The organism is Pseudomonas sp. MPFS (assembly GCF_022537035.1).
Taxonomy (GTDB): domain Bacteria; phylum Pseudomonadota; class Gammaproteobacteria; order Pseudomonadales; family Pseudomonadaceae; genus Aquipseudomonas; species Aquipseudomonas sessilinigenes.
Genome location: NZ_CP066123.1, coordinates 5,981,877 through 6,097,219 on the forward strand (window position 1 = coordinate 5,981,877; position 115,343 = coordinate 6,097,219).

General features: G+C 60.0%; 101 protein-coding genes, 6 tRNA genes, 3 rRNA genes and 1 pseudogene (2 of these 111 cut by a window edge). 48 read left to right on the forward strand and 63 right to left on the reverse strand.

Going from position 1 to position 115,343, the window contains the following annotated elements; all coding sequences use genetic code 11:
• From I9018_RS27425 to I9018_RS27435, 3 genes are all read left to right on the forward strand, one after another.
• Positions 1–182, forward strand: the 3' end of a protein-coding gene (locus I9018_RS27425; RefSeq protein WP_124347389.1) for a molecular chaperone HscC. It extends 1,516 nt beyond the left edge of the window; 182 of the gene's 1,698 nt are visible here — the last part of the coding sequence; its start codon lies off the left edge, out of view; the stop codon is at positions 180–182.
• Positions 183–194: 12 nt separating this feature from the next.
• Positions 195–1,799 carry a J domain-containing protein gene (locus I9018_RS27430; protein ID WP_241108016.1) on the forward strand — a complete coding sequence of 535 codons (1,605 nt, stop codon included), beginning with the start codon at positions 195–197 and terminating at the stop codon, positions 1,797–1,799.
• 90 nt (positions 1,800–1,889) lie between these two features.
• Complete coding sequence (locus tag I9018_RS27435) at positions 1,890–3,062, forward strand: hypothetical protein (protein ID WP_124347387.1); 1,173 nt, start codon at positions 1,890–1,892, stop codon at positions 3,060–3,062.
• Between the two features lie 53 nt (positions 3,063–3,115).
• Here the strand turns inward: I9018_RS27435 and can are convergent, their stop codons facing one another.
• A complete protein-coding gene (gene can, locus I9018_RS27440) occupies positions 3,116–3,760 on the reverse strand; it encodes a carbonate dehydratase (protein WP_068580308.1) in 645 nt (214 codons plus the stop codon).
• 154 nt (positions 3,761–3,914) lie between these two features.
• On the opposite strand from can, the gene I9018_RS27445 reads away from it, so the two are divergent.
• Positions 3,915–4,247 carry a serine kinase/phosphatase gene (locus I9018_RS27445; protein ID WP_241108017.1) on the forward strand — a complete coding sequence of 111 codons (333 nt, stop codon included), beginning with the start codon at positions 3,915–3,917 and terminating at the stop codon, positions 4,245–4,247.
• A 33-nt stretch (positions 4,248–4,280) separates the two neighbouring features.
• Here I9018_RS27445 and rimI read toward each other — a convergent pair whose 3' ends face one another.
• Together rimI and I9018_RS27455 are read right to left on the reverse strand one after the other, a co-directional pair.
• The gene (gene rimI, locus I9018_RS27450) at positions 4,281–4,733 is read right to left on the reverse strand and encodes a ribosomal protein S18-alanine N-acetyltransferase (protein ID WP_053132139.1); all 453 of its coding nucleotides are present in this window, start codon (positions 4,731–4,733) and stop codon (positions 4,281–4,283) included.
• An 8-nt stretch (positions 4,734–4,741) separates the two neighbouring features.
• Positions 4,742–5,527, reverse strand: a complete 786-nt coding sequence (locus tag I9018_RS27455; protein WP_241108018.1) for an energy transducer TonB — start codon at positions 5,525–5,527, stop codon at positions 4,742–4,744.
• A 179-nt stretch (positions 5,528–5,706) separates the two neighbouring features.
• Here I9018_RS27455 and mksB point away from each other — a divergent pair, with 179 nt between their 5' ends.
• The 3 genes from mksB to mksF are packed head-to-tail and all read left to right on the forward strand — an operon-like array spanning position 5,707 to position 10,527.
• On the forward strand, positions 5,707–6,984 hold the full coding sequence (mksB, locus tag I9018_RS27460) for an Mks condensin complex protein MksB (protein ID WP_053132175.1): 1,278 nt from the start codon (positions 5,707–5,709) through the stop codon (positions 6,982–6,984).
• Positions 6,974–7,681 (forward strand): Mks condensin complex protein MksE, encoded by a 708-nt coding sequence (gene mksE / locus I9018_RS27465; protein WP_068580302.1) that lies wholly within the window; start codon positions 6,974–6,976, stop codon positions 7,679–7,681. Before mksB ends, mksE begins: the two co-directional genes overlap by 11 nt.
• A complete protein-coding gene (mksF, locus tag I9018_RS27470) occupies positions 7,678–10,527 on the forward strand; it encodes an Mks condensin complex protein MksF (RefSeq protein ID WP_068580300.1) in 2,850 nt (949 codons plus the stop codon). Before mksE ends, mksF begins: the two co-directional genes overlap by 4 nt.
• 64 nt (positions 10,528–10,591) lie before the next feature.
• On the opposite strand, the gene I9018_RS27475 is transcribed toward mksF, so the two are convergent.
• From I9018_RS27475 to mrcB, 17 genes are all read right to left on the reverse strand, one after another.
• Positions 10,592–12,922 (reverse strand): MlaD family protein, encoded by a 2,331-nt coding sequence (locus I9018_RS27475; RefSeq protein ID WP_241108019.1) that lies wholly within the window; start codon positions 12,920–12,922, stop codon positions 10,592–10,594.
• Positions 12,915–13,538 (reverse strand): paraquat-inducible protein A, encoded by a 624-nt coding sequence (locus I9018_RS27480; protein WP_241108020.1) that lies wholly within the window; start codon positions 13,536–13,538, stop codon positions 12,915–12,917. Before I9018_RS27480 ends, I9018_RS27475 begins: the two co-directional genes overlap by 8 nt.
• Entirely contained in the window at positions 13,525–14,184 is a 660-nt protein-coding gene (locus tag I9018_RS27485) for a paraquat-inducible protein A (protein WP_241108021.1), read from the reverse strand. The genes I9018_RS27480 and I9018_RS27485 overlap by 14 nt, the downstream gene beginning before the upstream one ends.
• Positions 14,185–14,330: 146 nt before the next feature.
• Positions 14,331–14,446 (reverse strand): 5S ribosomal RNA (gene rrf / locus I9018_RS27490).
• A 135-nt stretch (positions 14,447–14,581) separates the two neighbouring features.
• Positions 14,582–17,473, reverse strand: a 23S ribosomal RNA gene (locus tag I9018_RS27495).
• Positions 17,474–17,691: 218 nt separating this feature from the next.
• Positions 17,692–17,767, reverse strand: a tRNA-Ala gene (locus tag I9018_RS27500).
• A 10-nt stretch (positions 17,768–17,777) separates the two neighbouring features.
• Positions 17,778–17,854: transfer RNA gene (locus I9018_RS27505), tRNA-Ile, on the reverse strand.
• A gap of 123 nt (positions 17,855–17,977) precedes the next feature.
• Positions 17,978–19,514: ribosomal RNA gene (locus I9018_RS27510) — 16S ribosomal RNA — on the reverse strand.
• Together the 16S, 23S and 5S rRNA genes with 2 tRNA genes alongside form the textbook arrangement of a ribosomal RNA operon.
• A 543-nt stretch (positions 19,515–20,057) precedes the next feature.
• Positions 20,058–20,678, reverse strand: coding sequence for a protein-methionine-sulfoxide reductase heme-binding subunit MsrQ (gene msrQ / locus I9018_RS27515; RefSeq protein ID WP_124347384.1), 621 nt, complete (start codon positions 20,676–20,678; stop codon positions 20,058–20,060).
• A complete protein-coding gene (gene msrP / locus I9018_RS27520; RefSeq protein ID WP_068575495.1) occupies positions 20,678–21,691 on the reverse strand; it encodes a protein-methionine-sulfoxide reductase catalytic subunit MsrP in 1,014 nt (337 codons plus the stop codon). The genes msrQ and msrP overlap by 1 nt, the downstream gene beginning before the upstream one ends.
• Before the next feature lie 63 nt (positions 21,692–21,754).
• Positions 21,755–22,612: a CDP-diacylglycerol--serine O-phosphatidyltransferase gene (gene pssA / locus I9018_RS27525; protein WP_068575496.1), complete on the reverse strand. Its 858-nt coding sequence runs from the start codon at positions 22,610–22,612 to the stop codon at positions 21,755–21,757.
• 146 nt (positions 22,613–22,758) lie between these two features.
• A complete protein-coding gene (gene ilvC / locus I9018_RS27530; protein WP_241108022.1) occupies positions 22,759–23,775 on the reverse strand; it encodes a ketol-acid reductoisomerase in 1,017 nt (338 codons plus the stop codon).
• A gap of 45 nt (positions 23,776–23,820) precedes the next feature.
• On the reverse strand, positions 23,821–24,312 hold the full coding sequence (gene ilvN / locus I9018_RS27535; RefSeq protein ID WP_011063488.1) for an acetolactate synthase small subunit: 492 nt from the start codon (positions 24,310–24,312) through the stop codon (positions 23,821–23,823).
• 1 nt (position 24,313) lies between these two features.
• Positions 24,314–26,038: an acetolactate synthase 3 large subunit gene (locus I9018_RS27540; protein WP_068575538.1), complete on the reverse strand. Its 1,725-nt coding sequence runs from the start codon at positions 26,036–26,038 to the stop codon at positions 24,314–24,316.
• 575 nt (positions 26,039–26,613) lie between these two features.
• On the reverse strand, positions 26,614–26,949 hold the full coding sequence (locus tag I9018_RS27545; RefSeq protein WP_241110203.1) for a YqcC family protein: 336 nt from the start codon (positions 26,947–26,949) through the stop codon (positions 26,614–26,616).
• Positions 26,949–27,695, reverse strand: coding sequence for a tetratricopeptide repeat protein (locus I9018_RS27550; RefSeq protein WP_241108023.1), 747 nt, complete (start codon positions 27,693–27,695; stop codon positions 26,949–26,951). Before I9018_RS27550 ends, I9018_RS27545 begins: the two co-directional genes overlap by 1 nt.
• A 16-nt stretch (positions 27,696–27,711) precedes the next feature.
• Positions 27,712–30,036, reverse strand: coding sequence for a penicillin-binding protein 1B (gene mrcB, locus I9018_RS27555; RefSeq protein ID WP_241108024.1), 2,325 nt, complete (start codon positions 30,034–30,036; stop codon positions 27,712–27,714).
• A gap of 117 nt (positions 30,037–30,153) precedes the next feature.
• On the opposite strand from mrcB, the gene I9018_RS27560 reads away from it, so the two are divergent.
• The 4 genes from I9018_RS27560 to I9018_RS27575 all read left to right on the forward strand — a co-directional run bounded on the left by I9018_RS27560 (position 30,154) and on the right by I9018_RS27575 (position 33,456).
• Positions 30,154–31,710, forward strand: coding sequence for a bifunctional aminoglycoside phosphotransferase/ATP-binding protein (locus I9018_RS27560; protein WP_241108025.1), 1,557 nt, complete (start codon positions 30,154–30,156; stop codon positions 31,708–31,710).
• A 93-nt stretch (positions 31,711–31,803) separates the two neighbouring features.
• Positions 31,804–32,148 carry a pentapeptide repeat-containing protein gene (locus I9018_RS27565; RefSeq protein ID WP_068575502.1) on the forward strand — a complete coding sequence of 115 codons (345 nt, stop codon included), beginning with the start codon at positions 31,804–31,806 and terminating at the stop codon, positions 32,146–32,148.
• 221 nt (positions 32,149–32,369) lie between these two features.
• On the forward strand, positions 32,370–32,642 hold the full coding sequence (locus I9018_RS27570) for a TfoX/Sxy family protein (protein ID WP_068575503.1): 273 nt from the start codon (positions 32,370–32,372) through the stop codon (positions 32,640–32,642).
• 13 nt (positions 32,643–32,655) lie between these two features.
• On the forward strand, positions 32,656–33,456 hold the full coding sequence (locus I9018_RS27575; protein ID WP_241108026.1) for a cyclic nucleotide-binding domain-containing protein: 801 nt from the start codon (positions 32,656–32,658) through the stop codon (positions 33,454–33,456).
• Between the two features lie 230 nt (positions 33,457–33,686).
• Here I9018_RS27575 and I9018_RS27580 read toward each other — a convergent pair whose 3' ends face one another.
• From I9018_RS27580 to I9018_RS27595, 4 genes are read right to left on the reverse strand one after another with little or no spacing between them, the layout of a single operon-like run.
• Entirely contained in the window at positions 33,687–34,547 is an 861-nt protein-coding gene (locus I9018_RS27580) for a ChaN family lipoprotein (protein WP_068575505.1), read from the reverse strand.
• Between the two features lie 20 nt (positions 34,548–34,567).
• Positions 34,568–35,335 carry a heme ABC transporter ATP-binding protein gene (locus I9018_RS27585; protein ID WP_241108027.1) on the reverse strand — a complete coding sequence of 256 codons (768 nt, stop codon included), beginning with the start codon at positions 35,333–35,335 and terminating at the stop codon, positions 34,568–34,570.
• Positions 35,335–36,372 carry an iron ABC transporter permease gene (locus I9018_RS27590; RefSeq protein ID WP_124347378.1) on the reverse strand — a complete coding sequence of 346 codons (1,038 nt, stop codon included), beginning with the start codon at positions 36,370–36,372 and terminating at the stop codon, positions 35,335–35,337. Before I9018_RS27590 ends, I9018_RS27585 begins: the two co-directional genes overlap by 1 nt.
• On the reverse strand, positions 36,369–37,244 hold the full coding sequence (locus tag I9018_RS27595; protein WP_068575508.1) for an ABC transporter substrate-binding protein: 876 nt from the start codon (positions 37,242–37,244) through the stop codon (positions 36,369–36,371). Before I9018_RS27595 ends, I9018_RS27590 begins: the two co-directional genes overlap by 4 nt.
• 217 nt (positions 37,245–37,461) lie before the next feature.
• On the opposite strand from I9018_RS27595, the gene I9018_RS27600 reads away from it, so the two are divergent.
• Positions 37,462–37,779: a Rieske (2Fe-2S) protein gene (locus I9018_RS27600; protein WP_241108028.1), complete on the forward strand. Its 318-nt coding sequence runs from the start codon at positions 37,462–37,464 to the stop codon at positions 37,777–37,779.
• Here I9018_RS27600 and sfsA read toward each other — a convergent pair.
• Together sfsA and I9018_RS27610 are read right to left on the reverse strand one after the other, a co-directional pair.
• Complete coding sequence (gene sfsA / locus I9018_RS27605) at positions 37,776–38,483, reverse strand: DNA/RNA nuclease SfsA (RefSeq protein ID WP_241108029.1); 708 nt, start codon at positions 38,481–38,483, stop codon at positions 37,776–37,778. The genes I9018_RS27600 and sfsA overlap by 4 nt on opposite strands.
• Positions 38,483–39,655: a pyridoxal phosphate-dependent aminotransferase gene (locus I9018_RS27610; RefSeq protein WP_068575511.1), complete on the reverse strand. Its 1,173-nt coding sequence runs from the start codon at positions 39,653–39,655 to the stop codon at positions 38,483–38,485. The genes sfsA and I9018_RS27610 overlap by 1 nt, the downstream gene beginning before the upstream one ends.
• Positions 39,656–39,992: 337 nt before the next feature.
• On the opposite strand from I9018_RS27610, the gene dksA reads away from it, so the two are divergent.
• From dksA to I9018_RS27680, 14 genes are all read left to right on the forward strand, one after another.
• Entirely contained in the window at positions 39,993–40,433 is a 441-nt protein-coding gene (gene dksA / locus I9018_RS27615) for an RNA polymerase-binding protein DksA (RefSeq protein ID WP_011063504.1), read from the forward strand.
• A 155-nt stretch (positions 40,434–40,588) separates the two neighbouring features.
• On the forward strand, positions 40,589–41,476 hold the full coding sequence (gluQRS, locus tag I9018_RS27620; RefSeq protein ID WP_241108030.1) for a tRNA glutamyl-Q(34) synthetase GluQRS: 888 nt from the start codon (positions 40,589–40,591) through the stop codon (positions 41,474–41,476).
• 77 nt (positions 41,477–41,553) lie between these two features.
• Positions 41,554–41,730 (forward strand): hypothetical protein, encoded by a 177-nt coding sequence (locus I9018_RS27625; protein ID WP_003176118.1) that lies wholly within the window; start codon positions 41,554–41,556, stop codon positions 41,728–41,730.
• Positions 41,714–44,668, forward strand: coding sequence for a sensor histidine kinase (locus I9018_RS27630; protein WP_164823729.1), 2,955 nt, complete (start codon positions 41,714–41,716; stop codon positions 44,666–44,668). Before I9018_RS27625 ends, I9018_RS27630 begins: the two co-directional genes overlap by 17 nt.
• Before the next feature lie 22 nt (positions 44,669–44,690).
• Positions 44,691–46,112, forward strand: coding sequence for a sigma-54 dependent transcriptional regulator (locus tag I9018_RS27635; RefSeq protein ID WP_124347375.1), 1,422 nt, complete (start codon positions 44,691–44,693; stop codon positions 46,110–46,112).
• Between the two features lie 724 nt (positions 46,113–46,836).
• Positions 46,837–48,225, forward strand: coding sequence for a polynucleotide adenylyltransferase PcnB (locus I9018_RS27640; protein WP_068575515.1), 1,389 nt, complete (start codon positions 46,837–46,839; stop codon positions 48,223–48,225).
• Positions 48,226–48,227: 2 nt separating this feature from the next.
• The gene (folK, locus tag I9018_RS27645) at positions 48,228–48,707 is read left to right on the forward strand and encodes a 2-amino-4-hydroxy-6-hydroxymethyldihydropteridine diphosphokinase (RefSeq protein ID WP_124347373.1); all 480 of its coding nucleotides are present in this window, start codon (positions 48,228–48,230) and stop codon (positions 48,705–48,707) included.
• 392 nt (positions 48,708–49,099) lie between these two features.
• Complete coding sequence (gene panB / locus I9018_RS27650) at positions 49,100–49,900, forward strand: 3-methyl-2-oxobutanoate hydroxymethyltransferase (RefSeq protein WP_241108031.1); 801 nt, start codon at positions 49,100–49,102, stop codon at positions 49,898–49,900.
• Positions 49,897–50,757 carry a pantoate--beta-alanine ligase gene (gene panC, locus I9018_RS27655; RefSeq protein ID WP_241108032.1) on the forward strand — a complete coding sequence of 287 codons (861 nt, stop codon included), beginning with the start codon at positions 49,897–49,899 and terminating at the stop codon, positions 50,755–50,757. Before panB ends, panC begins: the two co-directional genes overlap by 4 nt.
• A gap of 388 nt (positions 50,758–51,145) precedes the next feature.
• On the forward strand, positions 51,146–52,810 hold the full coding sequence (gene pgi, locus I9018_RS27660; protein ID WP_241108033.1) for a glucose-6-phosphate isomerase: 1,665 nt from the start codon (positions 51,146–51,148) through the stop codon (positions 52,808–52,810).
• 117 nt (positions 52,811–52,927) lie between these two features.
• Positions 52,928–54,865: an acetate--CoA ligase gene (gene acs / locus I9018_RS27665; protein WP_241108034.1), complete on the forward strand. Its 1,938-nt coding sequence runs from the start codon at positions 52,928–52,930 to the stop codon at positions 54,863–54,865.
• Between the two features lie 53 nt (positions 54,866–54,918).
• Positions 54,919–55,785, forward strand: a complete 867-nt coding sequence (locus I9018_RS27670; RefSeq protein WP_241108035.1) for an oxygenase MpaB family protein — start codon at positions 54,919–54,921, stop codon at positions 55,783–55,785.
• 338 nt (positions 55,786–56,123) lie between these two features.
• Positions 56,124–57,140: a class I SAM-dependent methyltransferase gene (locus I9018_RS27675; RefSeq protein ID WP_068575522.1), complete on the forward strand. Its 1,017-nt coding sequence runs from the start codon at positions 56,124–56,126 to the stop codon at positions 57,138–57,140.
• Positions 57,141–57,244: 104 nt separating this feature from the next.
• Entirely contained in the window at positions 57,245–60,163 is a 2,919-nt protein-coding gene (locus I9018_RS27680; protein WP_241108036.1) for a DUF748 domain-containing protein, read from the forward strand.
• A gap of 200 nt (positions 60,164–60,363) precedes the next feature.
• Here the strand turns inward: I9018_RS27680 and I9018_RS27685 are convergent, their stop codons facing one another.
• Together I9018_RS27685 and I9018_RS27690 are read right to left on the reverse strand one after the other, a co-directional pair.
• Complete coding sequence (locus I9018_RS27685; RefSeq protein WP_068575524.1) at positions 60,364–60,720, reverse strand: BON domain-containing protein; 357 nt, start codon at positions 60,718–60,720, stop codon at positions 60,364–60,366.
• A 215-nt stretch (positions 60,721–60,935) separates the two neighbouring features.
• A complete protein-coding gene (locus tag I9018_RS27690; RefSeq protein ID WP_124347366.1) occupies positions 60,936–61,352 on the reverse strand; it encodes a pilin in 417 nt (138 codons plus the stop codon).
• Between the two features lie 274 nt (positions 61,353–61,626).
• On the opposite strand from I9018_RS27690, the gene I9018_RS27695 reads away from it, so the two are divergent.
• Genes I9018_RS27695 through yacG form a run of 4 tightly spaced genes read left to right on the forward strand, consistent with a single transcriptional unit; the run spans position 61,627 to position 64,539 of the window.
• A complete protein-coding gene (locus tag I9018_RS27695; RefSeq protein ID WP_241108037.1) occupies positions 61,627–62,844 on the forward strand; it encodes a type II secretion system F family protein in 1,218 nt (405 codons plus the stop codon).
• 2 nt (positions 62,845–62,846) lie between these two features.
• Positions 62,847–63,719 (forward strand): A24 family peptidase, encoded by an 873-nt coding sequence (locus I9018_RS27700; protein ID WP_241108038.1) that lies wholly within the window; start codon positions 62,847–62,849, stop codon positions 63,717–63,719.
• Positions 63,716–64,339 carry a dephospho-CoA kinase gene (coaE, locus tag I9018_RS27705; RefSeq protein ID WP_241108039.1) on the forward strand — a complete coding sequence of 208 codons (624 nt, stop codon included), beginning with the start codon at positions 63,716–63,718 and terminating at the stop codon, positions 64,337–64,339. Before I9018_RS27700 ends, coaE begins: the two co-directional genes overlap by 4 nt.
• Complete coding sequence (gene yacG / locus I9018_RS27710; protein ID WP_068575529.1) at positions 64,336–64,539, forward strand: DNA gyrase inhibitor YacG; 204 nt, start codon at positions 64,336–64,338, stop codon at positions 64,537–64,539. Before coaE ends, yacG begins: the two co-directional genes overlap by 4 nt.
• 17 nt (positions 64,540–64,556) lie before the next feature.
• Here yacG and I9018_RS27715 read toward each other — a convergent pair whose 3' ends face one another.
• From I9018_RS27715 to I9018_RS27725, 3 genes are all read right to left on the reverse strand, one after another.
• Positions 64,557–64,772, reverse strand: a complete 216-nt coding sequence (locus tag I9018_RS27715) for a hypothetical protein (protein WP_022641062.1) — start codon at positions 64,770–64,772, stop codon at positions 64,557–64,559.
• Between the two features lie 63 nt (positions 64,773–64,835).
• A complete protein-coding gene (locus I9018_RS27720; protein ID WP_068575530.1) occupies positions 64,836–65,525 on the reverse strand; it encodes an energy-coupling factor ABC transporter permease in 690 nt (229 codons plus the stop codon).
• The gene (locus I9018_RS27725) at positions 65,522–65,989 is read right to left on the reverse strand and encodes a hypothetical protein (RefSeq protein WP_068575531.1); all 468 of its coding nucleotides are present in this window, start codon (positions 65,987–65,989) and stop codon (positions 65,522–65,524) included. The genes I9018_RS27720 and I9018_RS27725 overlap by 4 nt, the downstream gene beginning before the upstream one ends.
• A gap of 152 nt (positions 65,990–66,141) precedes the next feature.
• Here I9018_RS27725 and I9018_RS27730 point away from each other — a divergent pair, with 152 nt between their 5' ends.
• From I9018_RS27730 to I9018_RS27740, 3 genes are all read left to right on the forward strand, one after another.
• On the forward strand, positions 66,142–66,771 hold the full coding sequence (locus I9018_RS27730; protein ID WP_068575532.1) for a DUF1780 domain-containing protein: 630 nt from the start codon (positions 66,142–66,144) through the stop codon (positions 66,769–66,771).
• A gap of 188 nt (positions 66,772–66,959) precedes the next feature.
• The gene (locus I9018_RS27735) at positions 66,960–67,133 is read left to right on the forward strand and encodes a DUF3094 family protein (protein ID WP_068575533.1); all 174 of its coding nucleotides are present in this window, start codon (positions 66,960–66,962) and stop codon (positions 67,131–67,133) included.
• Positions 67,134–67,193: 60 nt separating this feature from the next.
• Positions 67,194–68,492 carry an NAD(P)/FAD-dependent oxidoreductase gene (locus I9018_RS27740; protein WP_068575534.1) on the forward strand — a complete coding sequence of 433 codons (1,299 nt, stop codon included), beginning with the start codon at positions 67,194–67,196 and terminating at the stop codon, positions 68,490–68,492.
• A 505-nt stretch (positions 68,493–68,997) separates the two neighbouring features.
• Here I9018_RS27740 and I9018_RS27745 read toward each other — a convergent pair.
• The gene (locus I9018_RS27745) at positions 68,998–69,627 is read right to left on the reverse strand and encodes a response regulator transcription factor (protein ID WP_068575535.1); all 630 of its coding nucleotides are present in this window, start codon (positions 69,625–69,627) and stop codon (positions 68,998–69,000) included.
• 378 nt (positions 69,628–70,005) lie between these two features.
• Here I9018_RS27745 and I9018_RS27750 point away from each other — a divergent pair, with 378 nt between their 5' ends.
• Both I9018_RS27750 and I9018_RS27755 read left to right on the forward strand, forming a co-directional pair.
• Positions 70,006–71,181 (forward strand): EAL domain-containing response regulator, encoded by a 1,176-nt coding sequence (locus I9018_RS27750; protein WP_068575536.1) that lies wholly within the window; start codon positions 70,006–70,008, stop codon positions 71,179–71,181.
• A 162-nt stretch (positions 71,182–71,343) separates the two neighbouring features.
• On the forward strand, positions 71,344–74,943 hold the full coding sequence (locus I9018_RS27755; protein ID WP_241108040.1) for a transporter substrate-binding domain-containing protein: 3,600 nt from the start codon (positions 71,344–71,346) through the stop codon (positions 74,941–74,943).
• 125 nt (positions 74,944–75,068) lie between these two features.
• On the opposite strand, the gene I9018_RS27760 is transcribed toward I9018_RS27755, so the two are convergent.
• The 7 genes from I9018_RS27760 to rluD form a co-directional block, all read right to left on the reverse strand.
• Positions 75,069–75,145, reverse strand: a tRNA-Pro gene (locus tag I9018_RS27760).
• Positions 75,146–75,238: 93 nt separating this feature from the next.
• A tRNA-Lys gene (locus tag I9018_RS27765) sits at positions 75,239–75,314 on the reverse strand.
• A 5-nt stretch (positions 75,315–75,319) separates the two neighbouring features.
• A tRNA-Pro gene (locus I9018_RS27770) sits at positions 75,320–75,396 on the reverse strand.
• Positions 75,397–75,405: 9 nt separating this feature from the next.
• Positions 75,406–75,481, reverse strand: a tRNA-Asn gene (locus I9018_RS27775).
• A gap of 294 nt (positions 75,482–75,775) precedes the next feature.
• Positions 75,776–78,340 (reverse strand): ATP-dependent chaperone ClpB, encoded by a 2,565-nt coding sequence (gene clpB, locus I9018_RS27780; protein WP_068580965.1) that lies wholly within the window; start codon positions 78,338–78,340, stop codon positions 75,776–75,778.
• A gap of 130 nt (positions 78,341–78,470) precedes the next feature.
• Positions 78,471–79,196 carry a peptidoglycan editing factor PgeF gene (gene pgeF / locus I9018_RS27785; RefSeq protein ID WP_241108041.1) on the reverse strand — a complete coding sequence of 242 codons (726 nt, stop codon included), beginning with the start codon at positions 79,194–79,196 and terminating at the stop codon, positions 78,471–78,473.
• On the reverse strand, positions 79,193–80,155 hold the full coding sequence (rluD, locus tag I9018_RS27790) for a 23S rRNA pseudouridine(1911/1915/1917) synthase RluD (RefSeq protein WP_068580971.1): 963 nt from the start codon (positions 80,153–80,155) through the stop codon (positions 79,193–79,195). Before rluD ends, pgeF begins: the two co-directional genes overlap by 4 nt.
• A gap of 150 nt (positions 80,156–80,305) precedes the next feature.
• Between rluD and I9018_RS27795 the strand changes: the two genes are divergently transcribed.
• From I9018_RS27795 to I9018_RS27805, 3 genes and pseudogenes are all read left to right on the forward strand, one after another.
• Complete coding sequence (locus I9018_RS27795; protein WP_068580973.1) at positions 80,306–81,328, forward strand: outer membrane protein assembly factor BamD; 1,023 nt, start codon at positions 80,306–80,308, stop codon at positions 81,326–81,328.
• Between the two features lie 133 nt (positions 81,329–81,461).
• Positions 81,462–81,695, forward strand: a complete 234-nt coding sequence (locus tag I9018_RS27800; protein WP_083235883.1) for a PP0621 family protein — start codon at positions 81,462–81,464, stop codon at positions 81,693–81,695.
• 319 nt (positions 81,696–82,014) lie between these two features.
• Positions 82,015–82,947 (forward strand): annotated as a pseudogene (locus tag I9018_RS27805) (sigma-54 dependent transcriptional regulator); the annotation flags it as partial.
• A 10-nt stretch (positions 82,948–82,957) separates the two neighbouring features.
• Here the strand turns inward: I9018_RS27805 and thiO are convergent.
• From thiO to pilV, 5 genes are read right to left on the reverse strand one after another with little or no spacing between them, the layout of a single operon-like run.
• Entirely contained in the window at positions 82,958–84,055 is a 1,098-nt protein-coding gene (thiO, locus tag I9018_RS27810; protein WP_241108042.1) for a glycine oxidase ThiO, read from the reverse strand.
• Positions 84,056–84,110: 55 nt separating this feature from the next.
• Entirely contained in the window at positions 84,111–84,512 is a 402-nt protein-coding gene (locus I9018_RS27815) for a type IV pilin protein (protein ID WP_068580979.1), read from the reverse strand.
• Between the two features lie 15 nt (positions 84,513–84,527).
• A complete protein-coding gene (locus I9018_RS32815; RefSeq protein WP_346780096.1) occupies positions 84,528–85,178 on the reverse strand; it encodes a PilX N-terminal domain-containing pilus assembly protein in 651 nt (216 codons plus the stop codon).
• Positions 85,179–85,216: 38 nt separating this feature from the next.
• Entirely contained in the window at positions 85,217–85,927 is a 711-nt protein-coding gene (locus I9018_RS27825; protein WP_241108043.1) for a pilus assembly protein PilW, read from the reverse strand.
• Entirely contained in the window at positions 85,924–86,367 is a 444-nt protein-coding gene (gene pilV, locus I9018_RS27830; protein ID WP_241108044.1) for a type IV pilus modification protein PilV, read from the reverse strand. Before pilV ends, I9018_RS27825 begins: the two co-directional genes overlap by 4 nt.
• A 293-nt stretch (positions 86,368–86,660) precedes the next feature.
• Here pilV and I9018_RS27835 point away from each other — a divergent pair, with 293 nt between their 5' ends.
• Positions 86,661–87,185, forward strand: coding sequence for a GspH/FimT family protein (locus I9018_RS27835; protein ID WP_068580991.1), 525 nt, complete (start codon positions 86,661–86,663; stop codon positions 87,183–87,185).
• On the opposite strand, the gene ispH is transcribed toward I9018_RS27835, so the two are convergent.
• The 6 genes from ispH to murJ form a co-directional block, all read right to left on the reverse strand.
• Positions 87,186–88,133 carry a 4-hydroxy-3-methylbut-2-enyl diphosphate reductase gene (gene ispH / locus I9018_RS27840; RefSeq protein ID WP_124347354.1) on the reverse strand — a complete coding sequence of 316 codons (948 nt, stop codon included), beginning with the start codon at positions 88,131–88,133 and terminating at the stop codon, positions 87,186–87,188. It lies immediately after the preceding gene.
• A 102-nt stretch (positions 88,134–88,235) separates the two neighbouring features.
• Positions 88,236–88,688: an FKBP-type peptidyl-prolyl cis-trans isomerase gene (fkpB, locus tag I9018_RS27845; RefSeq protein WP_068595631.1), complete on the reverse strand. Its 453-nt coding sequence runs from the start codon at positions 88,686–88,688 to the stop codon at positions 88,236–88,238.
• Positions 88,681–89,193: a signal peptidase II gene (gene lspA, locus I9018_RS27850; RefSeq protein ID WP_124347353.1), complete on the reverse strand. Its 513-nt coding sequence runs from the start codon at positions 89,191–89,193 to the stop codon at positions 88,681–88,683. The genes fkpB and lspA overlap by 8 nt, the downstream gene beginning before the upstream one ends.
• Positions 89,186–92,017: an isoleucine--tRNA ligase gene (gene ileS, locus I9018_RS27855; protein ID WP_241108045.1), complete on the reverse strand. Its 2,832-nt coding sequence runs from the start codon at positions 92,015–92,017 to the stop codon at positions 89,186–89,188. The genes lspA and ileS overlap by 8 nt, the downstream gene beginning before the upstream one ends.
• Before the next feature lie 13 nt (positions 92,018–92,030).
• Positions 92,031–92,975, reverse strand: a complete 945-nt coding sequence (gene ribF / locus I9018_RS27860; RefSeq protein ID WP_164487309.1) for a bifunctional riboflavin kinase/FAD synthetase — start codon at positions 92,973–92,975, stop codon at positions 92,031–92,033.
• 129 nt (positions 92,976–93,104) lie between these two features.
• On the reverse strand, positions 93,105–94,643 hold the full coding sequence (murJ, locus tag I9018_RS27865) for a murein biosynthesis integral membrane protein MurJ (RefSeq protein WP_241108046.1): 1,539 nt from the start codon (positions 94,641–94,643) through the stop codon (positions 93,105–93,107).
• Positions 94,644–94,895: 252 nt separating this feature from the next.
• Between murJ and rpsT the strand changes: the two genes are divergently transcribed.
• Positions 94,896–95,174: a 30S ribosomal protein S20 gene (rpsT, locus tag I9018_RS27870; protein WP_009050949.1), complete on the forward strand. Its 279-nt coding sequence runs from the start codon at positions 94,896–94,898 to the stop codon at positions 95,172–95,174.
• 111 nt (positions 95,175–95,285) lie between these two features.
• Here the strand turns inward: rpsT and I9018_RS27875 are convergent, their stop codons facing one another.
• From I9018_RS27875 to rplU, 5 genes are all read right to left on the reverse strand, one after another.
• Positions 95,286–95,747, reverse strand: coding sequence for a CreA family protein (locus I9018_RS27875; protein ID WP_068581040.1), 462 nt, complete (start codon positions 95,745–95,747; stop codon positions 95,286–95,288).
• Between the two features lie 20 nt (positions 95,748–95,767).
• Positions 95,768–96,886: a glutamate 5-kinase gene (proB, locus tag I9018_RS27880; RefSeq protein ID WP_241108047.1), complete on the reverse strand. Its 1,119-nt coding sequence runs from the start codon at positions 96,884–96,886 to the stop codon at positions 95,768–95,770.
• 185 nt (positions 96,887–97,071) lie between these two features.
• The gene (gene cgtA / locus I9018_RS27885; protein WP_241108048.1) at positions 97,072–98,295 is read right to left on the reverse strand and encodes an Obg family GTPase CgtA; all 1,224 of its coding nucleotides are present in this window, start codon (positions 98,293–98,295) and stop codon (positions 97,072–97,074) included.
• A gap of 194 nt (positions 98,296–98,489) precedes the next feature.
• Positions 98,490–98,747 carry a 50S ribosomal protein L27 gene (gene rpmA, locus I9018_RS27890; protein WP_003228360.1) on the reverse strand — a complete coding sequence of 86 codons (258 nt, stop codon included), beginning with the start codon at positions 98,745–98,747 and terminating at the stop codon, positions 98,490–98,492.
• Positions 98,748–98,782: 35 nt separating this feature from the next.
• Positions 98,783–99,094: a 50S ribosomal protein L21 gene (gene rplU / locus I9018_RS27895; RefSeq protein ID WP_068581034.1), complete on the reverse strand. Its 312-nt coding sequence runs from the start codon at positions 99,092–99,094 to the stop codon at positions 98,783–98,785.
• A gap of 379 nt (positions 99,095–99,473) precedes the next feature.
• Between rplU and I9018_RS27900 the strand changes: the two genes are divergently transcribed.
• The 3 genes from I9018_RS27900 to I9018_RS27910 all read left to right on the forward strand — a co-directional run bounded on the left by I9018_RS27900 (position 99,474) and on the right by I9018_RS27910 (position 101,362).
• Complete coding sequence (locus I9018_RS27900; RefSeq protein WP_068605706.1) at positions 99,474–100,442, forward strand: polyprenyl synthetase family protein; 969 nt, start codon at positions 99,474–99,476, stop codon at positions 100,440–100,442.
• A gap of 122 nt (positions 100,443–100,564) precedes the next feature.
• Entirely contained in the window at positions 100,565–100,906 is a 342-nt protein-coding gene (locus I9018_RS27905; RefSeq protein WP_016967028.1) for a zinc ribbon domain-containing protein YjdM, read from the forward strand.
• A 186-nt stretch (positions 100,907–101,092) separates the two neighbouring features.
• The gene (locus tag I9018_RS27910) at positions 101,093–101,362 is read left to right on the forward strand and encodes a hypothetical protein (protein WP_241108049.1); all 270 of its coding nucleotides are present in this window, start codon (positions 101,093–101,095) and stop codon (positions 101,360–101,362) included.
• Positions 101,363–101,438: 76 nt separating this feature from the next.
• Here the strand turns inward: I9018_RS27910 and I9018_RS27915 are convergent, their stop codons facing one another.
• The 3 genes from I9018_RS27915 to I9018_RS27925 all read right to left on the reverse strand — a co-directional run bounded on the left by I9018_RS27915 (position 101,439) and on the right by I9018_RS27925 (position 103,112).
• On the reverse strand, positions 101,439–102,056 hold the full coding sequence (locus I9018_RS27915; RefSeq protein ID WP_068580999.1) for an FKBP-type peptidyl-prolyl cis-trans isomerase: 618 nt from the start codon (positions 102,054–102,056) through the stop codon (positions 101,439–101,441).
• 127 nt (positions 102,057–102,183) lie between these two features.
• Positions 102,184–102,489 (reverse strand): DUF6482 family protein, encoded by a 306-nt coding sequence (locus I9018_RS27920; protein ID WP_068581002.1) that lies wholly within the window; start codon positions 102,487–102,489, stop codon positions 102,184–102,186.
• Between the two features lie 134 nt (positions 102,490–102,623).
• On the reverse strand, positions 102,624–103,112 hold the full coding sequence (locus I9018_RS27925; protein ID WP_068581005.1) for a TIGR00645 family protein: 489 nt from the start codon (positions 103,110–103,112) through the stop codon (positions 102,624–102,626).
• A gap of 152 nt (positions 103,113–103,264) precedes the next feature.
• On the opposite strand from I9018_RS27925, the gene I9018_RS27930 reads away from it, so the two are divergent.
• Positions 103,265–105,097 carry a hypothetical protein gene (locus I9018_RS27930; protein WP_241108050.1) on the forward strand — a complete coding sequence of 611 codons (1,833 nt, stop codon included), beginning with the start codon at positions 103,265–103,267 and terminating at the stop codon, positions 105,095–105,097.
• Positions 105,098–105,118: 21 nt separating this feature from the next.
• Here I9018_RS27930 and I9018_RS27935 read toward each other — a convergent pair whose 3' ends face one another.
• Positions 105,119–105,460: a hypothetical protein gene (locus I9018_RS27935; RefSeq protein WP_068581011.1), complete on the reverse strand. Its 342-nt coding sequence runs from the start codon at positions 105,458–105,460 to the stop codon at positions 105,119–105,121.
• Positions 105,461–105,673: 213 nt separating this feature from the next.
• Complete coding sequence (locus tag I9018_RS27940; RefSeq protein WP_124347348.1) at positions 105,674–108,112, reverse strand: ATP-binding protein; 2,439 nt, start codon at positions 108,110–108,112, stop codon at positions 105,674–105,676.
• A gap of 273 nt (positions 108,113–108,385) precedes the next feature.
• Here I9018_RS27940 and I9018_RS27945 point away from each other — a divergent pair, with 273 nt between their 5' ends.
• The 4 genes from I9018_RS27945 to I9018_RS27960 all read left to right on the forward strand — a co-directional run bounded on the left by I9018_RS27945 (position 108,386) and on the right by I9018_RS27960 (position 111,844).
• A complete protein-coding gene (locus I9018_RS27945; protein WP_068581017.1) occupies positions 108,386–108,874 on the forward strand; it encodes a DUF3015 domain-containing protein in 489 nt (162 codons plus the stop codon).
• A 91-nt stretch (positions 108,875–108,965) separates the two neighbouring features.
• Positions 108,966–110,819, forward strand: coding sequence for a DUF4105 domain-containing protein (locus I9018_RS27950; protein ID WP_241108051.1), 1,854 nt, complete (start codon positions 108,966–108,968; stop codon positions 110,817–110,819).
• Between the two features lie 99 nt (positions 110,820–110,918).
• A complete protein-coding gene (locus I9018_RS27955; protein ID WP_241108052.1) occupies positions 110,919–111,275 on the forward strand; it encodes a hypothetical protein in 357 nt (118 codons plus the stop codon).
• A gap of 71 nt (positions 111,276–111,346) precedes the next feature.
• The gene (locus I9018_RS27960; protein WP_241108053.1) at positions 111,347–111,844 is read left to right on the forward strand and encodes a GreA/GreB family elongation factor; all 498 of its coding nucleotides are present in this window, start codon (positions 111,347–111,349) and stop codon (positions 111,842–111,844) included.
• A gap of 6 nt (positions 111,845–111,850) precedes the next feature.
• Here the strand turns inward: I9018_RS27960 and gdhA are convergent, their stop codons facing one another.
• The 3 genes from gdhA to I9018_RS27975 form a co-directional block, all read right to left on the reverse strand.
• Positions 111,851–113,188 (reverse strand): NADP-specific glutamate dehydrogenase, encoded by a 1,338-nt coding sequence (gene gdhA / locus I9018_RS27965; RefSeq protein WP_241108054.1) that lies wholly within the window; start codon positions 113,186–113,188, stop codon positions 111,851–111,853.
• A gap of 288 nt (positions 113,189–113,476) precedes the next feature.
• Positions 113,477–115,141 carry an energy-dependent translational throttle protein EttA gene (ettA, locus tag I9018_RS27970; RefSeq protein WP_068581800.1) on the reverse strand — a complete coding sequence of 555 codons (1,665 nt, stop codon included), beginning with the start codon at positions 115,139–115,141 and terminating at the stop codon, positions 113,477–113,479.
• 120 nt (positions 115,142–115,261) lie between these two features.
• Positions 115,262–115,343 carry the 3' portion of a benzoate/H(+) symporter BenE family transporter gene (locus tag I9018_RS27975; RefSeq protein ID WP_068581803.1) on the reverse strand. It continues 1,115 nt past the right edge of the window, so 82 of the gene's 1,197 nt are visible here — the last part of the coding sequence; its start codon lies beyond the right edge, outside the window; it ends in the stop codon at positions 115,262–115,264.

Below are 115,343 nucleotides of genomic sequence, written 5' to 3' on the forward strand. Positions count from 1 at the left end.
TGCTCAGTGCCCGCCTGGAACGCCTCTACCAGGAAAGCCTGGGGGATCTGCGCGAGCAGATCGGTTACTGGGCCGGGCAGTTCCAGCAAGTGCTGGAGACCCAGGATGAACGCCGGATTCGTGAGGTGCGCAGCCAGCTCAACGAACAATTGCAACGCCTGGAACACGGCCACTGGCACTGAGGGAGCCGCGACATGGACTGTTGGTCGCTACTGCAACTGCCGGAAGACGCCGATGAGCGCACGATCAAGCGCAGCTATGCCCGGTGTCTCAAGACCCTGCGCCCGGAGGAGGATGCCGAGGGCTTCCAGCGCCTGCGTGAAGCCTACGAACAAGCCCGCTCCCACGCTCGCCAGCGCCAGGAGCCAGCCGCTGGCATACAGGCGCCTTCGCCATTGCTGGCCGTCCAGGCCGAACCGCAGAACCTGCGGGAATGGTCACGGCTGCTGGACATCGACTCCCCAGCTCCCGAAGCCAGGACAGTCGATCAGCCCCAGCGCCGGCTGCTGCAGGGCCTGACGCCGGAGAACCTCACGCAGCGCTGGCAGCAAGCCCGGCGTTCAGATTGTGCGCCAGGCTTCGAGGCCGACCTGTTGCAGCATTGCTTCGAGCGCCCCCAGGTCCGTGTCGCCATCGCCTCGTGGGCCGTGGAACACCTGCAATGGCTGACACCCTGGCAGCAGGTACCGATGAGCGCCGGGCAACAGCAAACCCTGGCGCAGACCCTGCTGCAGCACTACTGCAAGAGCCTGCAAGCCCACCTGGAGGTCGAGGACGACCGGGCCTTCCTCCAGCAACTGGCCGCCTATGACAAAGAACCCTGGCTGCAGGTGTTCGATCAGCGCCAGAGGTGGCAAAGCCAGGTACTGCAATTGCTCAACGACCACTCGTGGAGCCTGGCGCTACTGGAACAGGTATGCCAACTGTTGCACTGGGACGACAAGAACGGCGTGCATCCGGAACCCGCCGAAGCCTGGGAAAGCCTGATGCAGCGCCGCCAGCAGGAGAATTTCTATCGGCTCCAGCAGCTCAAGAGCGAAGATGAACGAATCTGGGAGCCCGATATCCTCGCGGCCCACCTGCTGCTCAAGCCCATGAGCGCCAGGCAGCAACAACAGCTCTTGCGCAACACCGACCAGCATCATTGGCAAGCCTTCCACCGCCTCGCGCAAATGCTCTCGCTGCGCTACCCGGCGCTGCTCGAACGGCTGCCGCAACCGGACGTGTACTACTGGCTGCGCTACCTGCAACGCCCCGTCGCCGAGCAGTCATGGACCAGGCTCTGGGCCGGCACCAGCTTGGCACTGGCCTTGTATTTCCTCGGGCAGAACCATTACTCGCCGGGCTTTAGCATCATGCTCGCGGCGGCGCTGGGCTGGGTTCCGGTCTGGATCGGCTTGCTGTTCATGAGCCGCTGGATACGCCTGGCTCCCCATGTGATCGTGCAGGACCTGTGGCTCAGCGAGCGCTGGATTCCAAAGGCCTTAGACCCCGAGGGCAAGTGGCTGGTGCTGCGTCACGGCCTTCCCCAACTGGCGCTCCTTGCCCTGTTCGGTGCGATCCAGGGCACGCTGGGCCTACTCACCTACCTGGGCATGATCCTGCTCAATCTGCTGCAGTCCCAGCGAGTGGGCCGTATCGACCCGCAACTGAGCGCCAGCCATCCATGGCTGACGGCCTTGCATTGGGCGCACTGGAGCCCGCTGCAGATGGTCTTCCTGCCGCTGATGGTCCTGCTCTGCGTGTTTTGCCATTTGTACTATCCTGGCTTTCCGCTGACCTCGCTGTATCCGCCCTGAGCGATCGGCTGCGCTTGAAGGCAGGGAACTTCGCGACCTCTGCAACCTGTTTTGCCCCTTTTGGGGGTTCACGCTGAAAAGGATCTGAGCATGTTCAAGACTGCAGGACTGGCCCTCGCCCTGGCCACTACCGCCCTCTGCGCCACGGCCCAGGCCGATGTCACAGTCGACCTGGGCAGCCCCCAGCGAGTCACTCGGCTGTTCGCCTACCCCAACAACTGCAACGTCATCTGCTATCGCAACTGGAGCCTGGAGCAGACGGTGGCCCACTACCTGACCCAAAGCGTGCAGCGCGACGGGTATGCCGGCGCCAAGGTCAGCGTCAAGACCGAGGGCGACAAGGTGCTGGCCTCCATCACCGGCGTTCCGGCCGGCTATGACAAACCCCTGAGCGCCCTGCTGGATGCCGGGGACCTGGCGTACAAGGGCGCCAGCCAGCTCAACAGCGATGGTCACTGGAACTACAGCTGGTATCTGTTCCTGCCCCTGGGCATGGCCCTGGAGAATCGCAAGAGCGTAGAGCTGCTGCATTTCCCACCGGACTATTCGCTGACCCGCTACCAGGACTACCTGGAGTCGGCCACGACCGATCGCTGGGCCACCCTGCTCACCGCCAATGGCATCGCCAGTACGCAGACCCCGGCCTACCAGACCATCGTCGACATCGCACCGATCGCCGCTCCATCCAACGCAGGCAAGGACCTGGAAGGCGTCTACAGCTACTTCAACAGCTACCAGACCACCATGGTCAAGCAGGTCAGCCAGGGTGCCAAAGGCGTGGCCTTGCCGATGGTGGCCTTCGGCGCGCCGGTACGCAGCTGGCTCAAGCAACAGTACGGGGTCACGGTCAATGTGCTGGGCCTGGCACAGATCAGCCCCAGCGAGGGCCTCAAGGTGCCGGTGCTGGGCTCCAACCACCCCAGCTACATCTGGTACGCGGCGGACCCGGCCAACTACGACAATGACCAGGCCAAGGCCGATGCCGCCGGCTTGAAGGTCATGGGGCAGGATTTGAGTGCGGCCTGCTGGCAGGCTGGCATGGGCAGCAAGCCCGGGAGCGACGCCAAGGTACTGCTCGACCGCTGCACCCAGACCTGGCAAGTCACGCAGAAGGTGCAGACTTGCGAGATGTTCTACACCTCGGTGCGCAAGCTGGACGAGCAGCAGGCCGCGGCCAAATGCAGCAGCGCGCCGGTCAAGCTCCAGCTCGACCAGCTCAAGGCCCCGGCGCCGGCGCCGAGCACCGAGGTGCCACACCTGTAAAGCCTCTGTAGCGCTGCAGCGGCTATCGCCTGCAGCGCTACACGGTGGAGGGCCTAGACTGCGCCCACCGGGCGCAGGCGGTACTGCGGCGGCAACTGCTCGGAGCCACTGATGGTGGTGTTCAGGCTCTTCCAGCGACCATCCTTGATGCCATAGATGCAGCCGTGGATCGACAGGCTCTGACCGCGGTGCCAGGCGTTCTGCACGATGCTGGTGTGGCCGACGTTGGCCACTTGCTGGATCACGTTCAATTCACACAGGCGATCGACCCGCTCCTCCTCCGTGGCCAGTTGTCCCAGCGCCTCGCGATGCTCGTAGTACAGGTCGCGGATCGACCGCAGCCAGCCATCGATCAGGCCCAGCTGGCGATCCTGCATCGAAGCCCGCACGCCACCGCAACCGTAGTGGCCGGTGACCAGGATGTGCTTGACCTTGAGAACGTCTACCGCGTACTGGATCACCGACAGGCAATTGAGGTCGGTGTGCAGTACCACGTTGGCCACATTGCGGTGTACGAACAGGTCGCCTGGCAACATGCCGACGATCTCGTTGGCAGGCACTCGCGCGTCCGAACAGCCGATCCACAGGTACTCCGGCGTCTGCTGGCGAGCGAGCTTGGAGAAGAAATCCGGATCCTGCTGCTTGATCGCTTCGGCCCAACGCTCGTTGTTATCAATCAGGTCTTGTAGTTCGTTCATGCTGTGAAGCCTCAGGAATGATGCGCAGGTTTGACAGACGACCATCGGTCGGGGTCACGCGGGAGACTCAGATACCGTTCATCCCAGGAGGGGGAATCTTCACCGATGGGGCCGGGTCTACCGCCTTGTCCGCCCCTGAGCATGAGTAGTCGCCATGACTGAATCACGACGCCCCTACAGGGCTGTACAGCCCGCTCCCATCGATGATGACCAGGACCGCATGGGCTCCATGGAGGAACTGCACTTCAATAACCTGGCTCCCGGCAGCGGCCGTGGCCACACCATTACCGAAGACGGCTCTACCGATGACGACCTCAGCCCGGAGATCCTGATCCCCGAGGATGGCGCCCGTTCCGCTTGGGAACAGGGAGCCAACAAACCGGCCGACTGGGACCTGAGTATCGTCGATGAAAGGGATATCGGGGGTGGCGTCGGTCTGGATGAAGCCGAACTGGCCAGGCGCACGCCACTGGACGGCAAGTCCTGAATCGAACATGGCCTGCCGCCAGCCGACCGGGACTCAGTCCACCAGGGTGCAGGCCATGACCAGGGCGTCTTCGCGCCCACCTACCGCGGGGTAGTAGTCGCGGCGACGCCCGACTTCATTGAAGCCATAACGTTCATAGAGCCGATAGGCGGTCTGGTTACTGGAGCGCACTTCCAGGAAGCATTCCCGGGCGTCCTTCTGGTAGGCGCGCTTCATCAGTGCCTCCAGCAGGTGCAGGCCCAGGCCACGGCCCTGGTTTTCCGGCTTGACGGTGATGTTCAGCAGGTGGGCCTCGTCGATGATCACCTGGATCACCCCGTGCCCCACTTGCTGGCTGCCTTCGAACATCAGCCAGACTTCATAGGATTTGAAGGCATCCATGAAGATGCCGCGGGTCCAGGGGTGGCTGAACGCGGCATATTCGATCTTCAGGATGGCATCCAGGTCCGCCTCGGTGGCCAGGCGGAAGGTCAACGCGTCACTCATCGCTACTCTTACTCATCATTGCTTTTCCAGCGCGCCATCAACCGGCGCATGGCTTGCCAGACATCGGCCTTGCGCTGTGGCTCTTCCATCAACAACTCCAGCCCGGGCAAGGCCCAGGCCGAACCCAGGCCTTCGACCTCCAGTTCGCGGTTGTAGGCCTGGGCATCGGCCTCGCCGGCAAAACGTATGGCCGGCAGGCCTACCAGCCACAGGCAGGCACAGGGTTGTTCTTCGATCCGCATGCCGACAAAGGCCTGGACGAAATCTCGTGCGGCCTCGGGGCCCTGGTCCAGGTTGCCCCGGGTCAGGCGCGGCCAGCTCACCGGCTCGGCGAGGATTTGCGGGCTGTCCGGCAGGCCGGCGGCGCGCAGCATGTCCTTGAGCAGCAGGTAGGCTGGGTCGCGGCTCTGGAACGCCTCGCCGGTGGGCAATTCCACCAGCAACAGGCAACGTCCGGCCCGCAGCAGTTGCAGGGCGAAGCGCGGCGGTGGCACCACCGGCGCCTTGACCACCGGGGCGGCTTCCTCGTCCTCGACCACGGGCTTGGCGGCCGGGCGGGCAGAGGCCGCAGCCGGGCGCGGCACTTCGATCTTCGGCCGCTCGACACTGCGCACCACCGGGGCCGCTGCGGCCCGGGCCTCGGCGACGGGCGCAGGCGGCGCCTCCACCACCGGCTCCGGCAAAACCAGCAGTTCGGGGCGCGAGGGGGCGGCAAAGGGCAATTCGCTGCGCGGCAACCAACTGACCACCTGCATGGCGGACAGATAAGCGCGACGACGGGACTCGATAAGCAAGGGTCGGCCACTTGTGGATAACTGAGGTGGGGGATTCTACCGTCCTTCGCCGAAGATCGCCCGCAGTTGATGAGGCCCAAAAGCGACAGTCCGTCTCTTAGCTGGGCCCGGGGGTGAATTGTCAGCCCCCTGATGCAGTACAATCGCCGCTTTTCATTGCCAACCAGCCGGCCATTCCGATGATCGAACCCAAGCGCGTGTTGCGCGCCCTCGCCGAACACTGGGCACTTCTGGAGCCACTGTGCGAGCACTTCGACCAAGGCACCCTGAGTCTTGCCGAACTGCGCTCACAACTGGCCACCCAGCAACTGGACAGTACGCCCCAGGACATCACCAACCTGCTGGACGTATGGATACGCCTGGACATCCTGGTCCCGGTGGCGAAAAGCCCGAACCGCTTCGAGCTCAACGCGCAGATCCACGACTTCCTCGCCTACCTGCGGCGTGAACACCGCCTGGGCCTGTGCCTGGAGATCGAAGCCTACCTGCGCCACCTGGAGCGCCTGGCAGGCTACATCCAGGACGCCTTCGAGATCCGCGACGGCCACGACCTGGCGCGCCAGCTGCGCCTGCTGGACATGCGGGTACGCGATGTCCTGAAGAAACTCGCCAACGACGAACAGGCCCTGGTGGCTGTGGCCGAACGGGCCAAGACCAGCGACCGGCAGATCCCCCTGCGCCAGCGCTACGCCGAGGTGCTGGCCACCTGGGACGAATACGTCGAGCCGATGATCCAGCTGGTGAACGCCGACGGCGCGTTCGAGCAGGGCGTGCGCAAGGTGGAGAACGTGCTGCTGCGCATGCTCACCGAACAGCAGCGCCTGGGCCACCTGGTGGACGACGACATGCTGCTGCGCACCCACGCGCGGATCCTGGAGATGCAGACCAGCGCCCAGCTGACCCTGCGCCATGCCCGGGAACTGCTGCTGCCGCTGCGCGAAGAGGCCCGCCGGCACAATGCCGTGACCCGTGGCGCCGCCCTGGCCCTGTCGGTCATCCGGCGCAAGGGCATCGACGCGGTGCCCCAGGCGGCGATGCCGATGTTCACCCGCCCGCAGAGTACCTTCCTCGGCAGCTCCGGCCAGGTGGAGGCCTATGTCTACGCCCTGGCCCGCTTCGAGCCCAAGCCGGCGCGCTTCCCCAAGGCCCACAAGACCCACAAGGGCCTGGCCCCCAAGGCGCCACGCACGGTCCGGGAAATGCTCGAGCGTTGCGAGAACGCGCTGCCGATGCCGGACCTGATGAGCTGGCTGCTGGACCAGGAACCGGACGGCGCCACCGACGAGCTGCTGTACTGGTTCTCCCGCTTGTCCCGGGAAAAACGCTTCAAGCGCGAGCGTCTCGAACGCCGCGAATACCACACCCAGGAGCACCAGGTCAGCCTGCGCTCCTTCGCCCTGCTCTCGGCTCGCGACGACCAGCCCGAGCAAACTGCGAGTAATGCCAATGCATCTTGATCTTTCCGAACTGTCCCAGCTGGCGCCGATCTTCCGCGAGCTGTTCAAGGGCTACCACGTCAGCCGCCGCGATCCGGAGCTGTACGCGCAACTGTCGAACTTCCAGGACCAGTACCGCACCCTGTTCAAGGCCCTGGGCTTCGAGCTGGTGTGCGATACCCGCGGCTTCTATTACTTCGTGCCGGACAACGCCGCCGCGCAGGTGAACAAGACCGCCCAACGCCTGGCGCTGTTCACCTTCATCCTGGTGGAGCACCTGGCCGACCAGGGCCGCGACCCGATCGCCGTGCTCGACGGCGGCAGCCTGGGCCGCGACGAGCTGCCCTCGCTGCTGGACAAGTACCGCGACCTGTTCATCCAGGCCGAGGTGCAGACCCAGGAAGAGCTGGAAGAAAAGATCATGCGCCGCATGACCCAGCTGGGCTTCGCCCTGGAGGAACCGGGGATCTACCGCTTCCTGCCGCCGATGCACCGCTTCCTCGACGTCTGCCTGTCGGTACAGCAAGACCGCGACCTGGCGGCCAGCCTGCACAGCGTGCTGCCATTGCCGACCCCAGTGCTGGTGGACGAGGACAGCGACGAGAAACTGCTGCAAACCGATGACCCGCTGGACCTGAGCGAATTCGACGAGTCCGAGGAAAGTGAAGAAGACGCGCTGGCCCGGGCCATCGCCGAAGAACAGGAGCTCGACGCATGAGCAAGGAACGCTACGGCATCCGCCGCTTTGCCCTTTTGAACACCGCTGGCTACAGCCTGGGCCTGTTCCCCCTGGAAGAGCCGCTGTCGGTCTACGGTGCGAACAACCTGGGCAAGTCGGCATCGATCAACGCCCTGCAATTCCCGATCCTGGCGCGCATGTCGGACATGAGCTTCGGCAAGTACAGCCTGGAGCAGTCGCGGCGCTTCTACTTCGCCTCCGACACCAGCTACATCCTGGTGGAAGTCTCGCTGCCCCACGGCCCCCACGTGATCGGCGTGTCGGGACGCGGCCCAGGCGGCGGCTTCGGCCACCAGTTCTTCGCCTACGCCGGGCAACTGGACCTGGCCCACTACCAGAAGGACGACACCTGCCTGCGGCAGAAAGAGCTGTTCACCAACCTGGAGCGCCATGGCCTGAAGGCCTACGAGCTCAAGCCCGATGAACTGCGGCGCCTGCTGGTCGGTGGCCACACCTCGATTCCCCTGGACCTGACCCTGATTCCGCTGCGTTCCACCAGCGAACAGAGCCTGAAGACCTTCCGCGCGCTGTTCATCAACCTGCTGCACATGCGCGAAATCACCGCGGCCAAGCTCAAGCAGCTGTTCCTCGATGCCTTCGAACACAGCCTGCGCTCGGGCAGCGTCGACTACATCGCCGCCTGCGACGAGGCGTTCCGCGATGTGCGACGCATGGAGCAGGACTACAACTCGCTGGTGGCCGCAGGCCCGCTGGTGGAGGCCCTGGCCAACGGCGTGAAGCAACGGGACATCCTGCGTGGCAAGCTGCATCGCCTGTCGCCGCTGCTGGACTCGCTGCTGGGCACTTGGTCGGACTACGCCAGTGCGCGCAAGGAAGAGCTGACCATCCAGGCCGAGCACTACCGCAACGAGCAGGACGCCCTGCAGAACGACCAGCGCAGCAGCACCCAGGAAATGATGCGCCTGGAACGGGAAATCACCGGCACCCAGCGCTGGCTGGGCGAGCTGTCGGTGCTCAAGCACCGCTTCGCCCTGGTGGATGACGTCAAGGTCCTGGAGCAGCAACTGCTGGCGGCCAAGGATGCCCACGACGAACTGGCCGGCGCCCTGGCCCAGTCCCGGCAGTTCTCCGCCGAAGACCTGGAAGAGCGCCTGCGCGACCTGGAAAAACGCCTGAAGTCGGTGAAACAGCAGCTCGACCACGCCGACAACAACAGCTACGCCCGCCTGCGCGAGGAGTTCTCCCAGCAGGATGTGGAACGCCTGATGCGCCTGTTCAACAGTGCGCTGTTCAGCCTGCCCCTGGGCGAGCACGGCATCGCCTTGGACGACAATGGCGAGTGGGTGAAATCCGTGGAGCTGATCCTCGACGGCTTCAAGGGCGAGCGCTTCGAAGTGCCCGGCCTGACCATCGACATCTCCCATATCGAACCACCGGCGTTGCAGGCGCTGGCCGACCGCGCGGCCCTGCGCGACCAGAAGGAGCGCCTGGAGAAGGAGCTCAAGCAGCTCAAGACCCAGGCCGCCGTGGCCGCCGACCGCGCCGCGAGCAAGACCCAGACCGAAGCCCTGTACCAGCAGGTACTGGATGCGCAGAAAGCCCTGGAAGACTTCCGCCGGACCCAGACCCTGAGCGCCGAGGAAGGCGAGAAGCTGGAGCAGCTGGCACAGATGGAAGCTGCCCAGGACGAACTCAAGCGCTCCAGCGACGCCTTCACCGAGCGCGTCCAGCAACTGTCGGCCAAGCTGCAATTGGTAGGCCGCCAGATCAGCGACATGGAAGCCAAGCAGCGCACCCTCGACGACGCCCTGCGCCGTCGCCAGTTGCTGCCGGCGGACCTGCCGTTTGGCACACCGTTCATGGAGCCGGTGGACGACTCCATGGACAACCTGCTGCCGCTGCTCAACGACTACCAGGACAGCTGGCAGGGCCTGCAGCGAGTCGATGGCCAGATCGAGGCGCTGTATGCCCAGGTGCGCCTCAAAGGCGTGGCCAAGTTCGACAGCGAGGATGATGTCGAGCGTCGTCTGCAGCTGTTGATCAACGCCTATTCGCACCGCACCGAGGAAGCCCTGACCCTGGGCAAGGCGCGCCGTGCGGCGGTCACCGACATCGCCCGGACCCTGCGCAACATCCGCAGCGACTACGACAGCCTGGAACACCAGCTGGCGCTGTTCAACCGCGAGATCAACAAGCGCCAGGTTTCCAACCTGCAGAGCTTCCGTATCGTCCTGGCGCCGAACAAAGAGGCGCTCAAGCACATCGACCAGATCATCCACAGCGCCGGCCAGTACGAGGAAGGCGAGACCCTGTCGGTGTTCGACCTGAGCCAGAGTGCCGAGCAGGACAACAAGAACGAAGAGGCCAAGGAGTACCTGGCGCGGCTGGTGGCGGCCAACCACAACCAGCTGGGCCTGAAGGACCTGTTCGAACTGGCGTTCGAGATCACCAAGGTCAACGGCCAGCCGGTGATCCATACCGACATCGATGGCGCGGCGTCCAACGGCACCACCATGACCATCAAGGCGCTGACCAACATGTACTTGTTGCTGCACTTGATGGACCGCGACCAGGCCGGGCGTATCCGCCTGCCCTACTACCTCGACGAGGCGGCGGACATCGACGAACGTAACCAGGCGGCGCTGCTTGAAACCAGCCTGCAACTGGGCTTCGTGCCGATCCTGGCCAGTGTGAAGCCGCAGGTCTCGGCCCAGGTGGCCATCGACCTGGAAGGCGGTAGCGGCCCGAACGGCATCTATATCGATGAAGCGGACTGGAAGTTCATCCGGCGCCACGACCAGGTCAAGGCGGTGATGAACGAACACGCCGAGGATGAAGCACAGACGGAGTTGGACGAAGCCTGATTTCCCTGCGCTGAAATACAAAGGCCGCCCTCTTGCAAGGGCGGCCTTTTTTATTGGGTTGGCGCTAGCGTGTTACCGGGGCGGCCGGTTGCTTGCCGAGGGGAATCTTCGGTGCCCAGGTCAGCCATTCATCCTCGAACTGGTCGAACAGCGGGAACGTCTGCTCGGGCCGCGCCGGGTTGCCCATGCGCTCGCCATCCGGGGTGGCGAAGGCGATGCCGCCCTGGATCAGGGTCTCCAGGGATTCAGTACGCACGGTCGCGCCCTTGAACAAGCCGAAATCCACGCCAAAGCCGCTGCTGTTCCAGAAGCGCGTGCCACCGCGTACCAATGGCGCGTACTTGGGCTCGATAAGGATATGGATCAGGACCCGATCGGCCGTTTGCCCCAACTCATAGCCGGTGACCTTGCCCACCGTTATCTCGCGGTAGGTCACAGGTACGCCGATCTTCAGCGAACCACGCCGGGCAGCGCTCAGCACCAGGCTCAGGCCGGGCTCCTGGACACTGGCCTGTGGTGGCTGTGGCAGGGCCACGAAGCTGGTTTGCCCGCCGAGGTTTTTCTCCGGTGGCTGGACCTCGATGTACTGGCCGGTGACCAGGGTCTCCAGGTTCGAGGTCTTCATCAAACCCAACTCGGGCTTGACCACCCAGAACTGGCTACCGACCCGCGCAATACGCTCGGGTACCTCGGTGATGCGCGCCTTGAGCATCACCGACTGCATATCGGGGCTGAGGGTGACTTGCTCGAGCTTGCCCACATCCAGGCCCTTGAAGCGCACCGGGGTGCCGGCACGCAGGCCATCGGCGCGATCGACCTTGATCTGCACCACAATGCCGCGCTGCGCTGCCTCTTCCTGGTTGGCGAACAGGCGGAACCTCGGGATGCGCTTTTTCAGCGGTACATCGGGTATTGGCGTATCGAAAGCGATGCCGCCGGCCATCAAGCTTTGCAACGACTCGCTCTTGATCTGGATGCCACCGGTCAAGCCACCCGTGAGGGTGATGCCGCTGACATTCCAGAAACGAGTCGAGCCGTTGACCAGCTTCTCGTACTCCTTCTCGATATGGACGCCGATCACCAACTGTTTGCGGGTGTGGGAAAACTGGTAGCTCTGTACGGCCCCGACCTTGACCTGTTTGTAGAGGATCGGGCTGCCGACCTCCAGGGAGCCGAGATTGTCGGTGAACAGCACCATGTGCAGGCCCGGTGTGCGCAGGTCCAGCGGTGGCGCCTTGGCCCGAGCCTCGAATTCACGCTGCGGCGCGGCGCCCTTGTCGCCCGGGCGAACGGCGATGTAGTTGCCCTTGAGTAGGGCCTCCAGGCCGGTGATGCCCGCCAGAGTGATGGATGGCTTGACGGTCCAGAACTGGGTGCCCTGCACCAGGTAATCTTCGGCCAGTGGGTCGAGGGTCAGTTCGGCGGTGGCGCTGGTCAGGTCGGAATCGACTTTCAGGGCTTTCAGGCTGCCGACCTGAATGCCTTTGTACATGACTGGGGTATGCCCGGCCTGCAAGCCTTCGAAATCGCTGAGCTTGACCTTGACCCGGATACCGGCCTGGGCGGCGTCGAAGTCTTCGTAGAGGCGAAACGGCAGGCTCGGATCGGTTGGCGGGCTGTCCTTGCGGTTTTCCGGAGTGGCGAAGGCAATACCGCCGGCCACGATACTGGCCAGGGATTCACTGCGAATCTTCAGCCCGCTCAGGTTGGCATCGACACTGATCCCGCTGGCGTTCCAGAAGCGCGTGTGCTTGCGCACCAGGCTGGCGTAGGTTGGCTCGATGTAGACCTTGAGCTCGACAGTGCTCTGGTCTTCGGAGAGTAGGTAGCTCTTGATCTGGCCGACCTGGATCTGTTTATAGAACACCGGGCTGCCGCGGGTCAGTGAGCCCAGGCGGTCGGCCTTGATGGTCAGGTGCAGACCGGGCTTGGCGTCGGACAGGGGTGGCTCTTCGACCAGCGCGGTGAATTTGCGTGTGGGGTCTCCGCCTTCTCCCGGACTGACGGCGATATAGTTGCCGGAGACCAGGGTTTCCAGGCCAGTGATGCCGGCCAGGCTGACGCTGGGCTTGACCAGCCAGAAGCGCGTGTTGGTCCTCAGGTACTGCTCGACGTCCTTGTTCATCTCGACGGTAGCGATCACGCCCCTCGAATTGCCTTCATCGTCCAGAGCGAGCGCCTTGACCTTGCCGACGGGCATGCCCTTGTAGAACACCTCGGTCTTGTTGGCCTGGACTCCTTCCCCGCTTTCAAAACGCAGTTGGATCTCGATTCCTGTCTCACTGTAGGCTCGCCATCCCAGCCAACCGCCAATAATCAAGGCAATGAGAGGTAACACCCAGATGGCCGACCAGTTGGAGGCCGGGCGGGTTTTGGCGGTAGGCAAATCACTCATGGTCGTCGTCCGACTCCGTGTTGTCCCAGATCAGTCGGGGATCGAAGGTTATTGCAGCCAGCATGGTGAGGATTACGACGCTGGCGAAGGCGACCGCTCCGAGATTGGCCTCGATGCTGGCCAGCCGCCCAAAGTTGACCACCGCCACCAGGATGGCGATGACGAAGATATCCAGCATCGACCAACGACCGATGAACTCGATGAAGCGGTACATGATGATTCGCTGCCGAGCAGACAACGGTTGGTGGCGCTGCACCGAAAACAATAGCAGGGCGATTCCCACCAGCTTGAAGGTAGGTACCAGGATACTGGCGACGAACACCACGATGGCAATAGGGATCATGCCGTGCTGCACCAACTGGATGACACCCGACATGATGGTGCTGGGGCTACCCTGCCCCAGGGCACTGACCGTCATGATTGGCAGGACATTGGCCGGGATATAGAGAATGGCGGCAGTCAGCAGCAATGCCCAGGTGCGCAGGATGCTGTTAGGGCGACGAGGGTGGATCATGGCTCCGCAACGGGTACAGGTTTGTCCCTCGCTGTTGGCTTGTTGCCGGTTCAACTCATGGCATTCGATACAAATCAGAATGCCTGCATCAATCGCCCGCATGTGCATCCTCTCCAGAAAGTGCCTGCCAAACCTGGTGAGGCGACATCACCACTTCCAACCAGACCTGTATCAGCAACAAAGAGATAAAACACACCAGGCCGAGGCCTAGGGTAATGGACGCCATATCGGCCAGTTTGACGATGGCGACCAGCACCCCCATGAGATAGACCTCGAGCATGCCCCAGTCCCGCAGGTGGTGATAGATACGGTAGAGCAGCAAGCCATAACTTCGGCCGATATTCCAACGGATGCTGAGTAACACTAGTAGTTGGCAGATCAACTTGAGCAAGGGGATCCCCATGCTGCACAGGAATACCACTACAGCCACGCCTTGCATGCCGGTGTCGAACAGTCCCAACACACCGCTCCAGACCGTGTCCTTAGAAGACTGGCCTAGCAGGTTGAGTTGCATGATGGGAAGGAAATTGGCCGGGACGTAGAGCAACAAGGCGGCGATCACCAAGGCCAGGCTACGCGATACAACCGCTTGGCGATGGGCGTACAGCTCGTAGCCACAGCGGGGGCATTGGGCCTTTTCTCCATGGGCCAGCACTGGCTTGCGCATCAGCAAGTCACACTCATGGCAAGCGACCAACTCGCTCAGCGGTAGTTCTGACACCCCGGGAGGGTCAACCGGATCCAGCATAGAGGGCTCAAGGATAAGGGGAACGGCCACTATTCTAGTGTTCTGACCTGAAAATAACTGCGCAATTTTTCATTCGAACAAGAGTGTTTTCGTTCGCGCAAAGACAAAACCCCAACTGCTTTCGCAATTGGGGTTTCGGAATTTAATCTTGACGATGACCTACTCTCACATGGGGAAACCCCACACTACCATCGGCGATGCATCGTTTCACTTCTGAGTTCGGGATGGGATCAGGTGGTTCCAATGCTCTATGGTCGTCAAGAAATTCTGTAGCTGAGCCGTTGTTTGGGCAACGTTCCAGCGAATGGGTATGCAATAGGTTTGTGTGCTGCAAACTTTCGGTTCGTGCGTCTTCACACACCGCAACTCGCTCTTAAGCAAATTGCTTGGGTGTTATATGGTCAAGCCTCACGGGCAATTAGTATTGGTTAGCTCAACGCCTCACAGCGCTTACACACCCAACCTATCAACGTCGTAGTCTTCGACGGCCCTTTAGGGGATTCAAGATCCCAGTGAGATCTCATCTTGAGGCAAGTTTCCCGCTTAGATGCTTTCAGCGGTTATCTTTTCCGAACATAGCTACCCGGCAATGCCACTGGCGTGACAACCGGAACACCAGAGGTTCGTCCACTCCGGTCCTCTCGTACTAGGAGCAGCCCCTCTCAAATCTCAAACGTCCACGGCAGATAGGGACCGAACTGTCTCACGACGTTCTAAACCCAGCTCGCGTACCACTTTAAATGGCGAACAGCCATACCCTTGGGACCGGCTTCAGCCCCAGGATGTGATGAGCCGACATCGAGGTGCCAAACACCGCCGTCGATATGAACTCTTGGGCGGTATCAGCCTGTTATCCCCGGAGTACCTTTTATCCGTTGAGCGATGGCCCTTCCATACAGAACCACCGGATCACTAAGACCTACTTTCGTACCTGCTCGACGTGTTTGTCTCGCAGTCAAGCGCGCTTTTGCCTTTATACTCTGCGACCGATTTCCGACCGGTCTGAGCGCACCTTCGTACTCCTCCGTTACTCTTTAGGAGGAGACCGCCCCAGTCAAACTACCCACCATACACTGTCCTCGATCCGGATAACGGACCTGAGTTAGAACCTCAAAGTTGCCAGGGTGGTATTTCAAGGATGGCTCCACGCAGACTGGCGTCCACGCTTCAAAGCCTCCCACCTATCCTACACAAGCAAATTCAAAGTCCAGTGCAAAGCTATAGTAAAGGTTCACGGGGTCTTTCCGTCTAGCCGCGGATACACTGCATCTTCACAGCGATTTCAATTTCACTGAGTCTCGGGTGGAGACAGCGCCGCCATCGTTACGCCATTCGTGCAGGTCGGAACTTACCCGACAAGGAATTTCGCTACCTTAGGACCGTTATAGTTACGGCCGCCGTTTACCGGGGCTTCGATCAAGAGCTTCGCTTGCGCTAACCCCATCAATTAACCTTCCGGCACCGGGCAGGCGTCACACCCTATACGTCCACTTTCGTGTTTGCAGAGTGCTGTGTTTTTAATAAACAGTCGCAGCGGCCTGGTATCTTCGACCGGCATGGGCTTACGGAGCAAGTCCTTCACCCTCACCGGCGCACCTTCTCCCGAAGTTACGGTGCCATTTTGCCTAGTTCCTTCACCCGAGTTCTCTCAAGCGCCTTGGTATTCTCTACCCAACCACCTGTGTCGGTTTGGGGTACGGTTCCTAGTTATCTGAAGCTTAGAAGCTTTTCTTGGAAGCATGGCATCAACCACTTCGTCACCTAAAAGGTAACTCGTCATCAGCTCTCGGCCTTAAGATCCCGGATTTACCTAAGATCTCAGCCTACCACCTTAAACTTGGACAACCAACGCCAAGCTGGCCTAGCCTTCTCCGTCCCTCCATCGCAATAACTAGAAGTACAGGAATATTAACCTGTTTTCCATCGACTACGCTTTTCAGCCTCGCCTTAGGGACCGACTAACCCTGCGTCGATTAACGTTGCGCAGGAAACCTTGGTCTTTCGGCGTGCGAGTTTTTCACTCGCATTGTCGTTACTCATGTCAGCATTCGCACTTCTGATACCTCCAGCAAGCTTCTCAACTCACCTTCACAGGCTTACAGAACGCTCCTCTACCGCATCACTTACGTGATACCCGTAGCTTCGGTGTATGGTTTGAGCCCCGTTACATCTTCCGCGCAGGCCGACTCGACTAGTGAGCTATTACGCTTTCTTTAAAGGGTGGCTGCTTCTAAGCCAACCTCCTAGCTGTCTAAGCCTTCCCACATCGTTTCCCACTTAACCATAACTTTGGGACCTTAGCTGACGGTCTGGGTTGTTTCCCTTTTCACGACGGACGTTAGCACCCGCCGTGTGTCTCCCATGCTCGGCACTTGTAGGTATTCGGAGTTTGCATCGGTTTGGTAAGTCGGGATGACCCCCTAGCCGAAACAGTGCTCTACCCCCTACAGTGATACATGAGGCGCTACCTAAATAGCTTTCGAGGAGAACCAGCTATCTCCGAGCTTGATTAGCCTTTCACTCCGATCCACAGGTCATCCGCTAACTTTTCAACGGTAGTCGGTTCGGTCCTCCAGTCAGTGTTACCTAACCTTCAACCTGCCCATGGATAGATCGCCCGGTTTCGGGTCTATACCCAGCGACTAAACGCCCTATTAAGACTCGCTTTCGCTACGCCTCCCCTATTCGGTTAAGCTTGCCACTGAATATAAGTCGCTGACCCATTATACAAAAGGTACGCAGTCACAGAACAAAGTCTGCTCCCACTGCTTGTACGCATACGGTTTCAGGATCTATTTCACTCCCCTCTCCGGGGTTCTTTTCGCCTTTCCCTCACGGTACTAGTTCACTATCGGTCAGTCAGTAGTATTTAGCCTTGGAGGATGGTCCCCCCATATTCAGACAAGGTTTCTCGTGCCCCGTCCTACTCGATTTCACTTCTAAGATCCTTTCGCGTACAGGGCTATCACCCACTATGGCCGCACTTTCCAGAGCGTTCCGCTAAAATCAAAGAAGCTTAAGGGCTAGTCCCCGTTCGCTCGCCACTACTAAGGGAATCTCGGTTGATTTCTTTTCCTCAGGGTACTTAGATGTTTCAGTTCCCCTGGTTCGCCTCTTACACCTATGTATTCAGTGTAAGATAACCATCTTATGATGGCTGGGTTCCCCCATTCAGAGATCTCCGGATCAAAGTCTGTTTGCCGACTCCCCGAAGCTTATCGCAGGCTACCACGTCTTTCATCGCCTCTGACTGCCAAGGCATCCACCGTATGCGCTTCTTCACTTGACCATATAACCCCAAGCAATCTGGTTATACTGTGAAGACGACATTCGCCGAAAGTTTGCAATATTTACAAACTTTACCTTAGCCTGATCCACTACCAGTGAAAGTAGTGTTCAGTCTATCTTTCTATCACATACCCAAATTTTTAAAGAACGATCTAATCAAAAGACTAGAAATCAACATTCGATTTGAATGCTCATTTCTAAGCTTTCAGAAGCAGTTTATGGTGGAGCCAAGCGGGATCGAACCGCTGACCTCCTGCGTGCAAGGCAGGCGCTCTCCCAGCTGAGCTATGGCCCCATAACAAAATTGGTGGGTCTGGGCAGATTCGAACTGCCGACCTCACCCTTATCAGGGGTGCGCTCTAACCAACTGAGCTACAGACCCAATTTCGAGCTTGTAACTGTTAGCTTGGAGCTATCAGCTTGGAGCTTAAAGCTGCTTCTATCGTCTTCTTCAATGAATCAAGCAATTCGTGTGGGAGCTTATGAAGCAGCTGATGTCGTCGATTAAGGAGGTGATCCAGCCGCAGGTTCCCCTACGGCTACCTTGTTACGACTTCACCCCAGTCATGAATCACACCGTGGTAACCGTCCTCCCGAAGGTTAGACTAGCTACTTCTGGTGCAACCCACTCCCATGGTGTGACGGGCGGTGTGTACAAGGCCCGGGAACGTATTCACCGCGACATTCTGATTCGCGATTACTAGCGATTCCGACTTCACGCAGTCGAGTTGCAGACTGCGATCCGGACTACGATCGGTTTTGTGGGATTAGCTCCACCTCGCGGCTTGGCAACCCTCTGTACCGACCATTGTAGCACGTGTGTAGCCCAGGCCGTAAGGGCCATGATGACTTGACGTCATCCCCACCTTCCTCCGGTTTGTCACCGGCAGTCTCCTTAGAGTGCCCACCATAACGTGCTGGTAACTAAGGACAAGGGTTGCGCTCGTTACGGGACTTAACCCAACATCTCACGACACGAGCTGACGACAGCCATGCAGCACCTGTGTCAGAGTTCCCGAAGGCACCAATCCATCTCTGGAAAGTTCTCTGCATGTCAAGGCCTGGTAAGGTTCTTCGCGTTGCTTCGAATTAAACCACATGCTCCACCGCTTGTGCGGGCCCCCGTCAATTCATTTGAGTTTTAACCTTGCGGCCGTACTCCCCAGGCGGTCAACTTAATGCGTTAGCTGCGCCACTAAAGTCTCAAGGACCCCAACGGCTAGTTGACATCGTTTACGGCGTGGACTACCAGGGTATCTAATCCTGTTTGCTCCCCACGCTTTCGCACCTCAGTGTCAGTATCAGTCCAGGTGGTCGCCTTCGCCACTGGTGTTCCTTCCTATATCTACGCATTTCACCGCTACACAGGAAATTCCACCACCCTCTACCATACTCTAGCTTGCCAGTTTTGGATGCAGTTCCCAGGTTGAGCCCGGGGCTTTCACATCCAACTTAACAAACCACCTACGCGCGCTTTACGCCCAGTAATTCCGATTAACGCTTGCACCCTCTGTATTACCGCGGCTGCTGGCACAGAGTTAGCCGGTGCTTATTCTGTCGGTAACGTCAAAACAGCAAGATATTAGCTTACTGCCCTTCCTCCCAACTTAAAGTGCTTTACAATCCGAAGACCTTCTTCACACACGCGGCATGGCTGGATCAGGCTTTCGCCCATTGTCCAATATTCCCCACTGCTGCCTCCCGTAGGAGTCTGGACCGTGTCTCAGTTCCAGTGTGACTGATCATCCTCTCAGACCAGTTACGGATCGTCGCCTTGGTGAGCCATTACCTCACCAACTAGCTAATCCGACCTAGGCTCATCTGATAGCGCAAGGCCCGAAGGTCCCCTGCTTTCTCCCGTAGGACGTATGCGGTATTAGCGCTCCTTTCGAAACGTTATCCCCCACTACCAGGCAGATTCCTAGGCATTACTCACCCGTCCGCCGCTGAATCCGTGAGCAAGCTCACTTCATCCGCTCGACTTGCATGTGTTAGGCCTGCCGCCAGCGTTCAATCTGAGCCATGATCAAACTCTTCAGTTCAATACTGCTTGGGTTTTTAAGAAACCCTAAACTTGGCTCAGCAATCTCAAATGACTATTTGATTTCTCGAATGGTCACTTGTGATGCTGACAATCTTTTTGACTATCAGTCTAACTACACAAGCACCCACACGAATTGCTTGATTCAGTTGTTAAAGAGCGGTTGGTTAAGATCTTTCGTCTCAACCGAGGCGCGCATTCTACAGCAGCCTCATTTGCTGTCAAGTGATTTTTCCAAGAAGCTTTCAAAGTTTCCTTTGTAACTTCAACCACTTGCGCTTTCGATCTCTCGTTAGCGGGAGGCGAATTCTACAGCGTTACACGCTGCTGTCAACACCTCTTTTTAACCGCTTTCGATCGAGAGGATCGAAACGCTAACAAGGCTACTTTCGCTGCCTTATCAGCTCCTTTCGGGCTTCGATGAACTGAAGCGTGACCGCTATCGAAATCTTCGTAACTCGTTGAATCTCAAGGAGTTTTCCGTTTCGACTGCGCCGGAAGTGGGGCGAATTATAGACCTGTAGAATCTGCCGTCAAGCACTAATTACGTTTTTCTTGCAGAAGACGCTTTTCCAATCATAAGCCGAGGAATACGCCGAGCTACGGAAGGCAGGCGCAACACCATCAATACTACGCCCAAAGACGCATAAACGGCCCACTCCTTCAGGTCGGCTCGGACGATCCACAACATATGCAGCAAGCCGAGCCCAAGAATGAGATAGACCAAGCGATGCAACTTCTTCCAGCGAGCCCCCAACCGTCGCTGGCTATAGCGATTGGATGTTACCGCCAACGACAACAGAAGGATGAACCCCAAACTACCGACAAGGATATAAGGCCGCTTACGCAACTCCACGCCAAGTTGCGACCAGTCCAATCCCAGGATGAAAACGCCGTAGGCACTCAGATGCAGTACCACATAAGCAAAGCACCATAACCCCAGCTGCCGTCGCACAGCGATCCAACCCGACCAGCCTGTCAACTTCTGCAATGGCGTCATACTGAGCGTGAGTAACACAAACACCAGAGCTCCCAAACCCAGCCGGTCGACCAGGACCTTGCCCGGGTCGGGCCCCAGCAACGAAGCCCAAGCCTCATACAACCAATACAAGGGCCATATCGCGCCAGCAATGAAGACACCGACGCGCCAGAACGAATAACGCATCAGTAGTCCTTCCTCAGATCCATCCCTCTATATAAAGAGGCGACCTCTTCCCCATAGCCATTGAACATCTGGGTCTCGCGGACATTCGGACTGAACAACCCACTGGGAAGGCGCCGCTCCCGTGCCTGGGTCCAACGGGGATGATCGACCGTAGGATTCACATTTGCATAAAAGCCGTATTCATTGGCAGCGATACTCTGCCAAGTCGTCTTGGGCTGCTCACTGACCAAACTGATGCGCACAATGGACTTCACGCTCTTGAAACCATACTTCCAGGGCACCACCAACCGTAGCGGCGCTCCGTTTTGGTTCGGCAACTCCCGTCCATACATGCCAACTGCCAGGATCGCCAGCGGGTTCATCGCCTCATCGAGTCGCAATCCTTCGACATAAGGCCAATCGATCAAGGCGAACCCGGAGCGCTGCCCCGGCATGTGCTCGGGGTCGCGCAAGGTTTCAAAGCGAATGAACTTGGCCTTGCTGGTGGGTTCGACCTGCTTGAGCAGCGCTGAAATGGGAAAGCCGATCCAGGGGATCACCATCGACCAGGCTTCGACGCAACGTAGTCGATAGATACGCTCCTCCAACTGATAAGGCTTGATGAAATCCTCGAGCGCATAACGGCCCGGCTTGGCCACCTCACCATCCACTACAACGCTCCACGGCTCGGTCTTCAGCCCTCCCGCGTTGGCGGCCGGGTCACCTTTATCAGTGCCGAACTCGTAGAAATTGTTGTAGTGGGTCGCGTCTTTGAAGGGGGTGATGGCCTCCCCGTTGGCAACTACCGCCTGCCAACGAGTATCCGGCAGCTTCTGCGTAAACCACGCCGGTGCCCGCCCAGGATCGACGTCGGCATAACGCCCCGCGTCCTCCGCCCTCCCCCAGCGGGGTAACGCGGCCGCAGCAATACCCGCAACAGCACCACCGAGTAATGCGCGTCGAGAAAGATAAAAGGACTCAGGGGTGATATCCGCTGCTTTGCAGTCAGAGGACTTGGGGAACTTGAGCAGCATGGCAACTCCGCAGTATTGGATGACAGATACACCAATAGACTGCGGAGTATGGGGGAAATTACATCACTCGACGTGATTGCGACGACGAAGGTGCAACAGGTACTGGATGGGGCCCGATGCGGCATAGGCCAGGAACACCAGCAGCAGGATACGTGGCGGATCACTGAATACCACGGCAAATACCAGCACCACGGCAAGGATCGCAACGAACGGCACGCGCCCCTTCAGATCCAGGTCCTTGAAGCTGTTGTACTTGATATTGCTGACCATCAGCATACCGGCGGCGGCCACCAGCAAAGCCACCAGGAACGACATCTTCGAACCCTGGATGCCGTAATCACTGAAGGCCCAGACGATACCCGCCACCACACCCGCCGCTGCCGGGCTGGCCAGGCCAATGAAGTAACGCTTGTCGGCCGTTCCCACTTGGGTATTGAAACGTGCCAAGCGTAACGCGGCACCGGCTACATAGATGAAGGCGACCATCCAGCCGACCTTGCCCATGTCACCCAAGGCCCAGCCAAAGGCCAGCAATGCCGGCGCAACGCCAAACGCCACCATGTCCGACAAGGAGTCGTACTCAGCGCCGAATGCACTCTGGGTGTTGGTCATGCGGGCCACACGGCCGTCCAGGCCGTCGAGCACCATGGCGACAAAAATCGCGATAGCCGCAAAAGCAAAATACTTGCTTGCGCCCGCAGCATCACCGGCACTCAAGGCACTCTGGGCACTCATGGAACTGATGATGGAATAGAACCCCGCGAACAGGTTCGCAGTGGTGAACAGATTAGGCAGAAGATAGATACCACGATGCCGGACTTTACGGCCTTCAGCGTCATGCCCTTCTTCGACATGCTCATCGATCGGTAGCAGGCTTTCGGCGTCAGAGGCCTGGTTTGGCTCTTCGGGACGTTCGCTCATGGACATTACCTTGCAACGGTGTGAAAAGTTTCGACAGATACCCTGGGCCGGGGTTCGGCCGCAAAGGAGCCTGCTTTATACCAGAACCTATCCCCGCAAACGAAAAAACGCGGCCTAGGCCGCGTTTTCCCTGACAAGACTCGAACTTAGTTCTTGGTTTTGTCGACGATCTTGTTCGCAGAGATCCACGGCATCATCGAACGCAGTTGCTCGCCGATGATCTCGATACCGTGAGCGGCGTTGTTACGACGCTTGGCAGTCATCGATGGGTAGCCGGTGGCGCCCTCGCAGATGAACATCTTCGCGTACTCGCCGTCCTGGATGCGCTTCAGGGCGTTGCGCATGGCCTGGCGGGATTCGGCGTTGATAACCTCTGGACCCGTCACGTATTCGCCATACTCGGCGTTGTTGGAGATCGAGTAGTTCATGTTGGCGATACCGCCTTCGTACATGAGGTCAACGATCAACTTCAGCTCGTGCAGGCATTCGAAGTAGGCCATCTCCGGCGCGTAGCCAGCTTCGACCAGGGTTTCGAAACCGGCCTTGACCAGCTCGACGGTACCACCGCACAGAACAGCCTGCTCACCGAACAGGTCGGTTTCAGTCTCGTCCTTGAAGGTGGTTTCGATGATGCCGGTACGACCGCCACCCACGCCTGCCGCGTAGGACAAGGCAACGTTCTTGGCATTGCCGGAAGCGTCCTGGTAGATCGCGATCAGGTCAGGAATACCACCGCCCTTGACGAATTCGGAACGCACGGTGTGGCCTGGGGCCTTCGGCGCGATCATGATCACGTCGAGGTCAGCACGCGGTACTACCTGGTTGTAGTGGATCGAGAAACCATGGGAGAAGGCCAGGGTGGCGCCTTTCTTGATGTTCGGTTCGATTTCGTTCTTGTACAGGGCGCCCTGGAACTCGTCGGGAGTCAGGATCATGACCAGGTCGGCAGCGGCAACAGCGCTAGCCACATCAGCCACTTTCAAGCCATGGGCTTCAGCCTTGGCAACAGTGGCCGAGCCTTTGCGCAGGCCAACAGTCACATCGACACCGGAGTCTTTCAGGTTGCAGGCTTGAGCGTGACCCTGGGAACCGTAGCCGATGATGGCAACTTTCTTGCCCTGGATGATCGACAGGTCACAGTCTTTATCGTAGAAAACTTTCATGAACTTCCCCTATGTCAGGCCGTTCCGGCCATTCGCTAATTTGAATTAGATGCTCAGTACTTTGTCGCCACGGGCAATCCCGGTGACGCCACTGCGTACGGTTTCCAGAATCGATGCGGTGCCGATCGATTGAATGAAGCTGTCGAGCTTGTCGCTGGTACCAGTCAATTGAACGGTATACACGCTAGCGCTGACATCAACGATCTGCCCACGATAAATATCGGTAGTACGCTTGACCTCGGCGCGCTGGGCGCCAGTTGCCTTGATCTTGACCAGCATCAGCTCGCGCTCGATATGCGCGCTCTCCGACAGATCCACCAGCTTGACCACCTCGACCAGCTTGTTCAGGTTCTTGGTGATCTGCTCGATGATCTCATCATGGCCGACAGTGGTGAGGGTCAGACGCGACAGGGTCGGGTCTTCAGTCGGTGCCACGGTCAGGCTTTCGATGTTGTAGTTGCGCTGCGAGAACAGGCCAACAACGCGAGACAAGGCGCCCGGTTCGTTTTCCAGAAGCAAGGAGATGATGTGCCGCATATTAAGTACGCTCCGTCTTGCTCAGCCACATATCGCGCATGGAGCCGTCTTTGATCTGCATCGGATAGACGTGCTCGCTGGTGTCGACCTGGATATCGAGGAACACCAGGCGATCCTTCATGGCAAACGCCTCTTCCATCTTCGGCTTCAGGTCCTTCAGGTCGGTGATGCGAATGCCCACATGACCATAGGCCTCCACCAACCGGACGAAATCAGGCAGCGATTCCATGTAGGAATGCGAATGACGGCTGCCATAGCTCATGTCCTGCCATTGGCGAACCATACCCAGCACGCCGTTGTTCAGGTTGATGATCTTGACTGGCAGGTCGTACTGCAGGCAGGTGGACAGCTCCTGGATGTTCATCTGGATACTGCCTTCACCCGTGACGCAGGCGACATCATTATCAGGGAAGTTCAACTTGACCCCCATGGCCGCCGGGAAACCGAAGCCCATGGTGCCCAGGCCACCGGAGTTGATCCAGCGATTGGGTTTGTTGAACTTGTAGTACTGCGCCGCAAACATCTGGTGCTGCCCTACATCGGAAGTCACGAAGGCATCACCCTTGGTCACTTCGCACAGGGTCTCGATCACAGTTTGTGGCTTGATGATGCTGCCGTCGCCCTTGTCATAAGGGAACAGGCCGCGATCACCGCGCCACTCGTCGATCTGCTTCCACCAACTGGCGACCGTATCCTTGTTCGGGGTCTCGCCGATCTCCTTGAGAGCCGCGACCATTTCGGTCAGGACGCTCTCCACCGGACCCACGATCGGCACATCGGCCTTGATGGTCTTGGAGATGGACGCCGGGTCGATATCCACATGAATGATCTTGGCGTTCGGGCAGAACTTCGGCGCACCATTGATGACACGGTCGTCGAAGCGTGCGCCAACAGCCAGGATCACATCGGCATGGTGCATGGTCAGGTTTGCGGTATAGCTACCGTGCATGCCGAGCATACCGACGAACTGCCGATCGGTTCCCGGATAGGCACCCAGGCCCATCAAGGTATTGGTCACAGGCAGGTTGAGCATCTTGGCCAACTCGGTCAGCGCCGCAGAGCCGCCACCGAGGATCACGCCGCCGCCGGAATACAGCACCGGACGCTTGGCCGACAGCAGCATCTCCGCCGCCTTGCGGATTTGCCCGGAGTGACCGCGGACAGCCGGGCTATAGGAGCGCAGCTTGGCTTTCTTGGGAAAAACGTATTCGAACTTTTCAGCCGGGTTGGTCATGTCCTTGGGGATATCGACCACTACCGGGCCAGGACGACCCGATTGCGCCAGGTAGAACGCCTTCTTCATGACCTCCGGGATTTCCGAAGCGTGCTTGATCATGAAGCTGTGCTTCACGATCGGCCGGGAAATACCGATCATGTCGGTTTCCTGGAACGCATCGGTACCGACCATGGTGCTAGGCACCTGGCCAGAAATGATCACCATCGGGATCGAGTCCATATAGGCAGTAGCAATGCCGGTGATGGCATTGGTCGCGCCCGGGCCGGAAGTCACCAGCACCACGCCGGCCTTGCCGGTGGCACGGGCATAACCGTCAGCCATATGGGTAGCCGCTTGCTCATGACGAACCAGGATGTGGGTCACTTCCGGTTCTTTGAACAGGGCATCGTAAACATGAAGGAGAGCACCGCCCGGGTACCCGTAGATATATTTGACGCCTTCGTCACGCAAGAAGCGGACGAGCATCTCACCGCCAGATAAAAGCTCCACGTTGTTCACCTCTAAAACGCCAGAATACCGCCCTCAAAAGGGAGCGGGTCTTAATAGGTTTACTTCTCAGCAGAGCATGAGCGACGGTGGTCGCCGACTACGTCAGCACTGACTGAGCAAGCATTGGGAACGCCCCAAAGTGTTGCGGGGTTTTCCCACCCAGCGCGAGGTAACGCGTTGCGGGTGTAGCACTTCGGTGCGGATGTGCACCTCATGATCTGCTGAGTGGGTCTGCTTCTGGCAGTCCCTCTACAGCGGACTTTGGATTCTTCTGTTTCGTCCTCACCAAGTCAAGCTGTCTATATGACTAATTCGAACTAATCGCATGAGAACGCAAGAAAAACCTCAAAACCAAACTAAATTTGCGTTTCGATTGCTCAATTCATCACAACCAAATCATAAACACGAACCTTGACTTTGGCCAAAAACCTGCGAACGAGCCTCGCCCCCACAAAAGCTCTGCGGCATCAGAAGATAAAACAGGCACGCAGGAGCGATGCAGGCTGCAAACCCACAGAAGAGCATGAGAAAGGAGAGGCAAAGAAACACTGCCAGGCAAGCCTGGCAGTGCCGATTCAACGGGTAGCGACGATGAGTTGGTCGAACTCTTTGAGCAGTACTTGCAACTGCTGGTCCCGCCCCTGCATGGCACGGTTAGCGAATACCATCTCGGCCATTTCCTGGATGCCGGAGGCATTGGGCAAGGGCAGATCCTGCTCCAGGATCTGCTTCATGCGCGGGAGGAAGATCCACTGCAACCATTGCTCGAATTCCAGCGTATCCACGGCAAAGGGCTGGGTGCTGGCCAGAGCCTCGCTGCTGGGAACCGTATCGTCCCACAGCCCCTGGAGCCGCAACTCGCGCTCGATCAGCAACAACTGCTCGGCAATTCTCGGGAAGCGCGAATCCATCATAGCGAGACCCGGGCTTTCTGCCGCGCCTGGGCGGCGCCTGCGGCATCCCCCTGCTTCTCCCGCGCCTGGGCGATCAGCTCCCAGAGACTGGCCTGCAAGTCGGGCCGGCCGTTGGCAAAGCTCAGGCCGCGGCGGGCAAACTGTTCTGCCTGCGGAGCATCGCCCTGGGCCATGCGCACCTGGGCCAGGCGATACAACACCTGAGGCTCCCGCGGTGCCACACGCTGGGCGCGCTCCAGGCTGGAAGACGCTCCATTCAGGTCACCACTGGACTGCTGCTGCTGAGCGGTGGTCAAGAGGGCCAGTACCGGACCGTCCAGTTGCTCGTCTGCCGACAAGCCACCAGCACGTGCCGAAGGGATGCTGCCTGATGCCGGCGGCATGGTGTAGGTCCCCGAAGTGCTCGGAACCGGCTGATAACCCGAACCCTCTACCGGGCCGGGAGTAATGGGACCGGAGCTCGACGGCCCGGGAACGATCGGCGAACTGCTGATCGGCGCCGAAGTGGCCGCACCGCCACCTGGCACCATGACCACCACGCCCGAATCCTCGGGAATGGCTCGTGCCTGGGTTTGCGCCGGACGCTTGATGGTCGTCTGGCGAAAACCTCCGGTAGCGGAAATCCGCTCGTTGTTCGACACCGTAGTACCGGAGTCCACGACGGGAATGGAGCCACGTTGCACGCTGGCGCAACCGTTGAGCAACGCCAGAGCTGTAATAGCTGGAACCCACCACTTGTTCACGTCAAATCCTCATCGCTTAGTTCATCCAGCCCTTGACCCAATCCATCACCGACTCGCCGCCTGCCGGGGCTTCACCACCGCAAGAGGCGCCGGGAGGCGGTTCGCTGCCGCGAATATACGGCATCTGCACAGCGCCCGGACAGTTGGCATCGGAGCCCTGCCCGGTACGCGAATCCACCCAGGCCTGAACCACGTTATCCGGCTGCGGCATGTCCAACGGCATCGGATCGGCCTTGCGCATGAAACTGGTCCAAACCTGCAAGGCACCGGTAGCCCCGGTGAACGGCGTCTTGCCGTTGTCGTCGCGCCCCAGCCAGACCACTGCCAGCAAGTCCTGGCTGAAACCTGCGAACCAGCTATCCCTGGAATCGTTACTGGTGCCCGTCTTGCCAGCGAGTGTCAGGCTACCGGGCAGCACGTTATAGACCGAGCGCCCCGTACCTTCGCGCATCACTCGCTGCATAGCGCTCTGGATCAGGTAGATCGAACCAGCATCGAAACGCTGCTGTATCTGGAACGGATAGCGCTTGAGTGGCTCGCCCTCAGCGGTCAGCACGCTACGGATGCCACGCATGGGCGTATTGAAGCCACCGTTGGCCAGGGTCTGGTACATGGTGGCCACTTCAATGGGGCTCATTCCCCCGGCGCCCAGCAACATGGAAGGAAACGCCGGGAACTCGCGGGTGACGCCCAGGCGCCCAAGGGTCTTCAAGACATTGGGCACGCCCACTTCCAGGCCAAGCCTGGCCGTGGAAAGGTTGTAGGAGTGGGCCAACCCCTGGTACAGGAACACTGTCCCGTGGGAGCGCCGGTCATAGTTCTGCGGCTTCCATACCTGGCCATCGGCCCCCTTGACCGAGAAGGCCTCGTCCGAGAGCCAACTGGTCAGCGTGTACTGGCTGGGCTTTTCCAGGGCAGTCAGGTAGACCGCCGGCTTGATCAGCGAGCCGATCGGACGCACGGCATCCAGGGCGCGGTTGAACCCGGCAAAGCTGGCTTGGCGACTACCGATCATCGCCTGCACTTCGCCGGTTTCGGGGTTGGTCACCACCATTGCGGCCTCGACATCCTCGGCCCCTTTGCGTCCTGCCAGGCGCTTGAAGGTATCGTTGACCGATGCCTCGGCCTTCATCTGCAAGATCGGGTCGAAGCTGGTGAAAATACGCAGCCCTTCCTCGGTCAAGTCTTCGTCACGATAATCCTCGCGCAGTTGGCGCTTCACCAGGTCGAGGAAGCCAGGGAACGAGCTATCCGCCAGGCTGCCGCGCTTGGTCACGCCCAGCGGCATCTTCTTCGCGGCTTCGACTTGCTCGGGGGTGGCAACACCCTGCTGCGCCAGCAGATCGAGCACCAGGTTCCGACGTTCCAGTGCACGCTCCGGATACCGTCGTGGGTTGTAGTAGGACGGCCCCTTGACCATGCCCACCAACAACGCCACCTGATGCAGCTTGAGTTCCGACAATGGCTGGCTGAAGAAGAACTGGCTGGCCAGGCCAAAACCGTGCACCGCACGCTGACCGTCCTGGCCGATGAACACTTCGTTGAGATACGCCTCGAGGATCTCGCGCTTGTCGTAGTGCAACTCCAGCAACAGGGCCATCATCGCTTCGGTGAGCTTGCGCGACAGGCTGCGTTCGTTGGTCAGGAAGAAGTTCTTCACCAACTGCTGGGTCAGGGTACTGCCGCCCTGGCGCATCTGGCCCGAGGATGTATTGACCCAAACGGCCCGGGCGATCGACTTCGGCGAAACCCCGAAGTGCGAATAGAAATCCCGGTCTTCCACCGCCACCAGGGTTTCCAACAGGTACGGCGGGACCTGGTCGATCTTGATCAGGATCCGGTCTTCGAGGTTCTTGGGATACAGGCCGCCAATCAACAGTGGCTCCAGGCGCACCACCGCCAGTTTCGCGCCCTTGCTGCCGGAAAGCTCGGCAACAAAGTCGCCGGAGAAGCGCACCCGCACTGGTTGCGCCTGCTCCAGGCCTTCGTAGAACTGGAATCCACGCGTGTTCAACTCAACGGTATTGCCGTTGACCGACGCCGCGCCAGGGCCATTGGCGATGCTTTCGCGGCGATAGCCCAGGGCATCGAGTTCCGTCAGGAAGTCATCCTTGCTGAGCTTTTGTCCGACGAACAGCTCCAGCGGACGCGCATAAACCTTGGCCGGAATGGTCCAGCGCTTGCCGGAGAACTTCTCCTGGACCACGGCATCGAGATAAACCGCAAAGCCGGCGAGTACCACCAAACCGACCAGGCCAAGCTTGAGCGCCCAGCCCAGCCAGGGGCGCAGGCCGCCGGATGGAGTTTTTTTTGCAGAACGAGGGGATCGGGTACGAGTCATGGCGGCGGATTATACGCACTTTGATTCATCACCAACATGCACCACCCGAGGTTTGCCTTAGTGCCTCCAGCAGCCATAATAACGCCCTCGTTTTTTACCGACTCTGAAGGACCGCCTGTGAGCCAGTCACTGATTGCCGCCCTGCAAAACCCAGCGCTGTACCCACATCCCGTAGATGGGTTCCAGGTCATAGAAACCCACATTTCCTGGGTAATCCTCACCGGTCCCTTTGCCTATAAAGTGAAGAAACCCGTCAATTTCGGTTTCCTGGACTTCACCAGCCTGGAGGCGCGCGAGCACTTCTGTGGTGAAGAACTGCGCCTGAACCAGCGCCTGACCCAAGACCTGTACCTGGAAGTCCTGCCCATTACCGGCAGCGCCGAGACCCCGGAACTGGCCGGTAGCGGCCCAGTGATCGACTATGTGCTGAAAATGCGCCAGTTCCCGCAAAGCCAGTTGCTCAGCACCTTGCAGGCCAACAGCGAGCTGACCGCCGCGCACATCGACGAGATGGCCAAGCAGATCGCCCAGTTCCACCTCAGTGCCCCTCAAGTCCCTGCCAGCCACGAGGCCGGAACGCCACAAAGCGTGATGGCGCCGGTACGCCAGAACTTCGAGCAGATTCGTCCGTTCCTCAGCGACAAGGCCGACCTGCAACAACTCGAGGCCCTGGAGGCCTGGGCCGAGGCCAGCTTCGAACGCCTCAAGCCATTGCTGGGCCAGCGCAAGAACGACGGCTTCATCCGCGAGTGCCATGGCGACATCCACCTGGGCAATGCCACCCTCATCGAGGGCAAGGTGGTGATCTTCGACTGCATCGAGTTCAACGAACCCTTCCGCTTCACCGACGTGTATGCCGATATCGGCTTCCTGGCCATGGACCTGGAAGACCGTGGCCTGAAGAGCCTGGCACGCCGCTTCATCAGCCAGTACCTGGAGCTGACCGGCGACTACCAGGGGTTGGAACTGCTCAACTTCTACAAAGCCTACCGCGCCCTGGTACGCGCCAAAGTCAGCCTGTTCAGCATGCCGGCCGACGCCACCCCGGTACAGCGCGCAACCACCCTGCGCCAGTACCGTAACTATGCCAACCTGGCCGAGAGCTACAGCACCATTCCTTCACGCTTCCTGGCCATCACCTCCGGTATCTCCGCCGTCGGCAAGAGCCATGTAGCGATGCGCCTGGTAGAAGCCCTGGGCGCCATTCGCTTGCGCTCCGACGTCGAACGCAAGCGTTTGTTCGGCGAGCAGCAGGGATCCAACGATCTCAATGCCGGCATCTATAGCAGCGAAGCCAGCGACACGACCTATGCACGACTGCATGAAATCGCCGAGATCATCCTGCGCGCCGGCTTCCCGGCGGTCATCGATGCCACGTATCTCAAGCGAGCCCAGCGCGATGCCGCCGCGAAGGTGGCCGAAGCGACCGGCACTCCCTGCCTGATCATCGACTGCAACGCGCCTGAGGCCGTTGTTGCCAGTTGGCTGGCCCAGCGCCAGGCCGATCAGGAAGACCCGTCCGACGCCACCCTCGAGGTGATCGCCATCCAACGAGCCACTCGCGAAGCCCTGACTGAAGAAGAACTGCTGCGCAGCAAGCGGGTGGAAACCAACGAAAGTGGCAGCCTGGATACCCTGGTGGCCAACATTCGCCAACGCCTGCCGGGCCTCTAAGCGAGTATTTCAGCCGTGAAGTAGCAAAGACTTCACGGCTGAAAAATAGTGGCACTATACTGGCGTCATAAATCCAGCACTGGTGATGTCGCCATGAGCCACCCCAAACTACTCGATACCCCGCTCTACGCACTACTGCACAAGGACGACATCACGGGATTCAACCGTGAGCGCCCGAAAGATCAGCCCATCGATATGCGCGGCGGAGACTTTCGAGGCCTGGACCTGCGAGAACTGAACGCGGAAGGTATCGACTTCACCGACGCTTATTTCCGCTCCGCCGACCTGCGTGGACTCGACCTCAGGAATGCCAGCATGGAGGGCGCTAGCCTTGCCCATGCCCAGATATCCGGCGCTTATTTCCCGGTAGAACTCACTGCCGACGAGATTCTCATGTCAGTCAACTTCGGTACTCGCCTGCGCTACCGTACCCGCTGACTCTCCCTGCACTCAGTCCGGCGCCAGTCCTTGCGCCGGACTGCGCTTGCCCAGCGCCTCGCTCCCCAAGAGGCCATTTGCACATCTATCCCTCCTGGCTGTGAATCCCCTGCCTTAGAAGCATTTGCGCCAAACCCGACCAAAGAACAGCGCGATTTCTACTGAGCGCTACACTCTTTTGGAGCTGCCCACTCACCATTCGGCCATCGCCAGGAGGCTTGATGAATGATGAATTGCAACACCTGAAGAACCTTGGCAAGACATCCGCACAATGGCTGCATGCAGTGGGCATCCATAGCGCTTCGGACCTGCGCCGCCTGGGAGCGGTGGACGCATACCGGGCCGTGCGTACCCGTGGTTTTCGCGCCTCCAAGGTCCTGCTCTATGCCATTGAGGGTGCGTTGATGGACATGCACTGGAACGACCTCCCCGCCGAACGCAAAGAAGCCTTGAACAAACAGCTGGACGCCATTTCCGCTCGCCACAAAAATTGACTGGCAGGTCCTTATGTATCTCCTGGGAGAGCAACCGGCCTACGCCGACGCCCTGATCAATCGCCTGCAGGGCATTCCACCGCAGCTGCTGGATGGTTTACCCCCCGATGGCCCGGCATTAGAGCTGCCCGCTACGACAGACCTGGCCAATGTACTGCCCGGCCAGCAACTGTTCTTGCTGGAAAGTGGCGTGATCCAGGCCAGCGTGGAGGAGCGGCCGCTGTTCTACCTGCATGAGGGAGACCTGGTCGGGTTACGTCGCGGTATCGAACACCCCCAATGGCACTTGAGTTGCGACGCGCCGTTGACCCTGATCCCCTACCAGAGGGCCGAGGTGTTCCGGCACATATATGCCGATGAACAACGATCCGAGTTACTGGTGCAGTACCTGATCGGCCAGACCGCCCTGCTTTCGGATGCCGTCGCCCGCCTCAAGCCTCCGGAGCTGCGAAGCAGCAATGGCTTCAAGCGAGTACAAGCCGGTGAAGTGCTGATTGCCCAGGGGGATGAGGCCGATCATGTCTTCGTGATCGTCGAAGGTCATGCCGAAGCCTTTGTCGACGCTCACAAGGTTGGCGATGTGCCCAAGGACGAGATCTTCGGTGCCATGTCGGTATTCACCGGAGAAAAACGCAGCGCCAGTGTCATCGCCAGCGAGCCGAGCACCATCATGCTGATTCCCAAGGAACAATTTCTGAGCCTGACCCAGAGCAATCCCCGCGTGGCCCATAGCCTGATCGAAAGCATGGCGCGGCGCATCAACCAACTGAACAGGGAAGTCATCCGGCTCAGGACCCAAGGCAGCAAGGAATAAAACCAGTGGCCGGTAACTATTCAAACAAGCGTTTAGCGAAATATGCAAAAACCTGGAATCACTTCGTTGACATCTAAATGAGAATCGTTATGATTATCACAACTGGTCGCGAGATCAGCCGATAACCTGGAAGACCAGTGGTTCGGACTCTCAGATTATCTCCTCATCAGGCTAATCACGGTTATTTGACCCGGCTCTTGCCGGGTCTTTTTTTGCCTGCAAAAACATGATCACTGTTTCAGCCGTGCGCAATAGTCCTGCTCAGGTTGCGCTGGCGTATACCAGACAAAATCGGCGCTCGATGCTCCTACCTGGCTTCCCTGTTCGGCCAGCAATAACACCACGGCCTCGCGCCCGGGGGCCAGGTCAGCCATATGCAATGGCACGCCAAGATCCTTGCGAGCATGAAAGGCACCAGCAAGAAGAACCGCTGGAGCCGGAGCCGCCAACAACCGCTCGGCCATGCGCCGATCCCGTTGCTGCTGTACCGCCAGCATGGCTGGCACCTGACTATCAGGCAGCAGGCCACAATGAGACTCGCGGATCTGCCGGGACAAGGCATCAACCACCGCTCGGGCATTGGCACTCACTCCTGGCACGGAAGGGACCTTGGCATAGATTCCACGCACCTCTTGGCGGTCCAGGTTGGCTGCCAGCAGCGGATAGGGTTGTTTGAGCGCATAACCGACCAAAGGCCCATAGAGACTCCAATCCCATCCCGATTGCCAAGCCAACAATCCTGGCAAGTCATCAGGAAGGCGTCCCGTACCAGCCGAACGCTTGACGCCATCGACCCTGGCCTGTTGGTCCGGATTGAGCATCTCCAACAACAGGCTGCCTTGAGAACGCTTGGCAGCCATCGAACGCAAGAGCCATAGCTGCAAGGCATGGTGGTCAGGATTGTCATGGCGCTCACCAACGATCACTCGTGGTGCTGGCACCAAATGCGCCACCAGCTCATCAGGACTGAGTACCTGGCCACTATGCAAGTCGACAATATCCCCCGGCCGTACCACCACCGGCGGCAAGATCGAAGGTGCGCTCTGGCACCCCGCCAGCAATACCACCAGCACACACCACAAGGAACGCATCACGCCCTCCAACTTTCGAGTCAACGAGCAATGATCAGCGGATGCCCGCGCTCAGGATGCTCCTGCACCAACACCTCAAGGCCGAACACTGCCTTCAAGGGTTCGGCCCGCAGCACGCACGCCGGTGTCCCCAGAGAATGAGCGCGGCCGCCCTCAAGCAGTAGCACCCGATCACAGTAGCGCGCCGCCAGGTTAAGGTCATGGAGGATCACCAACACCGCCACGCCCTGCTCGGCAAAAGCCCGGATGGCTTGCAAAGTGACATGCTGGTGCAACGGGTCGAGGGCCGAAGTGGGCTCGTCGAGCAACAGGCTCTGCCCCTCTTGCCCCGGCCATAGTTGAGCCAGGACCCTGGCCAGGTGCACCCGCTGGCGCTCGCCTCCCGACAGGGCCAGATAGCTGCGCTCCCGAAGGTGCCCGACATCGGCCGCCGCAAGGGCGGCACTGACTATCTGCGCGTCACGGATACGACCGGTCTGGTGGGGTAAGCGCCCCAGCCCCACCACTTCCTCGACCCGAAAGGCAAAATCCAGGCTCGACGCCTGGGGCAGCACGGCCAGGCGCTGGGCCCGTTGCATCCCTTCCCACTGCGCCAGCTCCCGCTGATCCAGCAGCACCCGCCCCTGATGTGCGGACAATTCGCCGCTCAAGGCTCCCAGCAGGCTGCTCTTACCTGCTCCATTGGGGCCCAGCACCCCCAGCACTTCACCGGGCTTGAGTTGCAGGTCGATCCCTGCCAGCACCTGCTTTGCCCCACGGCGGATGTGCAGGTCCTCTGCTTGCAACATCAGGCACGCCCTCGCAACAGCAGGTACAAAAAGAAAGGAGCCCCGAGAAAGGCCGTGACGATGCCGATGGGCAATTCGGCCGGCGCCAGCGCCAGACGCGCCACCAGGTCGGCCAACAGCAGCAGGCTGGCCCCGGCCAGGATCGATGCTGGCAGCAAAGTGCGATGATCAGGCCCAGCCAAAAGGCGGACCAGATGAGGCACCACCAGACCGACGAAACCGATCATCCCAGCGGCGGCGACCGCCGCCCCGACGCCAAGGGCAGTGCAGAACACCAGTTCGCGCTTGAGCCTCTCGACATCGACGCCCAAATGCTTGGCCTCCGACTCGCCCAATAACAACGCATTCAGGGCCTTGGCCCGACGTGGCAGCCACAGCGCCACCGCGAGCGTCACCAGCAGCAGAGGCCACAGGCGCTGATAGCTGGCACCGTTCAGGCTCCCCAGATTCCAGAAGGTCAGGGTACGCAAGGTGGCATCGTCGGCCAGGTAGGTGAACAGGCCCACGGCAGAACCGGCCAGGGCCGTCAGGGCAATACCCGCCAACAGCATTGTCGCCACATGGGTCTGGCCATTGCGTCGTCCCAGTCGATAGACCAGCGCCGTCACACCCAGCCCACCCAGAAATGCGCAAAGCGAAAGCAGATAAGGACCGATGGCTTCCGGCAAGCCACCGAACATCGCCCCCCCTACGATGGCGATCGCCGCTCCCAGCGCAGCACCACTGGATACCCCCACCAAACCGGGATCGGCGAGCGGGTTGCGAAACAGCCCCTGCATGGCCACGCCAGACAGGGCCAACACACCACCCACGGCCAGGCCGAGCAGGGTTCGGGGCAGGCGAATCTGACCGAGGATCAATTCGGCCTGCTCCAACCCTTGTCCATCAATCGGCATGCCCAGCATCCGCAAGGCGGCGCGCAAGGTATCCAGCAATGGCAAGCTGACCGGCCCCAGAGCCAAGGACAGCCAGGTCGCCAGGAGACATAAGGCTCCGAGCCCCAGAAACAGCGTACGGGGTTTGACCAGACGACTCATTGGCCTGGCTTGGCCTGTGGATAAAAGACCGTCGATAGTTGTTTCAGGCTTTCAGGCAGGCGCGGCCCTAGGCCCCCGACCAACAAGGTCGGATCCAGCTCGACCACCCGCCCGTTCTTGACCGCCCGGGTCGCCGCCAATGCCGGATTTTCCTTGAACAAGGCGGCGCGGGCCGCATCCCCAGTCAAGCTGCGGTCGGAGAACACCAGGACATCAGGACTAAGACCTGCCAAAGACTCCACCGAGAACGGCTTGTACCCGGTATGAGTCGCCAGGTTACGCCCACCGGCCCGTTGCAGTAGCCAGTCAGCGGCGGTGTCCTTGCCGGCGATCAGTGGCTTGCCCCCGGCATGCCCCAGGACCAGTAGCACTCCCGGCGCCGACTGATGTTCTTGTGCCTTGGCGATCCAGGCTTGTTGCTGCTCCAGTTGCTGCCGATAGCCTTGGAACAGCTGCCCGGCCTGCTCCTCGCGTCCCAGGAGTTGCCCCAGATGCTGCAAGGTTTGCTGCAAAGTGGCCAGGTCAGCCTCGGCAGAAAACAATTCGACCTTCACCCCGGCACTGCGAATCTGCGAGATCACCGGCGGCGGCCCCATCTCCTCGGTTCCAATCAACAATTGTGGACGCAGGCTCAGTACACCTTCAGATGACAACTGGCGCTGATAGCCAATGCTGGGCAACGCCTTGAGCGACGCCGGGTGTTGACTGGTGGTGTCGACCCCCACCAGATTCGACTCCGCCCCCAGGGCACTCACCCACTCGGACAAGGCTCCGCCGGCACTGACCCAACGCTGTGGCAACTCCTCGGCAGTGGCCCAGTGGCTCACCAGCAATCCGGCACAGAACGCAAACGCGCTGGCGGTCAGGCGCATATGAACATTTCCTTTATAGAAGTGAGGCCCTCGAAGCTGCTGTCCATGTGACATGCCAGGCTGGCCAGGCATCGAAATGATCGAGCGCTCCTCAACGAGCGAAGCGGCCATTTGATAATTGTTTGCATTTGACCGTCAAGCATCGACATGTTTCACCCTGCGGCCAGGAGAAATCCGTGGCAGGCTCAACCAAGGCTTACGGACCAAAAGGATAGTCATGAAATTTCTTTGCGCTGGCAGCGACCTGCCCGAAGCCGGCAGCCGGGGTTTTCTGCTCGATGGCGTAAAGCTCTTCGCCGTGCGCCGTGAGCAGCGGGCTTATGTCTACAGCAACCGTTGCCCACACCGGGGCGTCGCGCTGGAGTGGCAATCCGATCAGTTCCTCGACCCCAGCGCCAGCCTGATCCAGTGCGCCACCCATGGCGCACTGTTCCTGATCGAAAGCGGCGAGTGCGTGGCCGGCCCTTGCGCCGGCCAGTCCCTGCAAAGCATCGACTGCCACGAGGACAGCCAGGGGATCTGGGTCGAGCTCTAGAGCCGTACCTCAAGACGTCGGTCGATACAGACCTCTTGGGCCGTCAGGCGCACGCCATAGGCCAGTACCTCGACGCCAGCCGCCACCGCCTCGCGCAGCGCCGCAGCGTAACCCGGGTCGATTTCCTCCGCCGGGCGTACCGCATCGATGCCCGATAGATTGACGCAATACAGCTGCACTGCCCTGATCCCCTCGCGGGCCAGGCTCGCCAATTCGCGCATGTGTTTGGCCCCACGCTGGGTCACCGCATCGGGAAATGCAGCGACCGTCGAACCATCGAAGCCCAGGGTGACACTTTTGACCTCAACGAATGCCGGCCCCTCTGGAAAGTCGAGACGAAAATCCACACGGCTGTTTTCCTGCCCATACGCCACCTCGCGCTTGAGTCCGGTAAAACCACGCAACTCGCTGATCACCCCGGCGTGCAATGCTTCTTCCACCAAACGGTTGGCCCGCCCGGTATTCACGCAAGCCAGCCGGCCCTGCGGGGTTTCGCTGATTTCCCAGGTCCCTGGCAATTTGCGCTTGGGATCGTTCGAGCGACTGAACCACACCTGCCCCCCCTCCACCATGCAGTTGAACATGGAGCCGGTATTGGGGCAGTGGATGGTCAGTTGCTCACCATGGAGGGTTTCGATATCGGCCAGAAAACGCTTGTAGCGACGTAACAGGCGCCCCTCTTCCAGGGGAGGATCGAAACGCATCAGCCTTGCCAGCTCTGCAGGCCGCGGGCAACTCGCTCCACCGCTTCCTGCAAGCGCTCCAGGCTCTGGGTATAAGCGAACCGCACATGATGTCCCGCCTGGTGGCGACCGAAATCCAGACCTGGCGTGAAAGCCAGGTGCTCGGTTTCCAGGAAATGCCGGCAGAAGGCAAAGGCATCGCCACCAAAGGCGCTGATATCGGCATACAGGTAGAAGGCCCCTTCAGGCTCCACGGCGATACCGAAGCCCAACTCGCGCAGGGCCGGCAGCAGGAAGTCACGACGACGTCCGAACTCGGCGCGCCGTTCTTCCAGGATGTCGATGGTCGCGGGTTCGAAACAGGCCAGGGCGGCATGCTGGGCTATGCTCGGGGCGCTGATGTAGAGGTTTTGCGCGAGCTTCTCCAGTTCGCCGATCGCGGCTTCGGGCGCCACCAGCCAACCCAGGCGCCAGCCGGTCATGCCGAAATACTTGGAAAAACTATTCAGGACGAAGGCACTGTCATCCACTTCCAGGACGCTGGCCGCATCGGTGCCGTAGGTCAGGCCATGGTAGATCTCGTCCACCACCAGGTGGCCGTTGTGCGCCTTGACCGCCGAAGACAAGCCAGCCAGCTCGTCACGACTGAGGAGCGTGCCGGTGGGGTTTGCCGGAGAGGCCACCAGGGCACCGACGCTGTCCTGGTCCCAGTAGCGCTCTACCAGGTCCGGGGTCAGTTGGTAGCGCACATCCGGACCGACCGGAACCAGTTGCGCCGCCCCTTCCACCAAGCGCAGGAAATGCCGGTTGCAAGGATAGCCCGGGTCGGCCAGCAACCAGTGCTTGCCGGGGTCCACCAGCAAGCTGCTGGCCAGCAACAGGGCACCGGAACCGCCAGGGGTGATCATGATCCGCTCGGGATCGATATCCAGGCCGTAGCGCTGCTGGTAGAAGCCAGAGATCGCCTTGCGCAGCTCGGGGATGCCACGGGCCGCTGTATAGCGAGTCTTGCCGGCGCTCAACGCGGCCTGGCCAGCCTTGATGATGGGTTCGGCGGTGGTGAAGTCCGGTTCGCCGATCTCCAGGTGAATCACATCATGCCCAGCGGCCTGCAGCTCGTTGGCCCGGGCCAGCAAAGCCATGACATGGAAAGGTTCGATAGCGCGACTGCGCGCACTGTAGGGCAGAGCCATTAGCCTTCCTTCATCCAAGGGGAGCAAAAATTCGATTCTACCCGTGCTCGCAGGATTAGGGAGAACCCGGGAGTATTCCGGTGCTCTTTGGCCCAGGTCCAATCGAATTAAACGGAACCTGCAGCGTTGGCTAAAATCAATGATTGAATGAAGCGGTCATAAAGCCATGTCAGACTTTTCTCCGCCCATAAGCCAGGCAGGACAAAGGCTCGACAACCGGGAGTAGCGCGCTCAGGTTTGATCTGGTAAGTTCGCCCGCTTGCAGTCGCAGGGCCGGCAACTGTCGGAGATGGAGCAATCCTGCGCAATGGATTACAAGAGTAGAGGCGGTCCATTCATGCCCACCCAAGCAAAGCAACAGATTCAATCGATCAGCGGTTTTGAACCTTATGTTGAGACTGCGGGCGAAGAGTACATGGGCAAGCCCATGCGCGAGCACTTCACCAAGATCCTGAACAAGTGGAAACAGGACTTGATGCAGGAAGTCGACCGCACTGTTGATCACATGAAGGACGAGGCTGCCAACTTCCCCGATCCGGCCGACCGTGCCAGCCAGGAAGAAGAATTCAGCCTCGAACTGCGCGCCCGTGACCGTGAGCGCAAGCTGATCAAGAAAATCGACAAGACCCTGCAACTGATCGAAGACGAAGAGTACGGCTGGTGCGAGTCCTGCGGTGTCGAGATCGGTATCCGGCGCCTCGAAGCCCGCCCTACCGCCGACATGTGCGTAGACTGCAAGACCTTGGCAGAAATCAAGGAAAAACAGGTCGGCAAGTAAGCGCCGGCCTGGACCAGAAACGGAGCGTAAAAACGCTCCGTTTTTGTTTCTGCCTCCTCCTTTTCGCCTCCCCCGCATGAACGATCCTGCTCGCCAATGGCAGTAGCTACCAACGCCATCGCCACCAGGGGACCAGAGCAAGTAACATCCGCGCCATGACTGCCTCTTCCTATATCGGGCGCTTCGCCCCCACTCCCAGTGGCTACCTGCACTTCGGCTCATTGGTCGCCGCCCTGGCCTCCTACCTGGATGCCCGCGCCGTCGATGGCCGCTGGCTGCTGCGCATGGAAGACCTGGACCCACCCCGCGAAGAACCCGGGGCCCAGTCGGCGATCCTCAAGGCCCTGGAAAGCTATGGCTTCGAATGGGATGGCGAAATGATCCGCCAGAGCGAACGCCACGATGCCTATGCCCAGGTCCTGGATCGCCTGTTCAACCAAGGGCTGGCCTACGCTTGCACCTGTTCGCGCAAGCAACTGGAGCCCTACCAGGGCATCTACCCAGGGCTGTGCCGCAACCTCGGACATGCCCAGGATGACGCGGCAATACGCTTGCGGGTACCTGAGCTCGAGTATCACTTCATCGACCGGGTCCAGGGCCAGTTCCGCCAGCACCTGGGGCGGGAGGTGGGAGACTTCGTGATTCGCCGTCGCGACGGGCTCTATGCCTACCAACTGGCCGTGGTGCTCGACGATGCCTGGCAGGGGATCACCGATATCGTGCGCGGCGCCGACCTGCTGGACTCCACCCCGCGCCAGCTCTATCTGCAGGAACTACTGGGCCTGCCCCAGCCACGCTACCTGCATGTGCCGCTGATCACCCAGCCAGATGGCCACAAGCTCGGCAAATCCTATCGTTCGCCGCCGCTGACGGAAGACCAGGCCCCGCCGCTGTTACTGCGCGCCCTAAGGGCCCTGGGCCAGAAACCACCAGCCGACCTGGCCGACGCCAGCGTGGCGGAAATCATGAAGTGGGGAATCCATCACTGGGACGCGTCGCTGATTCCGCGCACACTGAACGTGCCGGAAGCGCAATTGAACTGACGCCACTTGCAGGTTGGCGCCCATCCGTTACCATCGCCGCACGTTTTCGGGCACGCACACAATAAAGAGAGGCCGAGATGTACATCTATCGCTTGGTCCTGCTCCTGGTAGTGGGGATCTATCTGTTCTCCCCCGCCATCATGGATTGGTGGATCGATGCTACTGGCGCCTGGTATCGCCCGTATCTGCTCTGGCTGATTCTGATCGTCGTGACCTTCATCCTGCAGAGTCAAAAAGATGCCGATGAGCTTTAGCCTGACCCAGATGATCCTGGCCAGCGCCGCCTATCTACTGGTGCTGTTCGGGGTGGCCTGGATCAGCGAGCGCGGCATGATCCCGCGCTCGATCATTCGCCACCCGCTGACCTACACCCTGTCGCTGGGAGTCTATGCCAGCGCCTGGGCCTTCTACGGCACCGTGGGCCTGGCCTACCAGTACGGCTACGGCTTCCTTTCCAGCTACCTGGGAGTATCGGGGGCCTTCCTGCTGGCGCCCGTACTGTTGTATCCGATCCTCAAGATCACCCGCACCTACCAACTGTCATCCCTGGCGGACCTGTTCGCCTTCCGTTTCCGCAGCACCTGGGCCGGCGCGCTGACCACTATCTTCATGCTGGTGGGGGTATTGCCGCTACTGGCCCTGCAGATCCAGGCGGTGGCCGACTCCATCGGCATCCTGACCCATGAACCGGTGCAACATCGGGTGGCCCTGAGCTTCTGCGCACTCATCACACTGTTCACTATCTTCTTCGGCTCACGGCACATCGCCACCCGGGAAAAACACGAAGGCCTGGTGTTCGCCATCGCCTTCGAGTCGGTGATCAAGCTGATCGCCATCGGCAGTGTCGGCCTGTACGCGTTGTACGGGGTGTTCGACGGGCCGCAACAGCTGGAGCTCTGGCTGCTGCAAAACCAGACCGCCCTCGCGGCGTTGCATACCCCCCTGCAAGAAGGCCCATGGCGCACACTGCTGCTGGTGTTCTTCGCCTCGGCGATCGTCATGCCGCACATGTACCACATGACCTTCACCGAAAACCTCAACCCCCGCGCCCTAGTCAGCGCCAGTTGGGGCCTGCCGCTGTTCCTGTTGCTGATGAGCCTGGCAGTACCGCTGATCCTCTGGGCCGGACTCAAGCTTGGCGCCACCACCAACCCGGAATACTTCACCCTGGGTATCGGCATTGCCGCCAATAGCCCGGCCCTGGCACTGATGGCCTATATCGGTGGGCTCTCGGCGGCCAGTGGCCTGATCATCGTCACCACGCTGGCCCTCTCGGGGATGGCCCTGAACCACCTGGTACTGCCGCTGTACCAACCACCAGCGGAAGGCAATATCTACCGCTGGCTGAAGTGGACCCGCCGGGCCCTGATCGTCGCCATCATCATGGCCGGCTATGCCTTCTACCTGCTGCTGGGGGCCGAGCAGGACCTGGCCAACCTGGGGATCGTGGCGTTCGTCGCGACCCTGCAATTCCTGCCTGGAGTGCTCTCGGTCCTGTACTGGCCGACCGCCAATCGCCGGGGCTTCATCGCCGGTTTGCTGGCCGGGATCCTGGTGTGGATGGTGACCATGCTGCTGCCGCTGATCGGCAACCTGCAAGGGTTCTACATCCCGCTGCTGAACATGATCTACGTCCTCGACGACACCAGTTGGCACATGGCAGCCATTGCCTCGTTGGCAGCCAACGTCCTGATGTTCACCCTGGTCTCGTTGTTCACCAATGCCAGTTCCGAGGAGGCCAGCGCCGCGGAAGCCTGCGCAGTGGATAACGTACGCCGCCCTCAGCGTCGGGAACTGCACGCGGCATCGCCCCAGGAGTTCGCCACCCAGCTGGCCAAGCCCCTGGGTGCCAAGGCTGCACAGAAGGAAGTGGAACAAGCCTTGCGCGATCTCTACCTGCCTTTCGATGAGCGCCGACCCTATGCCCTGCGGCGCCTGCGCGACCGGATCGAAGCCAACCTCTCAGGCCTGATGGGCCCCAGCGTTGCACAGGACATGGTGGAAACCTTCCTGCCCTACAAGGCTGGCGGCGAGAATTACGTGACCGAGGACATTCACTTCATTGAAAGCCGGCTCGAGGACTACCACTCGCGCCTGACCGGCCTGGCTGCCGAGCTCGACGCCCTGCGGCGCTATCACCGGCAAACCTTGCAAGAACTGCCGATGGGTGTTTGCTCCCTGGCCAAGGACCAGGAAATCCTGATGTGGAACAAGGCCATGGAGGAACTCACCGGGATCCCTGCCCAGCACGTGGTGGGATCGCGCCTGGGCACCATCGCCAACCCCTGGAAAGACCTGCTGCAAGGCTTCATCGACCTGCCGGACGAGCACTTGCACAAGCAGCACCTGGCCCTGGACGGCCAGACGCGTTGGTTGAACCTGCACAAGGCCGCGATCGACGAGCCCTTGGCTCCAGGCAATAGTGGGCTGGTGCTGCTGGTGGAAGACCTGACCGAGACCCAGACCCTGGAAGACAAGCTGGTGCATTCAGAACGACTGGCCAGCATCGGGCGCCTGGCCGCCGGGGTGGCCCATGAGATCGGCAACCCGGTCACCGGCATCGCCTGCCTGGCGCAGAACCTGCGTGAAGAGCGTGAAGAAGACGGCGAGCTGACGGAAATCAGTGGGCAGATCCTCGAACAGACCAAGCGCATCTCGCGCATCGTCCAATCCTTGATGAGCTTTGCCCACGCCGGTAGCCACCAGCACAACGACGAAGCGGTGTGCCTGGCGGAAGTGGCCCAGGACGCCATTGGCCTGCTGGCATTGAACCGACGCAATTTCGAGGTGCAGTTCTTCAATTTATGCGATCCCGACCACTGGGTCGATGGCGATCCCCAGCGCCTGGCCCAGGTCCTGATCAACCTGCTGTCGAACGCCCGTGACGCCTCTCCTCCCGGTAGCGCCGTACGCGTCAAGAGCGAGGCTTTCGAGCACACGGTCGACCTGATCGTGGAGGACGAAGGCAGTGGCATTCCGAAGAACATCATGGACCGATTGTTCGAACCGTTTTTCACCACCAAGGACCCAGGGGAAGGCACCGGACTGGGCCTTGCACTGGTCTATTCCATCGTTGAAGAGCATTATGGACAAATCACCATCGACAGCCCGGCCGATCCACAGAGCCAGCGCGGCACCCGTATCCGAGTGACCTTACCGCGCCATGTCGAAGCGACGTCCGCTGTGAACTGAGACCGTCGAGAGAATTGAATCAATGCCGCATATTCTGATCGTCGAAGACGAAACCATCATCCGCTCCGCCCTGCGACGCCTGCTGGAACGCAACCAGTATCAGGTCAGCGAAGCCGGCTCAGTGCAGGAAGCACAGGAACGCTTCAGTATCCCCACGTTCGATCTGATCGTCAGTGACCTGCGCTTGCCTGGTGCCCCGGGTACCGAGCTGATCAAGCTCGGCCAGGGCAAACCGGTACTGATCATGACCAGCTACGCCAGCCTGCGCTCGGCCGTGGACTCGATGAAAATGGGCGCGGTGGACTATATCGCCAAGCCTTTCGACCACGATGAAATGCTCCAGGCCGTGGCGCGGATCCTGCGAGATCGGCAAAACGTCGAGCAGATGCCGGCCGAACGCCCGGCAGGCAAGACCGGCACTGGGACCGAAAAGGCCGGGAACGCGAACGGCGAGATCGGCATCATCGGCTCCTGCGCACCGATGCAGGATCTGTACGGCAAGATCCGCAAGGTCGCGCCCACCGACTCCAACGTCTTGATCCAGGGCGAGTCCGGGACCGGCAAGGAGCTGGTAGCGCGGGCACTGCACAACCTGTCCAAGCGGGCCAAGGCCCCCATGATCTCGGTGAACTGTGCCGCCATTCCGGAGACCCTGATCGAATCCGAGCTGTTCGGCCACGAGAAAGGCGCATTCACCGGCGCCAGCGCTGGTCGGGCCGGCCTGGTGGAAGCAGCCGATGGCGGCACCTTGTTCCTCGACGAAATTGGCGAACTGCCTCTAGAAGCCCAGGCGCGCCTGCTGCGCGTACTGCAGGAAGGTGAAATTCGCCGCGTCGGCTCGGTACAGTCGCAGAAGGTTGACGTACGCCTCATCGCCGCGACCCACAGGGATCTGAAGAGCCTGTCGAAGATCGGCCAGTTCCGAGAGGACTTGTACTATCGCCTGCACGTAATCGCCTTGAAGCTACCGGCCTTGCGCGAGCGCGGCGCGGATGTGAATGAAATCGCCAACGCTTTCCTGGCCCGCCAGAGTGCACGTATCGGCCGCACGGACCTGAAATTCTCCGCCGATGCCGAACAGGCGATTCGACATTACTCATGGCCGGGTAACGTGCGTGAACTGGAAAACGCGGTGGAGCGCGCAGTGATCCTGTGCGAAAGCCCAGAGATTTCCGCGGACCTACTGGGTATCGATATCGAATTGAGTGATCTGGAGGACGACGACTTCGTCAGCCTGGCACCCCAGCCAGGGGCTACCAGCCACGAGCCGACCGAAGATCTGTCACTGGAAGATTACTTCCAGCACTTTGTCCTGGAACACCAGGACCACATGACCGAGACCGAATTGGCCCGCAAGCTGGGCGTCAGCCGCAAATGCCTGTGGGAGCGACGTCAGCGCCTGGGCATTCCACGACGCAAGAGTGGCGCGACCAGCGAAAGCTGATACCTGCACAACCTGGATGAGGTAACGCCGGGTTTGTGAAAAAAACTGTTACCCCTGTAAGGGGACGTAACAAAAGCCGGGGCTAAAGGTAACGAAGCCCCGGTTTTTTTTGCCTTGAAAAAACCTGCTCGACCCGTCTAACCCCTTGTTTTATTGGGGTTTGTAAAAGTTGGCACGGCACCTGCTATATGTTTGGTACAAGAACAATAACAAGCAATGCACAAGACAATAAAAATAAGACGAATCGACTCACGCATAACAAAAACAACACGGCGGAGGCGCAGCTAACTGATTCTTTTGAAGAGGCGTTGTATTTGGGGCGTGCCCCACAACCAGGCTGAGAACAACAAAAACTGCCCTAAAGCAGAGCCTGAACTGGTTGGATCGAAAGATCATTGCAACTCAGCGATCAAAGCAATCCGTTTGCTCTTGGCTCCCGATTGGGAGGGTCACTCTGGACAAACCAGGTGACGAGGGCGTTAAACAAAAACAAGAAGCCCGAAATCGAATAATAAAAACAGAGCACGCAACTATTCTGGGGGAGCTTCGGCTCCCCTTGTGGTTTCTGGAATTCGCTCTGGCTCTCCTGGTGGCACAAACCAATAGTCTTGTGCACAAGTCGCGGCAGCTTCCTACACCATCCTTCGACTAAATGCTAGAATCACCGCCCATCATGCGGTCATTCTTCGTTTTTGGCCGAACATTCCTTCAAACAGTGCATCCCATGCTGAAGAAGCTGTTCCAGTCATTCCGTTCTCCCGTACGTCGTACGCAACACAAACGCAGCACCCCTGAAGTGCTCAATAGCAGCCAGCACTCGCTACAACGTGCTCAATTCAGCCGGTATGCGGTGAGTATCGTCGAGCGCTTGCAGAACGCCGGTTACCAGGCCTACCTGGTGGGTGGCTGCGTGCGCGACATGCTGCTCAATATCACTCCCAAGGACTTCGACGTCGCCACCAGTGCCACACCGGAGCAAGTCAGGGCCGAGTTTCGCAATGCGCGGATCATCGGTCGTCGCTTCAAGCTGGTGCATATCCACTTCGGACGCGAGATCATCGAGGTCGCGACCTTTCGCGCAAACCATCCGCAAAACGAAGACGAAGAGGACAACAACCAGTCCTCGCGTAACGAAAGCGGGCGGATCCTGCGGGACAATGTCTATGGCACCCTGGAAGAAGACGCGCAACGCCGCGACTTCACCATCAATGCCCTGTACTACGATCCGGTCAGCGAGCGGATCCTCGATTACGCCAATGGCGTCCACGACATCCGCAACAACCTCGTGCGCCTGATCGGCGACCCACGCAAGCGCTACCAGGAAGACCCGGTACGCATGTTGCGTGCCGTGCGCTTCGCGGCAAAGCTGAACTTCGGTATCGAGAAACACACTGCCGCGCCGATCCGCGAACTGGCCCCCATGCTGCGGGAAATTCCTTCGGCACGCCTGTTCGAAGAAGTGCTCAAGCTGTTCCTTTCCGGCCACGCTGCCGACACCTTCGAAATGCTGGTGGACCTGCAGCTGTTCGATCCTTTGTTCCCGGCTAGCGCCGAGGCCCTGGAATACAACCCGACCTATACCCATACGCTGATCAGCGAAGCCCTGATCAACACCGACCTGCGGATCAAGCAGAACAAGCCGGTGACCCCTGCCTTCCTGTTCGCCGCCTTGCTCTGGCCCGCCCTGCCCGCTCGAGTGCTGCACCTGCAAGAGCGCGGCATGCCGCCAATCCCGGCCATGCAGGAAGCCGCCCACGAACTGATCGCCGAACAGTGCCAGCGCATAGCCATTCCCAAGCGCTTCACCATGCCGATCCGCGAAATCTGGGACATGCAGGAGCGCCTGCCACGGCGCAGCGGCAAGCGGGCCGACCAGTTACTGGATAACCCACGCTTTCGCGCCGGCTACGACTTCCTGCTGCTGCGAGAAAGCGCAGGCGAACAGACAGAAGGCCTGGGCGAATGGTGGACCGACTACCAGGACGCCAACGACTCCGAACGCCGTGACATGATCCGCGACTTGAGCGGCAAGGACGATACAGCCGGCGCCCCACGCAAGCGTCGGCGCAGTGGCGGCGCCAAGCGCAAGCGCACTGGTTCTTCGGACGCCTAGTGATGGAGCGGATCTACATCGGCATGGGCAGCAATCTGGCTGCCCCTGAAGAACAACTGCGCAGCGCCGTCGAAGCGCTGGCGCAGTTACCGCAAAGCCGGCTATACGGTGTATCGGCGTTCTACCAGAGCGACTCCCTATTGCCTGGGCAACCTCGCTACACCAATGCCGTGGCAGCGCTGGACAGCACTCTGCCCCCTCTGACCCTGCTCGATGCCTTGCAAGCCATCGAAAACCAGCAAGGTCGCGAGCGCAATGAGCGCTGGGGCCCCCGGACCCTGGACCTGGACATCCTGCTGTTCGGTGATCGACTGATCGATGAGCCGCGCCTGAAAGTCCCCCACTACCATATGCAGGCACGCCCCTTTGTCCTTTATCCCTTGGCCGAGTTGGCTCCTGCCGACCTGCAATTGGCCGATGGCCGAACCTTGCAGGAACTGCTCGCGGCCTGCCCATTTGTCGGCCTGGAGCGTCTGGCCTGACCGCTGAAACGCATCAGTAACGCGGGTAACACCAGCGGCGTAACAATGCGGTAACACATCTAATTGACTTCCAGGGTTCTCCTCACGACTATAGGCGTCCCGTTGCCGCCATCAAGGCGCTAAAGGGCGCAATTCAAGTGAGGCTTGTTCGCGGCACCCTCAGGAAACGCCAGGCAGAGGCAGTTATGCAACGGCGGATCAACCGCTGCCAGCCGCCCTCTTCCACGCACAGCATGCTGTGCTCATGCTCCACAGGTGAATCCCGGGACCGCTTTCACATCGCTTGGAACCAGGCTGTATAAGCACGACAAAAGACCGTGCGCCTGAACAACGAAGAATCACGCGCGTTACTCGCAGTAGTTTCCAAAGCGCCTGAATGAGGACCCCTTTTCATGCCAGATATCACGTTGACCACCCTGCAAAGCCTCAAGCAGAAAGGTGAAAAGATCACCATGTTGACCTGCTACGACGCGACCTTCGCCCATACCTGCTGCGAAGCCGGCGTCGAAGTCCTGCTGGTCGGCGACTCCCTGGGTATGGTCCTGCAAGGGCACGACAGCACGCTACCGGTCACCAATGCCGACATGGCCTATCACGTCGCAGCGGTGAAGCGCGGCAACAGCGGGGCACTGATCCTCGCCGACCTGCCTTTCATGTCCTACGCCACCACCGAACAGGCACTGCACAGCTCGGCCCAGTTGATGCAGGCCGGTGCGCACATGGTCAAGATCGAAGGTGCAGCCTGGCTGGCCGACTCGGTCCGCCTGCTGAACGAACGCGGTGTTCCGGTTTGCGTTCACATGGGGTTGACCCCACAAACAGTGAACGTACTAGGTGGTTACAAAGTCCAGGGACGCAACGAGAACCAGGCCCGACAAATGCGCGCCGATGCCATCGCCCTGGAACAAGCCGGCGCGGCGATGCTGCTGCTGGAGTGCGTACCCAGCGAGCTGGCAGCGGAAATCACCCAGGCCGTGAAGATCCCGGTCATCGGTATCGGTGCCGGTAGCGCCACCGACGGCCAGGTGCTGGTACTCCACGATATGCTGGGCCTGTCCCTCACCGGCCGCTCGCCCAAATTCGTCAAGAACTTCATGGCAGGCAAGGACAGTATCCAGGCTGCACTGAGCGCCTATGTGCAAGAAGTCAAAGCCGTCACCTTCCCTGGCGCCGAACACGGATTCTCCGCATGAACACTGTCAAGACAGTCCGTGAACTACGCGCAGCCGTGGCGCGCGCGCGTAGCGAAGGCAAGCGCATCGGCTTCGTGCCGACCATGGGCAACCTGCATAGCGGCCATGCCGCCCTGGTGGCCAAAGCGGCCCAGCGTGTCGATTTCGTGGTCGCCAGTATCTTCGTCAACCCGTTGCAGTTCGGCGCCGGCGAAGACCTGGACAAGTACCCGCGCACCCTGGCAGCCGACCAGGAGAAACTGCTCCAGGCCGGCTGCCACCTGCTGTTCGCCCCAAGCGTCGAGGAAATGTACCCCGACGGCATGGCCGGGCAGACCCGGGTCAGCGTTCCCCAGCTCTCGGACGGCCTGTGCGGTGCCAGTCGCCCAGGACATTTCGAAGGCGTGGCCACAGTGGTCAGCAAGCTGTTCAACATGGTGCAGCCCGACCTTGCCGTGTTCGGCCAGAAGGACTACCAGCAACTGGCGGTCATCCGCGCCCTGGTGCATGACCTGAACATGCCGATCCAGATCATCGGTGAGCCGACGGTACGTGCCGCCGACGGCCTGGCACTGTCCTCGCGCAACGGCTACCTGAGCGAAGAACATCGGGCTATCGCTCCGGTGCTGTATCGCAGCCTGAGCCAGATTGCCCAGGCGATCAGGGAGGGTGAGCGCGACTACCCAAAGCTGCTGGCCGAACAGCAACGCCAACTGGAGGCGGCAGGACTGCGCCAGGACTACCTGGAGATCCGCCAGGCCCAGAACCTGCGCCCCGCCACATTCGGAGACCGTGACCTGGTGATCCTGGTCGCGGCCTACCTGGGCTCGACCCGACTGATCGACAACCTGCACCTGAATCTCGACGCGCCAGCCTGAGCGTTCGATTGCTCGAACCCCAAGCTTCGGGCAAACTGCCGCCGGCCGGGGCCTGTAGACAATTTACAGGCCCCGATCGAGATTCTGGCCCAGCCAATATCCAGGTCATGCCAACCGTATAGCCCTGATCCAGATCGACCAGCCCCAATCCCGTTTCTTAACACTCAAAGCCTGCATGCTGCCTGCTCGACCCGGCCTGTACGAAAATTGTGCCGACCGCAAGTCGGACAAAACCAAGACAGAACAGCACGCCGGAGTTACTGTTGCCCTCCCGGATGATTAATCGAATCAGCACCGGACGGAGCAAATGAAAGTCCTTGGGCCATATCGGACTTCTGGGGCTTTTCAGTGTCCAAAAGGCAGTTCAAGCAAAAGGAAAACCGCAGCGATGGCGTACTACCGCACTCCTCACGACGTTACCGCTCTGCCCGCCTGGCAGGCGTTGAAAGACCACCGCCAAGCCATGCAGGACTTCAGCATGCGCGAGGCGTTCAATGCCGACCCGCAGCGCTTCAGCCAATTCACTCTGAGCAGCTGCGGCCTGTTTCTCGACTACTCCAAGAACCTGATCAACAGCCAGACCCGCGACCTGCTGGTTAGCCTGGCGCAAGAAGTCGGCCTGGCCGATGCGATCAAGTCCATGATGACTGGCGAGCTGGTCAATGCTTCCGAAGCTCGCCCGGCACTGCATACGGCCCTGCGCCGCCCAGTTGGCGACAAGCTGTCGGTGAACGGTGTCAACGTGATGCCGGAAGTACACAAGGTGCTGAACCAGATCACCGAACTGGTGGGCCGTATCCACGACGGCCTGTGGCGCGGCTATACCGAGAAGCCCATCACCGATGTGGTGAACATCGGCATCGGCGGCTCCTTCCTCGGCCCGGAACTGGTCTCCGAAGCCCTGCTGTCGTATACCCACAAGGGCGTGCGCTGCCACTACCTGGCCAATATCGATGGCAGTGAGTTCCACGAGCTTTCAGCGAAGATTCGTGCTGAAACCACGCTGTTCATCGTTTCCTCCAAATCGTTCAACACCCTCGAAACCCTGAAGAACGCCCAGGCTGCACGGGCCTGGTACCTGGCCCAGGGTGGCTCCGAGGCGGAGTTGCATCGCCATTTCATCGCAGTGTCGAGCAACAATGCGGCCGCGGTAGCCTTCGGTATCCGTGAAGAGAACATCTTCCCGATGTGGGACTGGGTTGGTGGGCGCTATTCGCTGTGGTCAGCCATCGGCCTGCCGATCGCCCTGGCCATCGGCATGTCCAACTTCAAGGAACTGCTGTCCGGTGCCTACACCATGGACCAGCACTTCCAGAACGCCCCGTTCGAACAGAACATGCCGGTGCTGCTGGCCCTGCTGGGTGTGTGGTACGGCAACTTCTGGGGCGCGCAAAGCCACGCGATCCTGCCGTACGACCACTACCTGCGCAACATCACCAAGCACCTTCAACAACTGGACATGGAGTCCAACGGCAAGAGCGTGCGCCAGGACGGAAGCCCGGTGAATACCGATACCGGCCCGGTAATCTGGGGTGGCGTCGGCTGCAACGGGCAACATGCCTACCATCAGCTGCTGCACCAGGGTACCCAGTTGATCCCTGCCGACTTCATCGTGCCGATCGTCAGCTTCAACCCAGTGGCCGACCATCATCAATGGCTGTACGCCAACTGCCTGTCCCAGAGCCAGGCCCTGATGCTGGGCAAGACCCGCGCCGAAGCCGAGAGCGAGCTGCGGGACAAAGGCCTGAGCGAGGCCGAAGTGCAACGGCTGGCACCGCACAAAGTGATCCCAGGCAATCGCCCGAGCAACACCTTGGTAGTGGAGCGCATCAGCCCACGGCGCCTTGGCGCACTGGTAGCGTTGTACGAACACAAGGTATTCGTGCAGAGCGTGATCTGGGGCATCAACGCCTTCGACCAATGGGGCGTGGAGCTGGGCAAGGAACTGGGCAAGGGCGTCTACAGCCGCCTGGTGGGCAGCGACGAAACCCTGGCCGAGGATGCCTCGACCCAAGGCCTGATCAACTACTTCCGTGGTCGCCACCGCGGCTGATCGCCTGCATCCATGGGGGCCGGCTTGCCGGCTCCCATTCGGGCCCTGGCCCTTGAACCTTGCCCCCACATGCGCGCACCCTTGGACCTTGTCGCCAAACAAGCACAAGGAGCCGTCATGTTCGATATCAGCATTTTTCCGAAAGCCGATGCCGTCCGCCAGGCAGCCCAACTGAGCCAGGACGACTACCTCCACCTCTATAGCCAGTCCATTGAGCAGCCAGAACTGTTCTGGGCCGGGCAAGCCAAACGTTTCCTGCACTGGAGCCAGCCCTGGGCCGAGGTGCATCGCTATGACAGCCACACTGGCCAGGCCAGCTGGTTCCGCGGCGGCCAGCTCAATGTCAGCTACAACTGCATTGATCGCCACCTGGAGACACGCGGCGACCAGGCCGCGATCATCTGGGAAGGCGACGACCCTGCCGAATCCCTGCGCATCACCTACCGCACCTTGCACCAACAGGTCTGCCGCCTGGCCAACCTGCTCAAGAGCCGCGGCGTGAAGAAAGGCGACCGGGTGTGCATCTACATGCCGATGATCCCCGAGGCCGCCTACGCCATGCTCGCCTGCACCCGCATCGGTGCCGTGCATTCGGTGGTGTTCGGCGGTTTCTCCCCGGAGGCCCTGCGCGACCGGATCCTCAACGCCGATTGCCACACCCTGATCACCGCCGACGAAGGCCTGCGCGGCGGCAAGCTGGTGCCGCTTAAAAGCAATGTCGACAAGGCCCTGCTCAGCTGTCCGGACGTCAGCAGCGTGATCATGGTGCAGCGCACCGGCGCTGCAGTGAGTTGGGTCGACGGCCGCGACATCCATTATGAGCAGGCCATGGCCGCCAGCAGCGACCAGTGCGCGCCCGAGCCGATGGACGCCGAGGACCCGCTGTTCATCCTCTACACCTCCGGCAGCACCGGCAAACCCAAGGGGGTGCTGCACACCACCGGCGGCTACCTGCTGCAGGTGGCCATGACCTTCAAGTACGTCATGGACTACCGCGACGGCGAGGTCTTCTGGTGCACCGCCGATGTCGGCTGGGTCACCGGCCACAGCTACATTCTCTACGGCCCACTGGCCAACGGCGCCACCACGCTGATTTTCGAAGGGGTACCCAACCACCCCAGCACTTCGCGCTTCTGGGAGGTGGTGGACAAGCATCGGGTGAACATCTTCTACACCGCGCCCACCGCCTTGCGCGCGTTGATGCGCGAAGGCAGCGGCCCGTTGCGCAACAGCTCGCGCGCCAGCCTGCGCCTGCTCGGCAGCGTCGGTGAACCGATCAATCCTGAAGCCTGGGAATGGTATTTCAACGCCGTGGGCGAACAACGCTGCCCGATCGTCGATACCTGGTGGCAGACCGAGACCGGCGGCATCATGCTCAGCCCGCTGGCCAGCACCCGGCTGATAAAGCCTGGCTGTGCCATGGCACCGATGTTCGGCGTGCAGCCGGTGTTACTGGACGACCAAGGCCAGGAGATCCAGGGCGCCGGCAGCGGCATTATGGTGCTCAAGGGCAGTTGGCCGGGGCAGATCCGTACCGTCTATGGCGACCCGCAACGCATGATCGAGACTTACTTCGCGCCCTATCCGGGCTACTACTTCACCGGCGATGGCGCCCGTCGCGACGAAGACGGCAGCTACTGGATCACCGGGCGCATCGATGACGTAATCAACGTCTCCGGACACCGTATCGGTACCGCGGAAGTGGAAAGCGCCCTGGTACTCCACGACGACATTGCCGAAGCCGCGGTGGTAGGTTACCCCCACGACCTCAAGGGCCAGGGGATCTATGCCTTTGTCACCCCGATGCAAGGCGTCGAGCCTGGCGAGCAGTTGAAGCAGGAATTGCTCGCCCTGGTCAGTCGAGAAATCGGCAGTTTTGCCAAGCCCGATCTGATCCAGTGGGCACCGGCATTGCCCAAGACCCGCTCGGGCAAGATCATGCGACGTATCTTGCGCAAGATCGCCTGCAACGAACTGGACAGCCTGGGCGATACCTCAACCCTGGCAGACCCTGGCGTGGTGAATGGGCTGATCGACAAACGCCTGAACAACTGAAACCGGAGCGGCCCCGGCCGCGCCGCCTTTTTCATTATCCGCAGCGAGTCGCCATGGAATTCATTCGCAGCCGTATCGAAAGCCAGGTCATGAGCCTCTCCGGCCTATCCCTGGGCCAGCTCGACCTGGAAAACCCCAAGGGCGACCCTGGCCTGTTCGGCCCGGGCGCGGTCTGCTGGCAAGTACACGCCGACTTCAGCAGCATGTTGATTGGCGGTATCAGCGCCTTGCTGATGCAGGCGTTGCATCCCTTGGCCCTGGCCGGGGTCTGGGACCATTCGAACTTCCGCCAGGACCTGATCGGTCGCCTGCGGCGTACCGGGCAGTTCATTTCCGGAACCACCTTCGGCTCACGCCAGGACGCCGAATGGTTGATCGATAAAGTCCGCGGTATCCACTTGCACATCACCGGCACCGCACCCGATGGGCGAGCTTATGCCGCCAGCGATCCGGACCTGCTGACCTGGGTGCACGTTGCCGAAGTCAGCAGCTTTCTCGCCGCCCACCTGCGCTATCTCAACCCGCATCTGTCAGGAACGGACCAGGATCGCTACTACGATGAAGTCGCCCTGATTGCCGAACGTCTTGGCGCCCGGAATGTGCCTCGCTCGCGCAGGGCCGTGGCCGACTACCTGCAAGCCATGCGTGCGCAACTATCGTGCGACGAGCGCAGTCGCGAAGTATTGCGCTTGCTGCTGGCCGCTCCAGCCCCCAGCCGGCTGGCCAAGCCCTTTGGCTCATTGATGATGCAGGCCGGAATCGACCTGTTGCCCGACTGGGCCAGTGCCCTGCTCGGCGTCAACCAGAACCCCCTGCAGCGCCAGCTGATCCGCGCCAGTATCAAACGCAGTGCACCGATGCTGCGCTGGGCAGTACGCGACAGCTCGGCGCACCGGGCTAGACGGCGCATGGGCCTGTAGAAACCGACCGGCCAAGGTCAATGACGGCGCCATCGCCTACCCGATCGGCGCCTCGGGCTGCCGATATTAGTGACCCCGCTGCATGAAATGCTCTAGCGCGATGCCAGGAAAGGCCTGGCCATCGAGCGCTAACCCCGTACATCCGTAGGAGCGAGGCTTGCCCGCGAGGCAAACGTCATGACACCGCCGTGCATCAGGCACAGCGCGTGTTCGTTGAAGATTTATCGCAGGCAAGCCTCGCTCCTACAGACAACAGAAGCCCACCACCGCGCGCACCGCCTACAAGCACTAAACGAAGCTGGTAAACTGCCCCGCCCAATCATTCGCAAGGCGCCCGCATGTCTTCCTTGAACCAGGCGCTGCGCGCCGCCCTCGATCATCGCCAAGACCTGCTCGCCGAGCTGCACCAGCAAGGCACCGATTGCTATCGCCTGTTCCATGGTAGCCAGGAAGGCGCCGGCGGCCTGACCATCGACCGATATGGCCCGCAACTGCTGGTCCAGAGCTTTCACCAGCCACTGGAACGCGATGCCCTGCTACAACTGCATGAGATCGTCGACCAGCGCCTGGAACTGTCTAGCCTGCTGGTCTACAACGACCGCTCCCGGAGCAATTCGCGTATCGCCCGTGAAGACTCGGTGTACCGCGCCGAAGACGCCGCGCTGGAAGATCTCGTCGGCCATGAGTGGGGCCTGAACTATCGGGTTCGCGGGCGTCATACCGGACAGGACCCCTTGCTATTCCTCGACCTGCGCAATGCCCGGGGCTGGGTCAAGCGCCACAGTGCCGGCAAGAGCGTGCTCAACCTCTTTGCCTATACCTGCGGTGTCGGGCTCTGCGCTGCCGCAGGTGGCGCTCGCGAGGTCTGCAACCTGGACTTCGCCGAAGGCAATCTGGCGGTCGGTCGGGAGAACGCCCAGCTCAATCCACAGTTGCCATCGATGGAGTTCGTGCAGTCAGATTACTTCCCGGCGATCCGCCAGTTGGCAGGCCTGCCCATCAGCCAGCGACGTGGGCAGAAACTGCCCAGCTACCCACGCCTGGAACAACGCCAGTACGACCTGGTGCTGCTGGACCCCCCAGCCTGGGCCAAGAGCGCCTTTGGCACCGTCGACCTGCTGCGCGATTATCAAAGCCTGCTCAAACCCGCGCTATTGGCCACCGCCGAGGATGGCGTACTGATCTGCTGTAACAACCTGGCCAAGGTCTCGATGCAGGACTGGCGCGAACAGGTTCTGCGCTGCGCCGAGAAAGCCGGGCGCCCGGTGCGGGATTGCCAGGTCCTGCCACCCGCCTCGGACTTCCCCTCCCTGGATGGCCATCCACCGTTGAAAACCCTGGTCCTGCAACTCTGAAGCGATGTCATAAATCTGAACAATCCTGAAAAATGGACTGGTTTCGGAACCGTAAACGCGTGCCATACTCCAAGGCACATTTGATTCAAAAGATGAAGCCTCGCATGACCAAAGGATTGATTCGCGCTACCTGCGCCTTGTTGACCGCTCTCGCCCTTTACAGTCTGCTGGGCTTTTTCATTTTGCCGGGTATCGCCCTGCGCGTGGCCAACCAACAATTGGCCAACTACGCCACGACCCCTGCGCATATCCAACGCATCGAACTCAACCCTTTCAGCCTTGAACTGACGGTCTGGGGCCTGGGCATTGGCGAGCCGGGCAAAGAGCAAGTGGCCTTCGAGCGCCTCTACGCCAACCTGCAACTGGACAGCCTGTGGACTCGCGCCCTGCACCTGGCGGATGTGGAGCTGGACCAGCCCAAGACCGAGATCCTTTTCGACAAGGAGGGCAAGCTCAACCTCCTGGGCCTGTTCAAGCTCCCGGCCAGCGAACCCACGCCCAGCGATCCTGAGGCCAAGCCCTTTCCCGTCCGTATCGAGCGCATCAAGCTGGCCGGTGGCTACGTGCATTTTCAGGATTTGCGCCCCAGCGAGCCCATCGAGTTCCTCTACAACAAGCTCGACTTCGAGCTGAAGAACCTCAGCACCCTGCCTGACGACAGCGCCGACATGACCCTGGTGGCGACCGGTCCTGATGGCGGGCAGATCGACTGGAGCGGTAACTTCAGCGTGACCCCATTGGCGTCCGAAGGCACCTTGAAAGTCACTGACGGCAAGATGAAAGCCTGGTGGCCTTACGTTCGCGATGCCGTACCGCTGGTGCTGGAAGAAGGCCAGGTGAGCCTCGACACCCATTACAAATTCAGCCTGGACAAAGGCACCGAGCTGTTGCTGGACAAGGTATCGGTCAGCATCGCGCCCTTTGCCATCAAGGCGCCGGATGGCCGTCCCCTGGCGCGACTGGAACGCCTGGACGTCAGCGAGACCACGGTGGACCTGGCCAAGCAGCAAGTCATCGTCGGCAAGATCAGCAGCCAGAAACTGGAAACCTGGGCCGCCCGCGAAGCCGACGGCCAACTGGATTGGCAAAAGCTGTTCGCCAGCCAGCCCGCCAAACCGGCCCCCAAGCATGAGCCCGCCACCGCCGAAGCGCCCAAGGAGCCAACGGCGCCGAGCAAGCCCTGGCAGGTCCTGCTCAAGGACGTGCAATTGCGCAACTACCAGGTGCACCTGGCCGACCGCCAGGTCAAGCCGGCAGTCGCCCTGGAAGTGGGACCGCTGAACCTGGACCTGAAGAACTTTGACAGCCTCAACCAGTCGCCCTTCACCCTCAAGCTCGATACCGGCCTGGGCAAACAGGGTCGGATCGATGCCAACGGCGAGGTCAACCTCAACCCCATCAGCGCCAAACTCAAGGTACAGACCAAGGACATCGACCTGCGCGTCGCCCAGTCCTACATCAGCCCATTCATTCGCCTGGAGCTGCGTAGCGGGATGCTCGGCAGTGATCTGGCGGTCGACCTGAAGAAGGTCGAACCGCTGGCCTTCAGCATCACCGGCCGGGCCAACGTGGATCAACTGCACACTCTGGACACTCTCAAGACCCGCGACTTCGTGAAGTGGAAGCAGGTGGTGGTGGAAGGCCTGAACTACCAGCATGACGACAGCCTGAGCATCAGCCGCATCAACCTGATGCAGCCCTATGCGCGCTTCATCATCAACGATGACCGCACCACCAACGTCGACGACCTGCTGATCCCTCAACCGGCGGGCAGCGCCAGCAAATCCTCGGCCAAACCAGCGGCCAGCTCGAGCAAGCCCCTGGGCATCCACATCGGTGAAATCGCCATCAACGACGGCTCGGCCAACTTCGCCGACCTGACCCTGACGCCCAACTTCGCCACAGCCATCCAGCAGCTCAACGGCCGGATCGGTACCATCGACAGTCGCCAGGCCAAGCCTGCGGATGTGGACGTCAAGGGCAAGGTCGATCGCTATGCGCCAGTGACCATCAAAGGCAGCGTCAACCCTTTCGATCCGATGTCGGCCCTGGATATCGCCACCAGCTTCAAGCGGGTGGAACTGACGACCCTGACGCCCTATTCCGGCAAGTTTGCAGGCTTTCGCATTCGCAAGGGACGGCTCAACCTCGACCTGCACTACATGATCACCAAGGGCCAGCTCAAGGCCGAGAACAAACTGGTGGTCGAACAACTGCAGTTGGGGGAAAAGGTCGACAGTCCGGACGCCGTGGACCTGCCAATTCGCCTGGCGGTGGCCCTGCTCAAGGACACCGACGGCAAGATCTCCATCGAGCTGCCGATCTCGGGCGACCTGAACAACCCGCAGTTCAGCGTCATGCCGATTGTCTGGCAAACCTTGCGCAACCTGGTGCTGCGCGCGGCCCAGGCACCGTTCAAGTTCATTGGAGGCCTGATCAGTGGTGGAGGGTCGGAAGACCTGGGTAGCGTGAGTTTCACCCCAGGCTCCAGCGAACTGAGCAAGGAATCCGAATCGTCACTGACCAATCTGGCCAAGGCGCTCCAGGAGCGCCCGACCCTGCGCCTGGAGATCGAAGGTACCAGCGCCCAGAGCAGCGACGGCCCGTTGATTGCCGAACAACGCCTGGAGCGCGAATACCAGTACAACTACTACAAGATCCTCCAGCGTCGCGGTGACAAGGTCCCTGCCCAAGCCTCGCTGCTGCAGGTGCCCGAAGGCGAGAAAGCCCCATTGCTCGAGGGCATCTATCGCACCCGCCTGAAACAACAGCCACCTGCGGAATGGAATCAGCTCAGTCGTGACGAGCGTAGCGCCAAGCTGCGTGAAGGCTTGATCAAGTACTGGGGCGCCAGCGAGGTGCTGTTGCGTCAGCTGGGCCAGGAACGAGCCAGCAGCATCAAGGACTTCCTGGTGGAAAAGGGCCAGTTGGCTGACGACCGGGTCTACTTCATCGACGCCAACCTGGGCCAGGCAGAAAGCAACGGCAATGTGATTACCCCTATGCATCTGGACAGCGAATGATCCTGGGGCGGAGCTGTCCCCTCTGACCGGCACCCTTGCTCATCAAGCGTTGATATCCACCACTCAATAGAACAGGCCCCGACACCAAGTGCCGGGGCCTGTAATGATCACATCCCTGTGATCTTCGCATGAACCCTTGAAAGTAGTGGCAGGCACCAGCCTGCCGCTACCTCTCCCTGTCCAGGCGAGAACCTGTCGGCTTATTCAGCCTTCAAGCCATCGGCGGAGACCGCCTTCACGCCTTTGATCTTCTTGGTGATCGCCACCGCTGTGGCCTTTTGCGACTCGGTGATGGCCACGGTGGACGACAGGGACACGACGCCCTTGTTGGTTTCGACCTTGATATCAGTGCCAGGAATGCCTTTCTCGGTGACCAGATCGCTTTTCACCTTGGTGGTGATCCAGGTGTCGGAGGTGGCCTCTTTGGCCTTGGTCACTTCACCGGCAGCCACGACCATGGGCGACTGGGTGCTTTGGGTGGGCTGTGCAAAAGCTGCGTTGGCCATAGTCAGGGTCAGAGCGGTAGCGGTTGCAGCAGCGATAGCGAACTTCTTCATACGAGTAACTCCTGTTCTTCTGGGAAGCCTGCGCCGTGTCCTGGCAACAGGGTATCAGGGATATTGCAGGCGCTGTGCCAACTCCCAACCAAGCAAAATATCCATATAAATCAATATCTTATAAAAAACACAAAAAATCGGACTCATGCAAAATGCATGATGACGCGCACCTCTGCATGCAAGTTGCGAGTTCCTGGCGGCCAGCAGCCAGCCATTCAGGCCTCATCCGCACTACAGCCTTTGGGAGCATAGTCCGCCTCCACCGTGGTGACGCAGCTCCAACCGGTTGCCGCCGAACGCCTCAGGGTCAGGCTCTTGTCCAGCACTGGCCCCGGGGCATTGAGGATCGTGCAGCCGATGCTCCCTTCTCCAGTGGCTGCCGTGCCCGCAGCGCTCATCCGGCAATTGGATGTCTGTGCAATACCACCGGCCAGCGCCAAGGTCGGATCGGTGCCCTGCGCAAGCAGGTCCTCGACGCCCGCTTTCAGCGCCGAGGCCTCTGCCAACGCAGCGACTACCTTGGCCCTGGCCTGGTACTTGGCGTAAAGCGGCATCGCCACCATCGCAAGGATGCCGATAATGGCGACCACCACTAGCAATTCGATCAGGGTAAAGCCGGACTGTCGTTTCATGGATTGCCTCCTGGCATGAACAGAAATTGCAAGAAAAGCCGCAAGGGCCACCAGACCCAAAGCACGCCCTGTGCCAGGTGCCTCACCCCGCAATCCAGGCTCTACAGGGCAGAGGTCCATGGCCTTCGCTGCAAGAAGTCGCACTAACTGACAAAATTCGTCAGCCTCTGCCGTTATCCGTCAGGGCTCCGGGAGCTAGGCTTGAAAGGGCAGGAAGGCATCTGCCTGTGCGGTAGTTCGCAACGAAATCCACCGTCTTATCAGGGATCGAACCATGGCGGTAAAAGCTTCCAGGACCAGCGTGTACCTCTGGCAAGGTACCGATAGCCGGGGTCATGTCATGAGCGGCGAACTGAGTGCCGCGAACCCGGCCCTGGTTGGGGCTCGCCTACGCAAGCAGGGCATCATCCCAACCAGGGTCCGCCGCAAACCTCGGTACGGGCTGCGTTTGGGACCGCGGGTAAAATCACGGGACATCGCTTTGCTCACCCGCCAATTGGCAACGCTGTTCCAGGCTGGCGTACCACTGCTGCAGTCCCTGGAAATCATTGCCGATAGCTTCGGCCAACCGTTGATCCGCCAGCTCCTGGGACAACTCAAGCACGATATCGAGGCCGGCTCCAACCTGGCCAACGCGCTGCGCAAACACCCACAACACTTCGACCCGTTGTACTGCAACCTGGTGGAGGCCGGCGAGCAGGCAGGGGCCCTGGATACACTGCTGGAGCGGATCGCCACCTACCAGGAAAAAAGCGAGCGTCTCAAGGCCCGCCTGAAGAAGGCCATGGTCTACCCCCTGGCAGTGATCGGCGTCGCGCTCATAGTCAGCAGCATCCTGCTGCTCAAAGTGGTTCCGCAATTCCAGAGTCTGTTCGCCGGCTTCAATGCCGAACTGCCCTGGCTGACCCAGAAGGTCATCGGTCTTTCATATTTCCTGCAGCAACACGGTGGAACCTCGCTGGCAGCCTGCCTGGGGCTCGGGCTAGGTGGACGCCTGCTCTATCGTCGTTCTGCACGTCTACGCGATCATCTGGATGCAGGGTTGTTGCGCTTGCCACTGGGCGGCGCCTTGCTGCACAAGTCTGCCGTGGCGCGCATGGCCCGTACCCTGGCCACCACCTTCGCTGCGGGAGTCCCCCTGGTTCAAGCCCTGGAGTCCGTCGCTGGTGCCAGCGGCAACCATATTCATCGACGCGCGATGGAGCGTATCCGCCTCCAGGTCGAAGGTGGCATGCAACTGAATTTCGCCATGCGTGCCAGCGGTGTTTTCCCTGACATGGCGATCCAGATGACCGCCATCGGTGAAGAATCCGGAACCCTGGATCATTTATTGGAAAAGGTAGCGGCGCATTATGAAGCTGAGGTGGATAACCTGGTGGACAGCCTGACCAGCCTCATGGAGCCTTTGATCATGGTGATCCTGGGCAGTATCGTCGCAGCCTTGGTACTGGCGATGTACTTGCCCATTTTTCAACTCGGTACAGCGATCTGAACATGTCCTTGCCTGAAGTCCTTAGCCTTTATCCCCTGGTATTCGTAATGACCGGCCTACTGCTGGGGCTGATCGTCGGCAGTTTTCTCAATGTACTGGTCTGGCGTCTGCCACAGATGCTCGAGCGTGACTGGCGGGCCCAAGCCCATGAAATCCTGGGGCTACCTGCGGAGCCTGAAACCGCTCCCTATAACCTGCTGTTGCCCCATTCCCATTGCCCCAGCTGCGGAACACCTATCCGCCCCTGGCAGAATGTTCCGCTGATCAGCTATCTGTGGCTGCGTGGCCGCTGCGCCCATTGCCAAGCCAGCATCAGCCTGCGCTATCCCCTGACCGAACTGGCTTGCGGCCTGCTCTCGGCGTTCGTAGCCTGGCATTTCGGTTTTGGCTGGCAAGCCGGCTTGATGCTGCTTCTGAGCTGGGGCCTGCTGGCCATGAGCCTGATCGACGCCGACCATCAGTTGCTACCGGATGTACTGGTACTGCCGTTGCTGTGGCTGGGACTGATCGTCAACAGCTTCGGTATCTTCACAGACCTTGAGAATGCCCTGTGGGGCGCGGCGATCGGCTACTTGTTCCTGTGGTCGGTGTTCTGGCTGTTCAAGCTGCTGACCGGCAAGGATGGCCTGGGCCATGGGGATTTCAAGCTGCTGGCGCTGCTGGGTGCCTGGGGCGGTTGGCAGATCCTGCCGCTGACCCTGCTTCTGGCCTCCCTGACCGGGGCGCTGCTGGGCACCCTCATATTGCGCTTGCGCCAGGCCAAAGGCTCGACGCCTATCCCCTTTGGCCCATTTCTGGCGATTGCCGGCTGGATTGCCTTGCTCTGGGGTGGTCAAATAACCGACTTCTATTTGCAGTTTGTCGGTTTCCAATGACTCGCTCCGTGAACACCCCCTGGACCCTTGGCCTTACCGGCGGTATCGGTAGCGGCAAGAGCGCCGCCGCCCAGCACTTCATCGACCTGGGCACCCATGTGATCGACGCCGATCACGCCGCCCGCTGGGTGGTGGAGCCTGGACGCCCTGCCCTGGGCCAGATCGCCCAGCACTTTGGTGACGGCGTATTGCAAGCCGACGGCCAGTTGGACCGCGCGGCCCTGCGCAAGCTGATCTTCGAAGAGCCGGAACAGCGCCGCTGGCTAGAGGCCCTGCTGCACCCGCTGATCGCCGAGGAGATCGCCAGCCACCTGGCCCGTGCCGAATCACCCTACGCGATCCTGGTATCGCCTTTACTGGTGGAGTCCGGTCAGGCCCGGATGACCCAGCGCATCCTGGTGATCGATGCACCACAGCAATTACAGGTCGAACGTACCCTGCTGCGTGACCAGGTCAGCGAACAGCAGGTCCAGGCGATCCTGAAGGCCCAGGCCAGCCGTGAAGAACGGCTACGGCATGCCGATGATGTACTGGTCAACGACCGCGACCGGGCCTGGTTGAACAGCGAGGTCGAACGCCTGCATCACTTTTACTTAACTTTGCGTGGAGGCCAGCCATGAGCCAACCCCTGACCGTCGAATGCCCAACCTGTGGCGCCCCCGTGGAATGGACCGCGGCCAACGTCAACCGGCCGTTCTGCTCCGACCGTTGCAAATTGATCGACCTGGGCGCGTGGGCGGCCGAGGAACACAAGATCCCGGTGAGCCCGGACGCCGAGGACGAGCTGTTCTCCGAGGAACTGCCGCCCCGGGCCCACTGAGTCCGCCGATAGATCGATCAGGGCCGCATGAAGCTGTAGTCCTGATCGTCGTCGAGGTTTTCCGCGAGGAACTGCAACTCATCCGCCAGGTCCTCGATACTGCGCACATTCTTGCTCTGCTGCACCACCGCGCTAAGCAGGGCCCGCAGGCTCAAACCCGGCTCGAACCCTTCCTGCAAGGCATTTTGCAGACTGTCGCGCACTTCCTGCCGGGCCCACTGATAGACACTCATGACCGCACTCCTGGAATTTTTGTCGAGCATGCAGCGCGGCCCGAAGCCCGGAATTGATATGGATCAAGGGCGCGGGTCCTCGTCCTTCCAGGGTGCCGAGAGGTAGCGAGTACGGTTGAACGTCTCCAGCCATTCGGGGCAGAACACCACCAGGGCGCTGACCACCATGCCGTTGATGAATGCCTCCGGAAAGATGATCAACCACAGGTAACCAATGAAATCCTCAAGCCATTCGGGCATGGCGAAGCGTTCGTCGAACCAGAGGATGCCCAATGCGCAAAGCAGGCATAGCAGCGCTGACAGCGCCGCAGCAAAAAAACCGGAACAGAAGATATAGACGAAAAGATTACGTGGCTGCGCCCTCTCCACCAGCCAGGCGCAGGTTTCAGTCACCGCCACCGGCAGCAAGATCAACAGCGCACCATTGACTCCCAGGGCTGGCAGGTCCTGGCGTCCCAAGACCAGCAATCCCAGTTGCGCGATCAAGCCACCGACTACCGCCAACGGCCAGTCCAGCAGCAGGGTCACCGCTGTCATGCCAATGAAGTGATAGGACACCCCGGTATCGAAATCCCGCCGAACCAGCCATAGCAGGAACAAGGCGAACACAGTGCCGAATAACAAGTGCTGGCGGCGACTGTCGCTAAACAATTCGACCCAGGGCGCACGCCATACCGCCCAGGCCAGCAGCGGCACATACAGCAGCCAACCCAGCATCAGCGTCTGCGGCGCCAACAGTGCCGAACTGATCATGGCCTGGCTTGTTCCAGCGCCGCAGCCAGTTGCTCGGCAGTGGCGTACTCCTGGCGTGCCACCAAGCGTCCGTCCTGCAATTGCAGCCACAACACCTTGTCTTCGGCTGCGACATAGCGCGGGGCTACTCGCCCGTCGCGATCGAGCATCACCCGGTAGGGATAGTCACGCATGGCCGGAACCGCGAACATCTTGGCAATCAATGCCGGCATGCGCTGGATATCCGCGACGAAAACACCTTGGCGCTCCTGCAGATAATCCTTGGGTTTATCCTTGAGTGCGGCATTCACCAGCTTGGCCGCCTCCATGCTGCGCGCCACCAGCAACACACGAGCCTGGGAGTCTAGGCTATAGGCCTCATCGAACTGATCCAACAGGGTCCAGGGCGCCAACCGCTCTCCCACTTCCAGGGCGTTGGCCCATAACGGCAACAGGCTCAGCAACAGAATTGACCAGCGTTTCACTGCACACTCCTTATTGATCGATTAGACGCAAAACAGTCTACACCGCCCCTGGGCAGGCTCCAGCCAAAGCCTGCGAACAGCTGGCAATGTCAGGCTGAGCTTTTTCCTGTGCCCTGGTTCTTAAGGTCACAATTGGGCGCTAAGCTTGGGTGATGGATGACTCAGATTTCTTGCGCCTGCTTACCATCCAGGCCGAGCAAGCCAATGCGTTCCTGTCCAATGCCCGCAAATGGGAGCGTGAGCGTTGGGTCTGCCAGCGCCTGTTGCAAGGCCTGAACATTCCCTATCGCAATGACGAGTTCAGCGCTGCCGGACAGGAACCACCGGATGTGCTGTTTCGCGAGGCCAGCTTCGAAGTGTTCTTCGTCCTTGATGAGGGGCGCCGGCTCAATGATGAATGGCGTGACGAACTGCAACGCCGACGCAGCGCTTTTTCCCTGAGCCAGTTGGTAAGGCGCGAGGCCAAGCCCAAGCGCATCCCTGCCAACGAGTTGTTGCTACGCCTGGCGCCAACGCTGCGCAAGAAGGCCCACAACTACCAGGAACGCGGAATGAACCTGGGAGAGCTGGATATCATTGCCTTTGCCGCCCTCAAGCGTGAGGTGCTGGATCTCAACAGCCATTTTCCACCACCCACCGAGTACCTGCGCCAGGGCTGGCGCTCCCTGTCCCTGGTGGGACCGACCTTTGCCCGAGTTCTGTTCGCTCATCCGGATGCTCCTGAGTTCCTGCGCAGCAACCTGGGACGCAGCATCGTTTTCGACGTTGGTATCAGTTTATGAGACTCGTCAATCCGCCTTCGGTGGGCATGGCGTAATCCTCACGGCGATGGTAAAAAAGCGCTCATGCCTGCCCGCGCCGGGTTTTCCCTTAAAACCCGACGCAACAGCGGTAATGCTCCTGTTTATGTCGGATTACACTGAGCTGTAACGTTCCCGCATGTTGCGACGTCTACCTGACGAGGCCTTTTATGAGCAGCCGCCTGAACCCCGACGACCAACGCCATGTCGAAGATTATCTGCAACTACCCCAGCACCGAGTCGAGCGCCGGCCCTTCCGGCCGTGGATGCTCCTTGTGGTGGTAGTCGTGGTGACCGTGGCCCTCGGTCTGTTGAGCCGTCTTATCAGTTACCTGACGCTATGAGCTGCATCGCGCTCGCTCGGTCGACTGTCCCGATTTCTTTTAGCCTTGCGAGATATCCCCATGACTCATCGTATTGTCATCGTTGGCGGCGGCGCCGGCGGCCTGGAGTTGGCGACCCGCCTGGGTAAGACCCTGGGCAAGCGCGGCACCGCCAGTGTGACCCTGGTGGACGCCAATCTGACCCACATCTGGAAACCACTGCTTCACGAAGTGGCAGCCGGTTCGCTGAACTCCTCCGTAGACGAGCTCAACTATGTTGCCCAAGCAAAATGGAACCACTTCGAGTTCCAGCTGGGGCGCATGAGCGGACTTGATCGTCAACAGAAAAAGATCCAGTTGGCCGCCACCTACGACGAAGAAGGTGCGGAGCTGTTGCCTGCTCGCGAACTCGACTATGACACCCTGGTCCTGGCCGTTGGCAGTACCACCAACGACTTTGGAACCCAAGGTGCTGCCCAGCACTGCCTGTTTCTCGACACCCGTAAACAGGCCGAGCGTTTTCACCAGCAACTGCTCAACCACTATCTGCGAGCCCATGCTGGGCAGACCCAGGAGTTGGAGCAGATCAGCGTGGCGATCGTCGGTGCCGGAGCTACCGGTGTCGAACTGGCGGCGGAGCTGCACAATGCAGCCCACGAACTGGCAGCCTATGGGCTGGACCGTATCCGCCCGGAAAACATGCACATCACTGTGATCGAAGCCGGGCCGCGGGTACTACCAGCATTGCCAGAACGCATCAGCGGCCCCGTGCACAAGACCCTGGAAAAACTCGGGGTACGCGTCATGACCAACGCCTCAGTCAGTGAGGTGACGGCCGAAAACCTGATCACCGCGGACAACCAGGTCATTCCCGCCAGCCTCAAGGTTTGGGCTGCGGGTATCCGTGCGCCTGGCTTCCTCAAGGATATTGATGGCCTGGAAACCAATCGTATCAATCAGCTTCAAGTACTGCCGACCTTGCAGACCACACGCGACACGAACATCTTTGCCTTCGGCGATTGCGCCGCCTGCCCACAGCCAGGTAGCGACCGCAACGTACCGCCAAGGGCGCAAGCCGCGCATCAGCAGGCATCGTTACTGGCCAAGTCATTGAAGCTGCATATCGAAGGCAAGGAACTGCCAACCTACAAGTACACCGACTACGGCTCACTGATCTCCCTGTCGCGATTCTCCGCAGTAGGCAACCTGATGGGTAACCTCACCGGTAGTGTGATGCTTGAAGGCTGGTTGGCGCGGATGTTCTACATCTCGCTCTATCGCATGCACCAGGCGGCGCTCTACGGAGTATTTCGTACAGCGATGATGATGCTCGGTAGTCGAATCGGGCGTAGTACGGACCCACGTTTGAAGTTGCACTAAACACGCGACCCGCCAAACACCCACTACCTCAGGTAGTAGGGTGTTTGGTTACGCAACAACATCTGCCCTACGGTTGCCAGACACCCATTTTCGATCAGGCAGTGGCAGCAAGCGATAACCAACCACAAAAATCGCGGGAAATCTCAAGACAACTTCAGGGGAAACGTTAGCGCAGACGCTGCCGTGCCGAATCTGGCAACACCGCCTATTCCCCTCCAACTGAGTTGGCAGTTGAAAATCAAACTAATCACACTTGCAGCTGTATTACACGCAAGCCACCTCGAATAACGACGTGCCTCCAACTGCCAGAATGCTGCAAAGTTTCAATATCGCTCCCATACCCCTCACCATCGTAAATACGGGAGAAAATTTCGATCCAACGGTTCAATGACCGATAGTCCTTCAGGGTTCGGCTCAAATGAATCCAGAAGTTTCAAAAATAGAAACTGGCAACTCGAACAAACAGCGGCCAGCCATTGGAAATGACTAACCGCGAACAATCAATTCAGGGAATCAGTGCGTTACGCTTGGCGAATTCCGCCAAGCTTACTTGTGAGCCCAAACCCAGCTTCTGCAAAAGGCGAGTCTTGTAGGTACTGACAGTCTTGTTGCTCAAAAACAGCTTCTCACCAATGGCCTTGTTCGAATACCCCTTGGCCAGGTGCTGCAACACAATCATCTCCCTGTCAGTCAGCGAGCCGATCTGTTCGGACTCAGTACGCTGCTCTGTCGTAGAGGCTGAAACATCCTGGGCCAGGGATGGATAAAAGGTGTATCCAGCCAGGACTGCGTTCAGGGCCACGACTAGATTGCCCAGGTCTTCTTCCTTGTTGACAAACCCCCTAGCGCCCAGTTGGATACAGCGCCTGCAGAAGCTCTCAACGGATTGCGAAGTGAGTACCAGCACCTCGGTAGGCAAACCGAGAGCCTTGATACGTGAAAGCACCTTGAGACCATCCAGCTTGGGAATGCCGATATCGAGAATCACCACATCCGGTACATGCTCGCGAACCAACTCCAAAGCATCCAAGCCATTATCTGTTTCGGCGACCACCTGCATGTTGTTCTTTTCCAACAACACCTTGACAGCAAGCCGAACAACAGGGTGGTCATCAACTATCAATACGCTATGCATATTTTCACTTCACCTTAAGAACTCGACTTTCGGCCAGCCATGACCGCTCGGAAAATATACTTTATCGCACCCAGACAAGATGCAACTTTTACCGCCACATGCGGTATCGACTTCATGAGTGCAGCGCACATGAAAACGCGATAATCATCTCGCCAACCAAACTGGATGAAATTCACAAACCACACAGCCACGCTACTGCGCAAACTCAGGTTCCGGGTAAACCATCGCTGACACAAGTGGCAAATGCGGCCCGCAGGAGGAATCTGGGAGGTCCGATTGCTCTCCAGGAAAATTCATACAACACCTAGGAATATGCCCAATAGCTTCAACTCCATGACCTTAAGCAAGATAGGCATCAATTAATAACTCGAGCCGGTCATGCAAAATCTGAACATTCTGGTTCTGGAGGACGACCCCTTGCAGCGCCTGGTCATCACCCTGGCATTGAGGAAAGTCATGCCTGGACACGTCCATGAAGCGGGCAACGGCAATGAGGCCCTGGACCTGTTGAACGCCAGCGAGAAAATGGACATTGCCATATGCGACCTGAAGATGTCAGAGATGGACGGTCTGGCGTTCCTGCGCCAGGCCAGCCAAAACGGCAAGCTGCACTCCGTTATCCTGTGCAGCCAGCTTGAACCAATCCTGCGACAAGCCGCCATTACAATGATCAAGCGCCTGGGCTTGAATTTCCTCGGCGATCTGGGAAAGCCTTTCAGCCTCGAGCGCCTTATCACGCTGCTGGCGCGTCATCAGAGGTGGCGCCAAAACCCATTCACGCTCTTGACCAGATTCGAGTTGCCAACGCTGTCCGACATCGTTCGCGGGTTGGACAATGGCGAATTCGAACCCTACTACCAGCCCACGGTGGCGCTCGCCGATACCTCGCTGCTGGGCGTGGAAGCCCTGGTCCGTTGGAATCACCCGCAACTGGGTGTGCTCCCGCCCTCGTACTTCCTGCATGTCATGGAACAGAACAGCCTGCTGGACCGGCTGTTCTGGCCATCCTTCGAGCTCGGCCTGGCTCTACGCCACACCCTGGCTCAACAAGGCAAGCCCCTGAACTTTTCATTCAACCTGCATCCATTGCAGCTCGCATCCCTGAACCTGACCGACTCCATCGCGTCGATGGCTGCGCTATTCAAGGTGCCCTCCAGCAGCCTCACCTTTGAAATCAACGAAACCGGCATGGCAAGCGTCCCTGCCATCAGCCTGGAGAATCTGGTGCGCCTGCGCGTGATGGGGTGCGGCCTGGCCATGGATGATTTCGGAGCCGGCTACGCATCCTTGGAGCGCCTTTGCGAGATACCCTTCAGCCAGATCAAGCTGAATGGCAGCTTCGTACGCAAAATGAAGCACCACCCCAGAAGCAGCGCAATCATTAGTTACACAGTGACCCTTGCCCGCTCCCTGGGTATGTCCCTGATCATCGAGGGCGTCGAAACTCCCGAGCAACGCAGGCGCCTGCAAGAACTGGGTTGTCACGCCGCCCAGGGATTTCTCTTCGCTCGCCCGATGCCTGAAAAGCACTTCACAGCCTATTGCACACGCTAGTCCATCACCTCGATGGCTCACTGACAGATGACAATCCATATCCTGCCGCCACCAGCCAATGCTCATCACCGCATTGTCTGCTGACCATTCCCTCCTGACCTCCTGATTCCAGAAGCGATCATGCATTTACCACTTAACTGGCTTCTTAGCTGCTTGACGATAATGGGAGCCCAACTGGCAATGGCCCAGGTGCTACCTACGACCCTGTACAGCACTGCACGCCTGGACCCTCACGAACTCATGCTGGAGGAAGAAGACTGGCGCTGGCTACGGAGCAAGCAGGAACTGAAGATCGGCGCCATTGCCGCGGAATCGCCACCGTTTAGCGTCAGCTACAACGATAATCGCTATGAGGGGCTCAATGCAGATATCAGCGCACTGATCGGCCAGATGCTCGGAGTCAGCATAAAAATCGTTCCCTTTGCCACCCGGGAGGAAGCCATAGAGGCCCTGAAAACAGCCAACATCGATTTGCTGAGCAGTCACAGCTCCGAACGAAGCGAGCACAGCCTCAGCTTCACCCAGTCGTTCGCCGAAGGCCGCCTGGCCCTGTTCAAACGCAACAATGACCCGCGCAACGCCTCAACCGATCTCGCCGGGCGGCGGATTGCCGTGACCAAGGAACACAGCCCAGAACTGCGGTCACGCTTTCCATTGGCCCATCTGCTGATCTATCCATCCCACGAAGAAGCGATAGCTGCCGCAGCATTCGGTGATGCAGAGATCTACGTCGACGACCTACTCAGCGCCTACTTCCATATCAATCGTGCCTACTATGGCTTTCTCAAGTTCGAGCGCTTCATAGGCCCATCCAGCGCCGGCTATGGTTTTGCTGTACGCAGTAACAACCAGCGCCTGCAGAAGATCCTCGACCAGAGCATCAGCAGCATCGGCCAGGAAAAACTCACCAGCCTGACCCAACGCTGGGTGGGAAGCGGTTTCTTGCCATCAGATGAACGAGTCCCCTTGACCGCAGAGGAATCACGCTGGATCGCACGTAACCCAGTCGTGCGCCTAGTGATCAACGATGACCTGGCACCTGTGGCCTTTTACGATGCCAAAGGCGTTTTTTCCGGTGTTGCGGCTGAACTGCTGGAAGTGATTAGCCAGCGCACAGGCCTGCGATTCGAAGTAACCGCCCGCAACGGTGGCTACCCGCAACAGATTGAAGCCCTGCAACGCTCCGAGGCGGACCTGGCCATCATGACCGCCAGTGCGCAGCGAGAGGAGAGCCTGCGCTTTACTCGCCCGTTCCTGAACAGCCCCTTTGTACTCATCACCCAGACGGACAGGACAGCCTGGGCACAAGTACCAGACAACCTGATTGGCAAGCGCCTGGCCATACCCGCCGGGCATGTGGCATTGCAACAGGTACGCGAGCTGTATCCCAAGACCCAGGTGATAGAGACACAAACCTCGCTGGATAGCATGAGCCAGGTCTACTCAGGCAGTGCTGACGCAGCGGTGGTCGCCCTGCCCACATCGCGCTACTACATCGTCCGCCTGTTCCAGAATCGCCTGGCCGTTGCCGGCCTGATCCACAGCAGCCAGAAAACCGCCAGCTTTGCCGTACGTCGGGGCGATGCGGAGCTGCAATCGATCCTCGACAAGGTTTTGCTCAGCCTCCCCGCCGACGATCTCAATGCCATGGCCAATCACTGGCGCTCACCGCCAGGCATGAGCAGCGAAACCTGGCGCGACTACAGCATCGTAATCGCGGAAATCATTACCGGAGCGGCATTACTGCTCCTGCTGTCCTTGATCTGGGGCTTCTATCTGCAGCGCCGCATAAAGGCCGAGAAGACACTCAATGATCAACTGCGCTTCATCGAAACGCTGACCGAAAACATGCCCCCGGTGCTCTACATACGAGACCTGGAGGGCAATATGCTGTCCTGTAATCGCAGCTATTTGCGTAGTGTCGGGCTGAGCGCCGAGCAGGTCCTGAACAAGACCGTGCAGCAACTGCCCAGCGAGCACTTCTCTGCGGAACCCGATCTGCACCAGAGCTATCTGCAAGCGATCAATGATGGGCAGACGGTCACGTCCATCTATGCCATACAACTGCAGGGCAAGGAGGTCTGGATAGAACACTGGATCCAGCCCTTCCAGGACGCCAATGGCGTTACCAAAGGCGTGATCTGTGGCTGGCTGGACATTACCAAGCACCGATACCTGGTCCAGGAGCTCAAGGAAGCGAAAAACCTTGCAGATGAGGCCAGCCGGGCCAAGACGACGTTCCTGGCGACCATGAGCCATGAAATACGCACCCCAATGAATGCAGTCATCAGCATCCTGGAGCTGGAACTCAAGCGTGCCAACAACGACAGGATCGAACGCTCCAGTATCGATATCGCCTATAACTCGGCCAAAAGCCTGCTGGAACTGATCGGCGATATCCTCGATATTGCCCGCATCGAATCCGGACGCCTGAGCCTCTCGCCCAAGCGTTCCAATTTGCGCGAGCTGGTGGAGTCGGTCGCCAGGGTATTCGAGGGGTTGGCACGGCAGAAAGGCCTGAGCCTGATCCTCGAGATCGACTCCAGCATCAACGGCGATGTCCTGGTAGATGGGATGCGCTTCAAACAGATCCTTTCCAACCTGGTGAGCAACGCTATCAAGTTCACCGAGGCTGGCTTCATCAAGGTGACCATAACGGCGGACTTGCTGGAAAACGCCTTGCTGCGGATCAACCTCTGCGTCGAAGACTCAGGGATCGGAATATCCCCGGCCAGCCAACAACGCCTGTTCCGGCCGTTCTCGCAGGTGGAGCGCAACGTACCGAACGCAGCAGGTACGGGCCTGGGCCTGGTGATTTGTCGCTCCCTGTGCGAAATGATGGGGGGCCAGATTTCCCTGAACAGTTCGTTGGGCCATGGCACTCGGGTGAATGTGGAGTTGCGCCTGCAGGCCCTGGAACGGGTCGCCACCAGCGAACGCCCCGCCTTGCCCAAGGCTCGCCAGATGCGCCGCCTGCAAGTTCTCGTGGTGGACGATCACTCAGTGAACCGCCAGGTTCTGCAACAACAGCTGTGCTTCCTCGGACATGATGTAGTCGAGGCAGAGAACGGCCTGGATGCCTTGAATATCTGGCGCGAGCACGCTTTCGACATCATCATCACCGACTATCACATGCCCATCATGAATGGCGCTGAATTGGCCCGGGCTATCCGTCAGGATGAACGTGACAATGCTTGCGAGCCCGTGACCATCGTTGGCTTGACTGCAGACGCGCAACCTGAAGAGACAGACCGTTGTGTCCAGGCCGGAATGAATGATTGCCTGGTCAAGCCCATCAGCCTCGACGAACTGGAGGAGCGCCTGCTGACGTTGGGCGAGGTCGATGAGAGTGAACAGGGGCCGACCTCCGCGCCTCCACAAGACCTTACTCAACCACCCCGGGTATTCGACCTCGAGTCCCTGCATACCCTGGTGGGAGGCGAAGCGGCAATGCTGCATCAACTCTTGAACGAGCTGCTGAGCAGCAATCGTAAAGACCTACAGGCACTGACAACGTGCTTGCGGGACCAGGCGATCACTGAACTGGCGGAACTGGCGCATCGTATTAAAGGCGCAGCGCGAGTGGTAAAAGGTGCACAGCTGGTAGAAAGCTGTCGTCAACTGGAGGATGCCTGCCTCAGCCCCGACCTATCCTTGGCGGTAATCACCGAACGTGTCGAACAGGTGAAGCAGGCGATCATGACTCTAGAACTGGGCTTGCTTGGAGAATACAAGAGCCGGGAAGAATCACTAGAGCGCTGAAAGGGCAGCGGCTACTGGTCTTTAAGCGTTGTTCGCTTCAGCCGAGCAACGCTCAATATATCCTTGGAACCTTACGAGCAGACAAACGAAAAAGGGCACCTCTAGAGGTGCCCTTTTCGTGAATATGGTCGGGGTAAGGGGATTCGAACTCCTGACATCCTGCTCCCAAAGCAGGCGCGCTACCGGACTGCGCTATACCCCGGTAAAAAAAAGGCACCTTCAAGAGGCGCCTTCTTCGAACAGTGCTTTTGGCTCCTGCTCTTAAGATTCGATTCCAGCGAACTGGTTTCAAAAATGGTGGGTCGTGCAGGATTCGAACCTGCGACCAATTGGTTAAAAGCCAACTGCTCTACCAACTGAGCTAACGACCCAAATATGGTCGGGGTAAGGGGATTCGAACTCCTGACATCCTGCTCCCAAAGCAGGCGCGCTACCGGACTGCGCTATACCCCGGTTTGAAGTTGGCTCCGTGACCAGGACTCGAACCTGGGACCCAATGATTAACAGTCATTTGCTCTACCGACTGAGCTATCACGGAACTAAGCACTTCAAGCTACAACGTGTTGCTTCATCCTCTTCGACTTTCTTCGTATCGCTACGTTCATGTCTCTGAGGCGCGCCATTTTACAATCTTTAAAACCCCTGTCAACCCCCTAAATTGCTTTTAAGACAATGATTTGCGAGTTCATTGCCGGTTTCTTCTTCAGCAGAAAAAACCTGAGGGGTGACTGACTGCGGGGCGCACTTTACAAGCCTTTTCCTTATAGTTCAACGCCCTAGTGAAAAAAAAGCCTCGCAATGCGAGGCTTTTTATCTACAGGCGATCTGATGATCAGTTGAAGACGATTTCGTCCTCCTGCACCGAGGCCGTAATCGTTCCCCCAGGCAAGAAGCCCCCGGAGAGGATCAACTGCGCCAACGGGTTCTCGATCCAACGCTGGATCGCCCGTTTCAGCGGCCGGGCACCATACACGGGGTCGTAACCAACCGCGATCAGCTTGTCCAAGGCCTCGTCGCTCAGCACCAGACTCAACTCACGCTCCGCCAGACGGCTACGCAGGCGGCCCAGTTGGATCTGGGTGATACCGGCGATCTGGTCCCGTGCCAAAGGTTCGAAAATCACCACTTCGTCCACCCGATTGATGAACTCCGGACGGAAGTGCGTAGAGACCGCGTCCATCACGGCTGCGCGTTGTGCCTCACGATCCCCCACCAGTTCCTGGATCTGGGCAGAGCCCAGGTTGGAGGTCATGACGATCACCGTATTACGGAAATCGACCGTGCGTCCGTGGCTATCCGTCAGCCGGCCATCTTCCAGAACCTGCAGCAGGATGTTGAACACATCCGGATGCGCCTTCTCCACCTCATCCAGCAGGATCACCGAATACGGCTTACGACGCACAGCTTCGGTCAGATAGCCACCCTCCTCGTAACCGACATAGCCCGGAGGTGCACCAATCAAGCGCGCAACGGAGTGTTTCTCCATGAACTCGGACATATCGATCCGCACCATGGCCTCTTCAGTATCGAAAAGAAACTCCGCCAGAGCCTTGCACAACTCCGTCTTACCGACCCCGGTCGGGCCAAGGAACATGAACGAGCCGCTTGGCCGGTTCGGGTCGGACAATCCTGCACGAGAGCGCCGTACTGCGTTGGCTACCGCCACGACAGCCTCGTTCTGGCCGATGACCCGCTGGTGCAACAGGCTTTCCATCTTGAGCAGCTTGTCACGCTCGCCTTCGAGCATTTTCGATACCGGAATGCCTGTCCACTTGGACACCACTTCGGCGATTTCTTCCTCGGTGACCTTGCTGCGCAGTAGTTGGTTTTCGCTGTGGCCATGCTGGTCGACCATCTGCAGGCTGCGCTCCAGATCCGGGATCACCCCGTACTGCAACTCGGCCATGCGGTTCAGATCGCCCTTGCGACGAGCGGCTTCCAGCTCCTGACGCGATTGCTCGATCTTCTGCTGAATCTGGGCAGAGCCTTGTACTTCAGCTTTCTCTGAAGTCCAGACCTCTTCAAGATCGGCATATTCACGCTCCAGGCGAATGATTTCTTCCTGCAGCTTCTCCAACCGCTTGATCGCGGCCTCATCGTCTTCCTTCTTGAGGGCCTGGGATTCGACCTTCAGTTGAATCAAGCGTCGCTCCAAGCGGTCCAGCACCTCCGGCTTGGAATCGATCTCCATGCGAATACGGCTGGCCGCCTCATCGATCAGGTCGATGGCCTTGTCCGGCAACTGCCGATCGGTAATGTAACGATGGCTGAGCTTGGCAGCCGCGATGATCGCACCGTCGGTGATGGCCACCTTGTGATGCACTTCATAACGCTCTTTCAAGCCACGGAGGATCGCGATGGTGTCTTCCTCGCTAGGCTCGTCCACCAGCACTTTCTGGAAGCGCCGCTCAAGAGCCGCATCCTTCTCTATATATTGACGGTACTCGTTGAGAGTAGTGGCACCGACGCAGTGCAACTCCCCCCGGGCCAGGGCAGGCTTGAGCATATTGCCTGCATCCATCGAGCCCTCGCCCTTGCCAGCACCGACCATGGTGTGCAGTTCGTCGATGAACAGGATGACCTGCCCCTCCTGCTTCGACAGTTCGTTAAGCAATGCCTTGAGGCGCTCCTCGAACTCACCGCGATATTTGGCACCAGCAATCAACGCCCCCATATCCAGGGACAGCAGACGCTTGCCTTTCAGGCCATCCGGCACTTCACCGTTGATGATCCGTTGGGCCAGCCCCTCGGCAATGGCCGTTTTACCCACGCCTGGCTCGCCGATCAGCACCGGATTGTTCTTGGTCCGGCGCTGCAGCACCTGGATCGTACGGCGAATTTCATCGTCACGACCGATCACAGGATCGAGCTTGCCGTCTTCGGCACGCTTGGTCAGGTCGACGGTGTACTTGTCCAGCGCCTGGCGCGACTCTTCGACGTTGGCGTCATTCACCGCCTCGCCACCGCGCAGGTTGTTGATGGCATTCTCCAGGGCTTTCTTGCTCACGCCCTGGCCCAGCAGCAACTTGCCAAGCTTGCTGTTCTCATCCATGGCCGCCAGCAGCACCAACTCGCTGGAAATGAACTGATCGCCTTTCTGCTGGGCCAGGCGATCGGCCTGGTTGAGCAAGCGCGCCAGGTCCTGGGACATGTTCACGTCGCCAGTGGGGTTCTGGATCTTCGGCAGTTGGTCGAGCTCTTTGCTCAGTTCCTTGCGCAGGCTGTTGACGTCGAAGCCCACCTGCATCAACAAAGGCTTGATGGAACCGCCCTGTTGTTCAAGCAGAGCCTGCATCAGGTGCGCCGGCTCGATGGCTGGGTGGTCGAGGCCAACCGCCAGGGATTGAGAATCGGATAAGGCCAGCTGTAGCTTGCTGGTTAATCGGTCTATACGCATTAGTCACCTTCCTTTTGAGCAGGCCGGAGCGATGGACACACCTAAATAGAGAAACCTGCCAGATGATTCTCTAGATGCGGTCGATTCTGGGAGATTCAAGCGCCAGTTGCTTGACGCAAGTCAGATTAGTCTAGCGCTCGAGCCAGACGAGGGAAGCAAAACGCCCGGTACGCGAACTGCGCCGATAGGAGAAGAAGCGCGGGTCGCTGACGGTGCAATAACCACCGCCATAAACAGCCGTGACGCCACGGGCCGCCAGGCGCAGGCGGGCCAGTTGGTAGATATCGGCCATGAAGCGCCCGGCATTGATGCTCGGCACGAAGGCCTGCTCGGCCTCGGCCAGCTGGGCGACGAACACTTCACGCACTTCGGCGCCCACTTCAAAACGCTGCGGACCGATGGCCGGCCCCAACCATACCAGGACCTCAGAAGCTGGCACGTCCAAATGATCGAGCGTGGCTTCCAGCACCCCGGCAGCCAGCCCACGCCAGCCGGCATGAGCGGCCCCGACCCGGGTTCCGGCGCGATTGCAGAAAAGCGCCGGCAGGCAGTCGGCGGTCATCACCGTACAGGCAATACCTGGGGTCGCGGACCAGCTGGCATCGGCGGTTGCAACCACGGCCGGATCGGCGTGGGCCACCGCGACACCGTGCACCTGCTGCAGCCAGGCCGGGGCCATGGCGAAGCGTTCAGTGAGGCGACGACGGTTTTCGGCTACCGCTTCAGGATGATCGTCAACGTGATCACCCAGATTGAGACTGTCGAACGGCGCCAGGCTGACGCCGCCCTCACGGGTGGTAACACAGGCTTTGACTCCAGCCGGCGCTGGCCAGTCGGGAATCAGCCAGTCATTCATCCGATGAACGCCTCGCGGTCTTGCTTGAGCAGCGACAGCAGCCAGACGAAGTCTTCCGGCAACGGCGACTCCCAGCTCATGCGCTTACCGGTGGTCGGGTGGTCCAGTTCCAGGAAACGTGCATGCAGCGCCTGGCGCGGGAAGTTCTTCAATGACTCGACCATGGTCGGGCTGGCTGCCGGAGGAATGCGGAAGCGGCCGCCATATGCCGGGTCCCCCACCAACGGGAAGTTGATATGGGACATATGCACCCGGATCTGGTGGGTACGACCGGTTTCCAGCTTGACCCGCACATGAGTGTGGGAACGGAAACGCTCCAGCACTCGGTAGTGACTGACGGCAGGCTTGCCGCCTTCCATCACCGCCATGCGTTGACGTTGCTGGCCATGGCGCCCGATCGGGGCATTGATCTTGCCACCGGCGGTCACGACACCGATCACGATGCACTCATAGATGCGGCTGACGGTACGGCTCTGCAGTTGGGCGACCAACTGCGTCTGGGCCTGAATGGTCTTGGCCACGACCATCAGCCCGGTGGTGTCCTTGTCCAGGCGATGGACAATACCGGCCCGTGGCACATTGATGATGTCGGGGATGTGATGCAGCAGGGCATTGAGCAAGGTGCCATCAGCATGGCCAGCAGCCGGGTGCACCACCAGGCCGGCAGGTTTGTTGATCACCAGGATGTCGTCGTCTTCATAGACGATGTCCAGCTCGATGTCCTGAGCGACCCATTCACCCTGGGCTTCCTGCTCGGCAGTCAACTCAAGGACGGCACCGCCGTGCACGATATCCCGCGGGCGAAGTACCGCCCCATCCACGGTCAGTCGACCGTCTTTGATCCAGGCGGAAAGGCGCGAACGCGAATGTTCGGCGAATAGTTGGGCGGCGACTTGATCGAGGCGTTGACCGCCCAGTTCGGACGGCACCTCTGCGCGAAGTTCAATTTTATCGGACATGCTCGGACTGGGGGTCGGCACAGCCTTTGGTTTCGGCTGCGCGCTTGTGGTTAAATACGGCGTCTTTTGCCCCGAGGCTTTCAACGGGGCGCTCATCATAACAGGACGGCCCCGCCCAAGACAGCGGCCGTCATAGGGACGCAAGCCGCTATGCAAGTGAAACACCTGCTGCTGATCGCCATCCTCGCACTGACTGCTGCTTGCTCATCGAAGGAAGTCGTTGACGAAAACCTGAGCGAAGTCGAACTGTACCAGCAGGCGCAGACCGACCTGGACAACCATAGCTACACCAGTGCCACCTCCAAGCTCAAGGCCCTGGAGTCGCGCTATCCCTTCGGTCGCTATGCCGATCAGGCACAGCTCGAGCTGATCTACGCCAACTACAAGAATGCCGAGCCAGAAGCCGCCAAGTCGGCTGCCGAGCGCTTCATTCGCCTGCATCCCCAACATCCGAACGTGGATTACGCCTACTACCTCAAGGGCCTGACTTCGTTCGACCAGGACGTGGGCCTGCTGGCGCGCTTCCTGCCGTTGGACATGACCAAGCGCGACCCGGGTGCCGCTCGCGACTCCTACAACGAGTTCGCCCAACTCACCAGCCGCTTTCCCAATAGCCGCTACGCACCGGATGCCAAGCAGCGCATGATCTACCTGCGCAACCTGCTGGCCTCCTATGAAATCCACGTAGCCGACTACTACCTGACCCGCCAGGCGTACGTTGCCGCAGCCAACCGTGGCCGCTACGTCGTCGAGAACTTCCAGGAGACCCCTTCGGTAGGCGATGGCCTGGCGGTCATGACCGAGGCCTATCAGCGCCTGCACCTGGATGAACTGGCAGCCACCAGCCTGGAAACCCTGAAGCTCAACTACCCGAACCACCCAAGCCTGGTGGATGGCCAGTTCGTACCGCGGGTAGCCGAAGCTGACAACCGCTCCTGGCTGAGCAAGGCCACCCTGGGCCTGATCGAGTCCCGCCCACCGCTGCCACCGGGAGAAACCCGCGCCAACCAGGACATCATGAAGCAGTACCAGGATGCCAAGGACGCGATTCCCGCAGAACTCAAGTCCAAGAATGGCAATAGCGATGCTATCGAGGAAGAAAACCACGAAGCCGAAGGCAACAACAGCGACCGCTCCTGGTTCAGCTACATGACCTTAGGCGTGTTCGACTGATTGCTGACACTGGCGCAGTCCAAATAAAGGGAGACTTGAAGTCTCCCTTTTTCATGTCCCGAGTTTCATAGGCCTGTGCGCCCGGCAAGCGCTTGGCTAAACTGCCGTATCTTCCCCTACTAAGCTGGTCACCATGGTTCGTCTACTGTTCTGGATAGCTCTGATTGCTGCTGCGGTATGGTTCTGGCGCAAATTCAAGCGGCCCGATTCGGCCCCTCGTGCATCAAGTGAACCCACTACCACGCCCATGGTGCGTTGCGCCCATTGCGGCGTACACCTGCCACAGGATCGGGCGTTGAGCCTGTCGCAACAGTGGTACTGCAGCCAGGCACACCTGGAACAGGGGCCAGGCAGCCAAGACCGCTGACTCTACCGGCCCTGCCCTACCGGTGCAGGGCCATCGCCCTCCCACGCCAGAACAATTGGCGACAAAAAACTCTCCCCCCCCAGCCCCTTCGACGGCAGGCTTCAGCGCCCGGGCTTACAACGCCTCCGGACGGTTACAGGCCTCGCCCAACGTATCCCGATCTCCCCGCTCCTGCCCCACGGGGCCTAGACTTCAACTCTCGGGCTACCGGCATCGTCGCCTCCCGCTTCTTTTCATGGATGAAATCGCAACTGTCATGAACTCACGGCAAACGGTGCTGGTGGCCGATGCAGCCAGGGCTCCCTCCCACTCAGACCTGTTGACAGGAGAGTCATCGGCCCTAGCCGGCTTGAACCGCCAGATCGCCAAGCTGGCCTTCAGCTTGGCAGCGGTCTACATCAATGGAGAGTCCGGTAGCGGCAAAGAGCGGGTAGCCCGCCTGATCCACCAACTGGGCCCCAGGGCCCGACAACCGTTCATTGCCCTGAACTGCGGCGCCATTCCTGCCGACCTGGTGGAGAGCGAGCTTTTTGGGCACTGTAAAGGCAGCTTCAGCGGCGCCTTGGCCGACTATCCCGGTTTATTCCAGGCGGCCAACGGTGGCACCTTGTTCCTCGACGAGATCGCTGAGCTTCCTCTAGCCATGCAGGTAAAACTGTTACGGGCCCTACAGGAAAAGTCCGTGCGCCCTGTTGGCAGCCATACGGAACGAGCGGTCGACGTGCGGATTCTATGTGCCACCCATCAGGACCTGAAGGTCCTGGTAGAACGTGGCCAGTTTCGCCAGGATCTCTACTACCGCCTGAACGTCATCCAGCTACAGGTCCCGGCCTTGCGCGAGCGCCGTGGCGATATTGCCCTACTGGCACGCCAGATCCTCCAGCGCCTGGCCGCCGGTAGCGGTCAACCGATACTCGAGCTGCATCCACAAGCGCTACAAGCTCTTGAACAATATGACTTTCCTGGCAACGTGCGCGAACTGGAGAACCTGCTGGAGCGGGCCCATACCCTTTGTGAAGGCCCACGAATAGAGCTGGCGGACTTGCACTTGCCCATCACCGAAAGCGTCAGAGGATCCTCCGAGCAACCTCTGGCGACCTACGACCTGGTGCAGCATCTGCTCCAGGTCGAACGCCATCTATTGCTCCAGGCCCTGGAGAAAACCCGCTGGAACCGCACCGCCGCCGCCCAGCGTCTGGGCCTGTCGTTCCGCTCGATGCGATACCGCATGAAGAAACTAGGATTGGAGTAGAGCCCGCTGACTAGATTCGACCTGCGGGGTCGTACGGCGCCGGATCGATGATCGGTGGATTGCCCAGCAACAAATCGCAGAACAGCTGGCAGGAAGCCGGGGCCAGGACCAAACCGTTGCGGTAGTGCCCGCAGTTGAGCCATAGCCCCTGGACCCCGGGCACCGGGCCGATGAAGGGAATCCCTTCGGGAGACCCTGGACGCAGTCCAGCCCAGTGCCCAACCACCTCGGCATCCACCAGGGCCGGGACCAACTCGACAGCCGAGCTCTTGAGGCTCTCCAGGGCCGAAGCCGTCGGAGTCTTGTCGAACCCCTCATGCTCCAGGGTGCTCCCCACGAGAATGTGCCCGTCACGCCGTGGAATGGCATAACGCCCCTTGGCCAGGACCATGCTGGACAGGAAGTCGGATGCGCATTTGTACAGGATCATCTGCCCCTTGACCGGCTCCACCGGCAGCTCCAGGCCGAGACCGGCCAGCAACTCACCGCTCCAGGCCCCGGCACACAGCACCACCTGGTCCGCCGTCACTTCACCCAGAGAGCTATGCACCCCCACCACACGTTGTTCGTCACGAATAAAACCCGTAACAGTGCAGTGCTCATCGATATGCACATTAGGCAGGGCTTGCAAGGCAGCCTTGAGGGACTTGACCAACCGTGGATTGCGCACATTGGCTACGTTGGCCATGTAGATCGCCTGCTGGTAGCCCTTGCCCAGCACCGGTACGGCATCATGTACCGCCGAGGTATCCACCCGGCTCAACGGACGACCTTCGTGCTGGGCCCACTCCAGGGCCTGGGCCTGATCCTCCAGGTCCAGCCAGTAGAGTCCGGTGGTATGCACTTCCGGATCGATACCAGTAGCGCCGAACAATTGCCGCGCCAACTGTGGATAAAAATCCTGGGACCAGTGGGCCAGGGCGGTGACTGCCGGGCTGTAGCGCCAGGGATAGAGCGGCGAAACGATTCCACCACCGGCCCAGGACGACTCTCGCCCCAGGTCCGAGCGCTCCAGAAGCCTCACCTGCTGACCCTCGGAAGCCAGATTGAAGGCAGTGAGCAAGCCAATGACTCCTCCCCCCACCACCAGCACTTGCTGCTTAGCCATAGTTCGATCCAATCATGAGAAAGACAACAAAGATCCCAGATCTCTGGAGGGTTGCTCAGCGTCCCCAGCAATCCTTCGTGGTCAGGCCTTCAGCCTGATTGCTGAGGCCAATGGCACCGGCCTGGTCGATGGTGAAGCTGCCACATTTGTCTGCGGCCATCAGGCCATCGGCCTTGGGTTGCGCAACCAGCGAAAAAGTCGTGTCGGTCAAGGTTGCAGCAATGCTGTAGTAATCATTTCCCAGGCTAAGGTCTGGAGCATTGCTATAGACCCCGGACTTGGAGTGATAGCGTTCGAGCTGTTGCGCCTGCTCGCTCAGCAGCACAGCAATTTCACTGCGGTGCGGTTTCTTCATGTATTCGGTGATGCTGGGAAGGCTCAGGGTGAGCACCAGGCCAATGATCGCAATCACGATCATGACTTCGATCAGGGTAAGACCCTGGTTGGATCTGCGCATGGTCAAGAATCTCGCTTACTGAATTTGTCGCCACAGGATACGACGCCCATCCATCGGTAGGTTTCCTACCGCATTACCGACGCTCTCAGGGAATCTGCTACGGGTCTCATGGGTGTCCGGTTCCGGCTCGGCCTTGCTAAAAGCCCGGCCCGCTGGTCCACCCTCACCGGCATCGCTACTCCCCGTTGCCGCAGCGCCGAGCATCTTACCGCTGAACACGTCCACCTCGGTCAATTTCCCACGATCCACGTCCGGCACATGTGCATAAATGCTCTCCAGGACACTTCGCAAAGGCCCGGAAAATCCGACAGCGGTCACTCGAAACAGGAGCACTGGGCGGCTCACAAGAAGCTCGACTACCGGCTCCCGGGCTACCCCCAGGTTCTGCACGCGGTAGTAACCCTCTTTCGTCGCTATCCACTGCCCTCCACCCCCCATGATCTCTGGAGGCGCGCATTGCAGGAAGTTGCCACATGGCGCCAGGACATGACCGCCTCGCCGCACTGCGCCTTCCCCCTCCCTCAAGGCCGTTTCGGCAGACTGGAAGGCGCGATTGTACAGGGCCAGGCTGGCAGCCATCTTCTCCTGCAGCAGGGCATTGTGCATGGCTGAAAGGCCAATCATCGTCAGCAATGACAGGAATACCAGGCTGGTCAAAAGCGCCATGCCGCGCTCCTTGGCACTTGTACAGACAACGGCAGTCATCACGGCAGTCTGTTACGTAGGGCCGCCACCACCGTGAAACGCTGCGCACGGACAGCCGCGCCAGGAGCACCCAGCGTCAGGCTCAACCTGACGCTGCGTATACGCGCCGGATCCTGCGGATTACGACTGTAGTAAGACGCCAAGCGTGCAGTGGCCGAATGGGCCAGGCCAAAACTCACATCGAAGGCCTCGACATTATCCAGCAACACCACTTGCTGCTGGCCCAGTCCGCTGCCCAGTAGCAGTTGATGGCTCTTGAACCGGTAGAACAATCGACGCAGGGCAAATACCTGCTGCCCTTCAGCGCCTTTGTGTACTCCTGAATAGGCCACCGCACTCGTCCGACAATCAGTCACCAGGCTCCAGGTCGGTGCGCTGCCCACCTCCCCGATATCGACGGTCACCAGGCTCAATTTCTGCTCGGCACGGCTCCACTGGATCGGCGCCGACATATGCCGGGAGAACGAACCGCCGGTACTGGCATCCTCAATGGTTCGCAAGCAGCCGGAAAACCCCACCATGCGAATCTCTTGCAGCATCTTGCCCAGGACAAAACGCGCCTCCTCCTGCTGGTACGCCGACGCCCCCTGGCTCATGTAGGTGCTCTTGGCTGCAATGAACACCTGGACGGCCCCCAGTACCAGAACCAGGCTCAAGAGCAGCGCCAGCATCATCTCCACCAGACCAAATCCCGGGCTTGGATGACTCATTGGGCACCTCCCGCTTCTGCCGACAACTTGCTGCCCAGCAGTAGGCTGCGCTGGGTGCCCGAAGCCCCGGCGGCACGTGAGTCATCCCAGGAGATACGGACGCTATGGACGCCGCGTTCAAGATTGATGCTGCCCTTGGCACCCGGCCCGCCAAAGCTTGCAACGTTGCTGGCAAAGTCATTCAGGTCCTGGTCCCGAATATTGTCTCTATGCTCATCGCCGCGGCTAGCCACCGTGTAATCCGCTCCAGCATTGGCCCTGATCCGGTCGAGCATGTCATAGGCGATGAAGCTGGCCTGGGTGCTCATCCGGGCACTGTCGGTGTACTGCAAAGCCTTGAGTTGGACCAACGCCGCTCCCAACAAGCCCAAGGCCAGGATCGAGAGCGCCACCAACACCTCCACCAGGCTCGTGCCGGCCTGTGCATATCGTTGCCCCATTGCCCCTCCGCTCATCGACACAGCCACGACCAATATCGTCATTGCCTGAGGTTAGTCCCGGAGTCATCGCTGGAGCGGCATCTGGAACAACCGGCAATACAATGCAGCCAACTCGACAAGTGCGTCCCAGAGCAGGCGGTGCAAGAGCGGGTAGCGAACGATGAAACCCTTTGTAGGGATTCATGAGGGAGCTCAAGGCGCAGCGCGGCTATAACCAGCCATAAGTCCAGGCAGCTATGTGAAAACCTGCCTGTGGATTTCGCAGAGCCGCCACTTCCAGGGAGGAGAATACTGTGCACGAGAGAGGTTTCAGCTTGATCGAGCTACTGACCGCACTGGCGCTGCTGGTGTTACTGCTACCGCTTTCCAGCACCACGTTCAGTGAACTGCTGTCTTCGAACCGGCAACAGGATGCTGCACGAACCCTGGCCAGCGATCTGCGCAACGCCAGGGCCGCAGCGATTCAGCATCGCCACACGACACTGGTCCATGCCATGGGCGGAGGCTGGAGCCAAGGCTGGAGAGTCATCCTGGACATCAGCGGCAAAGGGGCAAAAGATCCGGAGAACCCACTGATCATGGAGCGCCGGGGCACAAGAGGAATCGCAATAGAGGGCAACCGCCCGGTGCAGGATTTCGTGCGCTTCAGCGCCATGGGCAGCCCACTGCTACCAACGGGAGCCTTTCAGGCTGGCACGTTGCATATCTGCCAGAGGGCCCGGGAAGGCAGCCTCTATCAGGTAGTGTTATCGCGCAGTGGCAGGATCAGCCTGCGCGATGAAATCATCGAACAGGCTTCATGCACATCCCCTGGCTGATCAGAGCAGAGAACGGACCCGCAGTTCTTTGGGCATGGAGAACGTGATGTTCTCTTCGCGACCGGCGAGCTCGTCGGCGCCCGTCGCCCCCCAAGCCTGGAGCTGCTGGATTACACCACGCACCAGGACCTCCGGAGCCGATGCCCCTGCGGTGATGCCAATGCGCTCGACACCCTCGAACCAGTTGCGCTGCAGATCCTCGGCACCATCGATGAGGTAGGCCGGAGTCGCCATGCGCTCGGCCAACTCGCGCAGGCGGTTGGAGTTGGAACTGTTGGGGCTACCCACCACCAACACGACGTCACACTCGTCGGCCAGCTGCTTGACCGCATCTTGCCGGTTCTGCGTGGCATAGCAGATATCATCCTTGCGCGGCCCGCCGATGGCTGGGAAACGCGCCCGCAAGGCATCGATCACGCGGCTGGTGTCGTCCATGGACAAGGTGGTCTGGGTCACGAAAGCCAGGCGATCGGGGTTCTGCACCTGCAGCTCGGCCACATCCTTCTCATCCTCCACCAGGTAGATGGCGCCACCGTTGCTGGAGTCGTACTGCCCCATGGTGCCCTCGACCTCAGGGTGGCCAGCGTGGCCGATAAGAATGCACTCTCGACCATCGCGACTGTAGCGCGCCACTTCGATATGCACCTTGGTCACCAACGGACAGGTGGCGTCGAACACCTTGAGGCCGCGGCCGGCAGCTTCGCTGCGCACGGCCTGGGATACGCCGTGGGCGCTGAAGATAACAATGACGTCATCCGGCACCTGATCCAGCTCTTCGACGAAGATCGCTCCACGATTGCGCAGGTCTTCGACGACAAATTTGTTGTGCACCACTTCATGCCGGACGTAGATCGGCGGCCCGAAGACTTCCAGGGCGCGATTGACGATTTCGATCGCCCGGTCCACGCCGGCGCAGAAGCCACGGGGATTGGCGAGTTTGATTTGCATGCTGTGCCTCGTGTCTTGCGCGCAAGAAGTTAGATCGTTGTAGACAGCGGATCGCCGGCAAGCCGGCTCCTTAAGAATAGGAGACGACCTGCCGGCGATGCTTTAAAGCGCTTTGACGTCGATAATCTCGACATCAAAGGTCAAGGTCTTGCCAGCCAGCGGGTGGTTGAAATCAACGGTGACCTGGGCTTCATCGAAGCTTTTGACCACGCCGGGCAACTCAGTGTTCGCCGCGTCGTTGAAGATCACCAGCAACCCCTCCGACAGCTCCATATCCTGGAACTGCGAACGTGGAATGACTTGTACGTTCTGCGGGTTGGGCTGGCCAAAGGCGCTTTCCGGCTCGATGGTCAGGTTACGCTTGTCGCCAGCCTTGAAGCCGAACAGCGCCGCCTCGAACCCCGGGAGCAGGTTGCCATCGCCCACCTTGAAGGTCGCAGGAGCCTTGTCGAAGGTGCTGTCCACCGTATCGCCGTTCTCCAGGCGCAATGCGAAGTGCAGAGTGACTTCGGTGTTCTGGCCGATGCGTTGCCCAGCCAATGCCTGTTCAGTCATGAACGGTTTCTCCGGTTTTCTTGCTCTTGAACATATCCAGGGCCAGCATCACGGCACCGACGGTAATAGCGCTGTCGGCGAAGTTGAATGCCGGGAAGTACCAGCGGTTCTGCCAGTGCACCAGGATGAAATCGATCACATGACCCAGGACGATGCGGTCATACAGGTTGCCCAGGGCACCACCCAGCACCAGGGCCAGGGCGATGGCCAGCCAGGTCTCACCCCGGCCCAGGCGCTTGAGCCAGACCACCAGCACCGCACTGACCACGATGGCGATCAGGGCGAACAGCCAGCGCTGCCAGCCCGAACCATCGGCCAGGAAGCTGAAGGCGGCACCGGTGTTGTAGGCCAGGGTCCAGCTGAAGTAGTCGGGAATCACCACGATCTGCTGGTACATGGTCAGCGAGTTTTCGAAGTGCAGCTTGCTGACCTGGTCAATGACCAGGACCAGCACGCTCAGCAACAGCCAGCCCAGACGACCGAAACGGCCTGCGGCATTAGGCATAGTGACGGACCTCGCCTTCACCGCTGATGTTATCTACGCAGCGACCGCAGATTTCCGGATGCTCAGGGTGGACACCGACATCTTCACGGCAGTGCCAGCAACGGGCGCACTTGGCGAAGCTCGACTTGACCACTTTCAACTTGAGACCGCTGACCTCAGTGGCCACTGCGTCCGCCGGCGCCTGCGCAAGAGGCGCGACACTGGCGGTGGAGGTGATCAGCACGAAGCGCAGTTCGTTGCTCAACTTGGCCAGGTCGGCCGACAGTGCGTCTTCGGCATACAGTGTCACTTCGGCCTGCAGGTTGCCGCCTACCGCTTTCGCAGCACGCTGGTTCTCCAGTTCCTTGTTGACCGCGACCTTGACCGCCATGATCCGCTCCCAGTAGGCACGGTCCAGTTCGAAGCCTTCCGGCAGCTCGCTCAGTCCTTCGTACCAGGTATTGAGCATCACCGACTCGTTGCGCTCGCCCGGCAGGTACTGCCACAGCTCGTCGGCGGTGAAAGCCAGGATCGGCGCGATCCAGCGCACCAGCGCCTCGCTGATGTGGAACAGCGCGGTCTGGCAGGAGCGACGGGCCTTGCTGTCGGCGCCGGTGGTGTATTGGCGGTCCTTGATGATGTCCAGGTAGAAACCGCCCAGCTCCTGCACGCAGAAGTTGTGCACCTTGGAGTAGACGTTCCAGAAGCGGTATTCGCCGTAGTGCAGCTCCAGCTCACGCTGCAGCAGCAAGGTACGGTCCACGGCCCAGCGGTCCAGGGCCAGCATGTCTTCGGCTGGCAGCAGGTCGGTGGCCGGATTGAAACCGCTCAGGTTGGAAAGCAGGAAACGCGCGGTGTTGCGGATCCGCCGGTAGGCGTCGGCACTACGCTGCAGGATCTGGTCGGATACTGCCATCTCGCCAGAGTAGTCGGTCGCCGAGACCCACAGGCGCATGATGTCGGCGCCCAGGGTGTTGTTGACCTTCTCCGGCTCGATGGTATTGCCCAGCGACTTGGACATCTTGCGCCCGCTTTCGTCCACGGTGAAACCATGGGTCAGCAGTTCGCGGTACGGCGCATGGCCGTCGATGGCGCAGCCGGTCAGCAAGGAGGAATGGAACCAACCGCGGTGCTGGTCGGAACCCTCCAGGTACAGGTCGGCGCGCGGACCTGTGGCGTGACCGATATCGTGGGAGCCGCGCAGCACGTGCCAGTGAGTGGTGCCGGAGTCGAACCAGACATCCAGGGTGTCGGCGATCTTGTCGTACTGGCCGGCTTCATCGCCGAGCAGCTCGGCGGCGTCCATCTTGAACCAGGCCTCGATGCCTTCCTTCTCGACGCGCTTGGCCACTTCTTCCATCAGCTCGACGGTGCGCGGGTGCAACTCGCCGCTTTCCTTGTGCAGGAAGAACGGAATCGGCACGCCCCAATTGCGCTGGCGGGAAATGCACCAGTCCGGACGGTTGGCGATCATCGAATGCAGGCGCGCCTGGCCCCAGGCCGGCACGAACTGGGTGTTCTCGATAGCCTGCAGGGCACGTTGGCGCAAGGTATCGCCAGCAACCGGCTGCTTGTCCATGCCGACGAACCATTGCGCAGTCGCGCGATAGATCAGCGGGGTCTTGTGACGCCAGCAATGCATGTAGCTGTGGCTGATGGTCTCGGTGTGCAGCAACGCACCGACTTCGCTCAGTTTGTCGACGATGGCCGGGTTGGCCTTCCAGATGAACTGGCCGCCGAAGAACTCCAGGGAAGGCGCATAGACGCCATTGCTCTGGACCGGGTTGAGGATGTCGTCGTTGACCATGCCGTAGCGCTTGCAGGTCACGAAGTCGTCTTCACCGTAGGCCGGCGCGGAGTGGACCACGCCGGTACCGGCGCCCAGCTCTACGTAGTCGGCCAGGTATACCGGCGACAGGCGGTCGTAGAACGGATGACGGAAATTGATCAGCTCCAGGGCCGAACCCGGGGCAGTCGCGATCACCGAACCTTCCAGGCCGTAACGGGCCAGGCAGGACTCCACCAGCTCCTCGGCCAGGACCAACAGGCGCTCACCGGTATCCACCAGGGCGTAGTTGAACTCCGGGTGGATGTTCAGAGCCTGGTTGGCCGGGATGGTCCACGGGGTGGTGGTCCAGATCACGATGGCCGCGGGCTTGGCCAGCTTGGCCAGGCCGAAGGCAGCGGCCAGTTTGTCCTCGTCGGCGACCGGGAAGGCCACGTCGATGGTGGCGGACTTCTTGTCCTGGTACTCGACTTCCGCCTCGGCCAGGGCCGAACCGCAATCGAAGCACCAGTTCACCGGCTTGAGGCCCTTGAACACGAAGCCACCCTTGACCATCTGGGCCAGGGCACGGATTTCACCGGCCTCGTTGGCAAAGTTCATGGTCTTGTAGGGGTTGTCCCAGTCGCCCAGCACGCCCAGGCGGATGAACTCGACCTTCTGGCCCTCGATCTGCTCGGAGGCGTAGGCGCGGCACAACTCGCGGGTCTGGTCCGAGGACAGGTTCTTGCCGTGGGTCACCTCGACCTTGTGCTCGATCGGCAGGCCATGGCAATCCCAGCCCGGCACGTACGGAGCGTCGAAGCCCGACAGGGTCTTGGAACGGATGATCATGTCCTTGAGGATCTTGTTCAGCGCATGACCGATGTGGATCTTGCCATTGGCGTAGGGAGGACCATCGTGCAGAACGAACTTTGGACGGTCCTTGCCAATCTCGCGCAACTTTCCGTACAGGCCAATGCTGTCCCAACGCTGCAGAATCTGTGGTTCGCGCTGAGGCAGGCCGGCCTTCATTGGGAAGGCGGTGTCCGGAAGGTTTAACGTGGCTTTATAGTCGGTCATTTAAGGCTCTTCATTAGCGATTGGCGCTATGGATACGTGCCACTTGGGCACGGGCGGCGGCAACATCCGCATTGATCGCCGTCTTCAACGCCTCCAGGGAGGCGAAACGCTGCTCTTCACGCAGCTTATGGTGGAAAACCACCGTCAAACGCCGGTCATACAGATCGCCGGCAAAATCTAAAAGATGAACTTCCAGGTGGGCCTTGCCATCACCTGCGACCGTGGGGCGGACGCCGATATTGGCAACTCCCGGCCAGGCCTTGCCATCGATGTCGACACTGACCAGGTAGACCCCGGAGAGCGGTACACGACGACGCTTCAATTGCACGTTGGCCGTGGGCGTACCCAACTGGCGCGCCAGTTTCTGGCCATGCAGGACCCGACCGGCAATCCGGTACGGGCGACCGAGCAAGCGTTCGGCCAGCTCGAAATCAGCGGCAGCCAGTGCATTGCGGACCTGGGTACTGCTGATACGCAAGCCATCGAGTTCAACAGTCTGGGCCGCCTCGACGGTAAACCCGTGGGTCACGCCCGCCTGCTGCAGGAACTCGAAGTCGCCCGCCCGATCACAACCAAAACGGAAGTCGTCGCCGACCTCCAGGTGCTGTACCCCCAGGCCATCCACCAGGATCCGCTCGACGAACTCGCTGGCACTGAGCTTGCTCAGGCGCTGGTTGAACGCCAGGCACAGGACCCGGTCGACCCCTGCCTGAGCCAGCAACTGCAACTTGTCGCGCAAGCGTGCCAGGCGTGCAGGTGCAGACTCGGGAGCGAAGAACTCTCGCGGCTGTGGCTCGAAAATGACCACACAGCTGGGCACGCCCAGTTCAAGCGCACGCTCACGCAGTCGACCCAGGATAGCCTGGTGACCAAGGTGAACACCGTCGAAGTTGCCAATAGTGGCGACGCAGCCCCGATGCTGGGGGCGCAGATTGTGAAGGCCTCGAACCAGCTGCATAACGCGCTTCTTGCTCATAAAGTGGCCGATTATAACCACACCGGGCGGCTGACGACAGGCAGCACCACACCCCAAAGTGATCGAACCGACAAAACCTGTGTCAACCCCGCCCCAACAACTAAACCGTCGTCAGTTCAGAGCCTTGCGATTGAAGTCCCGCAGGCGAAAGCCCAGTAACGCCAACATACCGAAATAAGCCACTACACCGGCTGCCACCAAGGCTCCCAGGCGCAGAAAGCGCTCGAGCATATGCCCCTGATCCCAGGCCGGCATGAAATACATCGCCCCCAGCAACACGCCCGACATCACCGCTACCGCGACGATCAGCTTCAGGGTGAAGACGCCCCACCCCGGCTGAGGCAGGAACATCTGCTGCTTGCGCAACTGGTAGAACAGCAGGCCCGCATTGATACAGGCACCGCCGCTGATGGCCAAGGCCAGGCCCGCATGCTTGAAGGGACCGATCAGCATGAGGTTGAGCAACTGAGTGACAACCAGGGTAAAAATGGCGATTTTCACCGGCGTGCGGATGTTCTGCTGGGCATAGAAACCCGGCGCCAACACCTTGATCACGATGATTCCCAACAAACCGACGGCATAAGCCACCAGAGCGCGCTGAGTCATGGCGGCATCGAAGGCACTGAACTCACCGTACTGGAACAGGGACACCGTCAAGGGCTCTGCCAGGATTCCCAGCGCCAGGGAGCAAGGTAGCACCAGGATGAAACACAGGCGCAACCCCCAGTCGAGGATCCGTGAATATTCGTGACGATCCTTATTGGCGTAGGTCTTGGCGAGCGTTGGCAGCAGGATGGTCCCGAGCGCCACGCCCAACACACCCGAAGGCAACTCCATGAGGCGATCGGCGTAATACATCCACGACACCGAGCCGGCCACCAGGAACGAAGCGAAGATGGTGTTGATGATCAACGAAATCTGGCTCACCGACACCCCGAGGATCGCTGGCAGCATCTGCTTCAGCACCCGCCACACCCCAGTATCACGCAGACTCAGGCGCGGCAGCACGAGCATGCCGATCTTCTTCAGATGCGGCAGCTGGTAGAGCAACTGCGCCAGCCCCCCAGCCAGCACCGCCCACCCCAGAGCCATCACGGGGGGATCGAAGTACGGCGTGAGGAACACCGCGAAGATGATCATGCTGACATTGAGCAGGGTCGGTACGAAGGCCGGCACCGAGAAGCGATTCCAAGTATTGAGGATCGCCCCGGCCAGGGATGAGAGGGAGATCAGCAATATATAAGGAAAGGTCACCCGCAACAGGTCGGAGGTCAGGGCGAACTTTTCCGGGGAATCGACGAAACCCGGCGCCGTGGCCCAGATGACCCAGGGCGCTGCGATCATTCCCAGGGCCGTGACCACTGCCAGCACCAGGGTCAACAAGCCGGACACGTAAGCGATGAAAGTACGCGTCGCCTCTTCGCCTTGCTGGCTCTTGTACTCCGCGAGGATCGGTACGAAGGCCTGGGAAAACGCTCCCTCGGCAAAGATCCGCCGCAACAGGTTGGGCAACTTGAAGGCAATGAAGAAGGCATCCGTGGCCATCCCGGCACCGAAGGTACGCGCGATGATGGTGTCACGCACAAACCCCAGCACTCGGGAAAGCATCGTGATAGAGCTGACGGCGGCCAACGACTTGAGCAGGTTCATGAAAAGCTTTGTGCCTTAGTAGATAAACAGCAGGCGAAAGGATGCCCACTTGTGCGATACTCCGCGCCGCAACAGCACAGAGCCAAAGCTCGCGAGTTTACAGGTCAAGCGCCGGAAATAAATATCCCGCCTCTTCAGATCGACCACTCAGCGGAACGCATCAGCTGCCCTTGACAACACACCAACTCATCGGCATGATTCGCGGCCTATTTTGTTTGCTATTTCCCAAAAAGTCTTTCGAGGAGCTCGACGGTGGCCAACTCACCTTCCGCCAAAAAACGTGCAAAACAGGCTGAGAAGCGTCGCAGCCACAACGCCAGCCTGCGTTCCATGGTTCGTACCTACATCAAGAATGTAGTTAAAGCCATCGACGCAAAAGACGCCGAAAAAGCGCAAGCTGCTTACGTTCTGGCCGTGCCAGTTATCGACCGCATGGCCGATAAAGGCATCATCCACAAGAACAAAGCTGCTCGCCATAAAGGCCGCCTGAATGGCCACATCAAGGCTCTGAAGCTCGCTGCTGCAGCCTAAGCGATACGCTTGTTGAAAAACCGACCCAAGGGTCGGTTTTTTATTGCCTGTAATTCAACCCGCCCGACTAGCCAGCCCAACACCCACAGGGCCGACTCGCCAGCGATCAGATCACTGATGCGACCAAGGCAGGATCGGAATCGCCGTCACCGCATTCTGCGGACTACCCTCGATCAACCGATCGCTATAGACCAGGTACACCAGGGTATTGCGCTTCTTGTCGAGGAAGCGCACCACCTGCATGGTCTTGAACACCAACGACGTGCGCTCCTTGAATACCTCCTCGCCATCCTTCAGGTCACCCTTGAAGGCAATCGGCCCCACCTGGCGACAGGCAATGGAGGCCTCGGCTCGATCCTCGGCCAAACCCAGGCCACCCTTGAGACCACCCGTCTTGGCCCGCGACAGATAGCAGGTCACGCCATCAACCTTGGGATCATCGAACGCCTCGACGACGATCCGATCATTCGGCCCGACGAACTTGAAGACCGTGGACACCTGGCCAATCTCCTCGGCCGACGCCATGAGCGGCATCGCCAAGAACAAACCCAACAATCCCTTTGCCATGCGCATTCGATTTTTCCTTATGCCACTCAAACCAGAATCAGATTGTCGCGATGAACCAGCTCCGGCTCGGCCATGTAGCCCAGCACACCGACAATCGCATCGGAAGGCTGGCCAATGATCTTCTGCGCCTCTTGCGCACTGTAGTTAGCCAACCCACGAGCGATCTCGCGCCCATCAGGCGCCACGCAGACCACCATCTCACCACGCCGGAAGCCACCCTGGACCTGCTTGACACCAACCGGCAGCAAACTCTTGCGGCCCTGGGCCAACGCAGACACTGCCCCCTCATCGAGCACCAGGGTACCGCGAGTCTGCAGATGCCCAGCCAACCACTGCTTGCGCGCAGCCAGCATGCCGCGCTCCGGCGACAGCAAGGTGCCGATCCGCTCGCCCGCCTTCAACCGATCCAGGACCCGCTCCAGCCGCCCACCCACAATGATCGTGTGCGCCCCGGAACGCGCCGCCAACCGCGCAGCGCGCAGCTTGGTCTGCATACCGCCACGCCCCAGAGCACCGCCAGTACCGCCAGCCACCGCATCCAGGGCTGGATCATCGGCTCGCGCCTCATAGATCAGCTGGGCGTCTGGATTACTGCGCGGGTCAGCATCGAACATGCCATCGCGATCAGTCAGGATCACCAGCAAATCCGCCTCCACCAGGTTGGCCACCAGTGCCGCCAGGGTATCGTTATCACCAAAACGGATCTCATCGGTGACCACGGTATCGTTCTCGTTGATCACCGGGATCACCTTGAGCTCGACCAATGCGCGCAAGGTGCTGCGCGCATTGAGGTAACGCTTGCGATCCGACAAGTCGTCATGGGTCAGGAGGATCTGCGCGGTATGCCGACCATGCTCGGCGAAGCTCGATTCCCAAGCCTGCACCAGCCCCATCTGGCCAATGGCCGCGGCAGCCTGCAACTCATGCATCGCACTCGGTCGTGCGGTCCAGCCCAGGCGACTCATGCCAGCAGCGACAGCGCCGGAAGAGACCAGCACCAGCTCGACACCAGCCTCATGCAAGGCCACCATCTGCTCAACCCACACACCCATCGCTGCGCGATCCAGCCCCTTGCCGTCCGCCGTCAGCAGCGCACTGCCGATCTTCACGACCCAGCGCTGTGCACCCGTCACCTTGCTCCGCATCTCATTCAACCTTTGCCAGCGAGCGACGCGACCGAGCGCCACTCATGGGGTTATTCGTATGTACGCCGCGCAGACACCAAAACGCCGCTCAGATGAGCGGCGCATTGAAAGCTGGCCCGGCAGCGATGATAACACCGCGCCAAGCCAGATAAACCGTCTTCGCGGGCAAGCCCGCCAACGATGAATCAGTCGCGGACGTAGATGATTTCCGGGCCATCCTCGTCATCCACATCCTCCTCATCCCAGTCATCGTCGCCGATATCATGGACGCTCTTCACGCCAGTGCGGCGCAGGGCCCGCTGGTCATCCAGGGCCTGCAGCTGGGCACGCGCCTCATCCTCGATACGCTGATCCAGCTCGGCCAGCTCATCGGCAAAGGCCGGGTCGGCCGCCAGACGATCGGCACGATCTTCCAGGTACCGCATGATGTCACGGCTCAGGCGCTCGGTGCCCTCCTTGGAGATAGCCGAGATCACATACACAGGACCGGTCCACTCCAGGCGCTCGACAACCTCCTTGACGCGCTCCTCCTGCTCTTCCTCAAGAAGCATGTCGCTCTTGTTCAGCACCAGCCAGCGCTCACGCTCAGCCAGGGACGGGCTGAACTTCATCAGCTCGTTGACAATCACCTCGGCAGCATCGGCAGGACTGCTCTCATCCAGCGGCGCCATGTCCACCAGGTGCAACAGGATGCGCGTACGCGCCAGGTGCTTGAGGAAGCGAATCCCCAGGCCAGCGCCATCGGAAGCCCCCTCGATCAACCCCGGAATATCCGCGATCACGAAGCTCTTCCAGCGATCGACGCTGACCACGCCCAGGTTCGGCACCAGGGTCGTGAACGGATAGTCGGCGACTTTCGGCTTGGCCGCGGAAACCGAACGAATGAAGGTACTCTTGCCGGCATTCGGCAAGCCCAGCAAACCAACGTCCGCCAACACCTTCAACTCCAACTTGAGGTCACGCTGCTCGCCCGGCTTGCCCGGCGTGGTCTGGCGTGGCGCACGATTGGTACTGGACTTGAAGCGGGTGTTACCCAGGCCGTGCCAGCCACCCTGCACCACCATCAGGCGCTGGCCCGCCCTGGTCAGGTCACCGATGACCTCCTGGGTGCCAGCATCGATCACCGTGGTACCAACCGGAACCCGCAACTCCAGGTCCTCGCCCTTCTTGCCGGTGCAGTCGGTGCTACCGCCATTGGAGCCACGCTCGGCGTCAAAATGGCGGGTATAGCGGTAGTCCACCAGGGTATTGAGGTTTTCGTCGGCGACCATGAAGATCGAGCCGCCATCACCGCCATCACCACCGTTGGGACCACCGTTCTCGATGAACTTTTCCCGACGGAAACTCATGCAACCATTGCCGCCGTCGCCAGCTTTTACTCGGATCGAAACTTCATCAACAAACTTCATGATCAAACGCCTCTCGCCGCACGGGCGAGCTGAAAAAACCAAGACATAAGACTCTTGCAAAAATGAGCGCAGCGGCCTCAATCAACGACCGAAAATTCCAACGCTGGCAGCCCGTACAAACAGCTTTGCAAGAGACTCATCCCACAAACGAAAAAGCCCCGTCGCGAGACAGGGCTTTTCCAGCGATCGCGCAATTAAGCTGCGACGACGCTCACGTAACGACGACCGAAGGCGCCTTTTACTTCAAACTTGATCACGCCTTCGATTTTCGCGAACAGGGTGTGATCCTTGCCCATGCCAACGCCGTAGCCAGCGTGGAATTGGGTGCCGCGCTGACGCACGATGATGTTGCCGGCCTTGATGACTTGGCCGCCATACATCTTCACGCCAAGGCGTTTGGCTTCTGAGTCGCGACCGTTACGGGTACTACCACCAGCTTTTTTGTGTGCCATGAGTTCAATTCTCCTAGTGAGGAATTAGGCTGAAATTAAGCCTGAATACCGGTGATTTTGATCTCGGTGAACCACTGGCGGTGGCCCATACGCTTCATGTGGTGCTTACGGCGACGGAACTTGATGATGCGGACTTTATCGTGACGACCTTGGGCGATCACTTCAGCCTTGACGGTTGCGCCAGCAACAACAGGTGCGCCGATGTTCACGTCATCGCCATTGGCGACCAACAGAACGCGGTCAAAAGTCACGGATTCGCCAGTGGCGACTTCCAGTTTTTCGATCTTCAGGTATTCACCTTCAGCGACCTTGTATTGCTTACCGCCGGTAACGATTACTGCGTACATGGTATTTCTCCGATAATCCTGCTCACCCAGCTCTTAATAAGAAGAGGTATTGGCTGGCATGGCTGCATGGGGCTGGAACGGCCCAAGTGCAATTGCGTAAGGCAGGTGCTGCCCAGGAAGTTCAGGGTGCGCGATTGTACGCAAGGCACAATAACGATGCAAGTGCCGCTCAGGAGCGCGAAAGATGCTGTCAAGCCCTTGTGCCAAAAGAAAAGAAAGCATGCCATCAGGCTTCAATGGCAAAACAAGAGCATTAACCTAGTATTTTACCTTGGCAAATTACGGCATACCGGGGCTTTACCCTCTCGGGAACGCGCCTTGACACCTGCGGACGTGGGTCCTAGCATGCCGCGCATCCCTTCTGGAGCACCTGTCACTGATGCAACCCCAAGCTTTCTACCGCGCGGTGGCGGAAGATTTTAACGCCGTCGACGGCATCATCAAGAAACAATTGACGTCCCGAGTACCGCTGGTTTCGAAAATCGGCGACTACATTACCTCGGCCGGCGGTAAACGCCTGCGTCCTCTATTGGTGCTGCTGTGCGGCAAGGCCCTGGGTCGCGAGGGCGACGATCTGCGCATGCTGGCCGCCACCATCGAGTTCCTGCATACCGCCACCTTGCTGCATGACGATGTAGTCGACATGTCCGGCATGCGGCGTGGACGCTCGACCGCCAACGCGATGTGGGGCAACGCCCCAAGCGTGCTAGTGGGCGACTTCCTGTACTCGCGCTCGTTCGAAATGATGGTCGAACTGGGCTCGATGCCCGTCATGCGCATCCTGTCCCATGCCACACGCATCATTGCCGAAGGCGAAGTGCTGCAACTGTCCAAGGTACGCGACGCCAGCACCACCGAAGAAACCTATATGGAAGTCATCCGCGGCAAGACCGCGATGCTCTTCGAGGCCTCGACCCACAGTGCCGCGGCCCTGGCCGGTGCGACGCAGGAACAGGCCGAGGCGCTGCGCACCTTTGGCGACCATCTCGGCGTAGCCTTCCAACTGGTCGACGACCTGCTGGATTATCGCGGCGATGCAGACACGCTGGGCAAGAACGTCGGTGACGACCTGGCAGAAGGCAAGCCGACATTGCCATTGATCTACACCATGCGTGAAGGCACCCCGGAACAAGCGGCCCTGGTTCGCCAAGCGATCCAGAAAGGCGGGATCGAAGATCTTGAAAGCATCCGCAATGCGGTCGAAGCCTCTGGCTCCCTGGACTACACCGCGCAACTGGCTCGTGATTACGTCGCTCGTGCCATTGCCTGCCTTGAAGCCCTGCCAGCCAGCGAATACCGCGATGCCCTGGTGGAGCTGAGCGAATTCGCGGTGGCCCGCACTCACTAAGATGCACCCCGGCTCCTGCCAGTGGCAGTAGCCGGTCCTACCTCCAGGCCCTGCGCCCCCGCTTCCCGGCAAAACCCTATATAATGTGCGCTTTTTAGCCATCCTGACTTTGAGGAGCCTAAGTGAGCACTTTGCCACCCTGCCCAAAATGCAATTCCGAATACACCTACGAAGACGGTACCCAGCTGATCTGCCCCGAGTGCGCCCATGAATGGTCCGCCAGTGGCGAAGCCGAAGCCGCTTCCGATGAAGCAGTGAAAAAGGATTCGGTGGGCAACGTACTGCAGGACGGCGATACCATCACCGTGATCAAGGACCTCAAGGTCAAGGGCACTTCCCTGGTAGTCAAGGTCGGTACCAAGGTCAAGAACATCCGCCTGTGCGATGGCGACCACGATATCGACTGCAAGATCGATGGCATCGGCCCGATGAAACTCAAGTCCGAGTTCGTCCGCAAGGTTTGAAGCCACGCCTCTCGCGCCCAGCGCGAGAGGCCTCCCCATCCTCAAGCACTCCCCTGCTAGCCAAAAGCCATTCGCTTTGAGCGAAAGCAATTTCTGCGCAGAAAAAAGCAGAAACCGCCAATAGGCACTTGCTATTCATTGAATAAGAATTATTCTCATTGAACCCCATTCAAGGAGATGAGAACCATGACTTATTTGATTGATGCCTGGCTGGATCGCCCACACCCCTACCTGCGAATCCTGCATCGGGAAACCGGGGAAGTCTGTGCGGTGTTGGAAGAAGAAGCCCTGAACGAGCTGCAGGACCAGGGTGATCTGGACCTGAACGGCTTGAGCTCCAGCGAACCACTGGTTCTCAAGGAGTTGGTGCGCAACCTGTTTTTGTTCTGCTACGCCAGAGCCTTGCGGCCGACCGGCACCGACAGCCAGAGCCTGAGCGCAAGAATCCGCCTATGACCCCGCTGCCGATCAAGGAGCCTGCTCGCAGGCGATGACGACAGTTTCATCGCCAACGGGCAGGCTCCTCTACCGATTACAGAACGTCCAGCAACTCGACGTCGAATACCAGAACGCTGTGCGGAGGAATGCTGCCAACACCTTGCGCACCGTAAGCCAGCTCGCTCGGTACATACAGGCGCCATTTGCTACCGGCATTCATCAGTTGCAGGGCTTCGGTCCAGCCCGCGATCACGCCGCCTACCGGGAACTCAGCAGGCTGGCCACGCTCGTAGGAGCTGTCGAATACGGTGCCGTCGATCAGGGTACCGTGGTAATGAGTACGCACGCTGTCTTCACGGGTCGGCTTGGCGCCTTCGCCCTGGGTCAGCACTTCGAACTGCAAGCCGGAAGCCAGAGTGGTGATGCCTTCACGCTTGGCATTTTCAGCCAGGAATGCCAGGCCCGCACCTGCTGCGGCCTCAGCCTTGGCAGCGGCCTCAGCCTGCATGATTTCGCGAATCACCTTGAAGCTGGCGGACATTTCGTCCTGGCCAACGCGGCTTGGCTTACCATCAAAAGCATCGGTCAGGCCTGCCAGGATCGCCTCCAGGCTCACGCCCGGCGGTGGGTTATCACGCAGTTGGTCGCCCAACTGACGGCCAATACCGTAGCTGACGCGGGTTTCGTCGGTAGACAGGTTTACTTCGGACATGACGCTGCTCCGCTGTGCGGACGGCTCGCGAAGCACCGTGCGAAAGCACGTTCCTCCGGAGCGCCCGGAACCAAAAGGGCGAGCAGACTAGCACAGAAGGCCAGCGCGGATCATCGCCGCCGGGAGCTCAGCCCCCGGCATGCAGGGTGATGGGAACTTTCAAGCGATCATCAGTCCCGGCAGCCAGCCCGCACATCTCGTCGTGCACCAGGGTATGGATCAGGTTGAATGGTAAATCAGGAAAGGCCTGCAGCACCTCACGGGCATGTTCTACCGAACGCAAGTGGAATGTCTGGCCCTGGGCATCGATCAGTGGAAAGGCCATCCCATGCATTCGAGCCTCAAGCAGGTAGATTCCCCCCTCCAGGGAGATCAGGTTCAACTCGTCGACTTTTCCGGCAAGAGCGTAGGCATTCATTTCCTGCAGGTTCATGAGCGCACCTCGTGCAATCCACTCCCGTGACCTGTACAGGGATATGCCCCGGCCAGGAAAAGCACAAGCCACAAACGACACCGCCCGTCCGTTTCACAACGGACGGGCGGTATTCATCCCGCTCACAGGAGCCCTTAGTGCTTGGTCAGCTTGTCCAGGTAACCCATGGCAAATGCGGAGACAACAAAAGTCATGTGGATAACCACGTACCACAGCAGGTATTCGGTAGGAATGTTCTTGGCATCCATGAACACTCGCAGCAGATGGATCGAGGAAATCGCCACGATGGACGCAGCCACCTTCATCTTCAGCGACGAGGAGTCCATCTTGCCCAGCCAGCTGAGCTTCTCCTTGTTTTCATCGATGTCCAACTGCGACACGAAGTTCTCGTAGCCGGAAATCATCACCATCACCAGCAAGCCGCCCACCAGCGCCATGTCGATCAACGACAGCAGCACCAGGATCAGGTCGGACTCGGCCATGGAAAACACATTGGGAATGACGTGGAAGACTTCCTGGAAGAACTTCAATGCCAGCGCCAGCAGGCCCAGGGACAGGCCGAAGTAGATCGGCGCCAGCAGCCAGCGTGAGGCATACATTGTATTTTCGATAAAACGTTCCATTGAAATCTCGTACCTGATGTGAAAGCGGCGCCGAGTATATCAGCGCTCAAAAAGCCCATAAACCATGGCCCTATCGGTTTTTCCGGGCCGTTTTTCTGCTAGTGTCGGAACCATTCCTAGCACTCACCGACATTGGACAGGACGACTGGAAAATGGATTTGCGATTGCCTTTGGCAAGCCTTGGCTTGTGCCTGGCCGTACTGAGCAGCAGCGGCTGTTCGCCCAGCGAAGAAAAGAAAGAGGCCAATCTCAAGGACGAGGCCGCCCAGCTGGAAAAGTCCCTGGCGGCTATCCAGGACCCCAAGCTCAAGGACGCGTTCGCCGACCTCGGTGGCTCATTGCTGCTTCTGGAACGCGCCCAGCTCAAGCTCGCCAACAAGCCGATCGAGACCGAATACGCTGATGACGCGCTGGCCTTGCTCAAGCACTACCCGTCTCCCCAAGCGTTAGTGGATACCTACGTCAACGGTCTGTTCGTACTGCGCAAACAATCGAACTCGGACTACCTGACCGACCTGCAACCGGTCTTCCCGTTCAGCTTCAACATCCCGGGGCAGTTCCCCTTCCCCCATGATCTGCAATGGCAATCGGTAACCTTGAGCAACAAGAAGGTGGTTGCCTTCCAACCAGAATGGTCGGAAACCGACTCGGGAATCCAGTTGAGCCCCTCCAGCGCCAACATGACCAACCCGGACGACCTGACCGTGGCCTACCCCTTTGTCGAAGGGCTGGAGATCGACAACAAGAGCCAACCGCAACCTGTCTCCCTGCAAGGCAAGCTGGAAGTGATCGCACCGGGACGGGTGTTGAATCTCGAACTGACCAAGGCCGACGTCGGCAAGCCTCGCAAGGATGGAAACATCACCCTGACCCTGCTGGCCCTGGAGAAAAACGTCGCCGAGATCGTCGTGGACAACAGCACAGCGCTTCCCGAAGAACTCAGCGATGCCTCCGCCACTCCGTTGCTGGCCCAGGCCCGCGATAGCACTGGGCAGGTTCTCTCACGCTCCGGCTCGATCAATGAAGATGCCGAGCAAATTGCCTTTTATCGACAGCAACTGGCCGAGATGCAACAACAGAAGGCCTGGAGCGATGCCTTCGAAAAACAACTGGAAGACGAACAGCAAGCCTTCGACCGAAAGCACACCCGGCACTATGCCAAGGTCTACTTCAACGGCCTGGTGGACAAACTGGAGGTCGCCGTTCTCGACTTCGCCCAGGCCCAGGTCACGCGCAAGGACCTGGACCTGCCCGTGCATCGTTTCGAGAGCAACACCACGGACAAGCTCATCCAACCATTGCCAATGCCGGTGGTGGTCTATGACGACCAGGCAGCCAGCTACCTCAAGGGCGCGCAACTGGACGAGGAATCACTGAAAAAATCAGTCAGCATCAGCCAATCGGTGGAGGATGCCAGTGCGGCTCGCATCGAATTCAACCACCCTCGCACCTTCAACGATGAGCTACTGGGCTCACAGTTCAACACTGGGGACACGCCGCTGACGTTCTTCACCCAGAACGACAAGGGCGAACGTGGCGACCCCATCGAACTGCCGGACGAGGCCATCGAGATCGACGCCATGCGCGGAGTCATCACCTACGACCTGAACCTGTTCCCGGAAACGCCAGCCTACGCCGTCGGCTCGGTTCCACTGTTTCTGGCCAGTATCGAGAAAAAGAGCATCGGCGCCGAACAATTGCCCAAGGGGCTCGAACTCAAGGGCAATGCCCTGATCGTCGACCAGAAGCTCTTTCCTTCGGACGCCTGGCGCTTCTATGCCAAGGATGCAAGCGGCCAGTACCTCAAGGAGATCCTGGCGGTCTCCCACAGCGCTCCGAATGCCGGTCCAGCGCTGTATGACGTGCACTACTTCTACGGCCAGCCAAGCCAACTGGAAACCTACAACCGCAGTGACCTGAACACCGTGGAATACGGTTTCGAGGTCAAGCTCGACAAAGTCGAGTCAGGACCTCCCGCGCCCTAGCCAAGCGACGGGACCTGTCCTTCAGTGCTCGGGGTGAAACTGGAAGTCACCGCCACTACGTCCCCGGTCCCCGTTCATCTGCCGCAACTGGGCCTGCAAGTGCAGGCACCAGATCTGTGGATCGTCGGCCAACTGGTAGCCATGGGTCGTCAGGCTTTCGACGATGGAGTCGAGGATGGACTCGGCGAGCACCGGGCCACAGAACGGTCCCTGGGACTTGATTGCCGAAGGTTGTTCACCAGCCATTCCGGCCGCGAAGAGAAGGGTCCACATACCGTTGTCACCAGCCAGAGGGCGGACACTGCATTCGATACGGGTAACCAGGCCAAGGCATTGGCGAGTGAGGCAAAGGTTGCGCGACATGGCGGCGACCCTCGGTAGATCCACTATTCAGCCTTCAGCCGAAGACTGTTTCGATCCAGCGACGATTGTCGTTCTCCTTGCCCTGAGGATAGAAGAAAAGAGCGATAAACAAAGTTGCCCCATCCAACAGGCGCCGAATGGTCTATTTTGAAAAATTGGCGTCAGCGCATCGACGCCAATGGCGAGGGCACAGGCCCCCGCCATCCACTATCCTCAGGCCGGCTTGGCCTCGGACAGCGCCTCTTGCGCCGACTCCTTCTCCGCCTCCTTCAGGTCTTCCTCGCTGATCATCTCGGCGATGACCCGCAGGCGCTCCACCACTCGGGCATTGACGCTGCCCTCGGGAAACTGCCCATCGGCATCCGGCTCACCGGCAGGCTCGCCCACCAGCAGGCTCAGCGCCTCATCGGCCTGGCGCACCGCATAGACGTGGAACTGCCCATTGCGCACGGCCTGCAGGACCTTCTCGTCGAGCATCAGGGTGGCAACGTTGGCCTGGGGAATGATCGCCCCCTGCTCACCCGTCAGGCCACGGGCCTCGCATAGGCGGAAGAAGCCTTCGATCTTCTCGTTGACCCCGCCAACCGCTTGTACTTCGCCAAACTGGTTGATCGAGCCGGTAATGGCAAAACACTGCTTGAGCGGCGTCCTCGACAACGCCGAGATCAGCGTGCAGGCCTCGCCCAGCGAAGCACTATCGCCATCCACGTAACCGTAGGACTGCTCCAGGGCGATGCTCGCGGAAATCGCCAGGGGGAACTCCTGGGCATAGCGACTACCCAGGTACCCGGTCAGGATCATCACCCCCTTGGAGTGAATCGGCTGGCCAAGGTTGACCTCGCGCTCGATATCGACGATGCCGCTGCCGCCAGGGTAGACCGTGGCGGAAATCCGCGCCGGCACCCCGAAAGCCGAGTCCCCCACCTCAAGTACGGTCAGGCCGTTGCACTTGCCCACGGCAGCCCCGTCGGTGTCGATGAGGATGATGCCGGCCAGCATGTCGTCGAGAATCCGCGCCGAGACGCGCCCGGTACGAGTCGCCTTGGCCTTGAGCGCACGCTCGATATGCCCGGCATCGGTCATTTCGTCCGAGGCCAGGTGGCGGATGAAGTCGGCCTCGCTGACCAGTTGGAACAAATCACCGATTCGCGCCGACAAGCGTCCCTGGTGCTCGGCAAGGCGGGCACTGTAGGTGGCCAGGCGCGCCACCGCATCAGCGGTCAGGGGAGCCATGCCCTCTTCGGAGGTACGGGTCTTGAGCAGTTGGGCAAACTGTTCCAGGCTTTCGTCCACCATCGGGATGTCTTCATCGAAATCCACCAGCACCCGGAACATCTCCTGGAAGTCCGGGTCCAGGTCCTGCAGCGTGTAGTACAGCTGGCGGGCACCGATGATGATCACCTTGACCTGCAACGGGATCATCTGCGGCGTCAGGGTCACCGTGGCCAGGCGGCCCATCTCCCCCAGGGGCGACTCCATCTTCAGCTTGCGCGACTGCAAGGCACGCTTGAGGGCATCCCAGACAAAGGGCTCGCTGAGCATCTTCTCGGCTTCCAGGATCAGGAAGCCGCCGTTGGCCCGATGCAGTGCCCCAGGGCGCAACTGTCGATAGGTGGTGTAGAGCGCGCCCTGGTCGGTGCTGTACTCGATCCGCCCGAACAGGTTGTCATAGGTCGGATGGGGCTCGAACACCACTGGAGCACCGCCGCTGGCCGGATGCCCCACCACCAGGCTCGGGCAGTATTGTTCTTCCAGCAGCTTGCGCGCCACGGCGTCGGTCTTGCTGTCGTCCACCAGTTGCTCGACCACGGTCTTGAGCAGATACACCTGCATGGCCTGCAGGTAGCCGCAGACCGCTGCATTCTCCGCGTACTTCTCCGACAGCGGCGACAGCAACGGTTGCAGGGCCAGGGTGATGGTCTCCTCGTTGAGCTGGCGCAGCTGGTTGCTCGATTCGCGCTTCCACTGTGGCAGGCTTGCCAGCTCTTCGTTGAGGCGCTCCTCCAGGGCGGAGATATCTTCATGGAAGCGCTCGCGGTCGGCTTCCGGCAACTGGGCGAATTCAGCTTCGTCCAGAGCCTTGCCCTCGTACATCGGCGTGAAGGCGATATTGCTGCTATCGCGGTACAGCGCCACGTCCTTCTCCAGGGCCAGGCGCTCGATCACGTCCAGGGCACGGTCATAGCGCTGGTTGAAGGCCCGGTCGATGGCACTCTTTTTCTGCTGGTAGGACGGATGCTCGAATACCGCAGGGAAAGTCGCCAGCAAGTTATCGATCAGGACATTGATATCGGCGATGAAGCTGCCCGCCGCACCGGCCGGTAACTCCAGGGCCCGCGGCTCGCGCGGCTCATCGAAGTTATTGACATAGACCCAGTCCGACGGCGTCTGCAGGCGCTTGCCTTCGGCCTTGAGGTAGCGCTTGACGAACGAAAAGCGGCCGGTGCCCGGCTCGCCCATGACAAACACGTTATAGCCAGGGCGCGGCATGGCCACGCCAAACTGCAAGGCCTCTACAGCACGTTCCTGGCCAAGCACGCCGCGAAAGGGTTCCAGATCATTGGTGGTAGAGAAGCTGAACTGTTCAGCAGAAAAGGGGCGGGTCAGCGCTTCAGGCGCTAGACGCAAGCTGGCAGCAACAGGATCAGGCATCGGGCTTCCTTACATCAGGCGGGGCGGATGACGGCATTCTGGCGCCGGGTATGCCCGGCTGGCAAGGCACGCCTGGCGGTAAGGTTCAGGCCGCACAGGGACTGTCCCCCCATGCCGTGCACCCCCGGCCCCAGGCATTGTTTTGTAAATTGTTACGGAACCCAAGGAATCTGCCTAAACTCCAACCTGTGCGGCTGGGTGATAACCGGCCCCCTGGTGCCGGTACGGACCAGTCCCCCTGTCCATTGGTATGCACACAAAGAGAACAACGCTATGAAACGGATCCTTCTCGGTACTCTTTTCACCGTCGTATCCCTCAACGCCATGGCCCAGGCCCCAGGCGGCCCGGATTGCGGCTGGGGCAACATGCTGTTCAAGGGCCAGCGCGGCACGCCGGCGCACTTCCTGGCGTCGACCACCAACGGCACCTCGGGTAACGCGACCTTCGGCATGACTTCCGGCACCAACGGTTGCTCCACCAACGCGGCACTGACCTACGGCGGTAAGTCCTGGTTCGCCATGAACGGGATGATGAATGAGCTCTCCGAAGACATGGCCAAGGGCCAGGGCGAAGCCCTGACCACCTACGCCGTAGTCCTGGGCGTGGCTCCCGAAGACCGCGCGCACTTCGCAGCGGTCACCCACGAACACTTCCAGCAGATCTTCAACAAGGCCGACGTAACGGCCGAAGACGTGCATACCAACACCCTGGCCGTCCTGAAGGGCGATTCGCGCCTGGCCAAGTACGCCACCCCGGTTTAAGTCCGGCTCGCCCGCTCCCCTTGGGAGCGGGCTTTTTTTATCGACCTTGCCCCACCTTGGGTCTTTGTATTTCCGACTTAAGTTGCCCGATATGCTCAAACGCCTTGCCTACCTGGCGCTCTGTGCCTGCGCCCCGCTGTACGCCGCGCCTCACATCGACCATCAACGTTTGCAGCAACTGGCCAACGACCCCTTCTGGATCTCCCTGGGCCACTACGAAACCGCCAAGCTGGGAGGCTGGCGCAGCTATGTCAGCGACCCGAAGTTCTTCCTGGCCGCCGACGGCGCCCATCACCCCGATGCCGAGCTGCAGGCGACCCTGGACGCCCTCTACGCGCCCGCCAGTGCCGGGGAGCGACATGCCCAGTGCGTCTATCCAGCCCGTACCCGCTGGCTCAAGGCACAGCTGAAGCTGGACGACCTGCCCAAGGTCGAATGCGCCGAGTTCACCCAGTGGTTCAAGGACGTCGCGCCCCACAGCACGGTAATGATCTTTCCGGCCGCCTATCTCAACAGTCCATCGTCGATGTTTGGCCACACCCTGCTGCGTATCGACCAGGCCGACGTGCAAAACAATCACACCGCCCTGCTCAGTTATGCCATCAACTTCGGCGCCTACATCGAAGGCTCCGACAACAGCATCCTCTATGCCTGGAAGGGCTTGATGGGGGGGTATCCCGGACTGTTCGCCCTGGTGCCCTACCAGGAAAAACTGGCGGAGTACCGCAGCCTGGAGAACCGCGACCTGTGGGAGTACCGGCTGAACCTCACCCAGGTGGAAACCGAGCGCATGGTGGAACATGTGTGGGAACTGAAGCAGATCAAGTTCGACTACTTCTTCTTCGACGAGAACTGCTCCTACCGCCTGCTGGAACTGCTGCAGGTCGCCCGCCCCAGCCTGCGCCTGACCGGCCAGTTCCCACTCACCGCGATCCCTACCGACACCGTCAAGGCGGTCAAGGACGCCGGATTGGTGGAACGAATCGACTATCGCCCATCCAGGGAGCGCGAGTTGCTCAGCCGCGCCCAGCCCTTGAACCCTGAAGAGCAACAATGGGTACTCAAGGTCAGCGCCGACCAGAAACAACTGCAGGACCGCGATTTCAAGGCCCTGCCCCGGGACCGACAAGCCCTGGTCGTGGACGCGGCCTATCGCCTGGAACGTTATCGAGCCAACGGCCAGGAGCGTGATGCCGAACGCTCCCAGCGCAGTTTCGAGCTGCTCAGGGCCATCAACCAGAACCCCGCTCCAGAGTTGCAGATCCAGCGGCCAGGCCTGCCGGAAGACGGCCACCAGTCCCGCACCTGGCAACTCGGGGTCGGCACACGCGACGACAAGGCCTTTGCCGAGTACGGCCTGCGCATGGCCTATCACGACCTCAATGACAACGCCGAAGGCTTCCCAATGGGCGCCCAGATCGAGATCCTGCAGATGAAGCTGCGCCAGTACGAAGGCAACCACTGGCAATTGCAGCAGCTCGACCTGGCCACCATCCGCTCCCTGACCCCACGTACGCAGTTGCTGCAACCCTGGTCCTGGCAAGTCACCGGCGGCCTGGAGCGGGTACCGGGCAAGCACGACGACGAAACCTTGGTCAGCCACGTCAATGGCGGTGCCGGCGGCACCTGGCAATTGGGCGAGGACACCCTGGGCTTTGCGCTGGGCACGGTACGGATCGAGCACAACGCCGATTTCGCCGGTTTCATCGCTCCGGCGGCAGGCTTCAACTCCGGCCTGCTATGGAAGAATCCACTGGGCAACTTCAGCCTGGAAGCCAAGGGCGACTACTTCACCAATGGTGAAGTCCGCCGCAGCCTGAGCCTCAACCAGCAATGGGAGCTGTCGCGCAACCTGGGCCTGCGCCTGAGCGCACAGCGGGAGCTCAGCCAACTGGCCAGCCCGGCCAACGAAGTCATGCTCGAACTCAAGTGGTACCACTATTAACGGCAGCTGCGAGCGTCAAGCTGCTAGCGACAAGGTTTTCACGCGTCGCCAACAAATGCCCTTCTAGACTTCACTCATGTGAAGTCTGGGAGTTCCTCGATGTGGCGTTACGCTTGGGCATTGCTGGCACTGGCCCTGATCGGTGGCTGTGAATCAACCCACGAGCATCTGCTCGCGCAGGGCTATCCGCCAGCATTTGCCGACGGTTTCGATGCCGGCTGCGTCAGCGGGCGCCAGGCGGCGGGGTCCATGAGCGGAGAGTTTCGCAAGGATGTACCCCGCTACCTCAAGGACCGGCAGTATGCCGAAGGCTGGGATGATGGCTTCCGTCAGTGCCAGGCCATGCTGGAAAACCAGGACCGCGAACAGTATCGCGAACGGCATTGGGATGAACGGGAACGGGCCTGGCAACAGGAAAAGGATCGCGATGCCGCGCGGGCCTATCGCTCGCAATAGGTCGTTTTCAGCTAACTGCAGGGGGTAAAAGCCTGCAACCATGGCTCGACCCTCCAGCCAAGGAGCACACCATGAGCCGCGCTTTCGTCAACGAGGACCAGGCGGCCGCCCAGGCCGAGCAACCGATCGAGCGCCAGGTCAGCCCGCACCCCAACTATGTCACGCCCCAGGGCCTGGTGGAGCTTCAGGAGAAAGTCGCTCAGCTGCAGCTGCAACTCCAGCATCAGCAACAAAGTGACTTGCGCGATAGCGCCGATCCGCAGCGCCTGGCCGACCTGGAGCGAGACCTGCGTTACTTCTCCCAGCGCTTGCGCAGTGCCCAGGTAGTGACAGCCACCGCCACCGACAAAGTACAGATCGGCAGTCGGGTGACCTATGTCGATGAACAGGACGACCAGCACAGCGTGCAGTTGGTCGGCGAAGACCAGGCCGATGCCGCCCGCGGCCTGGTCAATTGGGCCTCGCCCCTGGGTCGGGCACTATTGGGCGCGCAACCTGGGGACGAAGTTCTGTGGCAGCGACCGGCCGGGGACCGGCTGATCGAAATCATCCGTATCGAACCGGCCTGAGTCGCCTCAGACCACGCCCTGGGCCAGCATGGCATCGGCGACTTTGACGAAGCCCGCGATATTCGCGCCCTTGACGTAGTTGACCCGACCGTTTTGTTCGCCGTAGTGGACGCAGGCGTGGTGGATCGACTGCATGATGGCGTGCAGCTTGCTGTCCACCTCGCCGGCGGTCCACAACAGGCGCATGGCGTTCTGCGACATCTCCAGGCCACTCACCGCTACGCCACCGGCGTTGGAAGCCTTGCCCGGGGCAAACAGGATGCCGGCGTCGATGAAGATATCCACAGCCTCCAAGGTGGTGGGCATGTTGGCCCCCTCGGCAACACAAGTGCAGCCGTTGCGCAGCAGGGTCCGGGCGGCCTCGGCGTCCAGCTCGTTCTGGGTCGCACACGGCAGGGCAATCTCGCAAGGCAGGTCCCAAGGCGTCTTGCCAGCCCGGAACTCCAGGCCGAAGCGACCAGCCAGCTCGCTAATGCGCCCGCGCTGGACGTTCTTGAGTTCCAGCACCGCTTGCCATTGTTCTTCGCTCAGCCCGGACTCGCAGTACAGGGTGCCTTCGGAGTCCGACAACGAGATCACCTTGCCCCCCAGGTCCATGACCTTGCGGGCGGCATACTGCGCGACGTTGCCGGAGCCGGAGATCGCCACGCGCTTGCCTTCGACCCGATCGCCCCGACGCTTGAGCATTTCCTCGGCGAAGTACACGCAACCAAAACCCGTGGCTTCCGGGCGGATCAGGCTGCCGCCGTAGCTGATGCCCTTGCCGGTCAGTACCGAGGTGAACTGGTTGCTCAGGCGCTTGTACTGGCCAAAGAGGAAGCCGATTTCCCGGGCACCGACACCGATGTCCCCGGCCGGTACGTCCACGTCCGCGCCGATATGCCGGTACAGCTCGCTCATGAAGGCCTGGCAGAAACGCATGACCTCGGCGTCGCTCTTGCCCTTGGGGTTGAAGTCCGAGCCGCCCTTGCCGCCGCCCATGGGCAGGGAGGTGAGGGAGTTCTTGAACGTCTGCTCGAAGGCGAGGAATTTCAGCACGCCCATGTTCACCGACGGGTGGAAACGCAGGCCGCCCTTGTACGGGCCGATGGCGCTGTTCATCTGGATACGGAAGCCGCGGTTGACCCGGACCTTGCCCTGATCGTCGACCCAGGACACGCGAAATACCACGGCGCGCTCCGGCTCGCAGATCCGTTCGAGAACACCGGAGTCCAGGTAATGCGGGTTGGCCTCGAGAAACGGCCACAGGCTACGCAATACCTCTTCCACCGCCTGGTGGAATTCGGGCTGGTCCGGATCGCGCTTTTTCAGGCGGGCGAGGAAGTCTTCGACGGATTCGATCATGGAAAGTCTCAGCAGATTTATTGTCGTTAAGGGGGAGATTTGCCAAGGACTGTATCAACTCAACCCGCACCGCGACAGCGCAAAATGTCGCAGATATGAATTTAAATGGTGCATTTAATATAAATTTGTTGATTTTACTGGGCTTGAGCGCACTGAATTGGTGACAAAAAGTCGCAGGTTTGCACTCACTTTGAACGTCATTCGCCCCACTGGATTTACCGGAAAACATCGTTCCGGGCATAAAAAAACGGAGCCCGAAGGCTCCGTTCTGTTCCAGCAGCGGCTCGATCAAGCCAGCTTCTTGTGCCGTACCCGGTGCGGTTGCGCCGCGGCTTCACCCAGGCGCTTCTTGCGATCGGCTTCGTACTCGGTGTAGTTGCCTTCGAAGAACACCGCCTGGGAGTCGTCCTCATAGGCCAGGATGTGGGTCGCCACACGGTCCAGGAACCACCGGTCGTGGGAAATCACGATGGCGGCGCCCGGGAAGTCCAGCAGGGCTTCCTCCAGGGAACGCAGGGTTTCGACGTCGAGGTCGTTGGACGGTTCGTCGAGCAGCAGGACGTTGCCGCCCTCCTTCAGGGTCAGGGCCAGGTGCAGGCGGCCACGCTCACCACCGGACAGGTCCTTGACGAACTTCTGCTGGTCGCCGCCCTTGAAGTTGAAACGACCGACATAGGTGCGCGACGGGATCTCGTAGTTGCCGATGCGAATCTGGTCGGAACCGTCGGAGATCTGCTGGAACACGGTCTTGCTGCCGTCCAGGTCCTCGCGGCTCTGGTCCACGCAGGCCAGCTGCACGGTTTCACCGATCTCGATGCTGCCCGAGTCAGGAGTCTCCTTGCCCATCAACATGCGGAACAGGGTCGACTTACCGGCGCCGTTGCCGCCGATCACGCCAACGATGGCGCCCTTGGGCATGGAGAACGACAGGTTGTCGATCAGCACGCGATCGCCATAACCCTTGGTGACGTTCTTGAACTCGATGACCTTGTCGCCCAGGCGCGGACCGGCCGGGATGTAGATCTCGTTGGTCTCGCTGCGCTTCTGGAATTCCTGGGACTGCATTTCCTCGAAACGCTGCAGACGAGCCTTGGACTTGGACTGGCGGGCCTTGGCGCCTTTGCGCACCCACTCCAGCTCTTCCTTCATGGCCTTTTCGTGGGCCGACTGCTGCTTGGACTCCTGGGCCAGGCGCGCCGACTTGGCTTCCAGCCAGCCGGAGTAGTTGCCTTCGTACGGGATGCCGGCGCCGCGGTCCAGTTCCAGGATCCAGCCGGCGACGTTGTCGAGGAAGTAACGGTCGTGCGTGATCGCAACCACGGTGCCCGGGAAGTCGTGCAGGAAGTGCTCCAGCCAGGCCACGGAATCGGCATCCAGGTGGTTGGTCGGTTCGTCGAGCAGCAGCATGTCGGGGGCCGACAGCAGCAGACGGCACAGGGCCACACGACGCTTTTCACCACCGGACAGGTGCTCGACCTTGGCGTCCCAGGCTGGCAGGCGCAGGGCATCGGCGGCGACTTCCAGCTGGCGCTCCAGGTTATGGCCATCGCTGGCCTGCAGGATGGCTTCGAGCTTGGCCTGCTCGGCGGCCAGCTTGTCGAAGTCGGCATCCGGATCGGCGTAGGCAGCGTAGACCTCGTCCAGACGCGCCTGGGCGTCCTTGATTACGCTGACCGCCTCCTCGACCACTTCACGCACGGTCTTGGCCGGGTCCAGCTGTGGTTCCTGGGGCAGGTAGCCGATGTTCAGCTCCGGCATCGGGCGGGCTTCGCCCTCGAACTCGGTGTCGACGCCGGCCATGATTTTCAGCAGCGTGGACTTACCCGAGCCGTTGAGGCCCAGTACGCCAATCTTGGCCCCGGGGAAGAATGACAGGGAGATGTTTTTCAGGATTTCCCGCTTCGGCGGAACAACCTTGCCCAGCCGATGCATGGTGAAAACGTATTGAGCCAAAATATGGACCTCGTGAAGAAGGTGAGAACAGGCCAGCTAAGCCTCATGGTGCGGTACACAGCACTCCCAACCTTCAAGGTTAACCTAACTGAGCGACGGCGGGCAGACTGCCGGGTGCTTTCAACCCAGCTTTTTCTTGCTGTAGACCACGTAGAACAAGGTGCCCAGCAACAATCCCCAGAATGACGAGGACACATGGAAG

Excerpts from the sequence above, each read along its gene's own strand:
- I9018_RS27680 (WP_241108036.1), top strand. The coding sequence starts at position 57,245 with ATGACCAAAGGATTGATTCGCGCTACCTGCGCCTTGTTGACCGCTCTC.
- ispH (WP_124347354.1), bottom strand. The coding sequence starts at position 88,133 with ATGCAAATCAAACTCGCCAATCCCCGTGGCTTCTGCGCCGGCGTGGAC.
- I9018_RS27695 (WP_241108037.1), top strand. The coding sequence starts at position 61,627 with ATGGCGGTAAAAGCTTCCAGGACCAGCGTGTACCTCTGGCAAGGTACC.
- cgtA (WP_241108048.1), bottom strand. The coding sequence starts at position 98,295 with ATGAAGTTTGTTGATGAAGTTTCGATCCGAGTAAAAGCTGGCGACGGC.
- I9018_RS27570 (WP_068575503.1), top strand. The coding sequence starts at position 32,370 with ATGAATGATGAATTGCAACACCTGAAGAACCTTGGCAAGACATCCGCA.
- I9018_RS27625 (WP_003176118.1), top strand. The coding sequence starts at position 41,554 with ATGTACATCTATCGCTTGGTCCTGCTCCTGGTAGTGGGGATCTATCTG.
- I9018_RS27740 (WP_068575534.1), top strand. The coding sequence starts at position 67,194 with ATGACTCATCGTATTGTCATCGTTGGCGGCGGCGCCGGCGGCCTGGAG.
- I9018_RS27580 (WP_068575505.1), bottom strand. The coding sequence starts at position 34,547 with ATGCGTTCCTTGTGGTGTGTGCTGGTGGTATTGCTGGCGGGGTGCCAG.
- mksB (WP_053132175.1), top strand. The coding sequence starts at position 5,707 with ATGATCGAACCCAAGCGCGTGTTGCGCGCCCTCGCCGAACACTGGGCA.
- I9018_RS27745 (WP_068575535.1), bottom strand. The coding sequence starts at position 69,627 with ATGCATAGCGTATTGATAGTTGATGACCACCCTGTTGTTCGGCTTGCT.
- ribF (WP_164487309.1), bottom strand. The coding sequence starts at position 92,975 with ATGCAGCTGGTTCGAGGCCTTCACAATCTGCGCCCCCAGCATCGGGGC.
- coaE (WP_241108039.1), top strand. The coding sequence starts at position 63,716 with ATGACTCGCTCCGTGAACACCCCCTGGACCCTTGGCCTTACCGGCGGT.
- mksF (WP_068580300.1), top strand. The coding sequence starts at position 7,678 with ATGAGCAAGGAACGCTACGGCATCCGCCGCTTTGCCCTTTTGAACACC.
- I9018_RS27565 (WP_068575502.1), top strand. The coding sequence starts at position 31,804 with ATGAGCCACCCCAAACTACTCGATACCCCGCTCTACGCACTACTGCAC.
- I9018_RS27435 (WP_124347387.1), top strand. The coding sequence starts at position 1,890 with ATGTTCAAGACTGCAGGACTGGCCCTCGCCCTGGCCACTACCGCCCTC.
- proB (WP_241108047.1), bottom strand. The coding sequence starts at position 96,886 with ATGCGGAGCAAGGTGACGGGTGCACAGCGCTGGGTCGTGAAGATCGGC.
- I9018_RS27485 (WP_241108021.1), bottom strand. The coding sequence starts at position 14,184 with ATGCTGGATCCGGTTGACCCTCCCGGGGTGTCAGAACTACCGCTGAGC.
- acs (WP_241108034.1), top strand. The coding sequence starts at position 52,928 with ATGTTCGATATCAGCATTTTTCCGAAAGCCGATGCCGTCCGCCAGGCA.
- rplU (WP_068581034.1), bottom strand. The coding sequence starts at position 99,094 with ATGTACGCAGTAATCGTTACCGGCGGTAAGCAATACAAGGTCGCTGAA.
- I9018_RS27735 (WP_068575533.1), top strand. The coding sequence starts at position 66,960 with ATGAGCAGCCGCCTGAACCCCGACGACCAACGCCATGTCGAAGATTAT.
- I9018_RS27575 (WP_241108026.1), top strand. The coding sequence starts at position 32,656 with ATGTATCTCCTGGGAGAGCAACCGGCCTACGCCGACGCCCTGATCAAT.
- I9018_RS27815 (WP_068580979.1), bottom strand. The coding sequence starts at position 84,512 with ATGCGCAGATCCAACCAGGGTCTTACCCTGATCGAAGTCATGATCGTG.
- I9018_RS27585 (WP_241108027.1), bottom strand. The coding sequence starts at position 35,335 with ATGTTGCAAGCAGAGGACCTGCACATCCGCCGTGGGGCAAAGCAGGTG.
- panC (WP_241108032.1), top strand. The coding sequence starts at position 49,897 with ATGAACACTGTCAAGACAGTCCGTGAACTACGCGCAGCCGTGGCGCGC.
- I9018_RS27925 (WP_068581005.1), bottom strand. The coding sequence starts at position 103,112 with ATGGAACGTTTTATCGAAAATACAATGTATGCCTCACGCTGGCTGCTG.
- sfsA (WP_241108029.1), bottom strand. The coding sequence starts at position 38,483 with ATGCGTTTCGATCCTCCCCTGGAAGAGGGGCGCCTGTTACGTCGCTAC.
- msrP (WP_068575495.1), bottom strand. The coding sequence starts at position 21,691 with ATGCTGCTCAAGTTCCCCAAGTCCTCTGACTGCAAAGCAGCGGATATC.
- I9018_RS27920 (WP_068581002.1), bottom strand. The coding sequence starts at position 102,489 with ATGAACCTGCAGGAAATGAATGCCTACGCTCTTGCCGGAAAAGTCGAC.
- mksE (WP_068580302.1), top strand. The coding sequence starts at position 6,974 with ATGCATCTTGATCTTTCCGAACTGTCCCAGCTGGCGCCGATCTTCCGC.
- I9018_RS27715 (WP_022641062.1), bottom strand. The coding sequence starts at position 64,772 with ATGAGTGTCTATCAGTGGGCCCGGCAGGAAGTGCGCGACAGTCTGCAA.
- I9018_RS27730 (WP_068575532.1), top strand. The coding sequence starts at position 66,142 with ATGGATGACTCAGATTTCTTGCGCCTGCTTACCATCCAGGCCGAGCAA.
- thiO (WP_241108042.1), bottom strand. The coding sequence starts at position 84,055 with ATGGCTAAGCAGCAAGTGCTGGTGGTGGGGGGAGGAGTCATTGGCTTG.
- I9018_RS27945 (WP_068581017.1), top strand. The coding sequence starts at position 108,386 with ATGAAACGGATCCTTCTCGGTACTCTTTTCACCGTCGTATCCCTCAAC.
- pgeF (WP_241108041.1), bottom strand. The coding sequence starts at position 79,196 with ATGAATGACTGGCTGATTCCCGACTGGCCAGCGCCGGCTGGAGTCAAA.
- yacG (WP_068575529.1), top strand. The coding sequence starts at position 64,336 with ATGAGCCAACCCCTGACCGTCGAATGCCCAACCTGTGGCGCCCCCGTG.
- I9018_RS27915 (WP_068580999.1), bottom strand. The coding sequence starts at position 102,056 with ATGTCCGAAGTAAACCTGTCTACCGACGAAACCCGCGTCAGCTACGGT.
- I9018_RS27675 (WP_068575522.1), top strand. The coding sequence starts at position 56,124 with ATGTCTTCCTTGAACCAGGCGCTGCGCGCCGCCCTCGATCATCGCCAA.
- I9018_RS27940 (WP_124347348.1), bottom strand. The coding sequence starts at position 108,112 with ATGCCTGATCCTGTTGCTGCCAGCTTGCGTCTAGCGCCTGAAGCGCTG.
- I9018_RS27960 (WP_241108053.1), top strand. The coding sequence starts at position 111,347 with ATGAGCCGCGCTTTCGTCAACGAGGACCAGGCGGCCGCCCAGGCCGAG.
- panB (WP_241108031.1), top strand. The coding sequence starts at position 49,100 with ATGCCAGATATCACGTTGACCACCCTGCAAAGCCTCAAGCAGAAAGGT.
- I9018_RS27635 (WP_124347375.1), top strand. The coding sequence starts at position 44,691 with ATGCCGCATATTCTGATCGTCGAAGACGAAACCATCATCCGCTCCGCC.
- I9018_RS27445 (WP_241108017.1), top strand. The coding sequence starts at position 3,915 with ATGACTGAATCACGACGCCCCTACAGGGCTGTACAGCCCGCTCCCATC.
- I9018_RS27630 (WP_164823729.1), top strand. The coding sequence starts at position 41,714 with ATGCCGATGAGCTTTAGCCTGACCCAGATGATCCTGGCCAGCGCCGCC.
- I9018_RS27600 (WP_241108028.1), top strand. The coding sequence starts at position 37,462 with ATGAAATTTCTTTGCGCTGGCAGCGACCTGCCCGAAGCCGGCAGCCGG.
- gluQRS (WP_241108030.1), top strand. The coding sequence starts at position 40,589 with ATGACTGCCTCTTCCTATATCGGGCGCTTCGCCCCCACTCCCAGTGGC.
- I9018_RS27700 (WP_241108038.1), top strand. The coding sequence starts at position 62,847 with ATGTCCTTGCCTGAAGTCCTTAGCCTTTATCCCCTGGTATTCGTAATG.
- I9018_RS27875 (WP_068581040.1), bottom strand. The coding sequence starts at position 95,747 with ATGCGCATGGCAAAGGGATTGTTGGGTTTGTTCTTGGCGATGCCGCTC.
- I9018_RS27595 (WP_068575508.1), bottom strand. The coding sequence starts at position 37,244 with ATGCGCCTGACCGCCAGCGCGTTTGCGTTCTGTGCCGGATTGCTGGTG.
- I9018_RS27900 (WP_068605706.1), top strand. The coding sequence starts at position 99,474 with ATGCAACCCCAAGCTTTCTACCGCGCGGTGGCGGAAGATTTTAACGCC.
- I9018_RS27430 (WP_241108016.1), top strand. The coding sequence starts at position 195 with ATGGACTGTTGGTCGCTACTGCAACTGCCGGAAGACGCCGATGAGCGC.
- I9018_RS27930 (WP_241108050.1), top strand. The coding sequence starts at position 103,265 with ATGGATTTGCGATTGCCTTTGGCAAGCCTTGGCTTGTGCCTGGCCGTA.
- I9018_RS27640 (WP_068575515.1), top strand. The coding sequence starts at position 46,837 with ATGCTGAAGAAGCTGTTCCAGTCATTCCGTTCTCCCGTACGTCGTACG.
- gdhA (WP_241108054.1), bottom strand. The coding sequence starts at position 113,188 with ATGATCGAATCCGTCGAAGACTTCCTCGCCCGCCTGAAAAAGCGCGAT.
- murJ (WP_241108046.1), bottom strand. The coding sequence starts at position 94,643 with ATGAACCTGCTCAAGTCGTTGGCCGCCGTCAGCTCTATCACGATGCTT.
- I9018_RS27750 (WP_068575536.1), top strand. The coding sequence starts at position 70,006 with ATGCAAAATCTGAACATTCTGGTTCTGGAGGACGACCCCTTGCAGCGC.
- ilvC (WP_241108022.1), bottom strand. The coding sequence starts at position 23,775 with ATGAAAGTTTTCTACGATAAAGACTGTGACCTGTCGATCATCCAGGGC.
- pgi (WP_241108033.1), top strand. The coding sequence starts at position 51,146 with ATGGCGTACTACCGCACTCCTCACGACGTTACCGCTCTGCCCGCCTGG.
- dksA (WP_011063504.1), top strand. The coding sequence starts at position 39,993 with ATGCCCACCCAAGCAAAGCAACAGATTCAATCGATCAGCGGTTTTGAA.
- I9018_RS27685 (WP_068575524.1), bottom strand. The coding sequence starts at position 60,720 with ATGAAGAAGTTCGCTATCGCTGCTGCAACCGCTACCGCTCTGACCCTG.
- mrcB (WP_241108024.1), bottom strand. The coding sequence starts at position 30,036 with ATGACTCGTACCCGATCCCCTCGTTCTGCAAAAAAAACTCCATCCGGC.
- msrQ (WP_124347384.1), bottom strand. The coding sequence starts at position 20,678 with ATGCGTTATTCGTTCTGGCGCGTCGGTGTCTTCATTGCTGGCGCGATA.
- I9018_RS27755 (WP_241108040.1), top strand. The coding sequence starts at position 71,344 with ATGGGAGCCCAACTGGCAATGGCCCAGGTGCTACCTACGACCCTGTAC.
- I9018_RS27950 (WP_241108051.1), top strand. The coding sequence starts at position 108,966 with ATGCTCAAACGCCTTGCCTACCTGGCGCTCTGTGCCTGCGCCCCGCTG.
- ileS (WP_241108045.1), bottom strand. The coding sequence starts at position 92,017 with ATGACCGACTATAAAGCCACGTTAAACCTTCCGGACACCGCCTTCCCA.
- I9018_RS27795 (WP_068580973.1), top strand. The coding sequence starts at position 80,306 with ATGCAAGTGAAACACCTGCTGCTGATCGCCATCCTCGCACTGACTGCT.
- ilvN (WP_011063488.1), bottom strand. The coding sequence starts at position 24,312 with ATGCGGCACATCATCTCCTTGCTTCTGGAAAACGAACCGGGCGCCTTG.
- rluD (WP_068580971.1), bottom strand. The coding sequence starts at position 80,155 with ATGTCCGATAAAATTGAACTTCGCGCAGAGGTGCCGTCCGAACTGGGC.
- I9018_RS27545 (WP_241110203.1), bottom strand. The coding sequence starts at position 26,949 with ATGGATTCGCGCTTCCCGAGAATTGCCGAGCAGTTGTTGCTGATCGAG.
- pilV (WP_241108044.1), bottom strand. The coding sequence starts at position 86,367 with ATGGGGCAACGATATGCACAGGCCGGCACGAGCCTGGTGGAGGTGTTG.
- I9018_RS27670 (WP_241108035.1), top strand. The coding sequence starts at position 54,919 with ATGGAATTCATTCGCAGCCGTATCGAAAGCCAGGTCATGAGCCTCTCC.
- I9018_RS27955 (WP_241108052.1), top strand. The coding sequence starts at position 110,919 with ATGTGGCGTTACGCTTGGGCATTGCTGGCACTGGCCCTGATCGGTGGC.
- I9018_RS27475 (WP_241108019.1), bottom strand. The coding sequence starts at position 12,922 with ATGAGTGATTTGCCTACCGCCAAAACCCGCCCGGCCTCCAACTGGTCG.
- I9018_RS27935 (WP_068581011.1), bottom strand. The coding sequence starts at position 105,460 with ATGTCGCGCAACCTTTGCCTCACTCGCCAATGCCTTGGCCTGGTTACC.
- I9018_RS27800 (WP_083235883.1), top strand. The coding sequence starts at position 81,462 with ATGGTTCGTCTACTGTTCTGGATAGCTCTGATTGCTGCTGCGGTATGG.
- I9018_RS27480 (WP_241108020.1), bottom strand. The coding sequence starts at position 13,538 with ATGCGGGCGATTGATGCAGGCATTCTGATTTGTATCGAATGCCATGAG.
- I9018_RS27720 (WP_068575530.1), bottom strand. The coding sequence starts at position 65,525 with ATGATCAGTTCGGCACTGTTGGCGCCGCAGACGCTGATGCTGGGTTGG.
- I9018_RS32815 (WP_346780096.1), bottom strand. The coding sequence starts at position 85,178 with ATGGCGCTTTTGACCAGCCTGGTATTCCTGTCATTGCTGACGATGATT.
- folK (WP_124347373.1), top strand. The coding sequence starts at position 48,228 with ATGGAGCGGATCTACATCGGCATGGGCAGCAATCTGGCTGCCCCTGAA.
- rimI (WP_053132139.1), bottom strand. The coding sequence starts at position 4,733 with ATGAGTGACGCGTTGACCTTCCGCCTGGCCACCGAGGCGGACCTGGAT.
- I9018_RS27610 (WP_068575511.1), bottom strand. The coding sequence starts at position 39,655 with ATGGCTCTGCCCTACAGTGCGCGCAGTCGCGCTATCGAACCTTTCCAT.
- clpB (WP_068580965.1), bottom strand. The coding sequence starts at position 78,340 with ATGCGTATAGACCGATTAACCAGCAAGCTACAGCTGGCCTTATCCGAT.
- I9018_RS27910 (WP_241108049.1), top strand. The coding sequence starts at position 101,093 with ATGACTTATTTGATTGATGCCTGGCTGGATCGCCCACACCCCTACCTG.
- pssA (WP_068575496.1), bottom strand. The coding sequence starts at position 22,612 with ATGAGCGAACGTCCCGAAGAGCCAAACCAGGCCTCTGACGCCGAAAGC.
- fkpB (WP_068595631.1), bottom strand. The coding sequence starts at position 88,688 with ATGACTGAACAGGCATTGGCTGGGCAACGCATCGGCCAGAACACCGAA.
- I9018_RS27825 (WP_241108043.1), bottom strand. The coding sequence starts at position 85,927 with ATGAGTCATCCAAGCCCGGGATTTGGTCTGGTGGAGATGATGCTGGCG.
- can (WP_068580308.1), bottom strand. The coding sequence starts at position 3,760 with ATGAACGAACTACAAGACCTGATTGATAACAACGAGCGTTGGGCCGAA.
- rpmA (WP_003228360.1), bottom strand. The coding sequence starts at position 98,747 with ATGGCACACAAAAAAGCTGGTGGTAGTACCCGTAACGGTCGCGACTCA.
- I9018_RS27590 (WP_124347378.1), bottom strand. The coding sequence starts at position 36,372 with ATGAGTCGTCTGGTCAAACCCCGTACGCTGTTTCTGGGGCTCGGAGCC.
- I9018_RS27690 (WP_124347366.1), bottom strand. The coding sequence starts at position 61,352 with ATGAAACGACAGTCCGGCTTTACCCTGATCGAATTGCTAGTGGTGGTC.
- lspA (WP_124347353.1), bottom strand. The coding sequence starts at position 89,193 with ATGCCTAATGCCGCAGGCCGTTTCGGTCGTCTGGGCTGGCTGTTGCTG.